This window comes from Blastocatellia bacterium (genome assembly GCA_035275065.1).
In the GTDB taxonomy this organism is placed as follows: domain Bacteria; phylum Acidobacteriota; class Blastocatellia; order UBA7656; family UBA7656; genus DATENM01.
In genome coordinates this window covers 1-115,343 of record DATENM010000046.1, presented here as the reverse complement: position 1 = coordinate 115,343, position 115,343 = coordinate 1, and the positions used below count along the sequence as shown (strand labels likewise).

Here is a 115,343-nt window from a genome sequence, read left to right as displayed (position 1 = left end):
CCCGCACGGTGCCGGTCGGGCGCGTGTCATCGCGCTGAACATAAACGGTCGGCAAGCCCGATTGGTGCAGGCGTTGCAGCGTTTTATGTCCAAGCTCGTCGCTGCCGACGCGGCTGGCAACGACGGCGTGATTGCCCAGCAGGCTGGCGAAATAGGCGAAATTGGCCGGCGCGCCGCCGAGCCGCGGCCCCGCAGGCAGCAAATCCCAAACGATCTCGCCTAAACCGACGATGGTATAGCGGCCAGAAGTCATCTCGTGTGCATGGGCGCGCCAGGTGTTGCTTCGTTCGTGAAAGAAAATCTCTACCTTCGGACCTGGCGGTGATCGGAATATTTTTCGCCGCTAATATAGTGCAAAAGCGGCAGCCGGTCAAAAGCGGCGCGTCGGCAAAGCCGCTCAGGCTTGCATATCCGTAGCGCGGCGGCATCTAATGTAAGAAGGACGCCGGTGGGTGCGCGACGCGGCTTGAGCGCGTCAACGGATTATTTGGATTTGTCTTATGGCTGAATTATTCGAAGGTTATGAAATCTCGCTGTCGCGGTCGCCCGACGGCAGGCCGGTGGTGACGACCGATGCCAATGTGCCGATGGCCAATGGCTGCATGATCGGCAACCCGGATACCGACGCTGACCTTATTTATGTCCATCTCGATGTGCGGCGCGACGGCAGGAAATTCGCCGTCTGGGTTTGCGTGTCTAACGATCACTTGCAAAAGCCGGATCTGGAATCGGCCATCATTGCGGATAAAGGCCCGGAGATTATTGCCGCCGTCCAAGTTATGGAAGCCGCCTGATGCCTTGGAGCGTCGGGCTTTTGCTTGACGCAAAACACGCCGGCTGAAGTTGAAGCCGCTCAGACGAGCGCCTCATCACACACCTCTCGCATACGGCAACCGGCACAGCGCCCGCTCTCGTCATGGCTGCGATGCACATCGGCGGCGAGCCGCGCCGCGCGCATATCATCGATCACGTCGAGCAACACGACGCGCAACTGCGGCGTGTAATCCACCCTGACCTCGGCGTCGCGGTAGCGAATGATGCCGCAATCAATCTCCGGGTCGAGCAGGTCTTCGACCAGCAAACAGTAGGCGGCGAGCTGTAAGATATGTGAGTCATAGGGCTGGCCGCTTGCGGGCAGACGCGCCGATTTGACCTCGACCGGGATGATGCCATCGCCTGTGTCCACCAGATAGTCGGGCCTGCCGATCAAGCCGAAGCGTTCCGAGACCAGCGGACGTTCGACCTTGCGCCCGTATTCGTCGGTCGTCGCCGGGCCGAGCTTGCCGCTGACGAATCCCGTGTCGCTATAGATAAGCTTGCCTTCAGGCAATCCGGTCTGCGAGGCCGCGCGATGCGCCACGCGGTCAATCGTCGCGGCGAGCGCTATGCAAATCGCGAAAGCAACCAGCAGCCAGATCATGCGAACCACCTGAAGACGATCACGACGGCAATCGTCAGCGCGACGACGAACAAGAGCAAGGACCACGCTTTCAGCCGCCGCACCCGCCGCACCGCCCGGCCATGCTCGCGGTGCCATGCCTCGCCCGCGGCGCGCGCCTTGCCGCCCGCGGTCGGGTGATGGCCGTCGAGCCTGAGCCGCCAGGCGCGGGCGCAATAGGCATACTCGCCGATCTCTGAAGCGCGAATGAACCGGCCACGGCTTTTCCGCATAGTTCATTTATCGCCTCACAACCCGCAGATGCGCAATCGCCGGCGCGGTAAGCGTTGCCGGCTGACTCACCAATCTCTCACGCATTGCTCACGTCCTCTCATCCCCTGCAAAACATCCCGCCCGCGCCTGTCGGCATCAGAGCCGCCTGACAAGCACCGGTCGCCTGCATTCGACCGGCGAAAAACTCGTTCACCAGGAGGCATCTCATGGTTCACAGGATCACCGCCATCGTCGTCTTCTACCTCGTCGCCGTCGCCGGCTGGGTCTTTCTCGCCGGCACGATCACCTACCGCACAGGCAATCAGGACGATTCGATCAAGCGCGAAGTCAGCCAGTTGTGGGGCACGCCGCTCGAACAGCGCGCCCCCTCGGCGCGGCTCAGCGTCGAGCGTAAGACCGACACCGAAGTTACTAACCCCATGACGCATCAGCGCATGGTCAATCAAACGACGACGACCGAAGAGTCCGACCTGCCCATCACCCAGAACAACATCCGCACGCGCTTTGAGCTGGACCAGCGACAGAAGGGGCTGCTGTGGTATTCGACCTATCGCGTTCACTTCGCGGGCCGCTATGTCTTCGAGAACCCGCAGGACAAGCGCGGCGAGATGGTCGTCAGTTTCACTTTCCCGTCGGCCAACGGCCAGTATGACGAATTCAAATTTGAAATGGACGGCAGCCCCGTGCCTTTCACGCGCGGCAAGAACGATGTCGTCGTCGCCCGCATCATCTGCGAGCCGAAAGCGCGCCACGAGTTGTTTGTCACTTACCTGACACAGGGGCTCGACCGCTTCGTCTATCGCTTCGGCGACGGCATCACCGAGGTGCGCAACTTTCAGATGGTCGCGGTCACAGAGAACTTCGACCGCTACGACTTCCCGCAGATGACCCTGTCGCCGACGACCAAGGAGCGCGCCGGCGGCGGTTGGGAGCTGACCTGGAACTACGCCGATCTGATCTCCGGCAATGGCATCGGCGTCGAGATGCCGCAGAAGATCAATCCCGGCCCGATGGCGGCGCGCATCTCGTTTTTTGCGCCCGTCTCGCTGGGCTTTTTCTTCTTTCTGATCTTCATCATCTCGGTGCTGAAGAAGATCGAGCTGCACCCGATGAATTACTTCTTCCTCGCCGCTTCGTTCTTCGCCTTCCACCTGTTGCTGGCCTATCTCGTCGATCACATCTCGATCCATGCGGCGTTTGTCATCTGCTCGATGGTGTCGCTGATTCTGGTGGTGTCGTACATGCGGCTGGTGGTCGGCAACCGCTTCGCGTTCTTCGAAACGGCGCTGGCGCAGACGGTCTACCTGATCGGCTTCTCCTACGCCTTTTTCTTTGAAGGCTTCACCGGCCTGGCAGTCGCCATCGGCGTCATCAGCACGCTCTTTGTCGTCATGCAGATGACCGCGCGGATCAACTGGTCAGAGAAATTCCGGCTCGCCGGCGCAGGCGTCAAAGAGCTGGATAAGCCATAGCCGTTTCTTGATGCCCCGCAGACGCGCCGCTACAATACGAGAGGTGAAAAGCATAACCGTAGGAATCAGCGGCGCGAGCGGCGTCATCTACGCGCAGCGGTTGATGATGCAGCTCGAAGCCAGCCCCGAAGTGCGGCAGATCAATCTAGTCATCAGCGGCCCGGCGCGGCGCGTGATGGCCGACGAATTGGACATTCAGGCGACCGCCGACACCGAGCAGATGATTGCTCAGTTGACGGGCCGCCCGTCTGCGAAAACCGTCTTCTTTCACGCGGGCGACATCGGCGCGGCCATCGCTTCGGGATCATACCCGGTGGACGCGATGGCGATTATTCCTTGCTCGGCTTCAACGCTCGGCGTGCTGGCGTCGGGCGCGGCGCGCAACCTGCTGCACCGCGCCGCCGATGTCTGTTTGAAAGAAGGCCGCCGCCTGGTCATCGTGCCGCGCGAGACGCCGCTTTCGACCATTCACCTTGAGAATATGCTGCGGCTGCGGCAGGCGGGCGCGATGATCGTGCCGGCGATGCCGGCGTTTTATCACCGACCGGCGGACATCAACGCGATGGCCGACCATTTTGTTTACCGGGTGATGGATCACCTCGGCGTCGCGCACTCGGAAGAGACCGTCTGGCGCGGCGACTTAAGGGTGACAAGTGACAGGTGACAAGTGACAAGACGTTGTCACGCCGTCTCGTGGTAAGACCTATGCCGCGCAGCGCTTCTTGTCACTCGTCACTTGTCAATTGTCACTGTTAAAGCTATGTCGAACGCTCCTGCTACAAAGATGCCATTCGGTGAGCGGCTTCGCGTGACGCTCGAAATGATCAAGATCGAGCACACGCTATTCGCCTTGCCGTTCGCCTTTCTCGGCGCGACGCTGGCCGCCCGCGAAGCCGCCATGCAGCCGGCGAGTTTTTGGATTGCGAAGCTCGTTTGGATCACCCTGGCAATGGTCGGCGCGCGCTCGGCGGCGATGACCTTTAATCGCATTGCCGACCGTCGGATCGATGCCGCCAACCCGCGCACCGCGACGCGCGCTTTGCCCGCGGGCTTGCTCGACGTGCGCTTCGCGTGGGCCTTCACGGTCGCCGCGTCGCTGCTCTTTATCGTGGCCGCCTCGCAGCTCAACCGCCTGGCGCTGTTGCTGTCGCCGGTGGCGCTGGGGTCGGTCTTTCTTTACTCCTACACCAAGCGCTTCACGTCGCTGTCGCATCTCGTGCTGGGCTGGTGCCTGGCCATCGCGCCATCGGGCGCGTGGATCGCGATCAAAGGCGAATTGAACTGGCTGCCGGTGCTGCTGTCGCTGGCGGTGATGCTGTGGACTGCCGGCTTCGACGTGCTGTACGCCTGCCAGGATTACGAGTTTGATCGGCGCAGCGGCCTGCATTCGATCCCGCAGCGCTTCGGCATCCATCGGGCGTTATGGATCGCCCGCACGATTCACGCGCTGATGTTTGCGACGCTGGTTGTTTTTTTTGCGGCGGCGCATCTCGGCTGGCTGGGGCTTGCGGGTGTGCTGCTGACCGGAGCCCTGCTGGTTTACCAGCACAGCATCGTGCGTGCCGATGACCTGTCTCGGTTGAACGCGGCGTTCTTTACGACCAACGCATTCGTCAGCGTGATCCTCTTCGTCACCATCGCCGGCGACATCTTTCTGCTCAAATGATCGTTTGCTATGTGGCGCAAGGCGGTTAGCTTGCGCATGGACTCGCGCAAGCTAACCGCCTTGCGCCACATCCCGGCAAAGGCGGCGCGAATTCACACTTTCTGATTTGAGATTTCTGTTGCTTCCCTGGACAATCTGACTATGTGCGGAATCTGCGGCGTTGCCGGTCAAGCCGACGAAGCTTTGCTGAAAGCGATGCTGGCGCGCATCGCCCATCGCGGGCCGGACGACGAAGGCATCTATCTGACACACACGACAAGCGGCCAGTCGGTCGGGCTCGGCCACCGGCGGCTTTCGATCATTGACCTGTCGCCCGCCGGCCACGAGCCCATGCGCGATGCAAGCGGCGAACTCTGGTTGACCTTCAACGGCGAAATCTACAACTTCAAAACCATCCGGCGCGAGCTCGAAGCCGCCGGCCATCGCTTTCGCTCGGACAGCGACGCCGAGGTTATCATTTATGCTTACCGCGAGTGGGGCCGCGATTTTCTGACGCGGCTCAACGGCATGTTTGCCCTGGCGATCTGGGACGCGCGCGACCAGTCGTTGTTGCTGGCGCGCGACCGGCTCGGCATCAAGCCGCTTTATTACGCCGACACGCCTGCCGGCTTCGCCTTCGCTTCCGAGATCAAAGCCCTGCTCGCCATCCCCGGCATTGAACGTCGGGTTGATCTTGCGGCGCTCGACCAGTTCATGACTTTTCTGTGGACGCCCGACCCGCGAACCATCTTTCAGGGCATCCACAAGCTGCCGCCGGCGCATTATCTGGTCTATCAAAACGGCCGCGCCGAAACCTTCGAATATTGGGACGTCGATTTCAACGAAGACGACACGCTCACGGAAAGCGAATGGGTCGAGCGGCTGCGCGAGCAGGTCAAGCGCAGCGCCGCCATGCAGATGGTCAGCGACGTGCCGCTCGGCGCTTTCCTGTCGGGCGGGCTCGATTCGTCGAGCCTTGTCGCGCTAATGACCGGGGCGAGCCAACAACGGCTGACGACCTACACCTTCGGCTTCAAGCCGGAAGACCTGCGCTATGACATTCTCGAAGACGACGTGAAGTACGCCCGCGTCGTCGGGCGCGAGCTTGAAACCGATTATCACGAAGCCTTTCTTGAACCGCAGGTCATTGATCTGCTGCCGAAGCTGGTCTACCACCTGGACGAACCCGTTGCCGACCCGGCCATCATTACGAGTTATTTGATCTGCCGGGCGGCGCGCGAGCGCTTGACGGTGCTGATTTCAGGGATGGGCGGCGACGAAGTCTTCGCCGGCTACCCGCGCCACGCGGCGGTCAAGGTCGCCGAAGCCTACAACCTGATCCCGTCGTTCATCTCGCGCCCGGTGGCCGCCGCTCTGCCCGGCGCGCGCCCAGGCCGTTTGACGGCGCTGTTTCGCAACACCAAGAAGCTGGCCCGCTCGGCCCGCCTTCCCGAACGCGAGCGCTATCTCGGGTTTGGAACTTACTTCACAGAAGCCGACAAGGCCGAGCTGTACGCCGGCCCGTTGCGCGACGCGGCGCATGACTTTGACGCCTACCGCGAGCATCGCCGCTACTTTGATCGCGTCGCCGGCCAGGACTTCATCAACCAGATGCTCTACGTTGACCTGAAGACTTTTCTGCCGTGTCTCAACCTGACCTACACGGACAAGACGAGCATGGCCAGCTCCGTAGAAGTGCGCGTGCCGCTGCTCGATCACGAGCTGGTCGAGATGGCGGCGCGCATCCCCGCGCGCTTGAAGTTGAAAGGGCTGACGCGCAAGTACATCTTGAAGCGGGCGGCGGAAGCGTGGCTGCCGCGCGGGATCATTTATCGCAAGAAGGCGGGATTTAGCGCGCCGCTGCGCGCATGGCTGGCGCGCGACCTGCGCCCGATGGTCGAGGAGCTGTTATCGCAAGCGAACATCGCGCGGCGCGGCTATTTCGATTACCCGACGGTGCGACGCTTGATTGACGACAATCTATCGGGCCGCGAAGATAACAGCTTGAAGATTTTTCAGCTGCTAACTTTGGAGCTATGGCACAGGGCCTTCATCGATTGATTGCGTGAATATGGCTCAAGACCTCAAAACCCGCGTTCATGATTTCTGGCAGGCGAACCCTTGCGGCTCCAAGTTCGCCGATGCCGAGATCGGCTCGCGCGAATTCTTCGACGCCGTCGAGCGGCACCGTTACCGCACCGAATCGCACATTCCCGCGGTGATAGACTTCCCGCGCTGGCGCGACCGCGATGTCATCGAAGTCGGCTGTGGGCTGGGCACCGACGCCATCAACTTCGCCCGCCACGGCGCGCGCTATACCGGCGTTGATCTGACGGAAGCCTCCATCGCGTTGGTTGAAAAACGCTTCGCGCTCGAAGGCCTGTCCGCCCGCTTGCGGGTTGCCGACGCCGAAGCGCTGCCGTTTGCCGACGAGAGCTTTGACCTGTTTTATTCGCACGGCGTCCTGCATCACACGCCCGACACCCAGCGCGCCATTGACGAAGCGCATCGCGTGCTCAGGCCCGGCGGCACGGCGATGGTGATGCTCTACCACCGCAGCTCTTATAACTATCGCGTCAACATCATGACGCTCAGGCGGCTGGGGGTGCGCCTGCTCGGGTTTGATTGGGGGCCGCGCCTCGTTCGCCGTTTGACCGGCGAAGACGAAACGCGGCTCTTAGAGCTTCAGCAAGCTTACAGGCGCGACCCGCGACGGTTGCTTGCGCCCGAGGAGTTCTTGAATCAGAACACCGATGGCGCCGGCAATCCGCTGGCGCGCGTCTACACGCGCCGCGAAGCCGCGCGCATGTTTGCGCGCTTCCGCGAGGCGCGCACCGAAGTCCATTTCTTAAATAAGCGATGGATTCCGCTCGTCGGTCGCTTCCTGCCGCAGACGGTCGAGCTTAGGCTAGCAAGCCGTTGGGGCTGGCACCTCTGGATCATCGCGAGGAAGTAGGCAGGAAGCAGGGAACAGGAAGCAGGAGGCAGGAGGCAGGAGGCAGGGGTAGCGAGATAAGGACAAATCACCGTCGTCTTGAAGCATCAGCCGAAATGCTACCCTGGCACCGCTTCCTGGCTGCCTCCTGCCTCCTGCCTCCTGCCTCCTGATTTGTCCGCTATGAAAAACATTCTCATCACCGGCGGCGCGGGATTCATCGGCAGCCACCTCGTTGATTACTTGATGAGCGAGGCGGCGGGCGTGGCGCTCGGCTTGCGCCAGGGGCCGCGCATCACGGTGGTTGATAACTTCGACGATTTTTATGATCCGGCGCTGAAACGCGCCAACGTCGAGTCGCACCGCGGACGCGACAACTTCGAGCTGGTCGCCGCCGATATTACGGATGCCCGCGCGATGAATGAGTTATTCGCGCAGCGGCAGTTTGACGCCGTCGTGCATCTGGCGGCGCGCGCTGGTGTCCGCCCATCGCTCGCCGACCCGCTGGCTTACGAAGCGACCAACGTGCGCGGCACCTACGCGCTGTTGGAAGCGGCGCGGCGCGGCGGCGTGCGACAATTCGTCTTCGGCTCGTCGAGCTCGGTTTACGGCATCAACGCGCGAGTGCCATTTTGCGAAGACGATGCCATCAGCCGGCCCATCTCGCCGTATGCCGCGACCAAGATCGCCGGTGAAGCGGCGTGTCACGTCTACAGCCATCTTTATGGAATGCGCGCGGTCTGCCTGCGCTTCTTCACCGTTTATGGCGCGCGCCAGCGACCCGACCTGGCCATCCACAAATTCGCGCGCTTGATCGAAGCGGGCCGCCCCATACCCCTCTATGGCGACGGCACGACGGAGCGCGATTACACTTACATTGACGACATCATTGCCGGCGTCGTCGCGGCGCTCGGCTACGAGGCGAGCGCCTACGAAGTGATTAATCTCGGTGAATCGGCCACGGTCGAGCTGCGGCGGCTGGTCAAGCTGCTCGAACAGGCGATGGGCAAGCGCGCGCTGATCGAGCCGCAGCCGGCACAACCCGGCGACGTTCCCCGCACCTGCGCCAATATCGAAAAAGCCCGCCGCCTGCTCGGCTACAACCCGCAGACGCCGATTGAGACCGGCGTCGAAAAGTTCATCGCCTGGTTCAGAGCCGAGCGCCGCGAGCCATAACGTCTCAGGGGATACCCTTATTGTCTCATATGATGAGGCTCCGCCGGTCTTCAGGCGGTTCAGCGAGGAATGGTTATTGCTCATTGGTGAGATGAGTACGCTCGGACGTAACACGTGACGCTGCATCCGTCAAATTCCTGCCCTGTAGTTTTAGACTGCTTTCCGAGGTTGAGAATGTGAACGACAAAGAAATCAGTATTCTCCTCGTTGATGATGATGTCGACACGACGAAGATGCTGGGTCAGCTTTTAGGGCTGACGCTGGCGCGACAGCACCATTGTTATACCGCCGCCAGCGTCGATGAAGCCTTCAAGCTGCTCGACGCCAGTTTCTTTCACCTCGTCATTACAGACATCAATATGCCCGGGACGACAGGGATCGCGCTGTGTCAGCGAATCTATGAGTCCCATCCGACCACCGTGGTCATCATGATGTCGGCGATGACCGACATCAATTACGCCATCGAGGCGATGCGCGCCGGCGCATTCGATTACCTGGTCAAGCCGATTCACGCCGCGCCACTGACAGCGGCCATCGAGCGCGCGCTCGGCTATCAAGAAACTTTGATGAAGCGGCATTACTGCGAGCAGTCGCTCGAAGAAGAGGTGCGCGACCTGTTCGCGCTCAACGCGCGGGTGCGCAGCTCGCGCAACCAGCAAGCTGCCGGCGAAACGCTGCGCACCGACGCCGCGGGCCGCAAAGGATAATGGCTTTCCACCCCTTGCGCGTGTCCGCTTACTAACCCGAACGCGCAAATCCGCGAGACGCTTGCGGCGTTGCCTGAGGCCGATGGCGCGCTACACCGCAAGCGTCTCGCCAGACCTGCTTGCCTATCGCCACCCGCCAGTCTACTATCCTTGCTTGCAGAAAAAATCTGCCCGCACTTATGAAGGAATACCGCCTAACACCGGTACGCGAAGCCGACGGCGCGAGGCCGGAGCTGTCCGTCTTTCTGCCGGTCTACAACGAAGCCGAGAACCTGCCGCCGCTGCATGACAGGCTCACCCAGGCGCTCGCCGAGCTGGGCCGCAGTTACGAGATTCTCTACATCGATGACGGCTCGACCGACGCGAGCCTGGCGCGGCTGCGCGAGATCGCCTTGCTCGACGAGCGCGTGCGGGTCATCGCCTTGCGCCGCAATTATGGCCAGACGGCGGCCATGAGCGCCGGCATCGATTACGCGCGCGGCGACATCCTGATTCCGATGGACGCGGATCTGCAAAATGACCCGGCCGATATTGGCCGGCTGCTGACGCGCCTCGACGAAGGCTACGACGTGGTGTCGGGGTGGCGCAAAGACCGCAAAGACCGCTGGCTGACCCGGCGGCTGCCTTCGCATCTGGCCAACCGTCTGGTGTCGCGCATCGCCGGCATCACCTTGCATGACTATGGCTGCTCGCTGAAAGCCTACCGGCGCGAGGCGCTCACGGATGTCAAGCTTTACGGCGAGATGCACCGCTTCATCCCGGTTTACGCCGCCTGGGCCGGGGCGCGTGTCACAGAGATTCCGGTCACTCATCATGCGCGCCGGGCCGGCGAGTCGAAGTACGGGCTGTCGCGCACCGGCAAAGTGCTGTTCGACCTGATCACCATCAAGTTCATGTCGAGTTACCTGACCAAGCCGCTCTACCTGTTCGGCTGGGCCGGGGCGATCTGTCTGATTGTCAGTTTTATCTCATTCGCTTTTGCGCTCTACTTCCGCCTTGTCGAGAATGTCCATCTGAACCGCATGCCGCTGGCGACACTGGCCATGATCATGTTCGGCATGGGCGTGCAGTTCATCTTCATGGGCCTGCTGGCGGAGATGATCGTCCGTACATACCACGAATCGCAGAACAAGCCGACCTACCTGATCCGCGAACGCATCAACATTCCCGACGACGCCAAAGGGGAGCAGCAGCGGTGAGCGCCGAGCGCGTCAACGTCGCGGGCGTCGAGGTGGATAACTTAAGCGAAGGCGAGGCAGTCGCCGCCATTGCGCGGCGGGTCGAAGCCGGCGGCGCGCATTATCTTTGTGTGATTAATGCCGCAAAAGCCGTCGCCGCCAGCCGCGATGTCCGCTTGCGCGCGGCGCTCGGCAAAGCGGCGCTCGTAACCGCCGACGGCATGTCTGTGGTGTGGGCGGCGCGCTGGCTCGGCAGCCCTTTGAAGGCGCGCGTCACCGGCATCGATCTGTTCGAGCGTCTGGTAGGGGAAGCGGCGGCGCGCGGCTGGTCGGTCTATTTCTTCGGGGCTCGCGACGAGTCTGTGCGGGGCGTCGTCGAGCGCTTCAGCCGCGAGCATGCCGGGCTGCGCGTCGCCGGCTGGCGCAACGGCTACTTCGAGCCATCGGAAGCTGCCGCCATTGCCGAAGGCATTCGCCGCAGCAAGGCCGATCTGTTGTTTGTGGCCATGGGCTCGCCGGCGCAGGAGTATTGGATCGCCGAGCAGCTTGAGCGTACAGGGGTGCGTTTTGCGATGGGCGTCGGCGGCAGCTTCGACCACCTGAGCGGGCGCAAGCCGCGCGCCCCGCGCTGGATGCAGCGCGCCGGGCTGGAATGGCTCTACCGTTTGGGGCGCGAGCCGCGCCGTCTGTGGCGGCGCTATCTGGTTGGCAACTTACAGTTTATTCGCCTGATTGTCGGGCAGCGCCGCGCCCAGCGACGGCCTTGACCCTTGCCGGTATGGATGCCGCGCCGCTCAGTTCTTCTCCTGGGCGCTCGACGCGTCGGCGGTGATCTTTTCTTTCATCACTTCGGCGTAGACCGACACGGCATAGCTCAACTCTTCGTCAATGTAGAGACCGATCAGCCGGGCCACGGCGAGGTGGCTTTCGATGCTGATGCCGAGCCCGCCGCTCATCAGCAAGCTGCCGATCTGGTCGAGCAGCGTGATGCGCAGCAGCGACAGCTCGCGCACCAGCTCGCGGGCGCGGTAGCCCTGGCGGAAGCGCACGTAAGCGTGGACGCGGGCTTCACGGGTGTTGATGATACCGGGTTGCTCTTTGACGCGCAGCAGGTCGCAGATTTCGGCGATGACTGCGGGGATGTGATCACGCAGCCCGGCGTCCGACAACTCGGCGTCGGATTGGATGCGCGGCTCCTGGCGCACGGCCTCGGCCCACATGGCGGTAATCGCTTCATTGCGCGCCGAAAGCCAATCGGCTAAGTCTGAGTAAGCCATGATACAACCCCAACGGCGCGCGGCCCGGGTGCCAGTTGAGCCGCACGCTTTGCTTGCCCGATTAGAACGCCTCAGGGGCTGCCGACGCGCACGCATTTGACCGGCACGCCCTCAAGGATGACTTGCTCGAACGCCTTGCCCTGTGTCTGCTGCACAAATTCAAGGAACTCGTAGATGTTGACGATCTCCGCGGTATCAAAGCCGAGGCTCGCAAGCAGCTCGTCACTGCCGCGGAAGGTCAGCGGGTACGGCACGACACGGAACTCCAGCGCCAGCGTGTCGTGCAATTTCAGGATCACGTCATAGAGATCCTTCAGCACGGTGAACGACGAGATCAAACATGTGTATTCGCCCCGGCTGGCCCTGGTCAGGAGATTCGAATAATCGGCATTATAACTTTCAACAAACCGGTCGAACTCAGCCTGTTGCAGCATCTATTTGGATAACCCTTCCCGGTTTTCTCACAGGCGCACAGATCAATCAGGGCGACAGACCGCTTGCGGCGCGGTTGGGCCGGCTGCGACCGGCATGCCCTGATTTATCGTCCTTATCGTTCACGCTCCACAGTTTAACCGATCAACCATTAGCTTCATGGTCATTACATATCTGTGAAGCTGCATTGTGGAACGATGCGGTTTTGATGTCAAGCAGGCAGTCAACTGTGGCTTGCGCGCGCCGCGCGCTGTAGGCAGAATGGCTCAATCAGACAGGATGGAGGAGCGAATATGTCGAGAGAGCGAAAACCCCTGGCCGACGTCAGCGCCAAAAGCGACGTGCGGCCCATGAGCAAGGCGGCGGAACTGGCAGCCTTGCTAGAGCCTCACCGTGGCGAACGCCATGCCATCGTCATGCAGGATTACCCTGATCCCGATGCCATCTCGTCGGCCTGGGCGCACAAGATGATCGCCGCCCGCTATAGCATCGATTGCGACATCGTCTACGAAGGGCGCATCAGCCACCAGGAGAACCTCGCGCTCGTGCAACTGGCCGACATCGAGCTGCTGCGCTACAGCGAAGGCGACGACCTCGGCGTTTACCAGGGGACGGTTTTTGTTGATAACCAGGGGACGACCTCGGCGCTGACCGACCGCTTCGCGGCCGCAGGGGTCAAGCCGCTGGTGCTCGTCGATCATCACGAGCGCCAGGATCGCATCGAGTCCGAGTTCACCGATATTCGCAAGATCGGCGCCACCGCCACCATCTACACACAGTACATCCGCGAAGGGTTGTTGGAGCTGAACAAGAGCGATATGCAGCACGTTCGGCTGGCGACGGCGCTGATGCATGGCATTCGCAGCGAGACGCTGGGGCTGATCCGCGCCCGCGAAGAAGAGCTTGAGGCGGCGTCCTTCCTGTCGCGCTTCGCCGACTTTTCGCTGCTCGAAAATATCCTCTCGGTCAAACGCTCGAAGCAGGTGATGGACGTCATCCGCCAGGCGCTCGAAAACCGCGAGATGCGCGACAGCTATTCAATCTCCGGCGTCGGCTTCCTGCGCATGGAAGACCGCGACTCGATCCCGCAGGCGGCGGATTTTCTGCTCACGGAAGAGAACGTCCACACGGCCATCGTCTATGGCATCATCGTTAAAGGCGACCGCGAGATGGTCGTCGGCTCGATGCGCACCACCAAAGTGACTTTGAACCCGGACGAGTTTTTGAAAGAGGCGCTCGGCGCGACCGAAACCGGCCGCTACTATGGCGGCGGGCGGCGCGGCGCCGGCGGCTTCGAGATACCGATAGGCTTTCTTGCGGCGATTAAGGATGACGAGCTGGTGCGCATGAAATGGCGGCTGTATGACGAGCTGATTAAGCGTAAGCTGTTGGCCAAGATCGGCGTGCCGACGACATCGCGCACCGAGATGTCACGCGACACCGGGTCGCTGACAAGCACCTCTCTACGCGTCGAAGAAGTCTGAAGAAGGTGACAAGTGACAAGTGAAGCTGCGCCGGTTGAGTAGCTGTTGGAACCGGGTCACATCGTCTTGTCACTTGTCACTCGTCATTTCCCCTAGTACCGGCGGTGGTGCTTCTTGTGGCGATAGACCAGATAGCCGCCACCCGCGCCGGCACCCGCGCCGATCAGCGCGCCTTTTTTGCCGCCGAGCAATGCGCCGCCGACTGCGCCAATCGCCGTGCCGACAGCGATGTGCTTGGTCTTGCTCGGGCCGCGACGATAATAGCGGTGATGCCGTTGCGCCGAGCTGATTGGCGCAATCGTCAGTACCATAAAGATGACTGCCAGCAGTAGCGCCAGGACGTTTCGTTTTTGAACAACACGTATCATTTTCACTCCTCCTGATAGATTAAACTCTGCCCGATCAGTAGATACTTCAACTGCCGTTCCACAAAGCGGCGCGCATGGCGATTTGCAAACCGCATGGCGGCGCTGTAGCATGCTTGGCGAAATCTGCGCACGGGAGAAGCTATGTCGAACCAGGTCAATCGCCGCGACTTCATCAAAGAGTTCAGCCTCAGCCTTGCCGCGCTGGCGCTCGCGCCGAATGTGGCCAGGGCGACAAAGCGCGGCGACCTGACGTTGCAGGGCGCGCCGCAAACGGTCGTTATCCTCGGCGGCGGTCTGGCCGGGCTTGCCGCCGGTTACGAGTTGAAGAAGGCCGGCCATCACATCACCATTCTCGAAGCGCGCAAGTTTCCTGGCGGGCGCGTGCAAACCCTGCGCGATTTCGCTAACGACCAGTACGCCGAAGCCGGGGCCTTGAGCTTCCCGCAAGAGCACGGTTTCACCTACGGCTACGCGACCGACTTCGGTTTGCCGCTGCGGCCCGTCGCCACCTTCGGGCTCGACTCTATCGCTCACATTCGCGGCAACCGCTTCCGCATTGACGGCGGCGGCGGCGCCAACGTGCCCTTTTCGCTGAAGTCGAGCGAGCGCACAGCCGGCGTCTACGGTTTGATTCCGCTCTACCTCGGCCAGTACCTGAACGCCGTCGGCAACCCGCGCCGCGCCGGCTGGCCTTCGGAAACCTTGAGCGCCATTGATGCCGTGTCGCTCAGGGCGCTGCTTGAATCGCAGGGCGCGTCGGATGGCGCGATAGACATTATCGCCGCGACGCAGTTGGGACTTCTCGGCTATGGCATCGATTCGGTGTCGGCAATGGACGGCGTGGTGACGGAAGCCATCGCCTCGTCGGGAGCCTTTTACGAGATCGCCGGCGGCAACGACCAGCTGGCGTCTGTGCTGAAGAAGAAGGTCAAGAAGTTCTTTCGCAAGAATTCGCTCGTCAGGCGCATCGAGCAGGATGCCACGGGCGTCATCGTGACTTACGAAGACGGCGACGGCCCGCAGACGATCACCGCCGACCGCGTCATCTGCACGCTGCCGTTCCCCGTGCTGAAGAACATTCCGATCTTGCCGGCGCTCCCCGAAGACAAGCAGCGGGCGATCAACGAAATCAAGCTGACGCCGGTAACGCGCACCTATCAACAGTTCAACAAGCGGGTCTGGGAGGAGAACACCTTGAGCGGTTATGGCATCACCGACCTGCCGATTCAGAATACCTATTCGCCGACGCTGACGCAGACCGGCAAGAGCGGCATCCTGGTGTCGTACACCGGCGGCCAGCGGGCGCTCGACCTCGGAGCGATGAGCGAGAAAGACCGACAAGCGCTGGTGCTGCGGCGCATGGGCGATCTGTTTAATAATTTGAATAGCCAGTATGCGTCGGGAACGAGCGTCGTCTGGCACGACGACCCGCTGGCGGGCGGCGGCTTTGCCTACTTCGAGCCGGGCCAGATGGCTACGCTGCTTCCGGTGGCGCAGCGCGCCGAAGGCCGCATTCACTTTGCCGGCGAGCACACCTCTGCGTGGCACGGCTGGATGAACGGGGCGCTGGAATCGGGCAACCGCGCCGCCGCCGAAGTCAACGACGCCAGCGCCCAGGCCAGCATCGCCATCGCTTCACGAACCGAGCAAGGCAGTCGCTAAGGCCGAGCGCGTGACGTGAACGTCGGCAGCTTCCCGCTTGCCTTCGCTCCTGCCTCACTGCGGTCTCATTCCGGCCTTCTTCAATCAACCCATTGACGTGGTGTGCTGCGGCTCGATCTTGTAGAGGACGCGCACTTCGCCGGGCGAGCGCCCTGGATAGCGGTCAACGCCCATATATTTCTTGGCCATCTTATCGATATGCTCGTCGGCGCCCTCTTCGGTGATCTCGACGACAGGCCCGCGAACTTCGAGGTAGCGGTAAGGGTTATCAGGGTCTTGCAGAGAGAGCGAGACATTCGGGTTGCGGCGCAGGTTTTTATCCTTCTGCCGCCCGCGCGCCGAATTGATGATGACGTATTGGCCATCGTAATCGACCCACACAGGCGTCACCTGCGGTGTGCCGTCAGGCATCAGCGTGGCGACGTGGGCGAATGCTTTCTTGTCGAACAGGTCACGAAATTTCTCCGGGATTCCTTCTGCCATAGCGTTCTCCTTGATGGTTGCAGTGCGTCTCGCCTAAGAAGTTTAACCGTTCGGTGTGACGGGCTCAAACTCGTCCGGCGTAATCTCGACCGGCAAGCCGTCGCCCCAATCGTATTTCTCGCGTCCGAGCTGTTGCGCCATCTGGTAGAGCGCCGCGTCACGCGCTTCGTCAAGCACGCGCGCCGCCGCCGTGAACCGGCGATCAGCGACGCGCACGCTGACGCGCGGGTTGGCCGCGATATTCTTGACCCATTGGGTGCGATGAAAGTGCTCGGCGAGAAGATAGAAGCGGCCCGCGTGGTGGACGAACCAGATTTCGATTTCGCGCGGCAGACCGCTCTTGCGGCCCATCGTCGTCAGGTAGAGATACTGGGTGGCTGCGAAGTCTTCGTGTTCCGCCATGGCTTCGATTCAGCCACACCGGGGCGTTTCTTGCAAGCGGCGGATCAGATCATCGGGTCGGCAGAGGTGGCCTGCGCGCCCTTCCGGTCGCTTCCGCGCATGACGTTCTGCTCATCGACGAAAAACGAGCGCTTACCGCTGACGCCATAGCGTTCGGGAGTCGCCGTCGCTTCAAAGCCGTGCGCCGTCACCCGCACGTCGAACTTGTAGCCGGTCAACTGGCCCTTCGCCGGATCGTTGACCATGCTGCGTTTAATCAATTCGTCGAGCGTCGCGTACTGGCCGCCGGATTCAGCCTGGTAAGCCAGCTCGGCGCGGCCAATGGCCTGCAACCGCGTCATCGCCGCCAGCTCGTTGCCGGCAGTCACCTGCGGCGCTTGCTCGATCACCGTCGTCTTTGAACCGTTGCACGCCGCCGAGCTCGCCAGCATCGCCATCATTAAAAGTCGCATGAATCGCCTGTGCATTTCGGGCCTGTCCTTGAATTCGAGGGATGTCGCGGGGGCCTGATAGAGTCGCGCTTATGATAAGCCGGGCGCGGCGGGCGGGCAATAGTAATTCCGGCAGCGCCACGGGTTGCCGCCGAAAATATGAGCCGAGCGCTTGACGCGCCCTCGCCGCGCAGGTAGTTTAGCTTTCGTTTCATCACCCGACATTCAAGCGCAGACGCGGAGACCTGATGCCTTTAGGTTTGCAGATCGCCTGGCTGTTCATCCTCGCCGTGCCTATTGCCTGCATCGCCTGGACGGTGACACATGAAGAAGTCTTCCGCGAGCCGCGCGATTATTGCGTCAGCAAAAGCCAGAGCTGCCGGCGCTTGCTCGAACGCAAGTTTTTTTACCTGTTCACCTGCGAGTATTGTTTCAGCCATTATGTAACTGTCTTCTTCCTCCTCATCACGCGCTACAAGCTGCTGTACGGCGACTGGCGCGGTTATCTGATTGGCGGCTTCGCGCTGGTGTGGGTCGCCAACCAGTATATGAGCATCTACGGCAGGCTGCGGCTCGACATCAAGCGCGAGAGCGTCGAGATCAAGCAGGTCGAAAACAAGCAGTGAGCAGCGCGCGTTGCGGCCCTGCCGCGGCGGCGCAGAGACAGACTAGAAAAAGGAGAGACGTATGGCAAAGACTATCGCATCCCTTGTTGGCGTGGTGTTCATCCTGGTGGGAATCTGCGGCTTCTTTAATGCCCATCTGCTCGGCGCACACCTCGGCACCGTGCACAATGTCATCCACCTGGTTTCCGGGGCGCTGTCGCTCTATTTTGGCGTCAAGGGGACGCTCGCGCAGGCGCGCAACTTCTGCATTATCTTTGGCCTGGTCTACGGCCTGCTCGGGGTTGTCGGCCTGGTCATGGGCGAGCTGAATCTGCCCGGCCTGATGCTCGGCAAGATCGATCACTACATTCACGTAGCGATCAGCGTTCTCTACCTGATTGGCGGGTTCGGGACGAAAGCCTGATTGCCCTGAGGTCGTGATCTTCGGCGGCGCGGCGCGCGCTCAGGCGGCGCGCCGCTGACTTTGCGCGGCCTGAGCGGCGCGGCCTTCGGCGCGCAGCAGTTTCAACAACGCCAACTCCTCAGGCTCATATTCAGGCTGCAATCGCTGGATGCGGCGAGTGCGCCGCGGTCGGAAGGCTTCGAGCGTGACGCCTTCGCTGTAGCGTTCAAGCACCGCCGGGTGAATGTAACAACTGCGGCAGACGCTTGGAGTGTTGCCGAGATGCTCGGCAACCTGCTTGACCACCTGCACGACGTTGCGCTTCGCCTGTCGCTCGCTGTCTGCCTGACCGGCTTCGGCCAGGCGGATCGCCGCCAGCAGTGAGCCGCCCCAGGTGCGAAAGTCTTTGGCGGAAAACTCCGGCCCGGCCACCGCCTTGATGTATTCGTTGACATCGCGCGGCGTGATCGGCTTGATTTTGCCGTCGTCGTCGGTGTACTCGAACAGCTTCGGCCCGCCGAGCGCTTTCAGGTCGCGCATCACCGTGGCCAGCTCTTCATCAACGATGATCCGCCGGTGGCGGATATGATGTTTGCCGACGAAGCTGAAGACCAGGCGGCCGCCGCGTTGAATGTCGAGATGGCGATTGCGCAGCGTCGTCACCCCATAGGTGCGATAGCGTTTGACGCTATGCTCGGAGCCGACGCGGAAGTAAAGCTCGTTGATCAGGCGGATGACGATGGCCAGCACGCGCTGGCGCGGGAAGCCGTCGAGCGCGATATGCTCGTTGGTCAGGCGGCGCAGCAGCGGCAACGCTTCGCCGAAGCGCACGATCTTGGCATATTTTTTCTGCTGCTGTCGCGCCGCGAACGCGGGATGGTATTTATATTGAATGCGTCCGGCGGTATCGATGCCGACGGCTTGCAGGCGGCTGCGCGGCGAGGGCGCGACGCGGACGTGCCGCCAGGCGGGCGGGATCACCAACTGGCGTATGCGCTCAAGCTGCGCCGCGTCGGTCACCGGGCGGCTTTTGTGATCTTCATACCAGAAACCTCTTTGCTTCGAGCCGTGCCGACGCCACCACTTCGCCCGCGTGCCGTGCTCGACCAGCTCAAGCGAGGTCTTCTTTGGCCTGGCCGTAGCGTCCTGCGCTCTGCCCGCCATCGAATCAATCGTCTGTACGTTACTCGCCATCACCTGCCCGCTTTCAATGCGAATCTTGCAAGCGAGATTAGACGGAGCAATGAATGTGCCAGAGACACTACAGGAGGCAGGAAGCAGGAGGCAGGAGGCAGTGTTGGTCTCGATTCGCTGCTGACCGCTAAGACACTTGTATGTTCTCTTGACTGCTTCCTGCTTCCTGCCTCCTGCCTCCTGCCTCCTACTCTGAGGGAGTGATGATGAAAATCTTAATCACCGGGGCGACGGGGTTGATCGGTCGCCAGCTCTGTCAATCGCTGTTGCGCGAGGGCCACACCGTCATCGGCTTATCGCGAAGGCCGGAAAAAGCCCGCGACGTGCAGGTTACAGAGATGCACCGCTGGGACGCCATGAGCGGGCCGCCCGATGCTCGGTCGCTCGGCGGTGCCGACGCCGTCATTCATCTGGCGGGCGAGCCCATCGCGGCGCGGCGCTGGAGCGACGCGCAGAAAAAACGCGTCCGTGATTCGCGCGTCGTCAGCACGCGCCATCTGGTTGACGGCTTGCTGACGATGACGCCGCCGCCCGCCGCTTTCATCAGCAGCTCGGCGGTCGGCTTTTATGGTGATCGCGGCGATGAATTGCTCGATGAACAATCGCCCGCTGGCCGAGGTTTCATGCCTGAAGTCTGCAAGGCATGGGAAGACGAAGCCGAGCGCGCCGCGACCTCCGGCATTCGCGTTGTCCGCGTGCGCACCGGCGTCGTCTTGAGCCGCGAGGGCGGCGCGCTGGAAAAGCTGCGCGGGCCTTTCAGCCTTGGGCTCGGCGGCAAGCTCGGCAGCGGGCGGCAATGGTTCCCGTGGATTCACATGGCCGATATGATCGACATCTATCGCATGGCGCTGATGAGCGAATCGCTCAGCGGGCCGGTCAACGCCACCGCGCCCGAGCCCGTGACCAACGCCGAGCTGACGCGCCGCCTGGCCGCAGCCCTGCACCGCCCGGCCTTCGTGCCTGTGCCGGAGTTGGGTTTGCGTGCCGTGCTCGGCGAGATGGCTGACGTGCTGCTGTCGAGCCAGCGCGTGCTTCCCCAGGTGCTGATGGCCGCCGGCTATGGCTTCCGCTTTGCGAGCCTCAAAGACGCGCTCGCCGATCTGCTCGGGTGATGGTTCTGAATGTGCGCGTCGCCAGGGGCATGCGCCGGCGGCGAAATATGCGCGGCGGCAGACGAGCGGCGCTTGCTTTTCTTTTAGCCATACGGTTCTATACTGATTGCCCCTGAAGGCGGATGATCGCCTGACTGCGTCCTGCCAGGGCGCTATCACCTAATTGAACATCTTCTTTACAGATTTCATGTCGGCGTGATTACGGCTGTAGCCGGCGATTGAGATGAGTTGACGATGAGCTTGCGAGAGAGAAAGCGGATGCCGAAAGCGGGGCGCCCGGCCTGGTGGCGCTACGGTAACGCTGTCGGGATGACGGGAATCGCGGCGCTCTTACGCTGGGCGCTCAGCCCGGTTCTTGGCTACTCGGCGCCGTTCGTGTTTTTTGTGATGGCGGTCACCGTCACGGCATTAGCTTATGGCCTGGGGCCGGCCTTGCTCGTGACTGTAGCCGGCGGCATGATCGCGGTTTTTGCCTGGTTGCTGCCGGCCCCCCTGTCCTCCTCTAACGTGCTCACCAACATCATCGTCTACCTGTTGCTGTGCCTCTTCATCTCGATCTTAATCGAGCTGATGCGGCGCGCCCGGCAGCGCGCCGAAGAGAGCGCCGGCTCAGCCGACGAGAGCCGCAAGCTGCTGGCGACAACGCTGGGCAGCATCGGCGATGCGGTGATCGCCACAGACCTCGATGCGCGCGTGACCTTCCTGAATCCGGTCGCTGAAACGCTGACCGGCTGGCCGCGCGGCGCAGCCATCGGCCAGCCGGCCAGCGATGTTTTTGTCATCGTCAACGAGCAGTCGCGTCAAACGGTCGAAAGCCCCATCACCCGCGTGCTGCGCGAAGGCATCGTGGTCGGGCTGGCCAATCATACGGTGCTGATCCGCAAAGACGGCAGCGAGATTCCCATTGACGACAGCGGCGCGCCCATCCGCGACGAACAGGGTCAGTTGTCGGGTGTCGTGCTGGTCTTCCGCGATGTCAGCGAGCGCCGCCGGGTCGAAGAGGCGCTATCGTTCGTCGCTTCGATTGTCGAAACGTCTGACGATGCGATTATCGGCAAACGGCTGGACGGCACTATCGTCAGCTGGAACGCGGGCGCCGAGCGGCTCTACGGCTACCGCCCCGAAGAGGTGATCGGCAAGCACATCCGCCTGCTGGCCGACGCCGCCGACGACGACATTGACCACATCATGGAGCAGTTGAAAAGCGGTAAGCGGATCGAGCATTACGAAACCGTGCGGGTTAAGAAGAACGGCGAGCGCGTCAATGTCGCCTTGACGATCTCGACGATCAAAGGCCCGGCGGGCACGCTCACCGGCGCTTCGACCATCGCCCGCGACATCACCGAGCGCAAGCGCGCCGACCGCGAGCGCGAGCGTTTGATGGCCGAGCTGGAAAGCCAGCGCACGCGCCTGAACAACGTCGTCGCCAACGTGCCCGGCGTCGTCTGGGAAGCCTGGGGCGAGCCCGATGCCGCCTCGCAACGCATCAACTACGTCAGCGACTACGTCGAAACCATGCTCGGCTACAGCACAGAGGAATGGCAGCGGACGCCGAATTTCTGGCTGACCATCGTCCACCCCGAAGACCGCGAGCGGGCGGCGCGCACAGCGGCTGAGAACTTCGCCGCCGGCGGCGGCGTCAACGAGTTCCGCTGGCTGACGAAGGATGGGCGGGCGCTCTGGGTCGAGACCCACGATGTGGTGATTTACGACGAGCAGGGCCAGCCCGCCGGCATGCGCGGCGTGACCATGGACATCTCTGAGCGCAAGCGCGCCGAAGAAGAGCGGGCACGCTTTCTGGCCGCCACCGAGGCCAGCGAGCAGCAGGCGCGCTTTCTGGCCGCCGCCAGCGCCACGCTCGCCTCGTCGCTCGATTACCAGTTGACGCTGCGCCGGGTCGCCGAGCTGGCCGTGCCGCATCTGGCCGACTGGTGCATTGTGCATATCGCCGAAGACGGCAAGCACCTCAAGCAACTCGCCATCACCCACGTAGACCCGAAGCAGGGCGCATGGGCCGAAGAGATCGGCTTGCGCTATCCGCCTGACCCGGACGCGCCGCATGGGGTGGCGAACATTCTGCGCACCGGGCGCTCGGAATATTACCCGGAAGTCGACGACGCGCTGCTTGCGAAAATGGCGAGCGATGCGGACCACCTTGAGCTTCTCCGCGCCGCTCACCTGAGATCGGCGATGCTGGTGCCGCTCGCGGCGCGTGACCGCGCGCTCGGCGTCATGACGTTCATCGCTTCGGAAGCGCACGCCGCCTACACGCCCGCCGACCTGGCGCTCGCCGAAGACCTGGCGCGGCGCGCGGCGCTGGCGGTTGATAACGCCTTGCTGTTTACCGAAGCGCACCGCGCCCGCGCCGAAGCCGAAAACGCCAACCGCGCCAAGGATGAATTTTTGGCGACCGTTTCGCACGAGCTGCGCACGCCGCTCAACGCCATTGTCGGCTGGTCACATATGCTGCGCACCCGCACCTTTGATGCGGCGACGACGGCGCGAGCGTTAGAGACCATCGAGCGCAACGCCAAGGCGCAGGCGCAGATCGTCGAAGACATCCTCGACGTGTCGCGCATCATCACCGGCAAGCTGCGGCTTGAGGTGCAGCCCGTAGACCTGGCGGCGATCATTGACGCGGCGCTTGATTCGGTGCGCCCGGCGGCAGAGGCCAAAGGGATCCGCTTGCAGGCTGTGTTAGACCCGCACGCCGGCCCTGTCTCTGGCGACGCCAGTCGCCTGCAACAGGTTGTCTGGAATCTGCTCTCGAACGCCGTCAAGTTTACGCCGCGCGGCGGGCGCATACAGGTGCGGTTGGAGCGCGCCGATTCGCAGGTCGAGATCGTCGTCGCCGACACCGGGCAGGGGATTACGCCCGCCCTGCTGCCGTACGTCTTTGACCGCTTCAGGCAAGGCGATTCGACGAGTACGCGGCTGCATGGTGGCCTGGGGCTAGGGCTGGCGATTGTTCGCCATCTGGTCGAGCTGCATGGCGGCACGGTGACGGCAGAGAGCAGCGGCGAGGGACAGGGCTCAACCTTCAGGGTGAGGATGCCGCTGCTGCCCCTGCACGCCGGGCGCGACGACAGCGAGTCGGTGACGCCGGGCGCGCACGCCGCTTCGCCTTTGCAAAAGGCCCCCGAGCTGACGGGCCTGAAGGTGCTGGTCGTTGAGGACGAATCGGACAGCCGCACGCTACTACAGACGATGATCGAGCAGTTCGGGGCCGAGGTAAAGGTGTGCGCCTCGAGCGCCGAAGCCTTTGCTGCCTTTCACGAGTGGTTGCCCGACGTGCTGGTCAGCGACATCGAGATGCCCGGCGAGGACGGCTATCAAATGATCCGGCGGATACGCGAGCTGGCGCCGGAGCGCGGCGGCAAAACGCCGGCAGTGGCGCTGACGGCTTATGCGCGCGCGGATGACCGCATGCGGGCGCTCGCCGCCGGCTACCAGATTCATGTTGCCAAACCTGCCGACCCGATTGAGCTGGCGGTGGTGATCGCCAGCCTTGCCGCGCCGCGCCGCGACCCGACCCCATAGAGCGGTTTTTGATTGTGTTTGCCGTGTAGCGCAATCTGTTAGATTGCGCGAGTCAATGCGCAATCTGTTAGATTGCGCTACATCCGATTCCGCTTTCCCGTTTCAAACTGTCGGCAACTGAAAATCCGCGACCAGCGGCAGGTGATCCGATGCCAGCAGCGACAGGCGGCTGCGGAACAGGGTCATGGCTTCGAGCTGTAACGAATCCTCATAATAAATGTGATCGAGGTGCAGCAGCGGCAGCACCCCGGGATAGGTGCGCGAGCGCGGCAAGTGCAGGCGCACGTCGGCGCTCACCAGATGCGACGCCAGCAGCTTTGAGGCCAGCCCGCGCGTCCACTCGTTGAAATCGCCCAGCATCAGGCGCGGCCCGGCCAGCTCTTGATGATTGAGAATCGCCTCGTCAATCAAGCGCCGCCCCTGATGCCGCCGCTCAAGATAAGCGGTGCCGAGATGGACGTTGAAGACATGCATCAATCGGCTGCCGGCCACTTCGACATCGGCGCGCAGGCAGCCGCGCTGCTCGCGCCCGCGTACGCTGATGTCGTAATTGTGTGTGGCCAGGATGGGCCAGCGGCTCAGGATGACGTTGCCATAAATGCCGCCGCGCAGCCGCCGCGTGCCGCCGACTGTGTGCAATAGCTTGAGCTGCTCGGCAATGAAGCGCGCTTGATCGTCTTCGGGCCGGCCATCGGGAATCGACAGGACTTCCTGCAAAGCGATCACGTCGGCGTTGATCTCGCCGAGCACCTCGACGATGCGCCGCGGACGGATGCGGCGATCCATGCCGCGGCAGCGATGAACGTTATAGGTGACGACTCGTAATCGCATAATCAGAAGGGAGTCAGGAGTCAGAAGTCAGAAGTCAGAAGACCGAAGTCGGAATAAAAAAGAAGTCGGCGGCAGCGAGGACGCTTATTGCGCCTCCGCGCGAGGAACGCAATGGCGATGGTGGCGAGAACGTCGTAGGCCGAAACATCCATGCTCGACAACGCGGGACGGCAAGCGTGATCAGAATGTGGTACGCCCGGCAGGACTCGAACCTGCGACCCCCTGCTTAGCTTACCACCCTCGGTTTCCCGAAGCGGGATGAACTTATCCCGTTGTGGTCTGGACTATATCTTGGGCATCTCAGCCCCGGCACGTATAGTCTCTACGGATCCCTTTGCCGAGCCTCAGGTTTCCTCGGTGTTGCCCTCGCCTTCACGTTAGGGGTTTCACCGATACAGTGCCGTCCACTTTGCGCGTTCAACCAGAAACTGCTGGGCAGCGCCGAGCAGACCCGGTGCAATTCCGCGCAAAGGCTCCTGTTTGAAGGCAGGTGCTCTATCCGACTGAGCTACGGGCGCACGATAAATCAAACGCTTCAAAAAACAATCGCATGACGAGGCGTCCAACCTCCTCGTCCCGCCTTATTCTTCACGAGCCATGCAACATAAGTCAAGCATCGTCATGCCATGGTTAAGGCGTCAGGCTTGATCACTTCGCGCGCAGGAAGCGTCTGGCTTCTTGTAGCTCGGCTCTTTCGCCATCGGCGTGGTCGCAGATGGCGGCAAGCTGTGAATAGAAGCTTCGCGCCTTTGCGGTATCCCGCATTTGTTTTGCGGCGCGCGCCGCCCCGAGCAGACTGCCGAAACGGTTTGGCGCGACCGCAAGCACCGCCTCATAGGCTTTCGCCGCCTGACCCGGCTCGCCCATCTCAAGCAGCAGGTCGCCGAGCATCTCGCGCGCCGGCACCACCGGCCCCGGCGTTACCGGATGCTTCTCTGTCGCCTCTTCCATCTCGACCGCCGAGCGCATCAGGTTCAACGCTTCGGCTTTGCGCTTTTCGGCGTAGGCCAGCCACGCCGACGCGGTCAGGCGTTGGATGGCGACCTGATTGGCCCAGTAACGGTCTTTGGCTTCGAGCAGGGCCTTCTCAAGCGCCGCCAGGCGCTCGACGCTCTGCCGAGCCGTCGCCGTGTCGCCGCTGCGCGCCGCGCCGACCCCGCGCGCGTAATAGAGGGTCGCTTCACCCCAGGCAAAGCGGCTCCAGGGAAAGTCCTTTGGGTAGGCTTGCAGGGCGGCGGCCTCTGCCCAGCGTCGCCGCTCCAGCGTGTATCTGGCCGGCAGCGCGGCGAATGCATAAGCGACTTTGAAACTCTCGGGCGTCGTCTTGCGGATGTGATAAAGCTCGTCGAGAAGCGCCTTCGCCCGCTGGTCTTGGGCGCTTTGCAGATAGGCGTACATCAAGTAATCCATCGCGTGAAGCTGCTCATCCCACGCGCCCTCCAGGTGCATCTCGACAGCGAACCGCCTGGCTGCCGCTTCTGAAGCGAGGTTCGATTGAATAGACTCTTGCCAGAGGCCGAGGCGTGTGAAGATATGCGATGGCATATGCAGCGCGTGCGGCACGGACGGCGCGATTTTGGCGTAACCGCGCGCCGCGCTGAGCGCCAGACTGGCGAGCGGCGGCGAATCGTAGGCGTGAATCAGGTAATGCGTAACGCCGGGATGTTCCGGCTGCGCCGCGAGGACTTGATTGAGCATCGCGGCAGCCTGTTTTTCTCGCGCGTAGGTTTTATCGCCCGGCTGTGCCTGCGCCGAAGCGAGCAGCGCCAGCGAATAAAAGACCGTCGCCTCGTGGTCTTCGGGAAAGCGGCTGTGCAACTGCTGCATGGCTTTTTCGTAGGCCAGGGTGCGCGTCACATGATCGACGTCCGCGTAGTCTTTGTAGAAGGCTTCGATAGCGGCAATGTAGTCTTTCTCTCTTTCGGTTTTTGCCGTAATCAATCTGGCCCGTCCGACGGCAGCACTACCATTCTTCAACGCCTCGGCGCCGGGCTTTTCCCAGAGCGGGTGGTAGATGGTCATCGCCATGCCCCAGTGGGCCATGGCGCAGGAAGGGTCTTTCCTGGCGATCTCGGCAAAAGCCTCAGCGGCCCGCTCGTACCAGAACGAATGCAGCATCGCCACGGCGCGGTCAAACTCGCCTTGTAAGCTCGGGTCGCAAGAGACAGGGAAATGCACCTGTCCGAGTTTTTCGCCCTCTGCGTGTTGGTGTTCGTGTGGCTCCTGGGCATGACCGAGTGGCGCGAACAGGCCGAGCAGGATTACGGCAAAAGCCAGCAGCTTGATCTTGCGCAACATAAGCATCCCTCCGAAAGCCAAATTAGTACGAGTCGTCCGCCGCGTTGATCATACTTCAACCGGCTCATTCGGCGCACCTGGCCATTCAGGCGTCAAGCTCGGTGATGCCTGGAGGCTTGCCGTTGAAGCGGTTGAGCCACGCCGGTTATGGTGTGATACTCAAAGCCTAATGATGAGCTTACGCCAGAATTGGCTCGGTTACAGCGTCTCGCTGTGCGGCGTCGCTTTCGTGACCGTGCTTTATAAGGCGATGATCACCGGCGTCAACGCGACGACTGTGGCTCTCAGTTTTTTACTCATCGTGCTGGCGGTCGCTTCGATGTATGGCCTCGGCCCGGCCATTGTCGGCTCGGTGCTTGGCATGCTTTGTTTCAACTTCTTTTTCCTGCCGCCTTTCGGTACGCTGACCATCTATGACGCGCAGAATTGGGTGGCGTTATTCGCGTTTCTGGTTACCGCCGTCACCGCGAGTCACCTTTCGGCGGCGGCGCGGGCGCGTGCCAACGAGGCAGACAAACGGCGCGACGAAGTCTGGAAGTTATATCAACTGAGCCGCGCCATCATCGCCACGCCGGATTCGGAAACCGCCGTGTCATCGGTCGCCCGCCAGGTCGTCGAGGTCTTCGATTTCAATTACTGCGCCGTCTTCTTGCCCGAAGCCGGCCAGTGGAACCGTGTGGCGATTGCCGGCGATGATTCAACTTCAATCGCGCAGTCTACGGTCGAAAGAGTTTTTCAACTCGGCGAACCGTTGCGCGTCGCCGCGCGTCCCGGCCTTGCTTATACGCCCTTGAAGATCGGCGTCAAAACCATCGGCGTGATGGTCTCGTCCTCGCCTGAAATCGAGCGCGGCACCATCGAAGCGATTGCCGGGCTGGTCGCCCTGGCGCTTGAACGGGCGCGCTTTCTCAAAGAAGTCAGCCGCACCGAAGCCCTCAGACAGAGCGACGAATTCAAGTCGGCGGTGCTGGCCTCTGTCTCGCACGACCTGCGCACGCCGCTGACGGCCATCCGCGCGGCGGTTGATAGCCTGTTAGAAGAAACGATCTCCTGGGAGCCTGACGCCCTGCGTGAATTTCATTCGATCATCAGCGAAGAGGTCAACCGTCTGACCCGGCTGGTGCAAAACCTGTTGGAGATGGCGCGCATCGAAGCCGGCGCGCTGAAAATCGCCCGGCGATGGGAATCGCTTGCGGAAATCATCAATAACGTCCTGCTGCGCACGGCCACCGCGTTGCGCAACCATCGCGTGCGTATTGAGTCGGATGATAGTCAGCTCTCGGTCAATGTCGACTCGCGATTGATTGCCGAAGCGTTAGCCAATCTGGTCGAGAACGCCGCCAAGTATTCGCCCGCCGGCAGCGAAATCACTCTCAGCGGAAGCGTGCGGGATGGCGAGTTGATCATCAGCGTCAAAGACCAGGGGATGGGCGTCGCCCCCGAAGAAACCCGCTACGTCTTCGATAAGTTTTATCGCGGCACACACGCGGCGGGAACACCGACCAGCGGCACAGGCATGGGCCTGGCGATCACCCGAGGGATCATCGAAGCCCACGCCGGCAGGATATGGGTGGATAGCCGCTTTGGTCAGGGAGCCACTTTTTCCTTCGCCATCCCGGCGGAGTCGAAAAAGGTTGAGGCGAGTATCGTCCCGGCGGAGAATGGCTAAAGATAACAGCCGGAGCGGAGACGCAGGGCTATGGCCAACCCATCGAGCATAGATAAGCCGGTGATCCTGGTGGTTGACGACGAACCGCAAATCTTGCGGGTGATGCGCGCCAGTTTGCCGGCGCGCGGCTACAACATCGTGACCGCTGCCGGCGGAGAACAGGCGCTTGACGAGATCCGCAAACAAGCGCCCGATCTCGTCATCCTCGATCTGGCTATGCCGGAGATGAGCGGCCTGGAAGTCTGCCGGCGGGTGCGCGACTTTTCGTCAGTGCCGATCATTGTGCTGTCGGCGAAAGGGGCGGAAAGCGATAAGATCGCCGCCCTCGACATGGGCGCTGACGATTACGTGACCAAGCCTTTCAGCTTAGACGAATTGCTGGCGCGTGTGCGCGCGGTGCTGCGGCGCTCGCTTACCATAGATGCGGATGCCGCAGTGTTGAACGTCGGCGATTTAACCATAGATGCCAACGAGCGCCGGGTAACGCTGTCGGGGGCTGAGATCAAGCTGACGCCAAAAGAATTCGAGGTGCTCAAGTACCTGGCCAGCAATTCGGGCAAGGTGGTGACGCACCGCAAGCTACTGCAAGCCGTGTGGGGGTCAGAGTCAACCGAGCAGACCGAGTACCTGCGGGTATTCATCAATCAGCTCAGGCGGAAGATTGAGCCCGACCCTCAGAACCCGCGTTACATCATCACTGAGCCGTGGGTAGGATACAGATTCATCGCCGGCAGCTAATCACCTGTTAGACGCGGCAAGGCGTGTGATTGTACGATAAAAACTGCATGGGTAAATATGAAAAACTGCTAACTCAGATTTTGCGTGGCGCTTCAGATGCCAACATCACTTTTGATGACCTACTCAGGCGGCTCGGCTTTGACGAGCGTATTCGCAGCAGTCATCACCTGTTCAGAAAGGAAGGCGTTGAAGAAAAGATCAACTTGCAACGAGAAGGCAACAAAGCTAAGTCCTATCAGGTGCGCCAAGTCCGAGGCGTGATTCTCAAGTATAATCTGGCAGGAGGCGACGAATGAACAAATACGAGATCATTCTTTATTGGAGCAACAACGATAATGCCTATATTGCCGAGGTGCCTGAATTGCTGGGCTGTATGGCTCATGGTGACACTCAGGAAAACGCCTTAAGGAATATCAATCAAGCAATCGAGCTATGGATAGACACAGCCAGAGAATTTGGCGACCCGATCCCAGAGCCGAAAGGGCGACGGTTAGTATTTGCCTGACCAGCAAGCCGCGTCTAACAAGGCATTGCAGCGGAGGCCGCGCCGCACACTTCTCCTCATACCTTGAGTGTCGCTCGCAGCCCCGCTGAACGCGGGCGTTAGGCCACAAGACTTCGGAGGTGTCATGATGAGATTAATCGCTTTGGCACTCGCCCTCCTGCTCCCTGATCGCCTCCCCAGCCTTATCGTCCTTGTCGGTTTCTGGATTCCCCCTGCGGTGGCGGGCTGGGTGGCGGCAGAGTCCCTTCGGCGAAGCACCAGGCGCTATCACGCCACAGTGACCTTCGCAGTCCTGGCGACCTTCGTGCTGGGCTATGCGGCGGCGTGGTTCCTCTTCAACCTCGGACGCATGCCGCCGTACATACCCGGAGCGACGACCGATCCAACGTTCGCGCCGCCGCAGGCCGTCGCGGGTCTCGCCGTTATCACGAGCGCGCTGGTGTTGCCCGGCAGCGCGCTCGCCTGCGCTCTGGCGTTTCGCCGCCGCAGGCGGATGCCCAGACGAACGCCTGCTTCGCCTGGGTCGGTCTAACCGAGGCGTTGCGGCTGGCGTGGCGGCTTCGGCGCGTTACTTTAGCCGAGAACTTTCTGGCTCACTCATCTCAGACCTGGCATGGGGATCGGGCTCACCCTGACGCTCCTGCCTATAAAAATCGAGCATCACATCCGTTTTCCCCTTCAAGTCACGCTTCAATCGCTCCAGTGCCACGCGCACGACATCGCGGTGATGGACGCGCTGGCGGGCCGGCGTTTGACTGACCTGCAACCATATCTCATGAATCAGGCCGAGGTCTTCTTTCGTCAGGCGCGGCGCGTGCGCGCCCAGGTAGACGATATGTTCTTGATTGCCAGGGCCGGTAACATGAAACTCGACCTGGCGGCGCGGCTTCTCGACCAGCCGCTCCCAGGCGCGGCCCAGCTCGCGGGCTTGCTCCTGCGCCGTCATCTTCGCTGACAGCCCGGCGATGATTTGCGCCGAATCCAAACGCACCGCCGTCTGCGCGACGGCGTCGAAGACGTTGGCCGCCGAGACAATCAACAAGTCAACCGGCTTGCCATGCTTTTCCGCCAGCGCCACCACGCGAGTAAATAAACGCTGCTCGTATTCGGCAAACAGGTTTTCGTCCACCGAGCCGCGCTCGCTGCTGTCGCCGGTCATCAAGCGCACGGTCATCACGACAATATCTTGCTGCTCCGTGTTCGTGTGATCGAGCGCGTATTCAAGATGCGCCAGCGTGTTGAAATCGCGCGCCGTCACCAGCACGTTGCCCGGTCGCACGCCGACCGCCTCCTGGCTGATAATCTCGCTGTGCTGCAACTGAAAGCGGTCGAGCTTGGCGAGCGTCAAATCTTGCTTGCGCCGGTTGCGACGCTCGGAGATCGTGAAGAGGATGAAGAAGGCCAGCGTGAACGTAATCCCTGCCTGCGTCGCGATCTTCTTCGTCAACAGGTTGGTGAGCGCGATGGACAGCAGAATCAGCGCCGTCAGAATTAAGCCGACAGGTATCTCGACCTTGCCGAGTTTCAGGTTGAGCGGCACTTTCCATTCGCGCGCTTCCGGTCGTTTGAAGCGCAGCAGCAGCGTCGCGACCGCATTGAACGTGAAGCTCCAGATGACCCCGAAGGCATAGGCTTCGCCGAGCACAAAGACGTTGCCGCGCGAGCCGAGAATCGTCACCAGTTGCAGAATGGCAATCAGGTTGACGATGCGATAGGTGGTGCCGTACTTCTTGTGCGGCGCGCGGAACCAATCGGTCAGCACGCCGTCTTCGGAAACGCGATTCAAGACGCCGTTCGAGCCGATGATCGCCGTGTTGACCGCGCCCGACAACATCAGGAAGCCGACGATCACGACGAACGCTTGAAAGATCAGCTTCAAATAGCCCGGCCCGACGAAGTTGATGGCGAGGCCGGAGATCAGGTTGTTGAGGTATTGACCGCGCACGTCGTCCGGGATGATGGCGACGGCAAAGAAGCTGACCAGCGAGGTGAACAGCAGCGAATAGATGAAGATCACCCAGCCGGCGCGCTTCAGGTTCTTGAGCTTCGGATGTTCCAGCTCGCGGTTGACCTGCGCCAGCGTCTCTTCGCCGCTCATGGCCAGCACCGAATGGCCGAAGGCGATCAGGATGCCGAGTACGCCGATCAGCGACGGCGCACTGGCGGCGATGCGGAAGCGCTCTCCATCAGCAACAAACCAGCGCCAGGGTTCGAGCCAGCCGAGGGCGTGTTCGGGCGCGCCGGCGAAATTCAGATTGTCCGCCGAGGGCAGCGGCGGCATCTGCCCGCCGCGCTCGATCAACGTGATCAGGCTCCAGCCGATCATGATGACGACCATGACGGTGGTGATGTACATGATGCGCAGCGCGTCGTCTGAGGATTCGTGGATACCTTTGATGTTGCGCCACCAGAAGTAGAGTGTCGCGAGCGCCGCGAGCCCCGCCGCCAGCAGGTTGGTCAATTCACCCGATGGCTGCCACGGGTGGCCGAAGTAGGTGAGCGTTTGCGCGACCAGGCCGACGATGTACTGGCCGGCGGAAACGCCCGATATCGGCCCGGTCAGGATGAAGTCGAAGATCAATGCCGAGACGCTGATCTTGGCCATCGTCCCGCCCATGGCTTCTTTGACGACGCGGTAGACGCCGCCGCGCGTGAACATGGTTGACGATTCGATGTAGAGGGCGCGCACCGCGTAGCTGAATAGCATGACGCCGAGGACGAACCAGGGCGCGGCCTTGCCGATGAACTGTTCCGAGATGCCGCCGACGTAGAAGGCCGACGACCCGAGGTCGTTCAAGACGATGGCCGCCGCTCGCCAGAACGAGATGAACGACAGCATGACCGTCGTGGCGACGACCACACGAACGCGGTTGGGAGATTTCAAAGAGGACATAATCTGCTTGCTTAGACTCGGTTTCTGATTAATCTCTGCGGCGCTTCGAGCCCCCCCGCTTTCGCGGGCCGCCGGAAGGCGAGAACTTTTGCTTGGCGGCGCACCTCGAACGAGCCACAGAGCGCGCAGCGATAGGCATAGACATAAGCCTTCATCCCTTGAGCCGGTAGATGACCGGTGGATAACTGTGCGCCAAGCCCTCGCCAGTCACATTCAAGACAGGTGACTGATTGATCTTGGATGTATAGCTCGCGGCCAACTGACAGCATGCCCCCTCGTTGCGCAACCCCGGAAAGCTACCCTGCGCGATTCGATCTCATGCGCGTTGAATCGCCCAGTACCCGAAGGATATCAAGGAGCGCATAAGGAAGGCATAAAGAGTCCATAAAGAAACCGTAAAGATGGCGCTTTTCATCGGTGATCTGAGCAGGCGGGTGGTGGCTTCGCTCGGAAAGTAGACAGAAGCCCGATGATTAACAGGCCGGCCGGAAATGTAAGAGCGGGCTGGTAGCGAGTCCCTGAGCCGGCGACGAGACCGCTTCAGCGGAGATGGTCAGCCGCCTGGCAGACTTCAAGGGCGGCGCGAAACCCCGATGACCTGGTTGCGGCTTATTCCCTTTGACGCGAGTTTTCTAGTTGCCGCGTCGTATGCTCGGTCACACTTGGTTTAGGCGAACCCGTCTCATCCCAATCACCGGAAACAGACTTTAGCTCATCAGGGCTTGCCAGTCGCTTTGCTGGTTCGGTTCCTTGCAGTTCTCGTTTGGCAATTTCAATCAGTTTTTTGCTGACGAAGACCCCGTTGATGATTAGAGCTAAGCCAACGAAAAACGGAATCAGTCCCGCAATCCAGATGCGACTGAGAATTTCCGCATCGCCCGGTGCGGTCTGGCCACTTAAAATGATGCCTTGCATAAGCACATAGAGAAAAATCATTACGCCGATGCCAACGAAGCTGGTAATGACACCCGCCTTGATTTCTTTGTAGCGCAGGTATTCCGCATAGAGATTGCCTTCACGTCCCTGTTTGCGTTTCGATTTCTCCTCTTCTGAAAGAAGCATCTCCGCAACCCAGGTCTTGTTCCAGTCGAATTTCTCCGGGGCCTCGCGGGTCGTGACCACCTGACGTACCGCCGACAGATTAGCGCCACAGGATTTGCAGAATTTCAACTCATCGCCTTGGCTGGTGCCGCATTGTGGACAGAACATGATTTGCCCTCCTGAGCTTCCAAAGAATACGGCGAGTATGACTTCAATGTTCTACTGTGACTTTAAACGTCAAAGGGGTCGCAGTCGTTCAATATCGGGTCAGACGCTATCGCTCGATGCGGGCGATGTATTCCGAAAAGTGCGCCAGAATGGCCTCATTCCGGGTCTCCTGCAAATACAGCGGCCGCTCATCGAAGACAATCGTGTGGCCGCCGTCGTAGGGCAGAAAATGGCGCTCCCTGAACCGCAGCAATTCGCCACCCTTAAACTCATTCCCGTAATAGTCCGTGAAGGGCTGCATCACCCGATATTCGCCGCCTGGGGCGAGCCCATAGATGGTTCCTTCCAACTCGTCCGGGTATGTCGGTCTGGCCGCTGCCACCGTAGGTCTGCGGTCGCGCCATCGCAGGTACTGGAACAGCGCCCACGACCAACACACGAAGTAGGTGCCCATCAGAATTGCGATAAGGATTCCCGAATCCCGCACGGCGCTTCGGTGGTCGCCAAGCCAGAGTGCGCCGCCTGCCGCCAGGGCTCCAACGACGAGCAAGACCGCGAGCCGCAACCGCGGTGGTTCTGAAAGCGTTTGCGCCATTCGCGTCGCTCTCCGTGACGCCCGCACTCAGGTTCAGCACACCAACAACGCTATGCCGTCATTCGGGTGCGGCCCATTGCGGCCGGCGGCTCACTTTGCGGGTCGCTGGAGGATTTCCGCCAGGGCCTGCAATCGCTTCGCGTCCGCGGCATTCTTGGTCGTTCGGGCGCTTTCTTTCAGCGATGGCGCGAAGCGCTGAAGTTTTGCGAGCTCTGTTCGATTCAGATGTGAGCTCTCGGCGCTTTGAATCTGCTTCCGCACGGCGGCGATCTGGTCCGCCGGCAGCGCCTGCGACCGCTCCAACTGATCCAGATAAGCTTTGGCGACGACCAGCTGCGCCGGCCACTCAATCCGCTGCTGGTTCTGCACGTTGAGCTCAGCCACTTGCACGGTTTTCGCGGCATCGATCTCATTCTGGGTCAGAAACTGGCTTGGGCTCAGTTCCAGGATGTCCAGCCCGCGGGCGATCTCCGAAGCGTAGATGTGACCGTTGTACCAGTAGGCGGACCAGTCGCCGCCCAGCACCAGTATGTGCGGATCAATCGGCCCACGGTCGAAATAGGCAATTTCAACCGGATGGTCCGCGTCGGTAAAGTCCATCACCGAGATGCCGCCCTGATACCAGGCTTGCACCTCGATATCCCGACCGGGAACCGGAATGAGCGAGCCATTGTGGGCCACACAATTCTCGGTGTCGCCCTGTGCGGCGGGCAGCTTGTAGTAGCTCGCGAAACGCAGCTTGTTATTCTGCAAATGAAAGATCGCGTCGGCGCCCCATTTGTTCGGATCGTTGGGACGGCAACGCGCCCCCAGTCCGCCGCCCCACTCATCTGTGAAGACGACCTTTTCCCCATCGTTTGAAAAAGAGGCCGAGTGCCAGTACGAATAGTTCGGATCATTGACGGCGTCCAGGCGCTTCGGATGCACGGGGTCTTTGATGTCGAGCAAGATGCCGTTTCCGGAGCAGGCGCCGGCCGCCAAACCAAGCGACGAGTACACAGTAATGTCGTGGCACTGGTTGCTGTCGGCGGGCTTCGCCTCGTCGTCTTTGCCGTGGCTGCCACCACTGCTCAAGCCGTTGAGCGCGCCGGTGCGGGCATTCATAAACAAGCGAGGGTTGGACACCACCCTGGCATCCTGCGGCGCCGCCAGCGGCACTTGGATGACATCAATGCGAAACAGCGACGTGTTCGGGTCTTTATCCGGTGCTTCACCCGAGCACCCGGCCAGCTCTTCACTTTGGCGCACGAACGACGTGCCGGATACGTAGACGTAGACGTTGTTCTTATCCTTCGGATCGACGACCAGCGTATGGGTGTGCGAGCCGCGGCAGGTTTGCACGGCGGCGATCTGCTTAGGACTTCGAATGTCGGATATATCGAAAATCCTGACGCCGCGGAACCGCTCTTTTTGCGGCGCGGGGGGCTTAAACTTTTTCTCCTCGTCGGGGGCCGGCGGCGGTGGGGGCGGAAATGCCTGCGTGCCGCAATCGAGGCGGCCATTGGGCTGTTCGACCGACATGAACATCAAGTTCTTGTAAACCGACACATCCCCCTGTCCGCCCGGACAAATCATCGACGTCACTAACTGGGCTTTCGCCGGGTTGGAGATGTCATAGATATTGACGCCATAAAAATTACCCTGGAACAGGTGGTGCCCCTGGAAAGCGAGGTCCGAGTTTGCAAACGCCAGTTGCGCAATAACCAATTGCATCGGCTTCGGCATCTTCGAGGGGTCGGCAATGCCGAGCATTCCCAGGGTCTTCTGAACTTTTGGATTATTCGGATCAAAGTCGAGTTGAAACGCATCGGGTTTCTTGAGGAGCTGGAGGTGCTTCAGGCCCAGCGATGTTTCTCCGGCGTCGTAAAATCCCGGTTTCAGTTTGAATCGCGGGTCGTTCTGATCTGAGCCGGTCATGCCGGCAGGCAGCGGCGGCGCCGGCTCAGGCGCAAACGGGTCCTCCTCTGCTTTCTTTTGCTCAGGGTTTGCTGCTTTCGGTGCCTCCTGAGGCGGAGGCGTTTGCGCCTCGATCTGGCCGGCAAAACATGGCCACAAAAGAAGGGAGCCTAAGAGTAAACGGAAAGCCAGGATATGTACTCGATTCATCGTCTCTCCTTTACAGGGTTTCTCTCCAACATGTTTTGCATGATCCGGATTTCGGCGCGCTGGCCGCTGTCTACATCGGTTGCGAAGTTGAATAGTTCAGCGTCCTGTCCTGCGCCTGCGGTATCGAACAGTTCTTTCACCATGGTCAAAGCGCCGCCGTGGTGCTGAATCATCCCTGTCAGAAACAGGTGATCGAACTCCTCGCCCTTAGCTTTCCTGAGTGCCGCCATCTGCTCAGGGGTCAGCATACCAGGCATCAGCGCCATCGGCTCGTGCGCCATCTTCGTGTGATCCATGTCATGCATCTTCATGTGATGCATGTCAGGCATCGCCTCCGATATGGGCTGCCCACGCGCCACCAACCATCGTTTCATGAACTTGATCTCGTCGGACTGCGACCGGCTGATTCGCGCACCCAGCGACCTCAGGTCCTTATTCCCGGTATGCGATTCGATTAGCGCCGTCATCTCAACCGCCTGCCCGTGATGCATAATCATGCCTTGCATGAACCGCACATCGGCGGCGGAGGCGGGCGGCAGTGTCGCCCTGGTCGTCGGGGGCAGCGTCCGCGTCGGTTTCCCTGGCGCACCCGGTTGGACGACAACCGGTGGCGACGGTGCCGTCTGCTGCGCGCAGACGCGTATAGAGAGCAAGCTTGCGGGCGCGCTTGCTGCGGCCAGCATGCCTAAGCACGCCGCGACGCTTGATACAACCCGAATCTCCCAGGCGCACCTAACAGAGATAGGTCTCACGTGCCGCAAGAATTTAAACATTGTAGGGCTCAGATTATCACATTTAGCGGCAAGCGAATAGGCGGCGTCGCCGTCGAGCGCGCCGTCCGGATGATAGAATGGCCACCGCACAATACGGTCACAAAGAAAAAGCGGCACCAACGATTGATGCCGCTTTTTCTTTGAATTGATTAATGAGCCGGGAAGGAATCGAACCTTCAACCCACAGATTAAGAGTCTGTTGCTCTGCCAATTGAGCTACCGGCCCGGTCGAACCTCTTCGCTCGTACGGCTTAACGCCTCAATAGCCGCGGCGCGAAAGACGGTATAGTAAAAGATTTCAATTACGCTTTGCAAGCCGCCTGAATCAACTTGGCTGCCGACAACTCATTCTCTCAAATCCAGATCGTTATGGTCAAACTTCAAGGCGACGGTTGCTGCGCCACCATAATTGAATGCGGCAAGGATGCTATCTCACGGGCGTTTGCGGAACGTCGCGCCAGCGTTTCGATTCGCTGACTAAGATGCGGTCGCCGCGCATCTGCTCGATGTGCGCGGCGGCGCCTGGGGTGCGGTCAATGAGCCGCCGGCCGCGCGCTACTCCGAGCACGCTCGCCGCCGTGGCGAGCGCGTCGGACGCTGTGCCGCTCGGCGCAACAACCGTGACGCTGTGCCGAGTGGTGAGCGCCTGGCCGGTGCGCGGATCAATGATGTGCGAATAGCGCGCGCCGTTGATTTCTAAGAACTGCTCGGCGTCGCCCGAAGTCGAAACCGCCGCGTTCGCCAGCCGCAGGTGAATCATTGTCGCTTCGTCCGTCGAGCTGAGCGCGCGCACCGCCACCGTCCAGCCATTTGAGCCGGGCGGCGTCTCGCCCGCGACAATATCGCCGCCGGCGGCGATCAATGCGATGCCAATGCCGTGAGCTTTCAAGACCGCCAGCGCCGCATCAGCCGCATAGCCTTTGGCGATGCCGCCGAGATCGATCCGCATGCCGCTTCTCTCCAGTCGCATCGCCTGGCGGCGGGCGTCGAGGCGCAGCCACCGGTAGCCCACCTGTTGCCGCGCCGCGGCTAATTTCTTTGCATCCGGCAACGCATTCGTCCGCCGCGCCCGCCGCCAGAGTCTCACGACCGGCCCGACCGTCACGTCGAATGCTCCTCCTGAGCGGCGCGCCATCTGTTGCGACAGAGCGAGGATGCGGAAGAGGTCAGGGCTCAGTTGCACCCAGCGGCGCACCGCCTGTTTGCAGGCCATCATCAGCTCGCTGGTCTCACGATAATCACTCATGGTAGCATCGAGCCGCGCGATGCGCTCGAAGGCCGCGGTGGAAGCCTTAGCCGCAATCTCGGCGTCCCTGGCATACAGGATGATGCGAAACTGCGTGCCCATGTGCGCTTGAGCAAATTCAAAGCGGCTGAGTCCCATCGGCGATGGCGAAGAGGTTTGGCCTGCCGCCGCGCTCGCAAGCAGGGCGGCAAGCACCAGTCCGATTACTATGACTCGTCTGCTCTCAGCCATTGCGCAAAATCCAGATCGGTCTAGTTGATAAACCAGATGCGGTTCCGGGGACAAGCCTGATGCGACGATTCGTCTTGTGTGGAGTTCATCTGCTGCTCGTGCTGCTGACCGCCTTTGGCCACCTGCCGCATCCGGCCATTGCGGAAGATTCATCACAAAAGCTCAAGCCGTCGGAGATGCGGCCCTACAACGAAACCATCCCCGGCACCAGCATCAGATTTGAGATGATGCCGGTGCCCGGCGGCGAGTTCGTCATGGGCAGCCCGGCGACCGAGCCGGGACGCGCCGCAGACGAAGGGCCACCGCACGCCGTGCAGATTCGCCCGTTCTGGATCGGCAAGTTTGAAGTGACCTGGGACGAATACGACCAGTTTGCCTTTAACGAAAGCCTCAACGACGAGCGCGAGGCGCAGGCGGCGAAGCCTGCGACCGCCGACGCCGTCACCCGCCCGACGCCGCCTTACGCCGACGAATCGTTCGGCTTCGGCAAGGGGCGCATGCCGGCCATCAGCATGACGCATCACGCGGCGATGGAGTATTGCCGCTGGCTGTCTGAGCGCACCGGCAAGACCTATCGTTTGGCGACCGAAGCCGAATGGGAATACGCCTGCCGCGCCGGTGCCAAACGGCCTACGGCTTATGCTTTTGGCGACGACGCCAAGAAGCTCGGCGAGTATGCCTGGTACGCCGACAACGCCGATGCGCAGCCGCACGCCGTTGGCCGCAAGCAGCCGAATGCGTGGGGACTCTACGACATGCATGGCAACGTCGCCGAATGGGTGCTCGACGAGTATGACAAAGACTTTTACGCGACGCTGCTGGGCCGCTCGGTGAACCCTGTGCGCCTGCCGACCGAGAAGCGTTACCCGAATGTGGTGCGCGGCGGCTCGTGGGACGATGACGCCGCCCGCCTGCGCAGCGCCGCGCGCCGCGCCTCGACGCCCGAATGGAGCAAGCGTGATCCGCAGCGCCCGCAGAGCATCTGGTGGCACACCGAAGCTATCACGGTCGGCTTTCGCATCGTTCGCCCGCTCGAAGAGTACGACAACCTGAAAGGCTTGCGTTCGCGGGTGACCCGGCAAAGCCCGTGAGCAGGGGTCAGTTACCAGCTAACAGTTGCCGGTTGCCCGTTGTCCGTAGACCAGTAACGACGGCAATGATTTTCATTTGATCAAAGGTATAAAAGGAGACGGCATGAAAAAGATAAACGACACAAACCAACCTTCGCGCCGCGAGTTCTTGAAGACGACCAGCGCGGCAGCGGTGGCGACAACGCTGATGTCATGGAATAACCTGCCGGGCGCTTATGCCGCGGGCTCTGACGAAATCCGCATCGGCTTGATTGGCTGCGGCGGGCGCGGCACCGGCGCGACCGAAAACGCCATCAAGAGCGCGCCCGGCGTGCGCCTGTTCGCTATGGGTGACGCCTTCAAAGATCGCATCGACGGCAGCCGCGCGGCGCTCGCCAAATCGGTTCCCGACAACCTCGCGGTCACCGACGACCGCTGCTTCACTGGGTTAGACGCCTACGAAAAAGTCATTGCCAGTGACGCTAATTACATCATCCTGGCGACCCCACCCGGCTTTCGCCCGATTCACTTGAAGGCCGCCGTCGCCGCCGGTAAGAACATCTTCACCGAAAAGCCGGTCGCCGTTGACGGCCCCGGCATCCGCTCCGTGCTCGAAACCTATGAAGCGGCCAACGGCAAAAAACTCTGCCTCGTCGCCGGCACGCAGCGCCGTCACCAGACCGGCTACCTCGAAGCCATGAAGCAGATTCATGATGGCGCTCTCGGCGAGATCGTCGCGGCGCGCTGCTACTGGAATCAAGGCAGCCTGTGGAAGAAAGACCGCCAGGCCGGCTGGAGCGACCTGGAATGGCAATTGCGCAACTGGCTCTACTTCGCGTGGCTGTCGGGCGATCACATTGTCGAGCAGCACGTTCATAACCTCGATGTCATCAACTGGGCGATGCGCGCGCATCCCGTGCGGGCCGTCGGCATGGGCGGGCGGCAGGTGAGAACCGAACCGGCTTATGGTCACATCTTCGATCACTTCGCGATTGATTACGAGTATGAAAACGGCGCCCACCTGATGAGCATGTGCCGGCAGATCGATGGCTGTGAAAAGAATGTCTCCGAGGCGCTGGTCGGGACAAAGGGCGCGGCGACGCTGGCCACCGGCACGCGCTATCAAATCACCGGCGCGAAAGCCTGGAGCTTCCCGCGCCAGCAGGACAACGAGCCTTACGTGCAGGAACACACCGATTTGATCGCCAGCATCCGCGCCGGTCGCCAGATCAACGAGCTGAAGCAGGTCGCTGAAAGCACGCTCACCGCCATCATGGGCCGCCTGTCAAGCTACACCGGCAAGGCCGTCACCTGGGAGCAGGCGCTCAACTCGACCGAATCGCTGATGCCGGCGAAGCTCGAATGGGGGCCGCTGGCGGTGCCGCCGGTCGCCGTGCCGGGCCGCACCGAGCTGGCTTGAGGGATGAAACATCAGACAGGAGAGGCGATGAAGCTAAAGTTACTTGTGCTACTTTTCATGCTTGCCCTGGCCGTGCCGGCGGCGGCGCAAGAGAAAGCGTTTCTGGGCAAGTGGGACATCACGGCGACCGCCGCCGACGGCAGGCGCATCTACTGGCTCGAAGTCAAAAACGATGGCGGCCAGCTAACCGGGTGGTTTCTGAATCGCGGCGGCAGCGTCTTTAAACTGCCGGCCATCACCATCCAGGATGGCGAGCTGCGATTTGCGCTGCCGAATTCTAAACAAGTGTTCAGCGCCAGGGCCGAAGGCGGCAAGCTCGTCGGCAAGATCACCAGCGGCAACGAGGTCATCAACTGGGTCGGCGTGCGCCCGCCGAAGTGGGGCCGCTATGACGCCAACGCCAAACACAAGTTCGGCACGCCGGTCGAGCTATTCGATGGCAAGAGCATGGACGCCTGGGGCGTCGAGCATCAGGGCAGGCCATCGGGCTGGACGGTTCAGGATGGAGTGATGATCAATGCGCCTCACGCCAACAATCTGGTCTCGCGGCAACGCTTCAAAGACTTCAAGCTGCGCGCTGAATACAAGCTCGAAAAAGACAGCAACAGCGGCATCTACTTGCGCGGGCGTTATGAATTGCAGGTGTTGGACGATTACGGCAAAGACCCCGAAAGTCATGGCCACATGGCCATCTACAGCCGCCGCGCGCCGAGCATCAATGCCAGTCGCCCGGCTGACGAATGGCAGACCGTCGAAGCGGTTATCGTCGGCAACCGCGTCACGGTCGTCCTCAACGGTCAGACCGTGCAGGATAACGCCGTGCTTGATGGCATCACCGGCGGCGCGCTCGACAGCGACGAAGGCGCTGATGGCCCCATCATGCTGCAAGGCGATCACGGCAAAGTCTGGTTCCGCAAAGTCACCGTCACGCCGATCTTGAAGTGACCGGACGGCCCGGCGATGTTTAACCGCCAAGACGCCAAGAACGCCAAGAGAACGCACGGCTTCTTTCTTGGCGTTCTTGGCGTCTTGGCGGTTGAATTATTTCCGCGCGTTGCGTTGCGCGATCACGCCGCGAATGAATTGCAGGTTGGTGCGCATGTCGTTTTCGATGGACTTCGAGGGCGCATCGCATTCCAGTTGCGCCCAGCCGTCGTAGCCGATGTCGGCGAGCGCGTCAACGACTGCCGTAAAATCGATCTTGCCCTGACCGAGATAGTGCGGGTTGTCTTTCAGGTGGACTTCACAAATCCGCGCCCGCCCCAGCCAGCGAATCTCTTCGATGATGTTGAAGCCGCCAATCGTCGAGTTGCCGACATCGTAGTAAGTCAGCACGGCGCGTGAACGGCTGCGCTCCATGATGCGGACGTTGTCACGCGCCGAGATCGTGTCTTCGAGGCCCAAAATCACACCGGCCCGCTCTGCCGCCGGCGCGACTTCGCGCAGCGCATCGCCGACAAAATCCATCTCGGCGGCCGTCTGCAACGCGCCGCGCCCGAAAAACGGCAGCAGGATGACGCGCACGCCGAGCGTTTTAGCAATCGGGATGGCGTCGGCCACCCAGCGCTGGCCGAGCGAGTCATTCTTCAGATAGTTGACGTGCAGGATGTTCAGGCAGACCGAAGTAATCGGCAATCCGACGCGCTTTGATTCCGCGATGAAGGTTTGCTGTGTTGCCGGCTCGCTCAAGGGCAGACGATCTTTGCCCACGCCGAGACTGATCTGCACGCCGTCGAAACCGAGCTTGCGGGCGAGCGCAATCGATTCCGGCTTGGCTTCCTGTCGCAGGTTCCAGTCGGGCACTCCGACTTTGAACTTCACGCCCCTGGCTTTGCCGTAAGCCAGAAGCTGATCTTTGGCAAGTGCGGCTGATGTAAGTCCGAGCGCGCTCTGTTTGATGAATCCTCGACGTGTGATTCGCATTCGTCCTCCGTTGATGATGGATGAGAGATGAAGTCTGCGGCGCGGGCCGCCCCTTGGATATATCGAAAAGCGCGCCGCGCGGCAAGCCGTTCTGTGCGGCGGTGACAATCTGCTCGCCGGTTTTTTGCGTAAGGTCGGAGGACAATCATCAGCCGCGCCGCTGCGGCGCAGGAAAGCGAGAAATCCTGAATGACCTCTCGAAACGTTTTTATCACCGGTGGCACAGGCTATCTCGGCCAGCGCTTGATTCCTCAACTGCTCGAACGCGGCCACACGGTGCGCGCCCTCGTGCGTCAAGGCTCGCAGGCGAAACTGCCCGCCGGCTGTCAACCGATAGTCGGCGACCCGCTCAATCAAGAGAGCTTTGCCGCGCAGATTCGCCCCGCCGACACCTTCGTGCAATTGGTCGGAGTGCCGAAACCTTCACCGGCGAAGGCGGCGCAGTTCCGCGCCATCGATCTGGTCTCGATTCAGCAGAGCGTCCCGGCAGCGGTCGCCGCCGGCATCAAACACTTCGTCTATGTCAGCGTGGCGCATCCCGCGCCATTGATGAAGGCGTATATCGAGGTGCGCTCGGAAGGCGAGCGCTTGATTCGCGAGAGCGGCTTGCGGGCGACGGTGCTGCGCCCGTGGTATGTGCTTGGCCCCGACCATCGCTGGCCTTATCTGCTGGTGCCGGCTTACAAGCTGTTCGAGGCGTTGCCCGCGACGCGAGAGTCGGCCCGGCGGCTGGGGCTGGTGACGTTGCGGCAAATGATCAGCGCGCTGATTGCCGCCGTCGAGAATCCCTCGGACAATCATCACATCGTCGAAGTGCCGGAGATCAGAGAGCGGTGAACGGCAAATGCTTGCATTCGCCTGACGGTGGCACCCGCGATGATGATCTGATTACTCATCATCGCCGATGGCAATCTGGTGGATAACTTGTCGTTCGGAATCGAGGGCAAGCGCATCAAGGTCGAGCCGTTCAATTGAGCGACCGCCCCGGCCTGACTTTCATGCTCAAACCGCTGCACAACCCTGATGGCTGCTGACCGGGCTCTCTTCCGACCAGCAGCCATTTCAGCAGTCGCTCTTACCGGGGATCAACGGTGAGCGGTTTCAGCCCGGCTCGCCGCAATTGCTCGTTGAGCGTCTTCAAGTCGCCGCCTTTGATTGCCTCCCAGCGCGCCGCCAGGTCGGCGACCGCCGGTTGCAGTTGATTGACGGCGGCGGCGGCCTGTGTGGTCGGCGCTACGTCGGCGGCTTGCAGGCTTTCAAGCAGCGCCGTTAGCTCCGCCATCGCCCGCGATAGACTCATTGCGCCAGCGCCGCCGCGCCCGAACCCCGGCGCGCTGCCGGCCAGCGCCGCCGCATTCTTATCAAGCGCCGCGACGGCTTCGGCAACCGCGCCTTTCGGAGCCTGCTCGCCGAGCGACTTCAGTTGGCCGCGCAACTGCCGCGCCTGCACAAGCGCCGGGCTCAAACGCAGTAGCCCTTCGTAGCATTGCATTGAAAGATTGAATTGTTGGGCCAGCCCTTCCGCGGGTGTCATGACGCGCGGATCGATCTTGACGACGAGCGGCTGCGTGTAACTCTTGCCACCGGCGGTCAGCTTTACGGTGTAGCTGCCGGGCAAGACCGCCGGCCCCATCGGCTCGCTCGGCGTATCGCGGTAGATTGCCGAAATCGGATACGCGCGGCGCTCGGCGGGCGGCGGCGGATAGTGCAAATCCCAGACGAAGCGCTGCATCCCGGCTTCCGTGGCCAGCCGTTGCGGCGGGCGTATCCAGTAGGTCGGAATGGCCAGCTCTTTTTCTCTGACAGGCTCCGGCTGGTCATCGCTCGCAAAGCGGCGCACCAGCTTGCCATCGTGGTCGAATATCTCAAGCGTGATGGGCGTCGCCGCGTTCGCTTTCAGATAGTAATTGATGATCGCGCCGTCGGGCGGGTTCTGGCCGGCGGGCTCTTCGGGCGGCAGCGGCGTGTCTGTGTTGGTGTTGCGCTTGATGCGATACGCCACTTGCGGCGCGAAGAGGTAGGCGTCTGCCGCAGCGACCTGGGCGCTGGCCTGCCGAAGCGGCGTGATGTCGTCCAGAATCCAGAACGACCGCCCGTGCGTGCCGACGACGACATCATCGTTGTGGATGACCAGATCGCGTATCGAGCTTGCGGGCATGTTCAACCTGAGCGGCTGCCAGTCGTCGCCATCGTTGAACGATACGAAGACGGCGCGCTCGCTGCCGCAAAACAGCAAGCCGCGGCGCTCGTGATCTTCGCGCACCGTGTTGATCGGGTCATCGGGCAAGCCGCGCACAATCTCTGTCCAGCTCTTGCCGCCGTCGCGCGTGCGGTAGATGTGCGGGCGCATGTCGTCGAGCCGTATGCGGTTGACGGCGATGTAAGCCGTGTTGCTGTCGAAGTGGCTGGCGTCAATCTGCGAGACCTTGCTCCACGCCGTCAACTGCGGTGGCGTGACGTTCTGCCATGACTTGCCGCCATCGCGTGTCAGGTGTACCAGTCCATCATCCGTGCCGGCCCAGATCGTGTCGCCGTCTTTGTATGATGGGCCGAGCGCGTAGATCACGCCGCGTCGCGGCATCCGTGCAAGATCGGGCGTGCTAAAGACGCCGATGCTCGCGGGCACGTCGGGCTGTTCGCGCGAAAGATCAGGGCTGATGACTTCCCATCTCTTGCCGCCGCTGGTCGTCTTGAACAATACGTTGCCGGCAAGATAAAGCACGCGCGGGTCGGTCGGCGAAAACATGATCGGCGAGGTGCGCAGGAAGCGATACTTGCCGCTGCGCACGGCTTCGGGCGCGATGTTTTCAGTCTGCCCGGTGGTGCGATCATAACGGCTCGCCTTGCCGCCGTAGATGATGTTCGGGTTGAGCGGGTCGGGCGCGACGTAGCCATACTCTTCGACGCCTACGGGATGCCATTCACGAAAGGTAATCTGCCCGTCATTGCCACGCGAGGCGACGCCTGCCGAGCCGCTCTCCTGCTGGCCGCCATAGACCCAGTAAGGAAACTGGTTGTCGGTGATGACATGATAAAACTGCGCCGTCGGCTGGTTGTACCAACTGCTCCAGGTGCGCCCGCCGTTGACGGTGATGACTGCCCCTTGATCGCTGGCGAGCAGAATGACCTGCGAGTTATCCGGGTTGATCCAGATGGTGTGATAATCGTCGCCGCCCGGCGCGCCCTTCCACGCCGTGAAGCTGGCGCCGCCATCGGTTGATTTATAAGTCGCGACGTTGGCGACATAGACGACGTTGGCGTCCCTGGGGTCGGCTTTGACTTCCGCAAAGTCCGAGCCGCGCCCCCACAGCCGCGGGTCTTCGTTGACCCGCCGCCAACTCTCGCCCGCATCGTCCGAAGCGTAGAGGCCGCCGAACTGCGGCCCTGCATCCACGGTCGCATAGAGTCGGTTGGCGTTGCCGGGCGCGACCGAAAACCCGATGCGCCCCAGCCCTTGCTCAAAGGTCGGCAGACCTTTGGTTAATTGCCGCCAGGTCGCGCCGCCGTCGGTAGATTTGTAAAGGCCGCTCATCGGCCCCTGCCACTGGCCGTTCTCCCACGGCCCCTGCCGCGCCGACCAGAGATCGGCATAGACGGTCTGCGCATTCACGGGGTCGAACGCCAGGGCAATCGCGCCGGTGTTCTCGTCTTTGTAAAGCACCTTCTCAAACGACTGGCCGCCGTTGATCGAGCGATAGACGCCGCGCTCCTGGTTGGCTCCGTAAGGGTGGCCGAGCACGGCAACGAACAAACGATTGGCGTCCTTCGGATCAACGATGATGGCGCCGATCTGCTGGCCGTCGCGCAGGCCGAGGTGCTGCCACGTTCGCCCCGCGTCGGTTGATTTATACATGCCGTCGCCGACCGACAGGTCAGGGCGCTGCAAGCCTTCGCCGCTGCCGACATAGATGATGCTGGGGTTTGACGGCGCGACCGCCAGCGCGCCGATTGAGCCGGTCGGCTGGTCATCGAAGATCGGCTGCCAGGTGCGCCCATAATCATCCGTGCGCCAGACGCCGCCGTTATTGACGCCGATATAAAAAAGATTCGGCTGCCCCGGCACACCGACCGCGCCGACCGTGCGCCCGCCGCGATGCGGGCCGATCATGCGCCACTTCATGCCCTGATAGAGCGTTTGATCGAACGACTGCGCGAGGATCGAAGAAGGGATACAAAAGATAATCAAGAAGCAACAGGCGACAAGCCAAAGCGAGCGCACTCGGTTCACGCTTCACCTCCGGGAGATGTTTGAGAGATTACGCGCCGCCACTGGCCGGGCGCGAGGCGTATTGTAGCAGAAGCGGGGCTGAGAGCCAGGAAGCAGGAGGCAGGAGGCAGGAGGCAGTTCTTGATTTGATTTTCAGCTATTCTGCTGATGCTGATCTTTTGCAACGTCAGCCTGCCTCCTGCTTCCTGCTTCCTGCCTACTTAGCCCTTCCTTCTCCGCGGGGTCAGTATGGATGCTGACGCGCGAGCGCGGGATTTCGGCTTCGATCTCGCGCAGCACGCGCACCGATACGGCGTGCGCCTGCTCGAAGGTCAGGCGGCGCTCGACGTCGAGGTGCAGGTCAATGAACTTCAGCGAGCCCGAACGTCGCGTTCGCAGATCGTGGAAGCCAAAGACGCCTTGTCCTTGATAACGGCTGACGACGGCGGCGACTTGCTCATCGATCTCTTGCGGCAAGCGACGATCCATCAGAATGTCTACGGCTTCGCGCGCCACCGTGAACGCCGACCAGAGGATGTAGAGCGAAATCGTAATCGAGATGAGCGGGTCAACGATCTTCCAGCCGCTGAAGTAAACCACGGCGAGCGCCACCAGGGCGCTGCCGTTGGTGTAGATGTCCGACGCATAATGCACGGCGTCCGCAGCCATCGCCGGCGATTCCGTGTCGCGAGCGACTTTGCGCAAGCGCGCCACCAGCGCCAGGCTCACCCCGATGGCGATGGCCATCGTGCCGATGCCGAGCCATTCAGAAGCGATCTCGCGCGGCTCGCGGATGCGCTTGATCGCTTCGCGGATCAGGAAGAGGCCCGACGCCGTGATTACCATAGCCTGGAACAATCCGGCGAGCGATTCGGCCTTGCCGTGACCGTAGGTGTGATCTTCGTCGGCGGGCCGCGCCGCCGCGCGCACCGCGAAGAAGTTGACCACCGAGGCGAAGATGTCCATCAGCGAATCGAGCAGCGACGCCCAGACGCTGATCGAGCCGGTGAGCAAGCCGGTGATCGATTTGATGGCGATGAGGAAGGCGGCGGCGAGGATGGATAACCGCGCCGCCTGATTCTTTGCCGCCGCCTCGTCGCGGTGCGCGGCGGCAATCCGCTGTTTCGCATCAACGCCGGTCATGCTTCTAAGCTATGCGCAATGGCCGGTGACCTGCAAGCCTGTACGGTCAGTAGAAACCGCAGAGGACACAGAGGGGCGCAGAGGGCTTATCCTCTGCGCCCCTCTGTGTCCTCTGCGGTGATCTTATGGCTCATTGCTTGATGCTGAGGTCGGCGCGGCGCTTGAGGAGGTAGGCGCGAATCGCTTCGACGTCGTCCGCCGTCAGCCACTCTTTGAACGACGGCATGCCGCGCGCCAGGTTCTTGCCTTCAAGGAGAATTTCTTTGTAGTGATCAAAGACCGACGCCGCCGAATAACGCAGGTCGGGGGTCGCGCCGCCGCTGATGCCGACCAGCCCGTGACAGGAGGCGCACCACTGCGCGAACAGCCCCGCGCCGGCGGCGACTTGTTCCGGCGCGGCGGTGAATTCAATCGGCGTCACCGGCTGGAGCCGCCGGCTGAACGTGTCGGGCATCGTCTGTTTGGCGTTCAGCGCAAAGGTCAGCAACATTCCTGCGCCGTTGGCGCGCCCGCTTTCGACGCCGCCGACCAGCGCCGCCGCGCCGCCCCATCCCGCCATCACCGAGACGTACTGCACACCGTCGACTTCATAGGTCACCGGCGCGGCGATGATGCCTGTGCCAACCGTCACCTCCCAGAGCTTCTCGCCTTTGTCTGCCGAGTAAGCGACGAAGCGCCCATCCGCCGTGCCTTGAAAGACGAGGTTGCCGGCAGTCGTCAACGTGCCGCCGTTCCAGATCGTCTTGTAGGGCACGCGCCAGCGCTCTTTCTGCGCCACAGGGTCCCAGGCCAGCAGGTGGCCCGTGGGCACGACCGGCGGCACCGCTTTCAATAGCGAAAAGTCGCTGCCGGTATTCCACGAGCCGGGCCGATATTGAAACTTCTTCTCGCCGGCGTAACCAAAGAACGGGTCTTGCGCAGGGATGTAGACCAGCCCGGTCTGCGGGTTGAAAGACATCGGCTGCCAGTTGTGGCCGCCAATCGGGCCGGGCTTCACGATGGTCAAGGTGTCTTTGTAACGCGCCGCCGGGTTTTCGATAGGCCGGCCCGTCTTCTTATCAACGCCGGTCGCCCAGTTCATCGGCACATAGGCTTCGGCGGAAAGCAGCTCGCCGGTCACGCGGTCGAGGACGTAGAAGAAGCCGTTCTTCGGCGCTTGCATCAGCACCTTGCGCTTGCGCCCGCCCATGTCGAGGTCGGCAAGGATGATGTGCTGCGTCGCCGTGAAGTCCCAGTTTTCGCCCGGCGTCGTTTGATAGTGCCAGACCAGCTCGCCCGAGTCGGGCTTGAGCGCGAGGATTGAAGAGAGATAGAGATTATCGCCGCCGCCGGGGCTGCGGACATTTTGATTCCACGGCGAGCCGTTGCCGGTGCCGACGTAGAGCAGGTCGAGCTCCGGGTCGTAAGCCATCGAATCCCAGACCGTGCCGCCGCCGCCGCCTATCTTCCACCACTCGCCGTTCCAGGTCTTGGCGGCGCGCGCCATTGCTGGCGACTCGAATGGCTTCGACGGATCACCCGGCACGGTGTAGAAGCGCCATGCGAGACGGCCTGTGTCGGCATCATAAGCCGAAAGGTAACCGCGGACCCCGAACTCGGCGCCGCCGTTGCCGATCAGCACGCGGCCTTTGACGATGCGCGGCGCGCCGGTGATCGTGTAAGGCTGCGACTGGTCTACGGTGACGACCGACCAGACCGGCGTGCCGGTGGCGGCATCCAAAGCAATCAGCCGCCCGTCGAGCGCGCCGACATAGACTCGGCCCTTGTAGACGGCGACGCCGCGATTGACCACGTCGCAACAGGCGCGCTGCCCGTACGCGCCCGGCACCTTCGGGTCGTACTTCCAGAGCAACTGGCCCGTGCGCGCATCGAGCGCATAAACGATGCTCCAGCTCCCGGTCGTGTAGATGACGCCGTCAACGACGATGGGCGTCGCTTCCAACCCGCGCGTCGTCTCGGCGTCGAAGGCCCATGCGAGGCCGAGGGTTTTGACGTTCGCGGCGTTGATCTGCTGGAGCGGGCTGAAGCGCGTCTCGGCATAGTTGCGCCCGTGCGTCAGCCAATCGGCTTTCTTCTGGTCGGCGTTGCGCAACGCGGCGTCGTCTATTTTCTTGGTCGCCTGCGAGCGTTCGTTATGTTGCGCCTGCTGCGCGGGCAGCAAGAACGAGCAGCAAAGGGCAAACAGCAGGAGCGCGAGTTGAATGCGTCGCTTCATCGTCTATCACCTCTCAAGATTCTTGAACGGTTTGGACCAGGCGCCGGGCATTGTATCAATTTTGTGAGGTCGAATTAAGCGGGATGTGGGAATCTGCTTTGAAATGTTTATCCGCGAAAGTACATACACTAATAGAGTGTAAGCTGGCGGTTGAGTGTCCAGCTTCGCCGGGTGTGGAACACATTCGGAGGGCGTACGGTCGCGCGACTCGCATTGACAATCAATCCGTCCGGTACATGATCCGTGCGGCGTTTGTCGTAACCCTCACGGTATTGTGCAGTTTTTATAACTAAGACCAATTTCTGTTGATCCCGCCGCCGAAGGGTTTGGCGCATTATAACGTCACCCGGCGTTATAAAAAACTGACGATAGAGCAAATCCGGCCTGGCGTGCCTTAGGCGGAAACAGGGCTTTCATCTGGACAGAGGCCTGAGCACATTAAATCTTGGCTTAGCGAGGTAGAACGATGAGTGATAAACCACCTGACAAGGACAACAATAACGCGACCGTCACACTGCCTCCCAGTGAGGAAAGCAAGAAGGATGTCGCCCCACCGGAAGCACAGACGGACACGACCGCGACGGCTGGCCAGCCTCCCTCTGCGACGGAGAAGGTCACCGCCGAAGCCCCGGCGGATGCGAAGATAGAACTCGCGATTACGCCTCCCCCCAAGCCCGCCTGCCCGGACCCGCCTTGCCCCAAATCCCCGCAGTGGTGGCAAACCTACCTCCTCGGCTTATACCTGCTGATCGTGTTCATCCTCCTCGCCTACCTGCTGTTGAAGCTCTGGGTCAAGCGGGATGAGAACCACGAGATATTTCTCTTCTGGGGGCAGTACCACACCTACATGCAAGACGAAGTGCGGCTGCTCGGCATCGTTATGGTGGCCGGGGCGCTGGGCAGTTTCTTCCATGCCGCCAAATCCTATACTGCCTTCGTCGGCAGCCAGCGCATCTACATCTCGTGGTTCTGGTGGTACTTTCTCCGGCCCTTCTCGGGCATGGCGCTGGCGGCGATTTTTTACTTCGTGCTGCGCGGCGGGATGCTGACCGGGCAAGTGTCCAGCGATCAGATTAGCGTCTACGGCGTAGCGGCTATGGCCGGCCTTGCAGGGTTATTCTCGGATCAAGCCGCCCTGAAGCTGAACGAAGTGTTTTGCAACCTCTTTAAGACGGATGACCCGCGCAGCGACAAACTGAAGGGCGGCGATGCCGCGACGGCTGGCAATCGCAAGCCCGCAATCACCTCGATCACCCCGCCGACGGTCAAAAGCAAAACGGCTGATGCCGACGTCACCATCACCGGCACCAGCTTCGTCGAGTCCTCCACCGTCAACTTAGGCGGCAAAAAGGTGGATGCGACCTTCACCAGCTCAACGGTGCTGGTCGCGCATCTTAAAGACACCGACATCCCTAACCCCGGCTCCTTCGACCTGATCGTCAACAATCCTGAGCCGGCTGGCTCATCCAATGCCGTGAAGCTGACGGTCACCCCATGACCCGACCAAATGGGCCGACCGGCAGAGCGGCGCGCAACACGAACCCTGGTGCGGCGCGCCGCTCAGCATTGTGCGGTCGGCGGCGATGAGCTTGGGTTCGCGCGCCGGTTATGATAAACATCAGTCGATCTATGCAACGACTTGGATGGATAGCTTGCGCCCTGTGCGTATGCGTTGGCATCTCCTGGGGGCAATCTGCGGCGTTTGCGCAATCCCCAGCCCCCGCTCAGGTGTTACCGCTGATCGAGAAGTACAAAGCGCCGCCTTATCGCGCCTCCGGCTTCCTCGACCGCGAAACCTATGACTACCGCATTAAGTTTCACGAGCCGCTGCCGCCAACATTGACCGATGTGTTGATCTGCGACGTCTGGCAGCGGGTGACGATGGACTTGAAGCTGAAGCTCACTCCGAAAGACGCCTCGGAAGAGACGATCAAGCAGGCGCTGAATGTTTACCTGGCGAAGCGCTGGGATGACATCGCCGGCTATCGGCCCTGGACACACTGGAACTTTGTGCGCGGGCTGAAGCCGCCCGAGCGCGAGCGGCTGGCCAGAGAGATCGTCGAATACATCGCCAAAAACGGCGTCCGCGACGTCGACAAATGATCGCCACGGCTCAAGCGCGCACGGCGCGGCTGCGGGCGGCGCGGCGCTTGAGGATTTGATCGGCGACGACGCCCAGCAGGATCACTGCGCCCATCACCGCAAAGTTCAACGAGCTGGGGATGCCGAGCAGGTTCACCAGGTTTTGCAAGACTTGTAACAAGGTCGCGCCGATCAAGATGCCGATGATCGAGCCTTCGCCGCCGCGCAAGCTGCAACCGCCCAGCACTGCCGCCGCGATGCCATACAGCTCATAAAAATTGCCGTGCGACGACGGCGACACCGAGTTCGTATAAAACGCAATCAGCACGCCCGACACCCCCGCAAGCCCGCCCGACAAAATGTAGGCGCTGGCGATCACCCGCCGCGAGTTGATGCCCGAATAGCGCGCCGCTTCTTCGTTGCGCCCGACCGCATACAAATAGCGGCCATAGATCGAGCGGTGCAGGATCACCCACATAATGGCGCTGATGATGAGCAGCAAGATGAACGGCATCGGGATGCCGAAGAGACTGCCCGACGCCAGCGTGCGCAAGGTCTCGAATCCGCTCTCCTCGCCGCCAAAGCCCTTGGTTTCGTCGTGAGCGATAAAGCGCGCCGCGCCGCGATAAAACAACAGCCCGCACAGCGTCACGATGAAGGGCTGGATGTTGATTTTGGTAATCAAGAACCCGTGCAGCGCGCCGAGCAACATCGCAAGCAGGATCACGGCCAGCACGGCCAGCGCCGACGGCCAGTGCCATTCCATCAACATCTGCGAGAGCAGGACGCCTAACAGCGCAAAGACCGAGCCCACCGACAGATCGATGCCGCCGGTGATAATCACCATGCCGATGCCGATGCTGAAGATGCCATAGATGCCGACCAGCCGCGCCATGTTTTGCAGGTTAGCGCCGCCCAGAAAGCGCGGGTTGATGGCCGCCACGACGACGCACAGGATGATTAGCAGGATGAAGATGCCAAGCTCTTTTTTCATCGCGATTCTTATTCAGTATTCGTTCACCGCAGAGGGCGCGGAGGAACGCAGAGGATATTCTCCGCGACCCTCTGCGCCCTCTGCGGTCAAACTCAAAGCGAACTCAGTTGATGTTCACCCGCAGAGCCGGTCTTGCCGACGGCCAGGCGCATGATGGCTTCTTCGCTGCACGCCTCGCGTTCGAGGATGCCGGTCAGGCGGCCCTCGTGCATGACGGCGACGCGGTCGCTGACGCCGAGCACCTCTTCCATGTCGCTGCTGATCATGATGATGGCGACGCCTTCGCGCGCTAGCTGACGCATCAGCGCATAAATCTCGGCTTTCGCGCCGACATCGATGCCGCGTGTCGGCTCGTCAAAGATCAGCACGCGCGGTTGCAGCGACAGCCATTTCGCCAGCACGACTTTCTGTTGATTGCCGCCGCTCAGGTTGCCGACGCGCTCTTCGACGCTCGGCGCTTTGACATTCAGCCGCTTACTCATCTCTGCCGCCCGGTCGCGCTCGCGGTCGCGCTGAATCAGCCCGCCCGAGGCGTAACGCGCCAGCGCCGGCATGGTGATGTTTTCGCGAATCGTCATGTCGATCACCAATCCCGAATTGCGGCGGTCTTCGGGGATCAGGTAGATGCCGTGGCGGATGGCGTCTTCAGCCGAGCGGATGACGAGCGGCTTGCCGTCGAGCCGCAGCGCGCCGCCCGCCGCCGGGTCTGTGCCAAAGACGGCCTGCGCCACTTCCGAGCGGCCCGCGCCGACCAGCCCGGCCATGCCGAGGATTTCGCCCTTCGCCACCTCAAGCGACACCGGCGAATCCGGGTAACGCGCCGTCCGCAGGTTGTCGATGGCGAAATAGCCCGGCTGTTTTTCGGCGTCCGAATGGACGTAAAACGTATTCAGCTCGCGCCCGACCATCAGCCGCACCATCTGGTCGTGATGAATCTCTTCGCGCCCGAGCCGTCCGGCGTTCTGGCCATCGCGCAGCGCCACGACGCGGTCGGCAACCTCTTCGATCTCGCCGAGGCGGTGCGAGATGTAGATCATGCTGACGCCCTGAGCGCGCAGCTCCTTGACGACGGCGAGCAGCCGCCCGGTCTCGGTCAAGGTCAGGCTCGACGTCGGCTCGTCCATGATCAGGATGCGGGCATTTTGCGACAACGCCTTGGCGATCTCGACCAGTTGCTTCTGCGCAATCGACAGCTTGTCGAGCGGCGTCCGCGGCGTAACGTTGAGGCCCAGGCGCTCGATATAGACTTGCGCCTCGCGCTCCATGCGCCGCCGATCAATCAAGCGCAGCGGCCCGCCGCGCACCGGCTCGCGGCCCATGAAGATGTTGCTCGCGACATCCAGGTTATCCAGAACGTTCAGCTCTTGATGGATGAAGCCGATGCCTAAGCGAATGGCGTCACTCACCGAATGGATCACCACCGGCTGACCATTGATGCGCAGGTGGCCTGCGTCCGGCTGATAGACGCCGCCGATGATCTTCATCAGCGTTGACTTGCCGGCGCCGTTCTCGCCGATCAGGGCGACGACTTCCGCCGCGTAGACATCCAGGTCCACGGCGTTGAGCGCGACGACGCCGGGGAAGCGCTTGGTGACGCCGCGCATTTCCAGCACTGCGTCTGCCATCTCAGGAACGACCTCGCAGCTTGTTGATCTGCTCGATGAAGGCGTCGACGTCGGCCTGCTTGATGGCCTTGGTCGGGATGAAGACCTGTTTGCTTGCGGGCACCCCTGACTTGTCGCCGTGCAGCACTGCCGCCATCAGCTTGATTGACTGATAGCCGAACTCGTAAGGCTGCTGGACGACCGTGGCATAGATGCCGCCCGACTTGATGCCGGCGAGCGTGTCGTCGGCTTCGTCAAAGCAGACGATTTTGACCTGGCCGAGCTTGCCGGCGCTTTTGACCGCGTTAAAGATGGCCGGGCCGTTGTATTCCCAGAGGCCGACCAGTCCGGCGATGTCTGCATACTTGACCAACGTATCGTCAACGTTGGCCCTGGCGCGCACCAGGTCTGTCTCGTCCGTGCGCAGATCGATGATCTCGACCTTCGAGCCTTGCAGCGCTTCTTTCAGGCCGGCGAAACGCTCTTTGGCGTTCTGCGCGTCGCTCTTGCCGACGAAGACCATGATCTTGCCGCCGTTGGGCAGCGCCTCTTTGACCAGTTGGCCGGCTTGCACTCCGGCGGCATGGTTGTCTGTGCCGAGATAGCAGGCGCGGTTGCTTTGCGGCGCGTCGCTGTCCTGTGTGAAGACCAGCGCTTGCTTGGCGATGTCGTTGAGCAGTTGCGTCTGGTTGGCCGGGTCAACCGGCGAGATGGCGATGCCGTCTATGCCTTTGGCGAGCAGATCGTCAATGATACGCTTCTGCTCGGCGGCGGTGCCTTCGCCGGGAATCTTGAATTCAACGTCTACATCTTCTAGCTCCTGGTCGGCCTTCTCGCAGCCGCGCTTGGCAATCGTCCAGAAGTTCGCCGCGTTGTTGGTGACAAAGGCGAGCTTCTTCTTTTTGCTGGCGGTCGAGCAGCCGAACAGCAAGAGCGCGACGAGCAGGCAGGCAAACAGTCTGGTGTAAGAGGCGAGTTTCATGCTTTCCCCCGTGGTTTGATATCACTGCGGATTTCATGCGTGATGCGGGATAATTTATCGCGAATCCGTCGCCGATTGTCAAATCAAGCGGTCGGCAAACGATGGCCATTCAGGTCTGCGGCGAGCGGATGATGCTTTAACACAGAGACACAGAGGCGCGGAGGCACGGAGGAAGCACGGAGAGAACTCTGTGCCTCCGTGTCTCCGTGTCTCTGTGTTTGATTCGTCTTAATTCGTCTTGACTTTAGTCGCCTTGGTTTTTTATACCGAGTAGACCGAATCACACGGGAGGCTTATGAAAAGGACACTCGCTTTGGTCATCATCGTTCTGCTGGCTGCGCTCATCGTTCCGCCGGTGCGCGCCGCCGAGCGCTATCAGACGTTTCTCTTCGGCGCCGCCTACTACCCGGAGCACTGGCCCGAAAGTTATTGGGAGCAGGACGCCACGCGCATGCAGGAATGCGGCGTCAACGTCGTGCGCATGGCCGAGTTCGCCTGGGCCGTCATGGAACCTCGGAAAGGCACCTATGACTTTTCACTGTTCGACAAAGCCATCGCCGTGCTGGCCCGTCACGGCATCAAGACGATCATCGGCACGCCGACGGCAACGCCGCCGAAATGGCTGACCGCGGAGTACCCCGAAGTCCTGCACGTCAACGCCGACGGGCGGCCCGCCGACGATCAATCGCGCCGCCACATCTGCTACAACAGCGCGGTCTATCGCGACTACACGCGCCGCATCGTCGAAGCGATGGTCCAGCATTTCAAAGACAACCCCAACATTATCGGCTGGCAGATCGATAACGAGCTCAACTGCGAAAACCACGAATGCTATAGCGAGCCATGCGCCGTCGCCTTTCGCGCATGGCTGAAGCAGAAGTACGGCACGCTCAATGCGCTCAATGAGCGCTGGGGCACGCGCGTCTGGAGCCAGTGGTATACCGACTGGCAGCAGATCAAGCTGCCGCGCCAGACCATGTCGTTTCACAACCCCGGCCTGATGCTCGACTTCAAGCGCTTCGGCTCGGATTCGGCGGACTCGTACAAGTCGCTGCAAGTCGCGCTCATCCGCCGCCAGCTGCCCCAGGCGTTCATCACCACCAACGGCGTCTTCAAGGGGATCGATTATTATCAGTTCGCCCGCGACCTCGACCTCTATTCGTATGACAGCTACCCGACCTTTTCCGATGTGCCGCAGTATGGCAACGGCGCGAGCTACACGGCGACGCGCGGCTTCAATGGCCGCTGGATGATCATGGAGCAGCAGACGGGGCCGGGCGGGCAGACTTACTTGCTGCGCAGCCCGCGACCGGGCGAGATGAACCTCTGGGCGTGGCAAGCCATCGCTCATGGCGCGGACGGCATGTTGCACTTCCGCTGGCGCACCGCCCGGCGCGGCGCTGAAGAGTACTGGTCGGGCGTGCTGGAGCACGATAACATCCCGCGCGCCCGCTACCAGGAGTTCAAGAAAGAAGGCGCAGAGATCAACAAAGTTGGCAAAGCGATTCTCGGCTCGCAGATCGTTTCCGACATCGCGGTCATCAAAGATTTCGAGGCCGAGTGGGTCTTCGACCATCAGTACTTCACCCACGAAGTGAACGTTGCGGCGTCGGTCGGCTGCTTCTTTCAAGCGGCGTCAGAGATGAAGTACAACATCGATTTCATCCCGCCGGCGGCGGACTTCAGCAAATACAAAATCATCTTCGGCCCGCAACTGGTGTTGATGGACGACGCGCTAGCCGCAAAGATCAAACGCTTTGTCGAACAGGGCGGCACCTTTGTGATGTCGGCGCACAGCGCCGTCAAAGACCGCGACAACGCGATGACCGAACGTATCGTGCCGATCCTGCTCGACGATCTGTTCGGCGTCGAGCGCGACGAGTTCAACTGTTACCAGCCGCCGTCACGCGGCAAGAACGATTTGAGCTTTGAAGACGGCGCAATGGTGCCGGTCAACGTCTTTGCCGACGTACTGCAACCGAAGAGCGCGCAGGTGATTGCCACCTGGAATCGCGATTACCTGAAAGGCCGGGTGGCGGCGACCGAAAAGCGCGTCGGTCGCGGCAAGGCGGTTTATTACGGCTCGTTCTTCAACACCGACGCGGCGCGTTACCTGCTGAAGCGTTACGCTGCCGAGCAGAACTTGCGGCCTCTGTTCACCGGCTTACCGAAAGAGGTCGAAGTCACACGCCGCACGAAAGACGGCGTGAGCTACACCTTCATCCTGAATCATGCGAGCGAGCCGGTGACGCTGAACATCGGCGCGGGATATTACGACCTGCTTGCAGACCGAGCGTCGCCCGCGACCGTGACGCTGAAGGCGTTCGAGTATAGAGTGTTAAGGAAGTGAGTTGCCCACCCTGACTTGTTTCATGGGGATACATTGATGCCGTACCAATGGCATCTGAATTTGCATATGAAATGTATCCCCATGATATGATGAGGCGCGTATGGGCAAGCGAGGGGTCAAAGTCTTTATCTCACATGGCAAGCAGGACGCATGGCTCGCCGGACAGATTGCTCGACGGATACAGGACTGTGGAGCCTCTACTTTCTTGGATGAGACAGACATTCCTAAAGGAGCTAACTTTAAGGAGATTATTCACAGCGAAATCACTCAGTGCCAAGAAGTCGTTGCGCTGTTTACTCCCTGGTCTGCGCAACGATTCTGGGTATGGGCTGAAGTGGGTGCCGCTTGGGGACAAGGTAAGCGCATTATAGCTGTTCTATATGGGCTGACTGTTTCAAAATTGGAGAAGATGGGTGGCAGTAAAGGCGTGTTCGAGGATATAAATATACTTGATATAAATGGTTTCGATAAATATCTGGACGAACTTGCCAAACGAATAATGGAGAATGAAAATGCGTAGAATTTTTATTTCATATAGTAACAAAGACACCGCATTTGTCGCTCAACTAGAGAGGATGTTCCGCCAGATCGACGTTACCGGGTTTCTGGACCAAAGCGACATGGCTGCCGGGGCGCCGATTTCCAGTCAGATACGTGAAGCCATCAGAAGCGCTAGTGCCGTACTTGTTCTTCTTTCAGAGGACGCTGTTAGAAGCAATTGGGTTCCTTTTGAAATAGGGTTAGCTCAATCTTTGGGAAAACCGATCATTCCAGTCCTTCTCCCGACATCTGAGCTTAACAAATCTATTCTGGATTTGGTCAAAGATTATCAGGTTATAGACGCTCGTAATAAGCCGATTCCAGAAATCGTCAAAGAAATCGATTCTGCTTTAGAACTGCAAGAGGCTCGGTAACCTTTTCAATTCAGAATATTCTCATAACGATGAAAACGCCTCATTCCTACTCACTCCTACTATAAGATAATCGTTTGATGTGCGGTTTCATCAAATGGCAAATTTCAGGAGGCGAGTCAGTGGTCTGGGAAGAACGATGGCATCCGCTGCGCGAGGAATGGGTGATCGTCGCGGCGCACCGGCAGAACCGCCCGTGGATTGGCGAAACCGTCACTCACGAAGACGAGTCGTTGCCGGAATACCTCAGTGATTGCTATCTCTGCCCCGGCAACCGGCGGGTGAGCGGCGCGGTTAATCCCGCTTACGAACAGACGTTCGTGTTTGACAACGACCATCCGTGCGTCGGCCCTGCCGCGCCGGCTGAAGGCCCGCCGCCCGCGGGCATCTATCGCCGCCGCCCGGCGCACGGCATCGCCCGCGTCGTCTGTTACAGCCCCCGACACAACCTGACGCTCGCGGAGCTTGCGCCGGCAGAGATTGAAACGCTGCTCACGGTCTGGCAAGAACAATATGTTGACCTCGGCAGCCGCCCGGGCGTCGATCACGTCCTCGTCTTCGAGAACAAAGGCGAAGTCGTCGGCGTTTCGAATCCGCACCCGCATTGCCAAATTTACGCCACCAACTTTGTCTTCAAAACCATCGAGACCGAGGCGCGCGCCAGCCGCCGTCACTTCGCAGAAACGGGCCGCGCTCTCTTTCAAGACATCCTCAGAGCCGAACACGAGGATGGCCGCCGCATCATCTACGAAAACGACTCGGCCATCGTCTTTATGCCCTACTTTGCGCGCTACGCTTACGAAGTCTTCGTCGCGCCCAAACAGACGCATCCGAGTCTCGCGGCGTTATCAAACGATGAGCGGCGCGACTTTGCCGAAGCATTGAAGCGGGCGCTGGTGAAATTCGACAACCTCTGGCAGATGCCGTTCCCTTACGTGATGCCGCTACATCAAGCGCCCACGGATGGCGGCGATTACCCGGGCTTTCATTTTCACATCGAATTCCACCCGCCGCTGCGCAAGCCGAATCTGTTGAAGTACCTGGCCGGCCCCGAAATCGGCGGCGGCAATTTTCTGAGCGACACCGCGCCCGAAGAGAAAGCCGCCGAGCTGCGCGCCCAGCCCGATACTCATTACAAGCAAGCGGCAAGGGAGAGTTTGTAATGAATGGCGCAAAGGCGCTGCTGGAGCCGATTCTGCGCCTGCATGCGCGCATCCGTGACGAAGTGGTCGCGGCGACCGAGCGCGCCGCCGTCGAAGACCTCGCTCGCATTGACCGCGACGACGAAGGCGACACGATCTATGCGGTTGATCGCGTCAGCGAAGAGTTGCTGATCGACTTCGTTGAGACAGAGATTGCCACACGCTCGCCGGTCGTGCTGATCGCCGAAGGCTTGCACGGCGGCAAACTGATCTTGCCGCGCGACGCCGACGAAGCCGATGCCGTGTGGCGCATCATCGTTGACCCGATAGACGGCACGCGCGGCCTGATGTATCAGAAGCGCAGCGCCTGGATACTGACCGGCGTGGCCGCGAATCGCGGCGCGCAGACAGGTCTCACAGACATCGAGCTGGCCGTACAGACAGAGATTCCGCTCATCAAGCAACACCTGAGCGACACGCTGTGGGCGGTGCGCGATGAGGGGGCGCAGGGCGAGCGATTCAATCGTCTGAGCGGCGAGCGCTGGCAACTGACCTTGCAGCCGTCGCGGGCGCGCAGCATCGCGCACGGCTTCGCGATGGTGGCGCGTTTCTTTCCCGGCGCGCGCGAAGAGCTGGCGGCGATTGACGAAGAGATCGTGCGCGGCGCGCTCGGCCCGCCGCTCCACGGCAAGGCGCATTGCTTCGAAGATCAATACATCTCTACGGGCGGCCAGCTTTACGAATTGATGGCCGGCCATGACCGCTTCGTCGCCGACCTGCGTCCGCTGATGGAGCGTGTGCTTGAAAGGCGCGGCCAATCTTTAGGCATCTGCTGCCACCCGTATGACCTCTGCGCCGAGCTGATCGCCCGCGAGCTTGGCGTCATCATCACAGACGCGCACGGTCAGCCGCTCAATGCGCCGCTTAACGTTGAAGCAGACGTGGCATGGGTCGGCTACGCGAACGCCGCGATTCGCGCGCAGATCGAGCCGCTGCTCAAGCGCGCGCTCAATGATCGCGGGCTACTCGATGGCTAATGCCTTTTAACCGCCAAGACGCCAAGCGCGCCAAGGGACAGTCATCTTCCCTTGTTGCGCTTGGCGCGCTTGGCGTCTTGGCGGTTTATTATCGTAGCTGAATAAAGAGCCAATGTTACAGATCACACATGGCGCAACCCGGGGGCTGACGGACGTCGAGCGGTTCATCGAAATGCTCAACCGGCTCGATCAGAGCGACGTCGCGGCGGCAAGCTCGCTGTTCGATGGCGACGGCGAGGTCATCGTCACGCGGGCGCCGGGACGGCTCGATGTGATGGGCGGCATCGCCGATTATTCCGGCTCGCTGGTCTTGCAGTTGCCGATCCGCGAAGCCGCCCTCGTCGCCCTGCAACCCGTCGCCGAGCGCACTCTGCGCATCGTCAGCTTCGGCGCGGAAGCGAATCAGCGCGCCGCGTCGTTTACGATGCCGCTCGCGTATTTCGAGCGTGCCGGTGAGCCGTTGGATTACGCGGCGGCCCGCGCCTACTTCGAACGCGACCCGCAGACGCGCTGGGCGGCTTACGCGGCGGGCGCGTTTCTCGTCTTGATGCGGGAATGTAATATTCGTTTCAATCAGGGCGCGCGATTGCTGATCGATTCAAGCGTGCCGGAAGGCAAAGGCGTCAGCTCGTCGGCGGCCATCGAAGTCGCCGTGATGCAGGCCGTCAGCGCCGCTTTCAACATCCAGATCGATGCCCGCGAAACCGCCCTGCTGTGCCAGAAAGTCGAAAACTTCGTGGTCGGCGCGCCCTGCGGCGTGATGGATCAAATGACCGCGAGTTGCGGAGAAGCCGGCCGCCTGCTGGCGTTGCTCTGCCAGCCTGCCGAGTTGCAGGGAACCGTCGCCATCCCCGATGAGCTGGCCGTCTGGGGCATCGATTCGGGCATTCGCCATTCGGTGTCGGGCGCGGATTACGGCTCGGTGCGCGTCGGCGCGTTTATGGGCTATCGCATGATTGCCGAGATGGCCGGCCTCGCGGTCGAAGCCGCCGGCGACGGCGGACGCCTCAAGTTCACTGATCCGCGCTGGCAGGGTTATGTGGCGAATGTTACGCCGTCGGAATTCGCGCAGTACTACGCGGCGCGTTTGCCTGAGCGGATCGCGGGGGGCGAATTCCTGGCGCGCTTCACCGGCACGACCGATGCGGCGACGCGGGTTGAGCCCGGACGGAGCTACGCGGTGCGCCAGCCGACGGCGCATCCTGTCTACGAGCATTTCCGCGTCCGCGCCTTTGCCGAGCTGCTAGCGCAGTCGCCGAGCGGGCGCGGCTGTCAGTTGCTCGGCGAGTTGATGTACCAGTCGCACGCCAGCTATTCGGCCTGCGGGCTCGGCTCTGAAGGAACCGACTTGCTGGTGAATCTGGTGCGCCAGGCCGGCATGGCCCGCGGCCTGTATGGCGCGAAGATCACCGGCGGTGGCAGCGGCGGCACGGTCGCCGTCCTCGGGCGAAAGCATGCGCAAGCGACCGTAATGAATATCGCGGAACGTTATGCCAGCGAAACGGGCCGCGCGCCGCAAGTCTTTTCCGGCTCGTCGCCGGGAGCCGCCGCCTTTGGCCACCTACGGCTCAGAAGAGTGGTGAGTGATGAGTGATGAGTGAAGAGTGAAGAGTGAAGAGAGCGAGATATTCAGCGCGCCGTCTTCCTACTCATCACTCATCACTTTCTACTCATCACTTCTTGTCACTTGTCACTCGTCACTCGTCACTGCTATAACGATTGGCTCAACCGATGACTCAGGAGGACAGCTTATGCAGGCAGCCAAAGCAATGAACATTCGCGAGCAGGTGTCGGCGGAAGAATGGCAGGCGCGCGTCGATCTGGCGGCGCTCTACCGGCTGACGGCGCTTTATCATTGGGACGATCTCGTCTTCACGCACATCTCGATGCGCGTGCCCGGCCCGGAGCATCACTTTCTCATCAACCCGTACGGGTTCCTGTTTGAAGAGATCACGGCGTCGAGCCTCGTCAAAGTTGACCTCGCGGGCAACACCATGATGGAAACGCCGTACGTGATTAACCCGGCGGGCTTCACGATTCACAGCGCCGTTCATGAAGCGCGCGAAGATGCGCTCTGCGTCTATCACACGCACACCCTGCACGGCGTCGCGGTGTCAGCGCAGAAGCATGGCTTGCTGCCGATCTCGCAGCACTCGCTGATGCCGCTGATGGCGATTGGTTATCACGATTACGAAGGGCTGGCGCTGAACGCCGAAGAGAAGCCGCGGCTGGTCGCCGACCTCGGCACGAATCGGGCGCTGATTCTGCGCAATCACGGACTGCTGACGGTCGGGCGCTCGGCGGCGGAAGCCTTCCTGGCGATGTATATGCTCGAAGCCTCGTGCCGCATTCAGGTGCTGGCGCAATCGGGCGGCTCGGAGTTGACCCATATCGGCGAGCCGATCCTCAAAGGCATCCTCGCGCAAGTCGAGCAGGTGACGAAAGGCATGGGCGGCAACCTCGTCTGGCCGGCGCTGCTGCGCAAGCTCGACCGCGTTGACCCAAGCTACAAAGAGTAGTTCTGAGTGACTACTTTGTAGCACATCAACCAGAAGAAGGGCTTGCCCGATTCGACTGGCTTTCATCAGCGATTTTGAGATACAACTTGCTACACCATGTCGCAGCGCATTCTATCGAGCCTCAATCCAGAAGAGGCGCGAATTTTCCGCATCGTGCATGTGGCAAACGTCGCGTGGATTCTGGATCATGGTGGGATGCCTTGCCCGAATTCCGTCGAACAAGACCCCAATTACATAAATATCGGGAATACCTCGCTGATCGACAAGCGGGCGCGGCTGAGCGTCCCCATCTCGCCACACGGCACTCTAAGCGATTACGTTCCTTTCTATTTCACGCCGTTTTCGATAATGCTGTATAATATCAAAACGGGATATGGGGGAATCACCCGGCGCGATAATTCTGAAATTGTGATGTTTGTTTCTTCTGTCTACCGGCTGCGTGAACTTGGGCTTCTGTTTATCTACACGGACCAGCACGCCTATACAGCGGGAACAGACTTTATCGACGGCTCCGGTGATCTAAGGCAAATCGATTGGCCGTTGCTGCAAAGGCGAGATTTCAAGACGGACGATGCGAACCCCGGCAAACAACAGCGCTACCAGGCGGAGGCGCTGGTCCATAGGCGTGTCCCGCTTGAAGCGGTGCTTGGCATCGTTTGTTATAACGACACCGTTAAGCGGGGCCTTGAATCATTAATTGAGGAGCGTGGCATAAACCTCGAGGTCCGCGCTCTCCCTGGTTATTACTTTTAACATGATACGATTCACCACAGGCAATTTGCTTGATGCGGACGTGGAGGCTGTTGTCAACACGGTGAACACGTTCGGCGTGATGGGCAAGGGCATTGCCCTGATGTTCAAGGAGCGTTTCCCTGAGAACTACAAAGCATACGCAGCGGCGTGCAAAGCCGGAAAAGTGAAAATTGGCGAGATGTTTGTCACCTCGGTTGACGAATTGAAAGGCCGGCGTTGGGTTATCAATTTCCCGACGAAGGAGCACTGGCGTCCGCCCACGAAGCTGGAATGGGTGCGCATGGGGTTAGCGGCATTAAAGGAGGTGATTCGCGATAAACAGATTCGTTCTATCGCCATTCCGCCGCTTGGTTGCGGTAACGGCGGGTTAGATTGGGCCGTAGTGCGCCCGCTTATAGAGGAAGCGCTCGGCGGTCTGGAAGATGTAGACATCATCATTTACGAACCTACGACGCAATATCAAAATGTGGCCAAAAAGAAAGGCGCCGAGAAGCTGACACCAGCACGCGCCTTGATCGCTGAGATGGTGAGGCGATATTGGGTGTTAGGAATTGAATGTACGCTGTTAGAGACGCAAAAGCTAGCGTGGTTTCTGGAGCGCACTATCAAAAGCTTAGGACTAAAAGACCCACTCGATTTGCAATTTATCGCGAATCGATACGGCCCCTATGCTAATCGATTAACACATCTGCTTAATGGACTTGATGGCAGTTACCTGCACTGCGAAAAACGTCTCGCGGATGCTGGGCCATTCGACACGATATGGTTTGACGAGGCCAAGCGGGAAAAAGTCGAGCTCTACCTGAAAACTAGTGAGGCGAGAGTATATCTGCCTGCCATTAACGCAACTGACGAATTAATCGACGGATTTCAATCGCCGCTCGGAATGGAAGCGCTGGCTACGGTAGATTGGTTGATCGTTCGTGAAGGTGTGGAAGCAACACTCGCAGGCATTCGTCATGGGATTCGGAATTGGCCGGCTGGACTGGACCATGCGCAACGTAAGGAGCGCCTGTTCAGTGATCGCCTTCTGCAACTTGCATTAGAAAGGCTGCAAAACCTTAGAGAAGAAAAGTAACGAGTGATTAAGATAGAGCAAGCGAAGGTCCATGCTGTCCACCGATAGGCAGATGCGATGATCGCAAATATGAGCCTTACTTTCTTGTCACTTGTGACTTGTCACCCTGCCCGGTCCCCAGAGGGCGCGGCCCGGTTTCGCGCCCGTATGCTCGCCATCCTTGATAACCTGCGCGCCGTTGACGAAGACCTGGCGGACGCCGACAGCGTACTGATGCGGCTTGTCGAAGGTCGCGCGGTCGGCGATGGTCAAAGGGTCGAACACCACGACATCGGCAAACATTCCGGGCTGCAAAAAGCCGCGATGGTCTAAGCCGAGATTCGTCGCCGGCAATCCAGACAATCGGCGCACCGCGTCCTCTAGCGTCAGCACTTTTTCATCCCGCACATACTTGCCAAGCAAGCGCGCGAAGTTGCCATAGGCGCGCGGGTGCGTCGAAGACCGTGTGAACGGCGGCTCAGGGGCCATCGAAGAAGCGTCCGAGCCGAGCGACACCCACGGCTGGCGCAACTGCTTTTTGATGTTCTCTTCATTGATCATGAAATAGACCGTGCCGACGCGCGAACGGTCTTCAAGCACCAGATTCATGATCGTTTCAACCGGGTCTTCGCCGCGCAGGCGGGCGACTTCGGCAAGCGTTTTGCCGGTGTACGGCTTGAGCTTTTCGGATTTGAACTCGACCAGCAAGACGCGGTCGGGCGAGCCGGCGGCGAGGTAAAGATTTTCCCACTCGCTGGTCGGCGTGCGTACGGCGTCGGCGATCTTCTTGCGCATGGCCGGGTCTTGCAAGCGCTTGAACAGCGCCTCGTAGCCGCCGTCCAGCACCCAGGGCGGCATCGCCGCGTCCAGCCCCGTCGCGCCCGCCGTGTAGGTGTACATATCAGCGGTGATCTTCATACCCTTTCGTCGCGCCTCGTTGATCATCGCAATGACTTTATCCATCTTTTCCCAGTTCGCCTGGCCCGCGGCTTTCAGGTGATAAATCTCCGCGGGGATGTTGGCCTCGCGGCTGATGCGCAGCAATTCTTCGACGGCTTCGATCAGGCGATTGCCTTCCGAGCGCATATGCGAGATGTACTTGCCTTTGTACCGCGATGCGACTTTGCACATCTCGATCAGCTCCTCGGTTTTGGCGTAAAAGGCCGGCGCGTAGATCAGCGACGTGCCGATGCCGAGCGCGCCGGCTTCCATCTCGCGGCGTACCAATTGGCGCATCTCTTCGAGCTGGGCCGGCGTCGGCGGCTTGTCTTCGAGCCCGATGACGTATTCGCGAATCGTCGTCGCGCCGATGAACGAGGCGACGTTCTGCGACACGCCGCGCTTTTCGAGATAGCCGAGATATTCGGCGAGCGTCGTCCAGGGGATGTCGTACTTGAGGTCGCCCTGGCTGGCCAGCATGAGCTTTTTCATCGCGGGGTTGAGCGGCCCCATAGATTCGCCTTCGCCGAATATTTGTGTCGTCACCCCCTGGCGCAACTCGCCCTGCGAGCGGCCATCAATAATCAACGACTCCGTAGACCACGACAGCATGTTGATGAAGCCGGGCGCGACCGCCAGATTCGTCGCATCGATGACCGTCGCGGCAGTGGCCGTTTTCAAGTCGCCGACCGCCGCGATGCGGTCGCCGCGTATACCGACATCGGCGCGGCGCGGCGGCCCGCCGGTGCCGTCATAGACGGTGCCGCCCCGGATAATCACGTCGAAAGCAGGAGCGCGCCGCGTCTGCGCCGCCGCCATCGTCGGCAGCAGGCAGATGAGCGCGAGGGCGCAGAGTTTTCTCAGGCCGGTCATCAAGTTGTGCATGGCAAGGGTCTCCGTGTGGCGCAATCTGTTAGATTGCGCAGCGACTCGCGCAATCTAACAGATTGCGCCACATCTATAGCACATCGGTTTTTTCATCACAAGAAGGCCGGCCTTGCCGCTCGCCTCGGCGTGCGCGGCGCGCCGCCTTGCCGCTATAATCTGTCGAGACGCTGAGTGTCCCGAAACTTACGCCCGATGAGTCCCATGCGCAAAAAACTACTCATCCTGTTTGTCGGCCTTGTGATTATCGTGCTAACGGTGCTAGCGGCGCTGCATTACTGGACGCACCGCTACGACAAGCTGATTTATAGCGTTGCGGCGCAGCACAATGTTGACCCGCTGCTGGTCAAGGCAATTGTTTATGAAGAGTCGTTCTTCAGGTCGAACGCGCACAGCTCGCAAAACGCTGTCGGCTTGATGCAGGTGACGCCGGTGGTCGGCGAAGAGTTGATCAGCTCGACCCGTGCGCGCTCGCTCCCCGAAGCCATCGCCGGGGTTGCCGGCGGCGCGCCGCTGCCGGCCACCTCTTCGTTTAACGAGGCCATGAGCGACCCGGCCACCAGCCTGCACGTCGGCTGCTGGTATCTGCGCACCCTGCTCAACCGCTACCGCGACGAGCCGAACGCCCTGGCGGTGACGCTGGCCGCTTACAACGCCGGCCCTACGAACGTCGAGCGCTGGGCGGCTGAGAGCGAGCGCGTGCAATTGTCACCTGACGAATTCCTCAACCGCATCCAGTTTCCCGCCACCCGCGAATACGTCCGCCGCATCATCGAGCGCTACGACGACTACCAACGGCGGTAGCCAGTTGTCAGTTGTCAGTTGCCAGTAGGAAAGTCGCAGACGATCCACGCTGCTGCCTGGACTGGTAACTGACTAACCGGCTACTGGTAACTGCTTCCGTCATTGTGAATGAACCCGCCGGGCGGCGATTGCCAGATTGACTGGTGTGGCCGCCAGGGCTTGCGGCGATTGGTCCTTGCCGCTCGCTAACTGTCTGAAGATATAAGCTAAAAAAAAGTGCGCGTCGGAGCCGTCTGCGGCACGAGCGTTGATGAAGGATTTCCTGACCCGTGGCGCGCGGGCTGTTCTGGTTATACGGCCTCATATCTCAGGACGGTTGCCGAGGGCGCGCCGATTGTCCCCACAATCACTCGGAAGGCGGCAGCGCCGCCTTCCCGGTGTGACTCATCCGTCGCCGATTCAATCGAAGGTCGAGGTGACTGTGGCGCAAGCCGAAAGTTTCAGGGCCAAACTTTACGCCTGGTCGGTGGCCGTGGCGGGCGCCGCCGCGCTCGCCTTAGCGGTCTATCACCTGGCCCTGGAACCCGTTCGCCTCGACTGGCTGTTGCTGCTGGTCGGCATAGCCTTTGTCACCTGGCAGGGCGAAATCCGACTCCCCGGCATCAATAGCAAGGTGACGCTCACCGACGCCTTCATCTTCACCGGCGCGCTGCTGCTCGGGCCGTGGGCGGCGACCGTGCTCGCCGCGATTGATGGGCTGGCGCGCTCGACGCGCGGCGGCGGGCGCATGCGCCCGGTCAACTTCGGCGTCAACATGGGCGCTATGAGCCTTTCAGTGCTGAGCGCCCTGTTATTGTCGACGCTGGTTTTCGGGCCGCTGCCGGCGCTGCTCAGAGACAACCGGCAGGTTTATCAATTCGTGCTGGCGGCGCTGATGGCGGCGCTGGTCAATTACCTGCTGAACACGGCGATCATTGCCGGCTGTATTGCGCTCTGGAAAAACCGGCCCTTCTTTAAGACCTGGCGCGAAGATTACCTGTGGACGTGGCTGGCCTTCTTCGTCGGCATGGGCGTCGCCGTCGCGGTATCGAAACTGATTATGGTCTGCGGCTTCAGCTCGCTGCTCATCACCCTGCCGGTGATGGCGCTGACCTATGTGACCTATAAGACCTATCTCGGCAAGGTCGAAGCCTCGCGTCAGCGCATAGACAAGCTGACGCAATTGCACCTGGCGACGATTGAATCGCTGACCCTGGCCATTGATGCCAAAGACCCGTTGACGCGCGGCCACATCCAGCGCGTCAGCCGGCTGGCCGAAGGCCTGGCGCGCGCCATCGGCTATCCCGAAGAGCAGATGGAAGGATTGAAGGCCGCCGCTCTGCTGCACGACATCGGCAAGTTGGCGGTGCCGGATTACATTCTCAACAAGCCGGGCAAGCTCACGACCGCCGAATATTCGAAGATCATGATTCACCCGGTGGTCGGCGCCGACATTCTCAGCAACGTCGAGTTTCCTTACGAGGTCGTGCCCATCGTCAAGCATCACCACGAACGCTATGACGGCGGCGGCTATCCGAGCGGCCTGCGCGGCGAAACGATTCCCTTCGGGGCGCGCTTGCTGACGATTGTCGATTGCTACGATGCGCTGACCACCGCCCGGTCCTACCGCCAGAGCTACGGGCGCGACGATGCGCTCGACATCATGCGCAACGAGCGCGGGCGTATGTTCGACCCCACACTGCTCGACCAGTTCATCGCCATCATTGACACGCTCGAAGATGACGTGCCGGTCGCCAACCTCCAGGCGCCGGCGGCGTTCGCGGTCGAACCGCTGACGACCGGCCGCCTGCTCGATCCCGGCTTGAGCTTCCCGCCATCTACGCGGGTCGAGAAGGCGCTGCGCGACATCACCGCCGCGCAGGGCGAGGCGCTGTCGCTTTATGAAATCACCCAGACGCTCGGCTCGACGCTGAAGCTCTCGGAGGTGCTGCCGATAGTCGCGGCCAAGCTTGAATGCATCGCCAATTTTGCGACGCAGGTGATCTACCTGGCGGAAGGTGACCGTTTGCGCGTCGCCTATGCCACGGGCAAGAACGCCGAGGCGCTGAAAGGCTGGCAGATGGCCACCGGCGAAGGCGGCGCCGGCTGGGTGGCCGAGCACCGGCAGGTGCTGATCGGCGGCTCGCCGCTGGCGGACCTCGAACGCCCGCTCGGCGGGCTGGCCGCGGGCTACCGCTCGACGGCCATCTTTCCGCTGCTGCATGAAGCCGAGACGGTCGGCGCGCTGGCGTTCTATTGCGAAGAGAACAGCGGCTATACGCCCGACGAACTGCGCTTACTTGAAACCATCGCCACGCACGCGGCGGCGGCCATCCACAACGCGCTGGCGTTTGAGCGCACGCAGGAATCGGCGCTCACGGACAACCTGACCGGCCTGCCGAACTCGCGGTTTATGTACAGCTTCTTTGACCAGGAACGCAGCCGCGCCGAACGCTACGGCTACCCGCTGGTGCTGATGATGATGGACCTCGACGGTTTCAAGAAGATCAATGACACCTATGGCCATCACGTCGGCGACGAAATCCTGCGACGGGTGGCCGAGACCCTGCGCGCCTGCATGCGCAGCGGCGACCTGCTGATTCGTTATGCCGGCGACGAGTTCGTCGCCCTGCTGCACCGCGCGACGCCGGAAGTGGTTGCCGATCTGAAGCTGCGACTGCAAGCGGCGATTGATCATTGCGCCTACGAGGTGCGACCGGGCCGCATCGCCCGCGTCGGCATCTCAATCGGCCATGTGACCTACGGGCTTGAGAGCACGGCGATAGACGAGTTGATGGAGATTGCCGACCAGCGCATGTACGCCGACAAAGCGGCGCGCAAACAGGGCGCGGCGACGGCGCGCGTGGCGACGTTCCCGGCGCGCGCCGCGTTGTAGAAATTGGGACGCTCGATTTGAAGTTCGCGAAGGGAAGGGAAGTTGTTTATGGCATTACTGATTGAAGACGAAGCGATTCAGGACGCGGCGGCGCCGGTTGTGCGCGCCAAGATGCGTATGCTCGACCAGATGGCCGAAGCGCTCGAAGACGAGGCGGCAGGGTTGTACCGCCGCGCCGCCGTTTGCGAAGATGAAGAGTGTTTGCTGGAGCGCGAGATCGAAGAGCGGCAGACAGAGATCAACCGCCTGGCGCTGAAGCTGACGGCGTTGCGCGCCGACCGCGACGCGCTGGCCGTTAAGATCACGGCGCTCACCAACGAGGCGGCGGCATTGCGCGAGCAGGTCTTTCGCAACGAAGAAGCCGCGGTGCTGGCCACCATTGAGCGGGCCGCGGCGCTGACTTTGCCGCCGGTCATAGGCGACCGCGAAGCGACGGTGACGAGCGCCGCGCCGCGCGCCCTCTACTTCCGCCGCGCCGAGCGTCTTGACGTGTCGCCCGAATGAGCCGCGCGGCGTTTGTAACGGTTTGCTGAAACTTTTAGCGTAATCGTCATTTTGTAGATGCGAGGGTTTCCTTGACTCTATGCAACCGACCTCGCCTCCCCAGGCGTTGTCTCCAAGCACGAGGTCAATATGAGTGTGTGGAATGGCAAGGAACGGCGCGGCGCGGTCATTGACCGGCGCAAGATGGAGCGGCGACGCTCGACCCGCTACACCGCAGACACGCTCGTCATCATTGATGGCGTCACCTGGCTAGACAACGAAGGCACCGACCGGCGGCGCACCATCCGCCGCCGCGAAGACCGCGAGCGACTGGCGCGGCGCATCCTCGGCGAGCTCTTCGACTGACGCCCGCGCTGGCCGCCACACGCCTCGTTTACTCCGGCCTTGCAATGTAACCTGCATTCCTAAAATCGGGCTTGACAGTTTGTTATGCCCCGGTATATCTTCCCTTGCTCTCAAAGAAAGAGAGAGGAAGGATCTAAGCAATTCCTCCCCGTTCTTTTGCCGGTTTCCAAAGTAGTTCAATCCATCCGGGATGATTGGCAGGCTGAAAGCGTCTGAAGGCATCAACGATCAGGCGGCCGCATGCGCTACGGGCGCATGCGAAACCGCAGACGTCTTGCCCCCTCACAGGTGCTTTCAGCTCGAACCCGACAATCATCACGGGTCGCCACAATCCGCTTTCGGCAGCACCCTTCCGCTCGTACTGCCGGGAGTTCAGCTCAGGCTTTTGCGCCATCCCGATAACCCGGCCCGCGGGCCGCATAAGGAGAAGGATCTTAATGAAGCGTTCAACCGTTTTTCTTTTCGCGCTGGTGTTGACGGTATTGTTCCTGTCCGCCAGCGCCATGATGCAGCAAGACAACACGCCGCAATCTATCAGCCCTGCTGCCCCGAATGCCTACGTCAGTGACAGCACCTTGCACAAGGTCATCCTCGACGCGGCAGACCAGGCAACCTATAACCGGCTGAGCGAGCAAGGCGCTATCCATGACGAGATCAACTACGGCAGCTTCCGCATGCTGGTCGTAGACGAGCGGGCGATGGGCGGGCGCATGGCCATGCAATCGCTCGGCGGCGCATTGCAGGATGAATTCAATCTCATCGCCCTGAACGGTTATGTCTTAGACACGACCAACCCGGCGGCGACGTACAATCAACTTCCCGCCGACCTGCGCCGATCAGACATCTCAATCGCCTCGGCGGCGGGCACAGCGCCGACGGGCGGCCTTTACCTCGTACAGTTCGTTGGCCCCATCCAGGGCGAATGGCTCAAGACCCTGAAGGCGACGGGCGCAGAGATCGTCAGCTATATGCCGTCCGATGCCTACGTCGTGCGCGGCGATGCGCGCGCGGCGCGGCGGCTGATGAAACTCGGCAAAAACGATTCGACCGTGCAATTCGTCGGCGATTACGAGCCGGGTTTTCGCGTCTCGCCTTACCTGCGCGAGATGCGCCTGCGCGACAGCGCCGCCACCTTCAACGTCACCGTGCAGGTGATTGACGGCCCCGACGCCGAGCAGACCGTAAGCGACCTCAAGGCGCTGGCGACCGAGTTCGTGCAGACGTCCCGCGTTCTCAACTATCACAACGTCGAGCTGCAAGTGACGGCCGGACGACTGGCGCAGATGGCACAGTACGACAATGTCTTCGGCATCGAAGAGCGTGGCTCGCGCCGCAAGCTCGACGAAGCGCAGGGACAGATCGTCGCCGGCAACCTGAGCGGCAACGTGCCGACCGGCCCCGGCTACCTTTCGTGGCTGGCCTCAAAGGGCTTCACCAGCTCGCAGTTCACCTCGTTTGCGGTCAACGTCGCCGACGACACCTACACGCTTGCGGGCCACCCCGACCTGCCGGCGGCCCGCGTCGCTTTCACCAACAACCCGACGAATCAGAGCGGCGTGCTTGGCGGCCACGGCTTTTTGAACTCGCACATCATCGGCGGCTTCAATAGCGGCACCGGCTCGGCGTTCGAAGACGCCAGCGGCTTCAACTACGGCCTCGGCATTGCGCCGTTCGCCCGCGTCGGCGTCACCGCCATCTTCGGCAGCACCTCGTCGAGCGGCACGGTCTGGGAGAGCACCGCCTACGGCCAGGGCTCGCGCATATCGAGCAACTCGTGGGGCTTCCAGACGCAGACCGGCGGCCCTGTGGCCAAGTACGACGCCAGCGCCCAATCCTATGACGCCATCGTGCGCGACGCGCAGAGCGGCACCACAGGCTTGCAACAGCTCACCGTCGTCTTTGCCGCCGGCAATGACGGCTCGGCCTCGAACACGGTCAGCAGCCCGGCGACCGCCAAGAACGTCATCACCGTCGGTGCCAGCGAAAACGTCCGCCAGACCGGCACGGACGGCTGCGGCATCGCCAACACCGGCGCCGATAGCGCCAACGACATCATCAGCTTTTCGAGCCGCGGCCCGGTGAACTCGACCGGCGGCGATGGCCGCATCAAGCCTGACATCGTCGCGCCCGGCACCCACATCGAAGCCGGCGTGCCGCAATCGAACTATGACGGCAGCAGCGTCTGCAATCAGTTTTGGCCGACGGGCCAGACGCTCTACGGCTGGTCGAGCGGCACCTCGCATTCGACGCCCGCGGTCGCCGGCGGCGCGGCGCTCGTCTATCAAGACTTCCTCAACAAAGGGCTGGCCGCGCCGACCCCTGCAATGGTCAAGGCGGCGTTGATGAATGCGGCGGCTTACATGAGCGGCACCGGCGCCGGCGACAACCTGCCGTCGAACAGCCAGGGCATGGGCCGCATGGACCTGGGCCGCGCCTTTGACGGCACGGCGCGCATCCTGGTGGATCAGACGCAAGTATTGGGCGCGACCGGCCAGACTTATCAAGTCACCGGCACGGTCGCCGACACGACGAAACCGTTCCGGGTGACGCTGGCGTGGTCGGACGCGCCGGGGCCAACGACCGGCGCGCCGTGGGTCAACAACCTCGACCTTGAAGTGACGGTCGGCGGCGTGACGTACAAAGGCAACGTCTTTTCGGGAGCCAACTCGATCAGCGGCGGCACGGCGGACGCGAAGAACAACGCCGAGTCGGTCTTTTTGCCGGCGGGCACGTCGGGGAGCTTCACGATCACGGTCAAGGCGACGAACATCGCCGGCGACGGCGTGCCGGGCAACGCCGACACCACCGATCAAGATTTCGCGCTCGTTGCTTACAACGGCAACACCGGTGTGCCGGTACAGCCGACCATCGGCGTCAGCCCGTCGAGCATGAGTTTTTCGGCGACCGCCGGCGGCAGCAATCCTGCGAGCCAGTCGCTGTCGATCAGCAACACCGGCGGCGGCGTGCTCGTCTGGACAGCGAGCGCCAACCAGACGTGGCTCTCAGTCAGCCCGACTTCGGGCACCGCGCCTTCGGCCACGACCGTCTCGGTCAACATCAGCGGGTTGGCGGCGGGAACCTATAACGGCGCGATCACCATCAGCGCGACGGGGGCGACCAATACGCCGGTGACGGTGCCCGTGACGTTGACGGTTTCGAGTGGCGGCGGCGGCACGCAGCAGTTGTTGTTGAATCCCGGCTTTGAATCGGGCAACGTCAACTGGACGGCGACCGCCGGGGTGATTACTAACAGCGCCTCGCAAGCGGCGCACGGCGGGACGTGGAAAGCGTGGCTCGATGGCTATGGCACGACGCACACCGACTCGTGTTTCCAAACCGTCACCATTCCTTCGACGGCGACGAGTGCGACGTTGACCTTCTGGCTGCACATCGATTCAGCCGAAACCACGACGACGACACAGTTCGACAAGCTGCAAGTGCAAATCCGCAACTCGTCGAACACGGTGCTTTCGACGCTGGCGACTTACTCGAATTTGAACAAGGCCGCCGGCTACAGTCAAAAATCCTTCAACCTGCTGTCGTTCGCGGGGCAGACGATTCGCGTCTACTTCCTGGGCACGGAAGACAGCAGCCTGCAAACTTCGTTCGTGATTGATGACACGGCGTTGACGGTGCAATAACCGCCGCGCCATCACCAAAGCGAAAGGCCCGCGCTGTTGAGAGCAGCGCGGGCCTTCGTCATGTAGCGCAATCTGTTAGATTGCGCATGGGCTCGCGCAATCTAACAGATTGCGCTACACCCGATGGCGGAAATCATTATGGCTCGATGACAACGGCGACACCCTTCGGCACGGCCTCGAAGAGCTCTTTCATATCTACGTCGTCGAGCGCCACGCAGCCCCACGTCCAATCGTTCGACGAGCCGTTCCCGTGAATGAATATCTCGCCGCCCAGCCGCGTATTCCACGGCGGGCGCTGGCGGCGGTCGAGGGCGCTAACGATCTCGTCGTGCTGCGCGCGGTCGATCAGCCCGTCGCGCAGGCCGCGCGCCGCGTGCGTTTTGTCGGGATAGCTCAGGCCGAGCGAGCGATAAAATTTGCTCGCCTCGTTCTTGACGCAGACATAGAAGCTGCCTTCAGGGGTGCGCCCATCGCCCTGTCGCACCTTGTCGCCTGTCGGCGTAAAGCCCAGGCCGATGCGGTAGACGCGCAATTGACGGTCGCCGTCGAAAAGCAACAACCGGCGCTCGCCTTTCTTGACGAGGATGTGCGGCGCGGCGAGCGGCAATTTCAACGGCGTGTCCGGGCGCGGCTCAGTGGATGACTTGATTGCGGGCGCAAGCGGCGCCGCATCAGCGGGCGTGACGACCTTCTTTTGTGACATGATCCAGGCAGTGGTGGCGGCAGCAACCACGAGCGCCAGTCCGAGTATGCGCTTCATTTTTCGACTCCTGTCCGTCAGGCAGTAGGCGCTCTGGTTATCGCGAGCGATTATAAGTTGCCCGGTGCGCCGCCATCAAGCGACACCGCGAGGGCGGGATGGTTGACAAGTTGCAGTTAGCGAATGTAGTAATAGTGTAGCGGCTAACAGCGCACAACCCAAAGGTAGCGTTAGTCGCTTAGCATGGCAACCGACAGTGGGCGCGAGCGCAACCTATCGCGGCGGTCGCTAGTTCAACCTGCTCAACCTCACCCTCCACAAGCAGCCACTGCGATATAAATAGTCTCATTCACGAATGGGTGATAGGAAAGAGGACTCAATGTCATCAAACGTCGCGATTCAGCTTATCGATAAACAGGCTTGGCTCGACGTCGTTGCCGATTCGTTGCAGCCAGCGATTGCCGAAACCTTCCAAGCAGGCGGCATCGCCGGGAGGAAGATTAAAAACTTTCTGCACGGCACATGGCTCGGCCACCCGCTTCATTCAGTGCTGACCGATGTGCCCATCGGCGCGTGGACGGCGGCGCTGGTGCTCGACGCCATGGATGAAATCGGCGGGCGCGAGCGGTTCGCTGAGGCCGCCGATACGGCAGTCACCGTCGGAGTGGTCGGCGCCGCCGGCTCGGCGCTGACGGGGCTGACGGACTGGGCGCACACCGATGGCCATGCGCGCCGCATCGGCATCACCCATGGGCTGATGAACGCCAGCGCGCTGGCGCTCTACGCGGCCTCGCTGGTTTGCCGGCGGCGGGGTGAGCGTCGCGCGGGCCGAGGGTTTGCGGCGCTTGGTTTTGTGATCTCCAGCGCCGCGGCTTATCTGGGCGGGCATCTTGTTTATGGCGAGCAGGTCGGGGTTGACCACACGGCTGACCAGGAGCTGCCCGACGAGTTTACCTCTGTCATGGCTGAAGCCGAGCTGCGCGATGGCGAGTTGCAGCGCGTCGAGGCCGACGGCGTGCCGGTATTGCTCGTGCGGCGGGGCGAGCGGATTTATGCGATTGCCGAAACGTGCTCGCATATGGGCGGGCCGCTCGCACAAGGAACGCTTGAAGATGCCAGCGTGCGCTGTCCCTGGCATGGCTCGCGATTCGCACTCGAAGATGGGCGGGTGATTGAAGGGCCTTCGGTCCACGCGCAACCCTGCTTCGAGGTGCGGGTGCGCGACGGCCAGATCGAACTGCGCGCGGCGAGTCGTTGAGCTTCGCACAGGAGAAGAAGGCCGGCCGGCCTCTGACCAGCAAGCGATGCGGTACCTCTTCGCGCGTGTACAGCGCGTCGCGCGCAAGACTTTAGAAGAGCGCGGCACCCTCCCGCCACCGGAGAAGCATGCCAACGGGGTTGAGGATTTTTTCGGGCAGAGGATGGCCGCAATGAATAACTTCCGCTGGCCTCTCTTACAGGTAATCGTTTCAAATAAGCTGTAGAGCAATCGGGGATGACGCCGCGTTGACAGCCAGTCGGCAAAGACAGAAACTGTCCTTCTCACCATGCATCCTAAGGAGGCTCGTATGAGAACGCTGCCCGGTCTGCTGTCGTTCGTCATCGTCACCGCCATTTTTTTCGCTTCGACAATCGTTCCCGAAGCCGAGACCTTCCGGCCCGTCGTGCGCGGCAAGCGCGGTGTGGTCGCCGCCGGCCACCCGCTTTCAGCCGAAGCCGGCATGCGCCTGCTCCAGCAGGGCGGCAACGCTGTGGACGCCGGTTGCGCCGCGATACTTGCGGCCTCGGTCATCGAGTTTTCGCACTTCTCGTTCGGCGGTGAGGTGCCGATCATCATTAAAACCGCAAACGGCAAGCCTGCGGTCATCAACGGCCAGGGCATCGCGCCGAAGCTGGCGACCCGCGACTTCTTCATCGCATGGGCGCGGCAGAACAAAGATGCGAAGGGGCCGGTCTATCGCGGCTCGCCCGAATACGTCTCGATCAATGAAGGCGGCGCGCGGCCCGGCACCATCCCTTCGTCGGGCATACTGCCTGCGACCGTGCCCGGCGTGCTTGACGCCGTCGTCACCGCGCTCGACCAGTTCGGCACCAAATCACTGGCCGAAGTGATGCAGCCGGCCATCGAGCTGGCCGATGGCTTCCCGATAGACGAATTGCGCGTTAGCTACATCGAGCGGACGCGCAAAATCTTTGAGCCGTGGGCGACCAGCGCCAAGCTCTTTTTACCGAATGGCCGCGTCCCCAAAGTCGGCGAGATGTTCACGCAGCCCGACCTTGCGCGCACGTTGCGCGAGATCGTCGGCGCCGAGAAAGACGCCGCCTCGCATGGCCGCCACGCGGCCTTGATGGCGGCGCGTGATTATTTTTATAAAGGCCCCATCGCCCGGCGCATCGGCGAGTTTGCCGAAGCCCAGGGCGGATTGCTGCGCGCCGCGGACTTTGCGGCTTTCCATGCCCGAGTCGAAGAGCCGATGCATGCGAGCTATCGCGGCTATGAGGTTTATAAAACCGGCTTCTGGGCGCAAGGGCCGGCGATGCTTGAAATGCTCAACCTGCTCGAAGGCTACGACCTGCGACTGATGAAGCCGAACTCGGCGGAATACATCCACACGCTCACCGAAGCGATGAAGCTGGCGTTTGCCGACCGTGATCGTTATTACGGCGACCCGGATTTTGTGAAGGTGCCGGCGAAAGAGCTGCTGTCGAAAGAGTATGCGACGGCGCGCCGCCGCCTGATCGATGCGCAACGCGCCTCGCTCGAACAACGGCCCGGCGACCCGGCGAGCGTGAAGCCGGTTGATAGCGGTCACGCGCAGCCGCGCTTAACCGGCCAGTCGCAAGTGCCCGAGGCCGAGCGCGCCAACGACACGACCTGCGTCAACGTGATGGACAAAGACGGCAACGTCTTTTCGGCGACGCCGTCGGGCGCGTGGCTGCCGGCGGTTGTCGCAGGCGACACCGGCGTGCTGATGGGCCAGCGCATGCAATCCTTCTTGCTCGAAGAGCATCACCCGAACGTCTTGCAGCCGGGCAAGCGGCCGCGCATCACGCTAACGCCGACGCTGGTGATGAAGGATGGCAAGCCGCTGCTGGTGCTGTCGACGCCGGGCGGCGACAATCAGGATCAGTCACTGGTTCAAGTCCTGCTCAACGTCATCGAGTTCGGCATGAACGTGCAGGAAGCGGTCGAAGCGCCGCGCTTTCAAACGCTGCACCTGGTCAGCTCGTTCGACGATCATCGCTTCAACGCGGGCGTCTTGAACCTCGAATCGCGCATCGCCAAAGAGGTCGCCGACCAGTTAGCGGCGCGCGGCCACAAGGTCGAGATGCAGGCGGCGTGGGGCAATCCGAGCGCCCCGACCATCATCATGCTGCGCTCGGATACGGGCGTCATCGAAGGCGGCGCCGACCCGCGCCGCGGGCGCTACGCCATCGCCTGGTGAGGCGCGAGCCATTATAATCCTGGCGATTCATTTTTGTCAGCTAACTCGAACGAGGAGAATCACTGGATGACCACACAGGACTGGAAGGCATTGGCGGGCCAGCTCGGCTCGCTGCTCGGACTACAAACGCCGCCGCTGGCGATCACCTTTTCCGACGAGGCGCCGCAGGACGTGCCGCGCTATGAAAGCGATGTGCCGGAGCCGTTGGCCGACGGGCGCACAGGCCGAGTGCCTGCCGGTTGCGTCTTCTGGATGGAAGCCGCCGGCCGCACCTTTACGACCGAGCCGGAAGACCACGGCAACTGCTCGGTCGGCAGTTTGACGCACGGACTCAAAAGTATTGAAGAGGTTGCCGGCAACCTGGACGTTGCGGCGATCCTCGAATCCGGATGGGTGACACTCGACATGGTGCCGCAGATTCCCGTCGTCGGACAGCAGTACGATTACATCACCTACGGGCCGCTCGCCGAAACCTCGGCAGACCCGGACGTGATCTTTTTACGCGTCAACCCGCGGCAGGCGATGATTCTTTCCGACGCCGTGCCGGGCCTGAAGTTTGAAGGCAAGCCGCAGTGCCACATCATCCCGATGGCCCGCCAGCACCATGCCGTCGCTGTTTCGGTCGGCTGCATGCTGAGCCGCGTGCGCACAGGCATGTCGAACAACGAGATGACCTGTGCCATTCCGGCGGCGCGGCTCGCCGAAGTCGTCGGATTGCTTCAGCAGACCGCCGTCGCCGACAACGCCGTCGCCGCCTACGCGAGCAAAGACGCGGCGCGCTTCGGGCGCTGACTTGCGACGCGGCGGCGGAAAGGCAGGAAGGCGGCCCCGCTTTCCCGGCGCCCGTCGCCGCGTCGGTGACTTATGTCCCCGATTCAAATCCTCAAGCTCGTAGGCTTCGCGACCGGCGCGATGCTGCACCTCTACATCGCATGGCTGATCTGGAGCCGGCGGCTCGGCACCCAGCAGAGCCAGTCGCAGCCCGTGCGATTAATTACAATTCTCAATCTCTGCCTCGGCGTCTGGTTCCTCGGCAATCTCTTCATCACCCTGCACGAGCTGTTGCTGGGGCGCGAGCGGCTGACCTTTCTGCTGCGCGCCTGGGATGTGCTGGCGACGACGGGGGTGGCGCTGTTGCCGGCGGCGCTGCTGCACGCGCACGTCGCGATGTGGGCGTCGCTCGACGGCTACCGGACGCTCGGGCGGCGCGGGGTGCAGATGGTCGGCGCGGCGCTCTACGTGCCGATGGCCTTCCTGCCTTATGCCATCTATCGGGTCACCAGTGGCGATTACCGCCCCTTCATGCTGAAGATTCGCGTCCTGCTGATCCCTTACGCCATCTGGTATCTGCTGGTGATGGTCTCGTCGGCGCTGTTGGATTGGGCCATCGTCAAGAAGCTGGCCGAGGACGCCGAGCGCGAGCGCACTTTCTTCAAGCGGCTGGGCGTGCTGTTGGTGCTGAACGGCGCATTACAGTTTTACGTCGTCGCTATTGCGCGCTCGGGGCCGAACGATTTCCTCTGGGTCAGCTTCATCTTGCTATCGCTGCTGCCAATCTTTTTCGTCGCCTATCACGTCTACCGTTACCGCATCGTGGACGTGGCGGTGCGTGACAGTCTGGTCTACGCCGTCTTCGCGCTGGTCTTCATCGCCGTCTACACCTACGGCGTGCGGCGGCTCGATCAGTTCCTCGTTGACCGCTTCACGATCACGCCGGGCGTCGTCGAAGTGATTCTGCTGCTCGGCATGGTGGCGCTGGCCGGGCCGCTGGTGCGAACGATTGACCGCGCTGTGCATCAACTGTTCACCAGCGAGATCGGCCTCTATCGCGACGTCGTGCGCCAGGTCGCGACCGGCGCCGAAGGCTTTGGCGAGCTGGCGGCTTTTGTGCGCTACAGCGAAGAGACGATTCGGCGTGGCCTGGAGCTTGAGAGTGTAAGGATCATCACCGTTGAAGCTGCCGCGCCCGCAAGCCCCGAGCGCCGCTTGATCGATAAGCTCGCCGAGTGGGACGCCGAATCTGTCGAGACGGATGAAGACCTCGATCTGATCGGCGCAACCATCACCTACGCGCTCAGGCGCGAAGGGCAGATCATCGGTTTGATGATTATCGCCGCCGCGCCGCACCATCTGACCAGCGAGAAGCGCTCGGTGCTAGACGTCATCGCCGGGCAGGTGGCCGTCGAAGTCGAAGGCTGCCGCTTGATCGAAGAGAAGGTGCGGCTCGAACGCGAGCTGGCGGCGCGCGAGCGGCTGGCGACGCTCGGCCAGATGGCGGCGCAGGTGGCACACGAAGTCAAGAATCCGCTGTCGGCCATCAAGTCCATCGCTCAGGTGATGCGCGAAGAGGAAGCCTTGAAGGCTTACGACCGCGACCTGGAGTTGATCGTCAGCGAGATAGACCGGCTGAACCGCACGGTCTCACAACTGCTGGCCTTCAGCCGCCCGAGCCACGCCGACCAGCGGCCTGTGGCGCTCGCCGACCTGATTGACTCAACGGTGGCGTTGATTGCCGCCGAGGCAAAAGCGCTTGGCGTCGTCATCACGGTTGAATCGGCTATGGATGTGACGCTGACCGGCACCGAGGCCGGTGCGTTGCGCGAGGCGCTGAGCAATCTGGTCATTAACGCCGTGCAGGCGATGGACGAAGGCGGCGAGGTAAGGATTCAAGCCCACGTCGAAAGCGCGCGGCAAGCGAAGATTGAAGCGCCGCGCTTGATTCTCACAGTCACCGACACCGGGCCGGGCATTGCGACGGAGGCACAGCAGAAAGTCTTCGAGCCGTTTTATTCAACGAAGTCACGCGGCACCGGCCTGGGCCTAGCCATCGTGCAGCGCCGCGCCGTCGAGCTCGGCGGCCTGGTCGAGTTGCTCAGCCCCGCCGCCAATGGCCACGGCACCCAATTTCGCCTGAGCGTACCCATCGCCATCGTCGCCTCGGCCTCCTAGACGAGTTAACCGAAGACGCAAGAGCCAGTCAATCCGACGCCCTGCAATGTCGCCAATCCTCCGCGCTTCTATACGGATATTGCAGCCATTGACAGTCATGTGCTGAGTCTTTTTTGCCCTCAGAATCTTCCCACGCTATCCAAGACACAACATAGATTCTCTTGGTTGTTCCGGCTATCCCCTCAAAATCACTGGGAGTTAGGGAACGAGTAAAAGCCTTGGCTGTTAGACTCTCCCCAACGCCTATTTCTTTCCCTCTAACCTTCCCTTCACAATACTCCTTCCCTAACATGCGAGTTTCTTGGGCAAGATTGTTACCAGCCTTGTCCTCTATTTTGCGAATAATGGCTCTATCGTTTACTACATCCAAAATATAGACTTGTGAGTAACAAATAGCGTTAAACATTTTTCCCGGCCCAACATTTGTCCAGCGACAAATGCCGCCAAATGTCTTGCCGGTAACGATTTGTTGATTTTCGGGAAGGATTTCTATACTTAGCTTGGGCAGTTTAACAGGGGAATTAGGCGTTTTTGGCTGGTCACTCTCTTGTGGCCAGAACTCAAGACATCTTGTCTCAGGATCATAATAAGTTTCAAAGACCCGGTCAGGCCCCACCTGCCTACCGCTAACGAATATACCGAGATGTAGAGCGCATCTACCTGGCGGTAGTTTATCGTCTGCATTAGGGTCAGTGTTATAGATATAGGACGCCTGCGGATACCAAGGATGTGAGCTAATTACACTGATTTCCTCAGTACCACCCGCTCGCAACTTAAAGCCTTCCTTTGTACGTTCTTGTTCGTCTTTGCTGCCTTTATGACGTTGCTGCAAAACGACTTGCCAAAGCGCGTCTGCGTCTGGTTCTCCGTTGTGATAAACGCTATTCAACTTGACTGTAATATCTTCAATGTCGGGGCCGCTTGTGGCGTTGTAATGGACATCAACAGTGAACGCATGAATACCAACATTGAAACAGCCCCGGTCATTTGAGGACGGGCGTAGAAAAAGCTCGTTTACCTTCGACAATACGAGAGGCGGTTCCGCTTGTCTAGAATGTTGTTGGTCATACTTGTCTAAGGCCCAACTGCCAAGACGCTCGCCAAGAAACGCCAATAGCAACCCGCTCCCGATAAGTACAATAAGTCTTGAAGGAATACTTATCTTCCTTACAACGCCAGACCTTGCTATCCAAAAAACAGAAAGCACCCAATCGGCCACTATAGCAACAGAGACAATTAAATTCACTACTCCCGTAGCTACTAATACCACCAATAACAAAGCAACAATGATACTGAAGATTGGGTTACAAATGATTTCATAGACCGCACCAGATACTCTATCCACAGTCGCCAAAGTCTTGGGGAAACGAGAGGCGATATAGGCATGCGCGGTCTTGTCCATATGCACCAGCCGGTTAGGAACTTGGCGTATATGTGACAAACCAGCGCGCCAAGCTGTTGACATGATCGCCTTACTTGAGCGCGTGATAATGGCCCATCGTAGCAAGCGCAAACTAGCCTTTCTCCAAACTGAGGGCGGAGCCGGAAATAACATGACCGCAAGCCTACATCTTGCCCGTTGCCCATCTCAAGAAAATCATGGTTTCCTGTCCCATTTCTGGGACTTGCCCAAAAACTCAACCACTTGCCCAAAAACTCTAAAATGGCTGTAACCGAAGGAATCTTTTGGCGGACTTTTTGGGCAAGGCCGCCGCACTCGTCTATTTCCTTTGACCACAATATGTTGTACTTTTTGATTGACACGCGACTAGGTATAGAGTAAACTCCGAATCCGCTGCGGGACGAAAATCGCCGCCGTAGCCGAGCGCAGGTAAGCCGTTGTGGTCAACCCGGCAAGGAGGCTATGATTAAGGCTCGGAAGCCGGTTAGATCTGGGATGACGGAGCGGAGCATTACCGATTCGGTGAGCGATCAGCGGAATCGAAAGAGCCATCACGCCTGGGAACATACGATTCGGCTTTCAGGCAGCAGGGCCGTGGCCGAACCGTAACGACAGACCTTTACAGGAATACTCGTATAGTCCCCGACTTACCCGGCCCGCGCAGGGACAGGAGAGCCTTCTCTCCTGAGCAGGGCTGCGCCAGCAATTCTACGACCAAAGATGATTTAGGAGATTAAGCAATGTCTACCCGATCTGTCGGCAATGCACAAAATCCCACCGGCCCAAATAATGAAGAGCCGCTTTCGCCGCTAGTGCCACACGCCGATGTGCGCCACGCCGGCGTCGTTGACAATAATCAACTGTCGGAGCTTGGGCAGAAGATCTTCCTCGACCGCTACGCCCTTAAAGACATGCGCAAGCGGACGCTCTCGCCCGGCGACATGGTCATCGTCTGCGTTGACAGCAAGACCGGCCAGCGCGAGATCGGCGTCATCACGCACATGGACACGGAAGCCGCCGGCGGCGCGGGCCGCGTCACCGTCGAGCTGGGAGACGGCGCGCAAATCGACTGTCTCATCGAGCATGTCTCGAAGCCCATCGAGACGGTGCCGGAACAGATGATGGAGCGCGTCGCGCGCGGCATCGCCGCCGTCGAAGGCGAGCACGCCGACGAGTGGTACGAGAAGTTTCGCTGGCTGCTTAACGGTTGGAAATTCGTCCCCGCGGGCCGCATCCTCGCCGCCGCCGGCACCGACCAGCAACTCACTTTTTATAATTGCTATGTTATCCCGTCACCCAAAGATTCGCGGCGCGGCATCGTCGAGACGCTGTCGCAGATGATGGAGATTATGTCGCGCGGCGGCGGCGTCGGCATCAACGTCAGCAGCCTGCGTCCGCGCCACGCTTATGTCAAAGGCGTCAATGGGCGCTCGTCGGGTTCGGTCTCGTGGGGCGCGCTCTATTCGTTCGTCACCGGCTTGATCGAACAGGGCGGCAGCCGGCGCGGCGCGCTGATGATCATCCTCAACTGCTGGCACCCGGACGTCGTCGAGTTCATCAACTCGAAGCGCGAGATGGGCAAGATCACCAACGCCAATATCTCTGTCGGCATCACGGATAAGTTCATGGACGCGGTGCATGCGGACGCCGACTGGGACCTGATCTTTCCAGATGTCAGCGATCCTGATTACGAAACGCAGTGGGACGGCAACCTGGAGAAATGGCAGGCGGCGGGCAAAAAGACGGTCGTGCATCGCACCGTCAAGGCGCGCGAGGTCTGGAACTCGATCATTGAATCGGCCTGGGCGTCGGCAGAGCCGGGCGTCTTTTTCATCGAGCGCGCCAACAAGATGTCGAACTCATGGTATTACGACGCCGGCTATCTCGGCTGCACCAATCCGTGCGGCGAACAGCCGCTGCCGGGGTTCGGCGTCTGCAACCTCGGCGCCATCAACCTGTCGAAGTTCGTTCGCGACGGCGATGTCGCGTGGGACGACCTCGGTCGCGCCGTGCGCTATGCCGTCCGCTTCCTTGATAACGTCATCGATGCGACGCCTTACTTCTTCGACGAGAACTATGCGCAGCAGAAGGCCGAGCGACGGGTCGGTCTGAACACCATGGGCATGGCCGAGATGATGATTCGCCTCGGCATTCGTTATGGCTCGGACGAATCGGTGCAGTTCATTGACCGGCTCTATCGCTTCATCTCGCGCGAATCCTATCACGCCTCGGCCAACCTGGCGGCAGAGAAGGGCGCCTTCACGATGTTCGACGCCGAGAAGTATTTGCAATCGGGCTACATGAAATCGATGCCCGAAGACGTGCGCGAAGCGGTGCGCGAAAAAGGCGCGCGCAATGTGACCTTGCTCACACAGGCGCCCAACGGCACCATCGGCACGCTGGTCGGCACCTCGACCGGCATCGAGCCGTTCTACTTCTGGAACTACTTCCGCAAATCGCGCCTCGGCCAGCACGAAGAGCGCGTCAAGGTGCTGGAAGAGTGGCAGCAGGCACACCCCGGCGAGCCGCTGCCCGGTTACTTCGTCACGGCGATGGACCTGGCGCCCGAAGAACACGTCAAAGTGCAGGCGGCCATTCAGCGCTGGGTTGATTCTTCGATATCGAAGACCTGCAACCTGCCGTCGAACTACACCGTCGAGCAGACGCGCGAGATTTACGAGCTGCTCTACCGCCTCGGCTGCAAGGGCGGCACGATCTACCGCGACGGCTCGCGCGACGTGCAGGTGCTGAACCTCAAGGAAGAGGACAAGAAGGCCGCGAAGGCCGCGCCGAAAGCGGAAGCCGCTGTACCGCAAGCCGCCGCTGCGACAACGGTCAGCGCCTCAACAATCAGCGCCGCGCCAGCCGCCGCAAGCGAAGCGCCGGCAAAGGCCGCAATCGCCGTCACGACCGACGCGCAGCAGCCGAAAGTTCGCCCGCGTCCCTATAAGCGGCGCGGCTACACGGTCAGCAAGGCGACGCCCTCGGGCACGGCGCACATCACCATGAACGAGGACGAAGAGAGCCAGCCGTTCGAGGTCTTCTTAGAGATCGGCAAGGCGGGCTCCGACATCAAAGCGATGGCCGAAGCCCTGGGCCGCCTGATGTCACTCACCCTGCGCATGGCGTCGCCGGTGTCGCCGGTCGAGCGCGTCCGCGAAATTGTGAAGCAGATTACAGGCATCGGCGGGGCGCGCTCTTACGGTTTCGGCAAGCGGCGCGTCTTGAGCCTGCCGGACGCCGTCGGCCAGGCGCTGGCAGAGAATTATCTGAACGTCAGCTACGGCAATGAAGATGCGGGGCAGGGCGCGCAGATGGGCGTCGAGGGTGAGTCGGTGGCGGTCGAAGAAAAAATGAAGCAGGCGGCGATGCAGGCGACTTCGGCTGACCTCTGCCCGAGCTGCGGCGACTCGGCCTTTGTGCGCGTCGAAGGCTGTCACACCTGCTACGCCTGCGGCTACTCGGAATGCTAGCGGAAGAAGTCAGGAGTCAGGAGTCAGGAGTCAGGAGTCAGAATGAACTTGGAAGGCGCGAAAAGTGTACTCACTGCCACCGACTTCCTCTTTTATTCTGACTTTTGACTCCTGACTCCTGACCCCCTTCATATCTCCGTCGTGTACTTCGGGAAGGTCTTGCGAATCTGCGCTTCGATCTTTGGCCGTTCGGCGTCGTTGGCCTTGGCTAGCTTGGCGCGCAGTCGTTTGCGCTTTTCCTGACGATGACGGCGGCGCTTGATCTCTCGTTGACGTTCTCCCATCTTTGCTCAAATCTCCTTGCCCGGTGAAATGGTTGCCGGCGTGCCGGCTGGAAGCGGATTGTAGCCAGCCGCGCTTGCCGCGGTCAACCGCGTGCGGCCAGCAAAAACCCTTGTGGCGCAGCGACGCGGTGTTATAATCGGCCAGTCTGATCTGCTCTCAAGTCCCCACGCACTCTTAATAAAAGGTTACAACACGCATGGACAATCTGGAGAACCGCGCCACCTCGCGCTTGAGCGAGCAGATCACCCGCGATTACCGCATCCTCTCACTGCTTGGCAAAGGCGGTATGGGCGAAGTCTACCTCGCCGAGCAGTTGCGCGTCGGGCGCCGCCGCGTTGCGCTTAAGGTGTTGAGCCGCGCTTGCTCGGAAGACCCCGAGATCGTCAAGCGCTTCGAGAATGAGGCCGCCTCTTCGGGGCGTATCCATCACCGCAACGTCGTGATGATCTTTGAGAGCCGCGCCTCGGATGACGGCCAGCTTTACGTCGCTATGGAATACGTCAATGGCAAGACGCTGCGTGACGAGATACAGGAGCGCGGCGCGCTGCCGCTCGCCGAAGTCGTCGAGATTAGCAAACAGATTTGCGCCGGACTTTCTGCCGCGCACCGGCTCGGCATCGTTCACCGCGACATCAAGCCCGATAACCTCATGCTGATGCGCGACGACGATGGCGCGCGCGTCGTGAAGGTTCTCGATTTCGGCATCGCCCGGCTGGCGGAGCCGGGCACGGCGCAGTCGCGCACGGCTTCGGGCATCATCATGGGGACGCCCTATTATATGTCGCCCGAACAGGCGCTCGGCTCGACCGGCGATAAGATCGACGCGCGCTCAGACATCTATTCGCTCGGCATGGTGGTTTATCAAATGCTGACCGGGCGCGTCGCCTTCGAGTCGGATTCGTGGATGGGCGTGATGTACAAACACCTCCACGAGCCGCCGCTTCAGCCGCGCGAATTGCGACCGGAGCTGGGCTGGTATGAAGAGTTCGAGCAGGCCGTGTTGCGCGCCCTCGAAAAAGACCGCGATAAACGCCCGCAGACGGTCAGCGAGTTTGCTGAGGAGATGGAGACGGCTTATCGCCGCGCCATCGCCGCCAACCCCGAAACGGTCAGCGCCGGGGCCTACGACGTGACCGTCGCCGGCCTCGCGCCGCCTTTCATGCAGGCGACCGCGGCGGCTCAACCGGCGCGGCAGCAAACCGTGGCGCCGGTCGCAGCCGCCACGCAAGCGGCGGGTCAGGCGACGGTAGCCGCGACGGCACCATCCGCTTTGAGCAACCGCCGCAAAACCCTGGCCATCGCCGGCTTGCTCATACTGGCGGTGATGTCGGCAATCTACTTCCTCCGCTCGAAGCCCGTCGCGACGCCGCAAAAAGTGGCGGTGGACACGGTGCCTGCGGCGGCGGTCGCCAGGCCCATGCCGGAGATCGAGACATTTGAATTCGAGGTGCTGACCGTTGAGCCGAGCGGCCATCTCAATGTGCCGCATCGCCGCTCTGCGTCATACTTCAGCGAAGACATTGACGGCGAGGTGAGCCTCGACATGGTCGAGATTCCCGGCGGCGCTTTCAAGATGGGAGCGCCGCTTGAAACCCAGCGCGAGCGCAAGCAGAGCGAACGCCCGCAGCGCCAGATTCGCGTGCCGGGATTCTTCGTGAGCAAGTATGAGATCACCGAAGCCGAATGGCGTGCGGTGGCGCGGCTGCCGCTGGTCAGCCGCCAGCTCGAAGAGAACCCTTCGTCATTCAAGGGCGACGGCCAGATGCCCGTGCAAAACATCTCGTGGCTGGACGCGGTCGAGTTCTGCGAGCGGCTGTCGCGCGCCACCGGGCGACGCTATCGTCTGCCGACCGAAGCCGAATGGGAATACGCCTGCGCGGCTGGCACCCAGACGCCCTTTTATTTTGGCGAGACGATCACGGCAGAGCTCGTCAATTATGATGCGAACTATCCTTATGGCGCGGGGCCGAAGGGCGAGACGCGCCGTCGCCCTATATCGGTCGGCGCCCTGAGCGCGCCCAATGCTTTCGGGCTTTACAACATGCACGGCAACGTCGCCGAGTGGTGCAGCGATTACTGGCATGACAGCTACATCGGCGCGCCTGCCGACGCCAGCAGTTGGGAATCGCGCGGCGACGCCAGTGTGCGCGTCCTGCGCGGCGGCTCGTATTACGACGGCGGCGACGATTGCCGCTCGTCAGCGCGCACCAAGGACCCGGCAGACATCCGTCTGCCTTTCATCGGCTTTCGCGTCGTCATGGTCGCACCCTAATTAAAGGAGCGCCGCGGCCCGGTCGTTGACGACCGGCGACGGCTTCCTGTCTAATCATCGGCGATGGCGAAACAGGTCTACCTTGCCGAATGGGTCTTGCCGATCACCTCGCCGCCGCTCGCCGACGCGGCGGTAATCGTCGAAGACGACCGCATCATCTTTGTCGGCCCACGCGCCGCAATCGAAACCCATGCCGCATTCAAAGATGTCGAGCGCCGCGACTTTGGCCGCGCGGCGCTGCTTCCCGGCCTCGTCAATACGCATAGTCATCTTGAGCTGACCTTGATGCGCGGCTTTCTCGAAGACCTGGCGTTTCGCGATTGGATCATTAAGCTGACGACGACGAAGTACGAACGGCTGACGGCTGACGATATGCAGGCGAGCGCGCTCGCGGGCACGGCAGAAGCGATTCGCGCCGGCATCACGACGCTGGCTGACACCGGCGACACCCGCGCCGCGTTCGGGGCGCTGCTCGCGAGCGGGCTGCGTGGTATTGCTTACAGAGAATGTTTCGGCCCCGACCCGCAGGTCGCCGAGCAGAATCTTGCCGAGTTGACTGCCAAGGTTGGCGAGATGCGCGAGCGAGAGACGCAACTCGTGCGCGTCGGCATCTCGCCGCATGCGCCGTATACGGTCTCGGCGCGATTGTTTCAGCGGGCAACTGAATATGCCGTGCGCCAGTCGCTCGACCTCTGCATTCACGCGGCGGAATCACAGACCGAGCAAGAGCTGATGACCGCCGGCACCGGCGAATTTGCCGAAGGCTTGCGCCGGCGCGGCATCGACTGGCGAGCGCCCGGCGTTTCGACCGTCAAATATCTTGAACGACTCGGCGTGCTAGAGGCCGCGCCCTTGCTGGTCCATTGCGTTCGCGTAGACGGCGAAGAGGTCGCCTTGCTTGCCCGTCGTCGAGCCCGCGTCGCCCACTGCCCGAAGTCAAATGCCAAGCTCGGACACGGCATCGCGCCGCTTGTGGCCATGCTCGACGCCGGCATCAGGGTAGGCTTAGGCACAGACAGCGTCGCTTCGAACAATCGCTGCGACCTGATCGGCGAAGCGCGCTTCGGCGCGCTCATTCACCGGGCCGCCGCGAAATCTTATCAGCGCCCCTCCGCCGACGAGCTATTGCGACTGGCGACGATTGGCGGCGCGCAGGCGCTCGGTTTGGATGATCAGATCGGCTCACTCGAAGCCGGCAAGCAGGCCGACCTGATTGCGATTGATTTGACGGCGGCTCATCACACGCCGGTGCATGACCCTGCGGCGGCCATCGTCTTCGCGGCTACGGCAAGTGATGTGCGGCACACCGTCGTCGCGGGCCGCGTCTTGTTCGATGGCCGCGAAGTCAGGACGTTTGATGAAGCCGCCGTGCAAGCGCGCGTCAACCAGGCGCTGGCGCGCATGCAATGATCCGCCGGTTAAGTTATCTGCGACCAATTCTCTCCTTCAATCACTCACCAGCGCACAACGCGCAGCCATCACGCCGGCCAGCCCTCTGCACCCTGGCCGGCGCGGGCGTGCGTATCTTTGAATGGGCAGCCAGGCGGCGAAGGCTGGTGTGAACTTTTACCGCAAGCCGGCGGGGCAAATGCGCCGAACGCGCCACCGACGAAGCGCGGACCACGACCCCTGGCCGGTGAGAAATCGGGAACACGTTTGTTGACACTGCCGTATGAAGCGGTGGACAGCAATCATCGAAAACCCGCTGCATCAAGAGGATTATTATGGCGAGGAAGAGACCGCATAAGTGGATATACGTGTTGGCGGCGCTGCTTGTAGTCGCCGGGCTCGGCGGCTTTGGGCTGACCCGCATGACGAAGGCCAAGGCCGAGATTGATCCGTCGAAGCTGGCGACCGTCATGCGCGGCGACCTGGCGCGCTCGGTCGTTGCCACGGGCCGCATCGAGCCGATATCTAAAGTTGAGATTAAGTCGAAAGCCAACGGCATCATTAAAGAGCTGAAGGTCAACATCGGCGATCTGGTCGAGCCCGGCCAGGTGCTTGCCGAGTTGGATAAAGACAACCTCGCGGCGCGGTTGCGCGAGGCGCGCGCTGCGCTGCTCAACGCCGAATCGAACCTGACCGCCGCGCAGGCCGAGTACCGCAAGAATCAGGTCGAGGCCGACAGTCCCGATGTCAGCTTTGCCCGTCGCAATGTCGAGCGCGTCGAAAAACTCTACAAAAACGGGCTGATTTCACAGCAAGACCTCGATGATGCGCACCGCCCGCTTGAACAAGCCGAGAACCGCCAGCACGTCGCGCGCTCGCAGTTGAGCGTCAGCGAGGCGCGCATCAGTCAAGCGCAGGCGATGGTCGGCCAATCGAAAGCCGCCGTCGAGCGCGCCGAAGAAGAGCTCAATAACGCCACCATCCGCTCGCCTATCAAAGCCGTCGTGCTGTCGCGCGATGTTGAGATCGGCAGCCCGGTCTCGTCCATCTTGAACATGGGCGCGGCGGCGACACTGGTGATGGTGCTGGGCGACATCAGTCAAGTGTATGTCAAAGGCAAAGTGGATGAAGCAGACATCGGCATGGTGCGTCTCAATCAGCCGGCGCGCATCAAGGTCGAGACCTTCAAGGAGAAAATCTTCGAGGGCCAGGTGACGCAGATTTCGCCGATGGGCGCCGAGAAAGATAACGTCGTCAGCTTCGAGGTGCGCGTGTCGATCAACAACCCCGGCGGCGAGCTGCGCGCCAACATGACGGCCAACGCCGAGATCATTCTCGAAGAGCGCAAACAGACGCTGCTCATCCCCGAAAGCGCTATCGCCTATGACGCGCAGCGCAACCCGTCGGTCGATGTCCCCGCGCCCGCCACGCCCACGGGCCGCGAGCGCCGCCCAATCAAGGTTGGCGTCAGCAACGGCACCAAGACCGAAGTGCTCGATGGCCTGAGCGAAAGCCAGCAGATCATTCTTCAGTAGTCAGTAGTCAGGAGTCAGAATAAAAGCCGCGGCGATAGTCGCCTTCCTTGTTTATTCTGACTTCTGACTGCTTCGGTGCGTTATGCGCGAACTCTTTCGACAAACTCTGGGCAACCTGGCGGCGAACAAGCTGCGCAGCTTCTTGACCATGTTCGGCATCACCTGGGGGATCATCGCCATCGTCATTCTGTCGGCGACTGGCGAAGGCTTTCAACGCGGCAATCTGAAGGTCATGCGCGAGCTGGGCAAGAATATCGTCATCATCCGCAATGGCCGCACCAGTATGCAGGCGGGCGGCGAGCGCGCCGGCCGCATCATTCGTCTGGACATCAACGATGTCTACGCGCTCAAGGAAAAGTCGAGGCTGCTCGAATACATCACGCCGGAGCTGATGGGCGGCGTGAAGATCAAGAGCGCTTTCAACGCCGCCAGCGCCGGCACCAGCGGCGTCTGGCCAGTCTATCAGCAGATTCGCACCATCGAGCTTGAGCGCGGGCGATTGATGAATGAAGCCGACAACAGTGAAGCGCGCCGCGTCGTCATTATGGGCTACGACGTATGCAAGCAGCTCTTTGCCGACCGCGACCCCATCGGCAGCGCCGTGACGCTCAACGGCGTGCCCTATACGGTCATCGGCAAGATTCGCAAGAAGACGCAGGACTCGAATTACACAGGCCCGGACAACAACCGCCTGTTTGTTCCCTACGAGACGATGCGCAAAGACTTCCCGCTGCGCGGCGGCCTCAACACCGCGGACTCGCTGTCAACGATCATCGCCGCGCCTTTTGACGAAGTCGCGGAGCAGCTCGCCAACGGGCCGGACCAACGGGGCAGGGGATTCTTTGACAACAGCGGCCCGGTCGAAACCGAGGTGCGGCAGATTCTCGCGCCGCGCCATGACTTCGACCCGCAGGATCGCGAAGCGCTGTCGATGTGGAACACCGCCATCGGCTCGGTCATGTTCGTCAAGATCATCAGCAGCATGAAAGAGTTCTTCCTCGCCGTCAGCATCATCACGCTGGCCCTGGGCGGCATCGGCGTAATGAACATCATGCTGATCGCCGTCAAAGAGCGCACCAAAGAGATCGGCGTGAGAAAGGCTCTGGGAGCCACTTCCGGCAACATCCAGCGGCAGTTTCTCAGCGAAGGGTTGCTGCTGACGTTGTTGAGCGGGATGATCGGCCTGGGCCTTGGCGTCGGTTTGTGCAAGCTCATTAATCTCGCGCCGATGCCCGAGCGTTTCGCGGGGATGATCGTCACCTGGCAGACCGCGGCATTCGCCCTCGGGGTGCTGGTGCTGATCGGCGCGCTGGCCGCCGTCTACCCGGCCCGCCGCGCCGCCGAGCTGCCGCCGATTGAAGCCTTGCGCTTTGAGTTTTAGGAGACACCCACGTGCTGATCAAAGAAGTCTTTCTGCAAGCCCTGTACGCGCTCGCGCACAACCGCTTTCGCGCCTCGCTCACCCTGCTGGGCATTGCCTGGGGCATCGTCACGGTGGTGATCCTGATGGCCTACGGCAATGGCTTTCACGACGCGCTGATGGTCGGCTTTCGCGGCGCTTTCTCTGACGGCACGGTGGTGGCCTGGCCGGGGCAAACCAGCCTGCAAGCCGGCGGCGAGCGCGCCGGTCGCCGCATCATGCTCAAGGAAGAAGACGTCGACGCCATCAAAGAGCTCGGCGCGATCAAGCACGTCAGCCCCGAATACGTTCAGGGGCAGCAGGTCAGTTATGGCAACCGCTCGACTTCGGCAACGGTGCGCGGCGTCGCCCCCGAATACGGCGTGATGCGCGCCGAGATTCCTGAAGCCGGGCGCTTCATCAACGCCGAAGACATAGACAAGCGCCGCCGCGTCGCTTTCCTCGGCCACGAAGTCGCGCGCAAGCTCTTTGGCAACAGTCCGGTGGTCGGCGAGAGCGTGCGCGTCGGCGGGCTGTCGTTTGAAGTCGTCGGTGTTCTCGCCGACAAGGTGCAGATGTCGAGCTATTACTCGCCCGACAAGTTCTGCGTCTTCATCCCCTACTCTGCCGCCAACCAGTTGTGGGACACCACCTATGTAAGCAACATCGTCTTTCAGACGCTCGACCCGGCGCAGCAGGATGTGGCGCTCAAGCAGGTGCGCGAGGTGCTGGCGGCGCGCTACCACTACGACGCCCGCGACGAGCGCGCCGTCAGCCTGATGGACACGGTCGAAAACAATCGGGTGCTGAATGGCATCACCGGCGGTTTGAAAATCATCCTCGGCTTCATCGGCGCGCTGACCTTGATGATTGGCGGCGTCGGCGTGATGAACATCATGCTGGTGAGCGTCACCGAGCGGACGCGCGAAGTCGGCGTGCGCAAGGCGCTGGGCGCGCGCCGCCGCCACATCCTCTTTCAGTTTTTGCTCGAAGGCATCGTGATTACCTTCTTAGGCGGGGTGCTGGGCATTGTGCTTTCGTATGGGCTGGCGCTGGTGATCGGCACGCGCCCGTTTCTCGCCGACCTGCTCGAAGATGCGTCGCGGCAGACCGACATTCATCTTTTGCTGTCAGCGGACGTGCTGATCGTCGCGACCAGCATTCTCGCTTTCGTCGGCCTGGCGAGCGGCCTGTGGCCGGCGCTGCGCGCCTCGCGGATGGACCCCATTGAATCGCTCAGGTATGAGTAAACGGACGAGAAGAAACGCCGTGCAGTTGAAGCGGCAATCACTGGTAGGGTAAAATCACAATCTGCCTTAAACCTGCCCGATATAAAGAGGCAGACGGCGTGAAGCCTTCAGGCAAACGCAAGTAGAGCAGGGCATGGCGGCGTAGCTCAGCCGGTTAGAGCGTGGGATTCATAACCCCAAGGTCAGTGGTTCAAGTCCACTCGCCGCTACTAATCCTTTCAACTATTTACGGCCACCTTCACGCGGTGGCTTTTTTCTTCTGTACCAGGAATGTGACAACATTCCTGCGCTTGCCCTTCGCCGCCGCTTCAACGGCACGGCGTTTCCCTTGCTCGGTCGCGTGAACGTAACGCATCGTTGTGTTGATGTCGGCGTGATCCATGATGTCCTGAATGTCCGTCAGGTTCGCGCCGTTTGCGGCTGCGCGTGTACCGAACGTGTGCCGCCCGGCAACGTGAAACCGGATGTGCCGCAGCCCGGCATCTTCCAGAGCCGCCCGCCAAGCATTCTTGAAATCCCCGACGGGCTTGCCCGTCTTCGGATTCTCGAACAAGTAGCCGTGCGGCCCGGCATTCTCGACCAGCCGCTCAAGCATCGGGCGGATGTCGGGATGAATCGGCACGAATCGCGGCTTGCCGTTCTTCGTATACCTGAGCCTGATCCGCTCATGCGAGAACTCGATTTGGTCTTTGTGCAGGGACAGCAACTCGCCCTTTCTCATTCCCGTGTAGAGATTGAGCTGCAACACATCAGCGAGATAGGCCCGACGGCCTGTGAGATGAGACAGCAATTGCCTCTCCTCTTCTTCCGTCAAGTAATCGTGCAGGATGGTAGCTACGGCGCACAGGCCGGCACCTTTACAGGGGTTCGCCTGTAACAGTCCGCGCTCTATCGCCAAGCTGAAGATGCGCGAAAGCAACTGAAGCTCACGGTCAACGGACGCAGGAGCGCGGCGACTGCCACGACCATTGAACGAGTCACGGCGACGCCTCTTGAACTCCCTCACATCGTCTTGCGTGATATCGCGCATCCTCTTGTTCCTGAAATGAGCGAGTATGGGCTTAGACCTTGAAACATCATTGCGCCAGGAGCGCTTCTCGGCCTTGGCCCATGGGAGAAAGACCTTCTCGACAAAATCTCTGAGCGTGATCGTGCTCGGCTCCCGACCGAACCGGCCCTCGAAAACTTCGTTCTTGGCTTTGGCCTCGGCTTGTTCAGCCTGCCACTTGGTTGTTGCGTCAGGTACGGACACCCTGAATCGCTGGCCGCGCACGGAGAAGTCGTACCACCAGCGTTTGCTGTGCCCGCACTTGCCTTTACAGCTACACCACTTTCGTTGATAGACCGCCACCTGTCATTTCTCCTTTCGAGATTTGACAGCAGCGGGCCGATTGCTATTGGCAATTTTACACGCTGTCGCATGAGCCAGTCTATATGTGGTGTGAGGGTCATCTGTTGGCAAAGTCCAAGCGAGAATCTCCCAGAGCAAAAAGCGCGGCTCCGATTGCTTATAACCGTTTGCGTATCGCACCGGGATGATCTTATGAGACACCCAGGCGTCAACCGTGGAAAGCTTCACACGAAGCAGTTCCGCCACCTCTGTTCGCGTTAGAAAGATCACCTGTAAGAGCTTCACAATGTCCGCGCTGTTACGCTGCACGTTTAACCGGCGAAGTAGAATGACTGCCACTTGGCTAGTAACTTCTTCGATTGAAGCAACCATTAACTGTTCGTTTGCTGAGTGACTGCTCATCTTTACACCTCTGTCCACACTTTGCCCCGCCTGCAATAAGGCCGTGCTGCGATAGTCACGCGGGCAGGTACGTGCTCGCAATAGCAACACTGGGCAATTGATTTAAGATTTGCGCTTAGCTGGGGGCATAGCGACTTTCGGCTTATCTGCCGGCTGACTACATTCACCCAACGGGAGCACGCCAACCTGTTTATCAAACCGTGTGCCGAAAAAAATGGTATACCATTTGCAGTCCAATGTAGATTTTGCTGAATCAATTTGAATATAGTGATAACCTCCTGGCCTGTCCCTAAACTCAATGGTGAGCTTTCGGATCATTGCGCGCGAATCGCTAGCCAGAGAGAATGTCGCCGCCAATTCTACAGAAATCGAGATCAAGAAGTTACACCTAGCTGTTCTGTGCCGAGAACTGTGGGTTTTGCTCGTATCTATACTGCCTGCTGTCCTGCCTTGCTCAATATGTTTTGAAACGTAAGGACATCATTGGGTACGGTTGTTAGACTGGGAAACCCCGAGCCGGAAATCCATCCAGGCTCCCATCGACTGCATAGGGCTAAAAGGTGGGGTGGCCACACACGGCCATTATGTGGCCACATAATGGCCGTGTGTGGCCACCCCATTCACCGGACAGACGGTCATCAGGTGAACGTCAGCCAGTGCTGCCGGCCGAGGCGTTGCAGGGGATTCATCTTGGAAGATCAGGTAGGTTCAGTCTATTCTATGCGCCGGGGGTGAAGAGATAGGCTTTGCACAAAGGGCTTGACGACCCCAACGCTTTCCCGGCTTTGGCAGTTACGGTTTATTGTAGGGTGCAGTCAAGTACAAGTACTTTGTCTTAGCAGATCTGAGATTTATCCGGTCTGTTTCTGCCGCGCAACAACCACTCATGATGTTTTACTTGACCTTCCCACTAACCGGTCCCTCAACACACGCAAGACTTCTTGCCGCACTCTGGCGACAGACTGGCACACTACCGAGTGTTCGTTAAATAAGCAGTGAAATCAATGATTAAAAATCAAAATGTTGACTTTTTATTTTGTCGATTTACCCTATTGACCGAACCGGGAAGGAACACTTCAATTGATCGACGTAGCAGAACGCATCGCCAAACGCTTGTTCAACGGTGAGACAGAATCAGCGCGCGACGGTACAAAGGATCTAGCACAGGACATTGAAGCGCGGCCAGGTTTTCAGCCTCTAGCGCATGCCCTCTTAGCCTTAGGGGAGGGCAGATCGATTCAGGGAATTGCCCGACTGAGCCGCGCCCGCAAGATTTTCCTGGACGAGGCCTGCTCTGAAGTCGAATTGGCAATTGAAGAAACCGACCAGCTCAGAGGCTGGATTGACAGTCTCGAATCGCGCTTGCAAGCATTAGCCCGCAGCAGAACCCGCAGAGTACTTCTGGAGCCTCCGGAAATCCAGCAAGACCGTCTTCACTACTTCTTGTGGCTTGCCACACGTGTGGAAGCCGATCACAGCCAGACGGTCAAAATTCTCCTACCCATTTGCTATAAGGCCTTGAAAAGTCGCCTAAAAAGCAATCATTCCGGCACGAATGGGGGCAGCATACTGGATGATCTACCGCATCAGTTGGCGGTCTTTATCCGTTTCTTTCCACAAGAGCAATTGCGCAACGGCAGTCTCACGAATGGCCACATCAGCTATCAAGCTGTAGAAGAGGCTGTCGATCTGTATCATAAGTCGGAATCCGGGATTGCAGAGCTTGAAACACGCGATCGTTACGTGCGGCAGATCTCCGAGACGCTCGGTCTGGCTAAACGTAGAGCAAGTGCGGCAAGCGGCCACTGTGGTCTTGGGTTCAATCGTGAAGCAAAAGAGGCGCTTGGCTTCGATGCAGACCAACGGATTACCGCTGAGGAAGATCTGGATGAAGATGGTCGTTCACTCGGTCTATTGGTCTGGCCGGACGTAGAGGAGGAAAGTTACGAGCATCGGTACGAGTCGGCGCGCTATATCGACTTTGGCAACTGGTGCCGGGGGAGCGGGCCGCGCGCCTCGGCATATTGGACTACCCGCGAGCGCCGTGTGGTGACGCCGAACGAACTGCGCCGCCTAGTTCATCTTTTCGATAGCAATACTCAAACACCTGTTAAGGCGCGGGGGGCGCTACTGCTCTGGTTGGCGCTGATTACCGGTCTGCCGATCAAACGATTACTGAACCTGCGCCTGCTGCGCAGCGTCGAAGAAGTCGAAGCGATTATACAGTTCGATGTGGAAACCGCGGAAGAGTCACCTATTTACCTTTACGCAGAAGGCGGAGTGTTGCTTGCTACGCCATCCCACGACCTGGAAATGGGCGTTCGTTTGATTCCTGGTTCAGCGTATCGGCCCCGAGCCTGTCTAGTTCCTATGGCATTGGGAGGGCGTGGCCAGCGCTACGCTCAAGTTGCGGTGAGTGATCGCTTAGACAGAGATAGGAAAGGGGCATTTGTTTTTTCAAGCCCGTATCGACCGGCTCAGGCCATGACGCTGGATGATCTCTCAGGGGCGCTCGAAAAAATATCGCGTGACGGTTGCCTCGGGCAGTACCCGATCACCTGGTCTAAACTTAGTAGAAGTCTACGGGCTTATTCTGTAGAGGCAGGAATGACGCCCCTGTTGAGCGGCGTGACAACGGGCCGCCCGACACGGGCGATGACAACCATCCTTCACTACGTTGGGTATGACGCAGACCGTTTCTATGCAGATCACGCGTGTGCGGTGAGCTATATCGAGCGGATAGCTGATCGAGGCTTGGACCAGTTCTCGAAAGAGGGGCTGGATATGGATCAGCGAATTGCCAGTGTTGTGCGCGGGTGCATTGGCGCATCTTATGTGCCGCGGCGCGGCTTGGTTGCACGAGCATGGGCGGCAATCTGTGAGTGCAGTTCGCCCGGTGTTATTTCAAACCAGACTGAACTAAATGCCGCCACCCTTCGGGCTGCTTTCGCTTTGATGGTTCGACCGGAATCCGCCAGCAGGAATTGGTTGCGTTGCGCCGCCAGAACCTGGATTTGGACTCAGGACTTATGCGCATTAAGGGAAAGGGGAACGCCTACTTTCGAGAAGCACGAGAGGTCCCCGTTGCAGAGCTAGCCATCAACGAGTTACGAGCCTATTTAGCCAAAACGGCCAGCTTCGCGAGAACGGACCTGGAAGATGCATTCTTTGTGATTGCTAACAATGATCGAAGGCTGGAAAGACTGCAAGGCGGAACGATGGATCAGTTGATCCTGGAGTTGGGATTGGAGGATCACATACCTTTTTGCACACGTACGCTGCGGCATGCGCTGCGAACGGAATTGCACGAGCGCGGCACTTCGTACGAGGCCGTGAATGAGGCGTTCGGGCATACGGTTACAGAGGGGACTGTGATGCACCAGTTATCCGGTGGTCGTCTGGGCAGAACTCAAGAACTGTTTCGGGCAGAGGCTCAACTTGCCGCAAGCGCGCTTCTGAGTATCTGAAGTATGGAAGAGCCGAGTCTTTCAATTAAATATCTCGATGACCTTTCCAAAGAGTGGATGGATTCTAAAACCTCTCTGGCAGTCCGAGAAGAACCTCTTAGCCCAGACCACACTGTTCCCAATTCGGTGAAAATACAAGCCGATACTTCCACTGTTCACAAAGCCTTGATTAATCAAGTACCGAAGACCATATCCAGCACTGCTGTCCCGATTCATCTCACCGCTAGGGATATTGGAGCAGTGCTAGCAGCAGCCACCGCAAACGCAGGTCGAGTGCGGAAGACGGAACGAACGCGCTACCTTTACTGGCTTTTGTGCCGACTCGGTGCGTTAAGCTATATCACGTTCACCCTACCTGTCGAAGCAATTGATCGCCCTCCACGTGCGTTGGCTTTTATTGCGGACGATCCTAATTTGCCGCTGGCCAGTCGTTTTCGCGCCTGGCAGCAACACCTCGCGTCGCTTACTCTCGATACGCGTCTCAGGTCGCATCAAGGAAGAACAATGACACGACAGGAACGCGAGTTTCGCACTCTCGCGACCCTATTGGCTTTCGGCGCGCCCTGTGGGAAGAAGGCCCTGGCAGATGTGGCAAGACTCAACCGGTCAGATTTATTCCTGGGTAAGGACACGCTATGGCTGCGGGATGAAATGGGGAACAGTACCATTGAATTGACTCTGCACCCTGTGCAGTCGCTGGCTTTCGCATTATACGTTCAGGCCACAGCAGATAGAAATCACAGGGAGGCAAACGAGGATGGAACTGCAAACCCGGTTGCGCTCTTTCCGTCGGCCAGAACTGGGCGTGGGCGAAGAGGCTTCAGGAGATGGCTGGCAAAAGAGCTTGAGTCAGCCGATCAGGCAATTCCCATAACGAACGCGCACTGTCAGGTGCGGGCCAGACTTCAAACACTCTTAGCAGGCGCACGGCGATGGATGCTCAATATTTATCCGGCTTATCTTGTTTCGGTTCTCGCGGGGCGATTTCATGCGACGGCGATTTCGCCCGAGGGAGAGAAGCGACATCCAGATCAAAGGCGAGGAATACCCGGTCAGCAGAAGGACTTGCGAAAGAGGCTGCGCAGGGAGGCGCGAAGATTCCTCGGCACCGACACCGGCATCTTCAGCAGGCGGAACGTCGACGACCTTTGTAGTCGGTGGGGAGACTTAATTCGCAAACCTGTTGAAGAGGACGTAAGAGAACATCCGGACGCCGGGCAGACCTGGAACCTCTTCCTATTGATCAGGTCGCTGGAGCGGTTTCTCCGTGAAGGCTATACCAACCGCTATAACACCTTTGAGAGGTTGTTTAATACCGGCTGCGCCATCCTTAATGTGCTGGGTGACAGACCCGCCTGGTTGCTGGGAGAAGAGGAGACATCCTCCCTCACCCACGATATGGCGCCAACCGTTCTCCGAGAAGTTGCCCCTCACCTTTATCGAATGTCTATTGTAGCCGCCGATTATGGTTTGTGTAGCTACCCGGAGCCGAAAGGAAAACGCCAGCGCAGAGTAAGTAAAAGGCCAAGCCCTCGCAAGGTGCCGAGACCTGAGGACATAGAGCGGATCGCCCGTCACTTACTTGAGGAGGGGCAAAAATCGGATCTCAAAAGGAGAGTCGTTCCCCCGCGCGTTGTGCTCCTCTACATGGACCTGTTAGCCCTTGGCTTGCGTAAAGAGGAAGCGCTGTTAGTGAAGGCCGAAGATATCGATCTCTTAGATAATGCTGAGGAAGCCGACCTCCTGGTATATGGTCACAAAACCCCGGCGGCCCGGCGTCGCGTTCCCTTGGACCAGCACCCTCATCAGGATGGCGCGAGGAGAGTAATTGAAACGGCACGCGCACTGCTGTTTGACCGAAAAGGTAAAATCCCCATGTTGATGGCCATCAGTGGTCGGCGATACCGGCGCTACCAGAGAGTCGGGGCTGAGGATGAAACAGTAACCGTGGCTCAACTGGACCGTGCGCTTGCCAGGGAGGGCCGGCGCTGTGGGGTACATGATCTCACGCCCCATCAGCTGCGTCATGCCTCGATCACGAGCTGGCTGCTCATGGATGACGCCGTGCCTGAATTGATAGCCAAGGTTCACGGGCAGGTGGATCTATCGACTACATTCGAACATTACGTTCATGGGCTGTCGCTGATTCAGCGGCGCGATTTGAAGGATTTTTTGGCTCGAAAGGAAAACTGTGCATGGGTTGCTGCACCGGACGCAGTCAAGCTCCTAGGAGTCTCGAAGCAAGCCCTCTACAGGCGCTTCCCGGCGAACAGTAACCTGGTGCGAGAATCTGACGATCAAGCAATTCCAGGGATGGTGTTGTACCGACCGGGGAGGCCACGCTATATAGAGGCGGGAGCGCTCGCTGACCGTCTCCTGCATCGAGCGCCCCTTATTGCCTCATGCCGAAAATAGCTCTCACCGTTCACTGACGGGATCTGGTCGCGAGTAGAATCGTGATCCAGTCGCTCGCTTCACCTCGGGGCATTTCACAAATACCCTCCGCGGGTTGTCTGGTCAGATAAGCTATCAGATCGCGCTGAGCGCTTGTCATCGGCTCTTTGCGCCAGGCGCGGTTGGCCTCCGCAAAGATCGTGCTTTCCCCCATAGCGTTCAGCTTCCACTTCACGTCCGCAAACACTTTTTGCAAATCAACTCCAGCAGTGAAGTGCTCAAGACCCTCGGCGCTGACGATCACCGCTTGGTATAGTCCATTATCTCGTCGGATGCGCACCATGCGCGAACGCCTTCTCTCATCAGACTGAAGTGGCAAGATGTATGTGTCGCCGAAGAGCAGGTACCGGAGGCCGGTGGCTTCTTCTAAAACCCTCAAGACGTCGAACGCTTCGACGCTCCCGTTCAGTGAAGACGGAGCGAGGAGATGGCGAATAGACTCCTTACAGACGTTGCGACAAACCACCTCGTGCAGCAGCTCCTGCTTACTTCTCTCTATCTGGGTAGCAAGTTGTGACGCAAGTTGCCCCTGGGTATTTACTTTCTTCAGGTCCTCGCCATCGATTCCGAAAGCCGAAAAAAGATCGACTGTGGGTTTGTCTCGACGGCGGTCTTCATCTACCAACTCGATGACAACGGCATAGGGATATCGGCCTGGGTCGGTCGGAAAAGGACGCAAAGCCCTGCTGATCATTTGAGCCAGGAGAACTCTTGCGGAACACTCGGTAAAGGATCTCAACAGCAAGACGGCTTTTAGCCTGGGCGCGTCGAAGCCCTCACAAAGCAGCGCCGCGTTAGAGATGACCTGCAAGGGGCCTGTGCGGCACAGGTCAATTATGCCGTCACGCTCTTGGCGGGCCATGTGCCCGTACACGGCCCGTGCAGAAATGGCGTACGTGTTGAAAGCCTGCGCCACGTCGATCGCATGATCGACGTCAGCCGTGAAAGCGATGGCCGGGAATGCTTCCCCATAAGCACGATACGCCTCCACGGCAGCCCGATTACGTGGCGCAATATTGATTACCTTGGAAAGTTCCTTGAGGTCATAATCGTTGCTTGCATTCAGGGGCACTTCAGAAAGGTCGATGTTAGTGCTGACGCGCCAGCCCTTTGCGTCGACCAGCTTGCCCAATTCGATCAGACGCCTCCAGGTGATCATATAAATGATGAGATTCCCAAAATCTTCGGCGACACAGATGCCATCTCCTCGGATCGGAGTTGCACTGAAGCCGAGCCGCAGCTTGGGTCGAAAATAGCCCATCACCCGTTGCCATTGCGAGGCGCTAGCATGGTGTGCCTCGTCGACCAACACCAACGCGAATCTGTCCTTATCAACCCTGGTCAATAAATCTCTACCTAACTTATGAACGCTAGCGATAACAATGTCGCCGCCCCAATCGTTCGATCTGTTGCTAACGAAAGAAACCCGCAGGCCTGGGCAAGCCAATTTGATCACCTGTCCCCACTGCTGCATGAGTTCGTGCCTATGCACGAGGATCAACGTGCGGCACTTGTATTGCACGCAGAGGTGTATGGCGACGCAGACACCCACCACGGTCTTACCCGATCCCGTCGGCATGACTTCAAGCGCCGCCGGCACGTTATTCTCGAAGGCGACCAGCGCAAAATGAACCGCCTCCTGTTGAAAGAATCCTAACTCAAAAACACCGTAGTGCTCATAACTGGCCAGCCTCAAAATATGAGTACCTTTCTGGTCGGTCTGCCTGATAAGGGCGTCCACGACCGAGATGTAGGTAGCGAGGGCCGATTTCCAAATGGGGCCACAACCGGATTCGCTATCTATCCGTGCAACTGTTTGGGGGCATTAAGGGGCAGCAAAGCGATTTTCCCCATATCAAATCCTGTGCCACTTAATTGAGCCTGTTGGCCAGTTGAAGCAATAGGATTCAGTAGAGATAGGGCTTGGTAGTGGGAAGAAAATGGCCGTTCATGGTTTTATCTTATTGGGGCGAGATTCCCCATTATTTGATATGAAGATGTGCCGGTACCTTAAAGCGCTGACGGACTGCTCCAGGTACCATTGAGGGATTGTGCTGGTTGAGAGGTCAATCTAAAGGTGAATAAGGCCCTGCGTGCCCAGATCGTTTATAGAGTCCCTGTGAGAATCACGGAGAAATTCTGGAGACTCCCCGCCCTATGCTTCCCGCTCCTTTCAACTTACGATCGCAGATTCCTCTTCTGTTTTCTCGCCGCAGATGCACGAGCGACAGCTTGGTCCTTGGGCCCACTCAGTAGTTTCTCGGGCAGCTCCAACTCGTCGTCAATTAACACATCCACGTAAACGTCTGCCGCCCGCGCGTATTTCAGCAAGACTGGTAAGGGCGGCTCACGTATCCCCCGCTCGAAGGCAGAGACTTCCTCTCGCAGGAGTTCTTCTGTCAGCCCCAAGCGGCTGATCATCTCATTCTGCGAGAGTCCGAGCGCCGTCCGTATTCGCAGGAGTTTATCAGCCAGACGCGCCGGCTTTGCCCGCGATGCCCTTCCCATCAGTGTTCTCCCCCTGGTGAGATGAGCGACGCTCTTCTCCACTTGCGCTCAGGATTAAATAGCTCTAATATGTCATCGCCCTGGGTTGGTGCCGGAGGGCTGTCGTTGCTGGAATTATGAGCGATCTCCTTCATTCGTGAGGTGAGGCCGCCTTAGCCTGATTTCGAGGTAGATAAGATAGCAAAGATGGCTTCTGCCGTCACTCGTCCAAAGCTCAGATGAAGCCATGCCTCGCCACAGCCATGCGGATATAGATTAACTACACAGGGAGGAATCACAATGGGCTATATCCCCGAAGCAATCCGCCGGCAAGTGCTCTTCTTCGACGCCAAACAATGCCAGACCTGCGGTCGGCCCATTGATGGGAAAGTGTTGATGCGGCATCTGGACCATCTGCTGCCTGCCGCATCAGGGGGGGAAGCGGTGGTCTTCAACCTCCGGCAGCTCTGCCATGAGTGTAACCTGGCGAAGAGTACCCATCTCGTTGAGCCAGCCCAGCGATTGCTGGTACTTCAGCAGCGACGACTGGCCGAACTCACAGACTATTTTCAAAATGCTCCTGCCAGAATCGTCGGCAATGAGCGATTGCGCGACCCGCAGGCCGAAGCCTATCTCGCCATCCGTGACTACTTCAGCCAGCAGCCTTCCGCCCCTGCAATTGTCGAAATCCCCACCGGGTGCGGTAAGACCGGCATCATTTGTATCGCCCCATTCGGGGTCGCCAGAGGTCGCGTGCTCATTATCGTGCCGAACCTAACCATTAAAAGCATGGTCGAGAAGGCGCTTTCAACCACGAACAATTTCTACTTGAAATGCGGCGTGTTTACCGACATCAACCACTTGCCCACTTTCGTCGTGCTGGAACGTGGTCAGGCAAACTGCGAGGACTGTCTGCGTGCAGACATGATTATTGCCAACGTCCAGCAGATGCAAGGCTGGCTGCCGCTGTTCGACAGCGACTTTTTCGACATGGTCATCGTTGATGAAGCGCATCATGTTCCTGCCGAATCGTGGCGGAAAGTCAACGACGCTTTCCCAGACGCCATGAAGCTCTACCTGACGGCTACTCCATTCCGAAGCGACAATAAGCCAATCGTCGCGGAGCGGATTTATGAGTACCGCCTCGCCCAGGCCATCAGCAAAGGCTACGTCAAGAATGTGATGAAGGTGGACGCGGTCGCGTCCAGAATGACCTTCACCATCGAAGGCGAGAGCCGCGAGTTCAGCTATGAGGAGATCATGGAGATGCGCGAGGAGACCTGGTTCTCCAGGGGCGTGGCGCTCTCGGAACTCTGCAATGAAACGATTATTGATCAAAGCATCGGCATCCTGCTAGAGAAACGCAAGAGTGGCTTGCCTCATCAGATCGTCGCGGCTGCCTGCTCTATCAGCCATGCCATTCAAATCGTCACGCTGTATGAGAGCCGAGGCATTCGCAGCGTCTACGTCGCCAGCGAAGGGATGTCACTACAGGAGCGTGAGCGCCGCCTGGCGGATTTTGAAGGCGGGCGGTATGACTGCATTGTTCAAGTGGGGATACTGGGAGAAGGCTACGACAACCCGAATGTCTCGATAGCGGCGATCTTCCGGCCTTACCGCTCCCTATCACCTTACGTGCAATTCGTCGGAAGGACGCTGAGACACATGGAGGGCGGAACAGCGGACGACAACCTCGCCCATGTCGTATCGCACGTCGGGTTGAACTTGGACCGGCTATGGGAATACTTCAAGAACGAAATCCGGGAAGCGGCAATCCTCAACTATATCGACGAGGAAGATCGTCAGACGGACAGCCGCTCGTTGGCGAAGAAGAGGCGGCAAGGGCAAGCCGTTGAGGTCACCAATCAGGTGATCGAGCGGTTCGTGGTGGACACCTTCGTGCCAGTGGCGGGCATCAACACGGCCTACATAGAGGAGGCCGTTGGACAGATCGACATCATTCTGGGCAAGCTCAGAGAACAAGGGGTTCAGGTCCCTGACCAGATGATACGAGAACAGATCGTAGAATTAAATCGCCCCGTGGGTGCCCGGCCATACGCCTCCGCGGTGAAGCGGCCTGACCTGGAACGCAAGCAGTACCGGTTATGGCTCAACAAAGAGATCATCCGCGCGGCGGGTTCGATTATGGCAGAACTGAGAATCCCGACCGACGCCAGCTTGGTCGCACGATTAGGCGATGGGGACGAGCGAAATAACTACGAGGTGATCATCAGCAGCCTGCATCGGGCTATCAATGAGGCAATGGGAAAAGATCGGAGCAACTCCAGGCGGAATAGCTGGACGCTCGATGAGCTGAAGCTGGCTCGCCAGTCTGTCACCAGAGTGCGGCAAGGGGTCTTATGCGCATTGAAGGACCGACTAATGGATGAATCAGACAAGCCCCATCAAGGATCTTAGCGCGGATGTCATCGCAATTCTCAGTAACGAATCTAGCCTTAATTGGCTATCCCTTCATCAAGTCATACACGGGTCACCAGCACGGCTGGGCGCGTAACTCCACCCCATTTCGATCTTGATCGAGAATCATGTGGAGCCGTGAACTTGTGTGTGGCTCGTCATTGCTACTTGAAACAATTATTATATTTACACCCTGTATAGGGCGCAGTATGGTATGAGCGCAGAGAGCTGTTAACAATTGCAGATTGTCCCATCCTCTTCGAACTGTTGCTTACACCAACAATCAGATTCTGATTGTTGGTGTAAGCAACAGAATGAACGGGCGATTTCAATAGAAAGGCATCAAAACGACAGATCCGCAGGTTAAGCTGATGATTACAACAGCATGGGTTGATCCGGCGCTTCAAATCAGGGGGCAAGACGATCTTGCCGTCAGAGCACCTTGTGAGAATCTTTACTCGCAATTGCTCCCCGGCATTACGAATGTGACGGATCGCGCGCGACTTTATGCTTTTTACCCCTGGCTGGTATGGGCTACTGAAAGGCATCAAGGCCCACTGAGACAAAAGCCCTTTCAAGATATCCTGAGACGAGCCGAATGCCTTTTGACTCTGATAGGCGCATGGCATACGAACCAAACAGAAGGCCTTTTATGGGAGCATGGCGGCGGACTGGTTGGCAGAAACACGCTTGTACCGGTTTGGGAACAAACCGAGTCAGGCAAATCAATCAGGCTCTCAATCTACGCAACGACGAGTGAGGACACCGGCCACAGGTACTTCAAGAACCGGCTTGGTGGATTGGGGCAATACTACCTTTCAACCCTTCGGGAATTGGGAATACTCGGCGGGGATGCTCGGCAAGGAGTGGGATACAGCCCCGAACGGGGCGAACTCCTGGCAGTGGCGTTTGACCGAATGGTCGACAGAAAGAAGTTTTTTGACGTATTGGAGCAAGATCGAGTACAAGCCGATGATCTAAAGGCCCTGCGTCGCTTTTGCCCTTGCTACTTGACCTCAAGCAAGCAGGAACTGGAAGCCCTGACAGACTTGATCTTCAACCAGGAAGGAGTTTTCGGCGACACGCCTGGAGAAAATAGGCGCAAGACGTTGGGACTCGCGCTGGACTTGGCATCTCGTCTTTCGACGATGTCTCCTGGGCAAGCCTCAGATGGTCTGACCGTTGATACGTTCCGCGCCTGCGCATACGCCCAATCTCTGCCGGACGGAGGGCGCTGGGCGGTCCCTGCGCCATTAAAAGCGATTCAGGAAGGCTGGCAGATTTATCAGCGGAACGAACTCCTCTCGATTGCGGTGCAGAGTATCTTCTGGGCTGGACTCGACAAGCTGCAAAAGACTGGATTGAACCCCTCTAATAGTGAAGCGTACCGATCCTGGTTTGAATCATCTTTTGCCTCATCGGTCGCATCGGCATTCGGCAACTCCTTTGCGGGAGCGTTAAGCCAGACTGATCGGCGTATTCCGCCAATTGAGTCTTGGACACATCCTAATCATGAGATTCAGCTTGGGTTCAAATTGGGCGACATCCCGCATCACTTTGACCCCGATGACTGCCATGAGGAGGTGGTCAGAGCGGCAGTGGGAATCATCCTGACGCTGTCCGTACGTGGACGTAAAACCGAGGGAGGCTACGGGGCCTACATTCAATCGCCGGCTTACCTGGCTCCTTACCCGATCAATCTCAATTCGTTCTGTGTGCATGAAAGGAGCACCTGGGCAGCATTCACGACCGCAGGGTTACTGGGCTGGCTTTCGACGACCTGGGGGATTGAGACTCACTTTAGAGTCGCGCTTCGCAAGCTGCGTTATGAGAATAGAGATACGTTTAAGATAAGACCTAGCGAGCAGGGCTTGATTGTTGTTGGGGCACCGCCGCCGGTGTTCAGCCATCCACGCTTGGCGCAGGCGTTGCAGTTTTTATGGGACCTCGGCGCGCTGCACTTAGACCCTGAAACAGGAGCGTTCTCGATTACGGACAGGGGCGAAGCGCTGAAGGAGAAGTGTTGTGGTTGAGGCAGTCTCTATTCTTCATGACCTGCGCAGAGGGAAGTACGAGGCATCGCTCGTTACCACCTTCAACGTGTATTTTCCGTTCTACGAAGACGTCCTATTAAGACACTTTCTCTCCGCTGGATGTCGGCATAATCTACTATTGATGGATGCCAGGCAGTGCGGCGCGGCGCTTCAGGCGAGCAGTACCCGCCCGCGCTTTGCGGGCAAAGCTTATAGGCTGTTGCCGATCAAAGCGGCGCAAGCTTTCCATCCCAAGCTGCTCTTCCTGATCGGCAAGTCTCGTGGGCAGTTGTTTGTCGGGAGCCATAACGCAACGCTGGCAGGCTTCAGCCACAACCGCGAAATCACCAATCGATTTGAGTTCTCGGGCGAGAAAGACGAGCAAGCGCTCGCGGCGATCCAAGCCGCCTGGGAGTTCGTCAAAGCCTGGGCGAACAATTTACCTGAGCCGCTCCAGTCGTCAATCTCAGAGATTGAGGGATTTGCAGGGTGGCTGAAAGGCTCTGTGTCATCTAGTCTTGATACGTCTTTTATGGGGACAATGCCGAAAGGCGCCGCGCTTTGGGACAGGGTCAGGCAGAAACTACCCGGCGACGTAAAGAGGGTAACCGTCGTTGGCCCCTACTTCGATTCTGATTTGCAGTTTCTGAAGAGACTAGCTGCCGAGTTTGCATCTGCCGAGTTGGTTGTTGGGGTTGATTCCCATACGGTTTCAATTTCCGAGGAAGCCGGGCGGACGTTTACTAACGCGAAATTCGTTGATACGGAGTCTCTGCGTGAGGGGATCGGCTATTTGCATGCGAAGGCAATCCTATTCGAGTGTCAGGACGGCCAGGAAGCATTAATCACCGGAAGCGCAAATCCCAGCGGCCCGGCTTGGCTGAATCCACCGGCATTGCGGAACGCTGAAGCTGTCATCCTTCGAATAACGACAAACAAGAACTCAGTCGCGAAAGTTCTGGGCATCAAAGGGCTGGCCAAGCAGCCGCGGGTGTCTCAAGACGCCTGGCGCGCGATGATCAAGCGACCGAACGATCGCGATACATCACACGGGCATCTGCCTGTGATCGCCATCGCCACCGATGATGGGTTCGAAATTGATACCCAGTCGTTTAACCTCACACAAACCGAAGAAGCGAGGATACTTGACGCAAACAGTGACCTCCTTGGCTTATGTACAGGAGTGGCAACTCCAAATGACGTCTTATATTTTGCCGTTGCCGATGACCATGTCCGTATGAATGCGTCACTCCTCGAACTCCGATCAGAGGACAGGCTGCCAGTCTTTGCCATCGTTCACCACGAAAAAGAGCTTTCTGAATCGGCGCTGACCAGCCGTCAAAGAGAGTTAAAGACGGCCCTCGCATCACTCGAAGGCGGCACGCCAATGCTCGAAGAGTTGATGCGAGTTGTCGAGAAGGTGATCTTTGACGACGTGACAGAAGCCTCGCTTGAAGTCGTGAGGAAAGCCACAACGGGTGAAGAGGCAACTGCTGAAGAGCCGACCGCGCAGGCTTCTTATAGAATTCCGCTCAAAGATATTAAGCGGCGAAAGAAAAATAAGCCGGCTTCAATTTCTGCCGGCGATCTCGGGCTATTGCTCGATGCGCTGATCCACCGGTTAGGGGTGGGATTACAGGCGGAGGTCCATTCCTCTGCCGGGTATGCAAGAAGTGAAGAGGACCTTCGTGATTCGGAGGATGAAGAGCTGGTTAATACTCAAGCAATCGATGGGGAGGCGCTGGTTCGCACTTGCCATAGGAAAGTAAGAAAGATGCTGCGCCGGATGACCAGACAGTTGGAAAATGCGGCTGAGTCAAAGGCACGCACCTTAACGGTGATTGCCCAACTCGCGGCCGTCCTGGCCCTGATTCAACGGCTGAACGAACTCGATTGCCGGGCAGCCACCTGGATCCCACAGGGGCAACAACTCGTGCCGGCTGAAGCTAGACTAGACTTTTTTCTCGACGTGACTCGCCTGCTCTACTCCGAGCAATCCGGAATCATGAAATCAGCTTTGGTCGTATTAAATGGGGAGGCTTGTAAAGAGGTCTCGATCATCCGCGGGCTATTGCTTGTCGCCGCTTCAGGGGTTGACCTACAAGGGAAGAAAACAAAGGGAAGTGACGATCTTGACCTTATGCAAAGCAACCTGATTGTGTTATCGCGCCTGATGCTGATGACCGCGGACATCATCCAAGATGACGACGCGTATGAACACGCCCAAACAGCCATCCCCAGATTAGCGCCTGAACTCCGGCGGAATTATTCCGGGCTCACATGGCTCAATGATTTGATGAGATGGGTTGAGGGCATCGAGGCGATCAAGAAAGACTCTCGTAGAGTTCCAACTCTAGGGCAAAGGCCTGAGGCGGGCGATATAGTCATTCATGTTAAATCGTCCCAATTATACATCGTGAAAGAGGTCCCTCATCCAAATGTCAAAGTAATTGATGTCGATAGCCCGGAAGAACAGAAAATGTTCCGTGAGGGCTATGTATCTGTGATTAAATTCCCCCATTGAGCAGGGGGAGGGGCTTGAACGCGTTTTAATGTCGAGTAATCGGTAACCATAGCGGGTGAAGATTGAAGATTGCGGCTGCTTCTTTCACAACACAAAAAAGCGAAGAATTGTACAAAAAGTCTGATTCCTACCGATCATCCCACACCGCGCTTATTCCTCACGGAAGCAGCCCGTCTGTGTAACTTCTCGTTTATACTTTCTGTGCTTTCGGCTACAATGCGACAAACAAATATTTAGTTGCCACCAGAGCAACATCGAACCTGGTTTTTCTCAGCTTTTAGGCTTTCAGTCTAAGCCACAGTAGTACCGCGACTAGAGCGATTGCCAATTCAGCCGTGCCGTCAGTCGGAGTTTGTTTCGATGTCAGACCCCTTATGCCACATTCGCCGGGATAATCCTCGATGCAGCCAGGCGTGCCGCATTCACAGTAATTATCTCCCGATACTGTATGCCCGCCGAACGCTGGAAAGGACAGGCACAGCATGAGCAAACAAACAGCCGATAGTTTTTTCATGCTTTCTCCTTCGGAGACAAAATCGGCTGAATTGTATCAGGCATTACGGCGCAGCGTTGGTAACTATCAGCAGTTGGGGAATCAGCTTATTCGCTTAGCAGAACAGGCCCATGCCTTTCGTCAATTCGATAGAGTCAGAGAATACGGGCAAATCCTCTCGAACATCCCTATTAAGAATTATCAGGCAATAGGTCACTATTATTTAGCGGTTGCTGCCAATAGCAAGGGCAACGGCGACCAACACGAAGCGAAAAGGTTGTTCGAGCTTGTCGTTAGCACCGCGCCGGATGCTTACAAGGTGAAATCCATTATGTCATTAGGCGCTCTATCATTCCACAAGAGGGATTTTGATTCCGCCTTTTACTACTACCAGGAAACCGTTAGAGCCGGAAAGCTAAGTGCCGCCAGCCTGCATGCCATCAAAGCTATCAGTGTCATAAAAGCGATTGAAGGAAATCACGCGCAGGCTGTAAAAGATCTGGAAAGCGTTTTGCCCGTTATCAAGTATGCGCCAGCACACATCCATTTCGATATTCTCAACAGTTATGCCGTCGAACTCGGCGAAGCGAGCCGCAAGGATGAGGCGAGAAACATCATGCGCGTCGTCCTTGCCTCGCCTTTCGCTTTTGCCTATCCTGAGTGGCGCGAGACAGCGCAAGAGTTGCGAGAGCGTAGTCATTCATTCGTCGCCGTCAGTCCGTCTCGTTACAATGTGCTGGCCATGCCAGAGCGCCAGCTGAGTCAGCCCCCCACACCACAGCCGAAGCCGGCGCGCGTCTTAGACCTTGCCAGGTGGAAAAAGAAGATGGCCAAGAAAGCCAAAGACAAACAGACGGAGCAACTTCTTGAAGACATGAGCTTGCAAGATATGGGCTTCAAGTTGCTCGGACTCATCAGCGACAACCGCATGGACGAAGAC

90 protein-coding genes and 3 tRNA genes (1 of these 93 running past the window's edge) are annotated in these 115,343 nt (G+C 60.1%); 59 read left to right on the top strand and 34 right to left on the bottom strand.

The window, feature by feature from the left end:
* Positions 1–253: the start of a carbohydrate kinase gene (locus tag VJ464_10505; protein ID HKQ05553.1), read on the bottom strand. Its footprint begins 662 nt before the window's first position; only the first 253 of its 915 coding nucleotides appear in the window; its start codon is at positions 251–253; its stop codon lies beyond the left edge, outside the window.
* Between the two features lie 247 nt (positions 254–500).
* Between VJ464_10505 and VJ464_10500 the strand changes: the two genes are divergently transcribed.
* Entirely contained in the window at positions 501–794 is a 294-nt protein-coding gene (locus VJ464_10500) for a hypothetical protein (protein HKQ05552.1), read from the top strand.
* A 59-nt stretch (positions 795–853) separates the two neighbouring features.
* On the opposite strand, the gene cas4 is transcribed toward VJ464_10500, so the two are convergent.
* Positions 854–1,420, bottom strand: coding sequence for a CRISPR-associated protein Cas4 (gene cas4 / locus VJ464_10495; GenBank protein ID HKQ05551.1), 567 nt, complete (start codon positions 1,418–1,420; stop codon positions 854–856).
* The gene (locus VJ464_10490; protein HKQ05550.1) at positions 1,417–1,671 is read right to left on the bottom strand and encodes a hypothetical protein; all 255 of its coding nucleotides are present in this window, start codon (positions 1,669–1,671) and stop codon (positions 1,417–1,419) included. The genes cas4 and VJ464_10490 overlap by 4 nt, the downstream gene beginning before the upstream one ends.
* Before the next feature lie 207 nt (positions 1,672–1,878).
* Between VJ464_10490 and VJ464_10485 the strand changes: the two genes are divergently transcribed.
* The 9 genes from VJ464_10485 to VJ464_10445 all read left to right on the top strand — a co-directional run bounded on the left by VJ464_10485 (position 1,879) and on the right by VJ464_10445 (position 11,552).
* Entirely contained in the window at positions 1,879–3,144 is a 1,266-nt protein-coding gene (locus VJ464_10485) for an inner membrane CreD family protein (protein ID HKQ05549.1), read from the top strand.
* Between the two features lie 43 nt (positions 3,145–3,187).
* On the top strand, positions 3,188–3,808 hold the full coding sequence (locus tag VJ464_10480) for a UbiX family flavin prenyltransferase (protein HKQ05548.1): 621 nt from the start codon (positions 3,188–3,190) through the stop codon (positions 3,806–3,808).
* Positions 3,809–3,904: 96 nt separating this feature from the next.
* The gene (locus tag VJ464_10475) at positions 3,905–4,810 is read left to right on the top strand and encodes a UbiA-like polyprenyltransferase (GenBank protein ID HKQ05547.1); all 906 of its coding nucleotides are present in this window, start codon (positions 3,905–3,907) and stop codon (positions 4,808–4,810) included.
* Between the two features lie 141 nt (positions 4,811–4,951).
* A complete protein-coding gene (asnB, locus tag VJ464_10470; protein HKQ05546.1) occupies positions 4,952–6,850 on the top strand; it encodes an asparagine synthase (glutamine-hydrolyzing) in 1,899 nt (632 codons plus the stop codon).
* 10 nt (positions 6,851–6,860) lie between these two features.
* Positions 6,861–7,745, top strand: a complete 885-nt coding sequence (locus VJ464_10465) for a class I SAM-dependent methyltransferase (protein HKQ05545.1) — start codon at positions 6,861–6,863, stop codon at positions 7,743–7,745.
* 162 nt (positions 7,746–7,907) lie between these two features.
* Positions 7,908–8,900 carry a GDP-mannose 4,6-dehydratase gene (locus VJ464_10460; protein ID HKQ05544.1) on the top strand — a complete coding sequence of 331 codons (993 nt, stop codon included), beginning with the start codon at positions 7,908–7,910 and terminating at the stop codon, positions 8,898–8,900.
* A gap of 176 nt (positions 8,901–9,076) precedes the next feature.
* Entirely contained in the window at positions 9,077–9,607 is a 531-nt protein-coding gene (locus tag VJ464_10455; GenBank protein ID HKQ05543.1) for a response regulator, read from the top strand.
* Between the two features lie 179 nt (positions 9,608–9,786).
* The gene (locus VJ464_10450; protein ID HKQ05542.1) at positions 9,787–10,806 is read left to right on the top strand and encodes a glycosyltransferase family 2 protein; all 1,020 of its coding nucleotides are present in this window, start codon (positions 9,787–9,789) and stop codon (positions 10,804–10,806) included.
* The gene (locus VJ464_10445) at positions 10,803–11,552 is read left to right on the top strand and encodes a WecB/TagA/CpsF family glycosyltransferase (GenBank protein ID HKQ05541.1); all 750 of its coding nucleotides are present in this window, start codon (positions 10,803–10,805) and stop codon (positions 11,550–11,552) included. Before VJ464_10450 ends, VJ464_10445 begins: the two co-directional genes overlap by 4 nt.
* Before the next feature lie 27 nt (positions 11,553–11,579).
* On the opposite strand, the gene VJ464_10440 is transcribed toward VJ464_10445, so the two are convergent.
* Both VJ464_10440 and VJ464_10435 read right to left on the bottom strand, forming a co-directional pair.
* Entirely contained in the window at positions 11,580–12,062 is a 483-nt protein-coding gene (locus VJ464_10440) for an RsbRD N-terminal domain-containing protein (protein HKQ05540.1), read from the bottom strand.
* 71 nt (positions 12,063–12,133) lie between these two features.
* Positions 12,134–12,496, bottom strand: a complete 363-nt coding sequence (locus tag VJ464_10435; GenBank protein HKQ05539.1) for a hypothetical protein — start codon at positions 12,494–12,496, stop codon at positions 12,134–12,136.
* 291 nt (positions 12,497–12,787) lie between these two features.
* On the opposite strand from VJ464_10435, the gene VJ464_10430 reads away from it, so the two are divergent.
* Complete coding sequence (locus VJ464_10430) at positions 12,788–13,978, top strand: DHH family phosphoesterase (protein HKQ05538.1); 1,191 nt, start codon at positions 12,788–12,790, stop codon at positions 13,976–13,978.
* A 92-nt stretch (positions 13,979–14,070) separates the two neighbouring features.
* Here VJ464_10430 and VJ464_10425 read toward each other — a convergent pair whose 3' ends face one another.
* On the bottom strand, positions 14,071–14,346 hold the full coding sequence (locus VJ464_10425; GenBank protein HKQ05537.1) for a YMGG-like glycine zipper-containing protein: 276 nt from the start codon (positions 14,344–14,346) through the stop codon (positions 14,071–14,073).
* 141 nt (positions 14,347–14,487) lie between these two features.
* Between VJ464_10425 and VJ464_10420 the strand changes: the two genes are divergently transcribed.
* Positions 14,488–16,008, top strand: a complete 1,521-nt coding sequence (locus VJ464_10420) for an FAD-dependent oxidoreductase (protein HKQ05536.1) — start codon at positions 14,488–14,490, stop codon at positions 16,006–16,008.
* An 84-nt stretch (positions 16,009–16,092) separates the two neighbouring features.
* On the opposite strand, the gene VJ464_10415 is transcribed toward VJ464_10420, so the two are convergent.
* Genes VJ464_10415 through VJ464_10405 form a run of 3 tightly spaced genes read right to left on the bottom strand, consistent with a single transcriptional unit; the run spans position 16,093 to position 17,345 of the window.
* Positions 16,093–16,491: a PPOX class F420-dependent oxidoreductase gene (locus VJ464_10415; protein HKQ05535.1), complete on the bottom strand. Its 399-nt coding sequence runs from the start codon at positions 16,489–16,491 to the stop codon at positions 16,093–16,095.
* Positions 16,492–16,533: 42 nt separating this feature from the next.
* On the bottom strand, positions 16,534–16,893 hold the full coding sequence (locus VJ464_10410) for a nitroreductase family deazaflavin-dependent oxidoreductase (protein ID HKQ05534.1): 360 nt from the start codon (positions 16,891–16,893) through the stop codon (positions 16,534–16,536).
* 44 nt (positions 16,894–16,937) lie between these two features.
* Positions 16,938–17,345: a hypothetical protein gene (locus VJ464_10405; protein HKQ05533.1), complete on the bottom strand. Its 408-nt coding sequence runs from the start codon at positions 17,343–17,345 to the stop codon at positions 16,938–16,940.
* A gap of 227 nt (positions 17,346–17,572) precedes the next feature.
* Between VJ464_10405 and VJ464_10400 the strand changes: the two genes are divergently transcribed.
* Positions 17,573–17,950 carry a hypothetical protein gene (locus VJ464_10400; GenBank protein ID HKQ05532.1) on the top strand — a complete coding sequence of 126 codons (378 nt, stop codon included), beginning with the start codon at positions 17,573–17,575 and terminating at the stop codon, positions 17,948–17,950.
* 61 nt (positions 17,951–18,011) lie between these two features.
* Entirely contained in the window at positions 18,012–18,353 is a 342-nt protein-coding gene (locus tag VJ464_10395) for a DUF4383 domain-containing protein (GenBank protein ID HKQ05531.1), read from the top strand.
* Positions 18,354–18,392: 39 nt separating this feature from the next.
* Here VJ464_10395 and VJ464_10390 read toward each other — a convergent pair whose 3' ends face one another.
* Positions 18,393–19,526, bottom strand: a complete 1,134-nt coding sequence (locus VJ464_10390) for a DNA topoisomerase IB (protein ID HKQ05530.1) — start codon at positions 19,524–19,526, stop codon at positions 18,393–18,395.
* 203 nt (positions 19,527–19,729) lie between these two features.
* Here VJ464_10390 and VJ464_10385 point away from each other — a divergent pair, with 203 nt between their 5' ends.
* On the top strand, positions 19,730–20,638 hold the full coding sequence (locus tag VJ464_10385; protein HKQ05529.1) for a TIGR01777 family oxidoreductase: 909 nt from the start codon (positions 19,730–19,732) through the stop codon (positions 20,636–20,638).
* Between the two features lie 258 nt (positions 20,639–20,896).
* On the top strand, positions 20,897–24,178 hold the full coding sequence (locus VJ464_10380; GenBank protein HKQ05528.1) for a PAS domain S-box protein: 3,282 nt from the start codon (positions 20,897–20,899) through the stop codon (positions 24,176–24,178).
* 102 nt (positions 24,179–24,280) lie between these two features.
* Here the strand turns inward: VJ464_10380 and VJ464_10375 are convergent, their stop codons facing one another.
* The 3 genes from VJ464_10375 to VJ464_10365 form a co-directional block, all read right to left on the bottom strand.
* The gene (locus VJ464_10375; GenBank protein HKQ05527.1) at positions 24,281–25,009 is read right to left on the bottom strand and encodes an endonuclease/exonuclease/phosphatase family protein; all 729 of its coding nucleotides are present in this window, start codon (positions 25,007–25,009) and stop codon (positions 24,281–24,283) included.
* Positions 25,010–25,446: 437 nt separating this feature from the next.
* Positions 25,447–25,527, bottom strand: a tRNA-OTHER gene (locus tag VJ464_10370).
* 130 nt (positions 25,528–25,657) lie between these two features.
* Positions 25,658–27,307, bottom strand: coding sequence for a hypothetical protein (locus tag VJ464_10365; protein HKQ05526.1), 1,650 nt, complete (start codon positions 27,305–27,307; stop codon positions 25,658–25,660).
* A 169-nt stretch (positions 27,308–27,476) separates the two neighbouring features.
* Here VJ464_10365 and VJ464_10360 point away from each other — a divergent pair, with 169 nt between their 5' ends.
* From VJ464_10360 to VJ464_10340, 5 genes are all read left to right on the top strand, one after another.
* Positions 27,477–28,976 carry an ATP-binding protein gene (locus tag VJ464_10360; GenBank protein ID HKQ05525.1) on the top strand — a complete coding sequence of 500 codons (1,500 nt, stop codon included), beginning with the start codon at positions 27,477–27,479 and terminating at the stop codon, positions 28,974–28,976.
* Positions 28,977–29,006: 30 nt separating this feature from the next.
* Positions 29,007–29,714 carry a response regulator transcription factor gene (locus VJ464_10355; protein ID HKQ05524.1) on the top strand — a complete coding sequence of 236 codons (708 nt, stop codon included), beginning with the start codon at positions 29,007–29,009 and terminating at the stop codon, positions 29,712–29,714.
* Positions 29,715–29,761: 47 nt separating this feature from the next.
* Positions 29,762–30,010: a type II toxin-antitoxin system HicA family toxin gene (locus VJ464_10350; GenBank protein HKQ05523.1), complete on the top strand. Its 249-nt coding sequence runs from the start codon at positions 29,762–29,764 to the stop codon at positions 30,008–30,010.
* On the top strand, positions 30,007–30,219 hold the full coding sequence (locus VJ464_10345) for a type II toxin-antitoxin system HicB family antitoxin (protein HKQ05522.1): 213 nt from the start codon (positions 30,007–30,009) through the stop codon (positions 30,217–30,219). Before VJ464_10350 ends, VJ464_10345 begins: the two co-directional genes overlap by 4 nt.
* Positions 30,220–30,343: 124 nt before the next feature.
* Positions 30,344–30,751 carry a hypothetical protein gene (locus VJ464_10340; GenBank protein HKQ05521.1) on the top strand — a complete coding sequence of 136 codons (408 nt, stop codon included), beginning with the start codon at positions 30,344–30,346 and terminating at the stop codon, positions 30,749–30,751.
* 36 nt (positions 30,752–30,787) lie between these two features.
* Here the strand turns inward: VJ464_10340 and VJ464_10335 are convergent, their stop codons facing one another.
* The 7 genes from VJ464_10335 to VJ464_10305 form a co-directional block, all read right to left on the bottom strand.
* Positions 30,788–33,112 (bottom strand): APC family permease, encoded by a 2,325-nt coding sequence (locus VJ464_10335; GenBank protein ID HKQ05520.1) that lies wholly within the window; start codon positions 33,110–33,112, stop codon positions 30,788–30,790.
* A gap of 609 nt (positions 33,113–33,721) precedes the next feature.
* Complete coding sequence (locus tag VJ464_10330; protein ID HKQ05519.1) at positions 33,722–34,321, bottom strand: hypothetical protein; 600 nt, start codon at positions 34,319–34,321, stop codon at positions 33,722–33,724.
* 106 nt (positions 34,322–34,427) lie between these two features.
* On the bottom strand, positions 34,428–34,916 hold the full coding sequence (locus VJ464_10325; protein HKQ05518.1) for a DUF3601 domain-containing protein: 489 nt from the start codon (positions 34,914–34,916) through the stop codon (positions 34,428–34,430).
* A 90-nt stretch (positions 34,917–35,006) separates the two neighbouring features.
* Positions 35,007–37,022, bottom strand: coding sequence for a hypothetical protein (locus VJ464_10320; protein ID HKQ05517.1), 2,016 nt, complete (start codon positions 37,020–37,022; stop codon positions 35,007–35,009).
* Positions 37,019–37,705, bottom strand: a complete 687-nt coding sequence (locus VJ464_10315; GenBank protein HKQ05516.1) for a DUF305 domain-containing protein — start codon at positions 37,703–37,705, stop codon at positions 37,019–37,021. The genes VJ464_10320 and VJ464_10315 overlap by 4 nt, the downstream gene beginning before the upstream one ends.
* A 243-nt stretch (positions 37,706–37,948) precedes the next feature.
* A tRNA-Lys gene (locus VJ464_10310) sits at positions 37,949–38,021 on the bottom strand.
* Between the two features lie 201 nt (positions 38,022–38,222).
* Complete coding sequence (locus VJ464_10305) at positions 38,223–39,272, bottom strand: FAD:protein FMN transferase (protein ID HKQ05515.1); 1,050 nt, start codon at positions 39,270–39,272, stop codon at positions 38,223–38,225.
* A gap of 59 nt (positions 39,273–39,331) precedes the next feature.
* Here VJ464_10305 and VJ464_10300 point away from each other — a divergent pair, with 59 nt between their 5' ends.
* From VJ464_10300 to VJ464_10290, 3 genes are all read left to right on the top strand, one after another.
* Complete coding sequence (locus VJ464_10300) at positions 39,332–40,363, top strand: SUMF1/EgtB/PvdO family nonheme iron enzyme (GenBank protein ID HKQ05514.1); 1,032 nt, start codon at positions 39,332–39,334, stop codon at positions 40,361–40,363.
* A 103-nt stretch (positions 40,364–40,466) separates the two neighbouring features.
* Entirely contained in the window at positions 40,467–41,762 is a 1,296-nt protein-coding gene (locus VJ464_10295; GenBank protein ID HKQ05513.1) for a Gfo/Idh/MocA family oxidoreductase, read from the top strand.
* A 27-nt stretch (positions 41,763–41,789) separates the two neighbouring features.
* The gene (locus tag VJ464_10290) at positions 41,790–42,707 is read left to right on the top strand and encodes a DUF1080 domain-containing protein (GenBank protein HKQ05512.1); all 918 of its coding nucleotides are present in this window, start codon (positions 41,790–41,792) and stop codon (positions 42,705–42,707) included.
* A gap of 96 nt (positions 42,708–42,803) precedes the next feature.
* On the opposite strand, the gene VJ464_10285 is transcribed toward VJ464_10290, so the two are convergent.
* Entirely contained in the window at positions 42,804–43,685 is an 882-nt protein-coding gene (locus VJ464_10285; protein ID HKQ05511.1) for a sugar phosphate isomerase/epimerase family protein, read from the bottom strand.
* A 189-nt stretch (positions 43,686–43,874) separates the two neighbouring features.
* Between VJ464_10285 and VJ464_10280 the strand changes: the two genes are divergently transcribed.
* Positions 43,875–44,522, top strand: a complete 648-nt coding sequence (locus tag VJ464_10280; protein ID HKQ05510.1) for an NAD(P)H-binding protein — start codon at positions 43,875–43,877, stop codon at positions 44,520–44,522.
* A 238-nt stretch (positions 44,523–44,760) separates the two neighbouring features.
* Here VJ464_10280 and VJ464_10275 read toward each other — a convergent pair whose 3' ends face one another.
* The 3 genes from VJ464_10275 to VJ464_10265 form a co-directional block, all read right to left on the bottom strand.
* Positions 44,761–47,913 (bottom strand): glycoside hydrolase, encoded by a 3,153-nt coding sequence (locus VJ464_10275; protein HKQ05509.1) that lies wholly within the window; start codon positions 47,911–47,913, stop codon positions 44,761–44,763.
* A 132-nt stretch (positions 47,914–48,045) separates the two neighbouring features.
* Positions 48,046–49,035: a cation diffusion facilitator family transporter gene (locus VJ464_10270; protein ID HKQ05508.1), complete on the bottom strand. Its 990-nt coding sequence runs from the start codon at positions 49,033–49,035 to the stop codon at positions 48,046–48,048.
* 130 nt (positions 49,036–49,165) lie between these two features.
* Positions 49,166–51,250 (bottom strand): PQQ-dependent dehydrogenase, methanol/ethanol family, encoded by a 2,085-nt coding sequence (locus VJ464_10265; protein HKQ05507.1) that lies wholly within the window; start codon positions 51,248–51,250, stop codon positions 49,166–49,168.
* A gap of 466 nt (positions 51,251–51,716) precedes the next feature.
* On the opposite strand from VJ464_10265, the gene VJ464_10260 reads away from it, so the two are divergent.
* Together VJ464_10260 and VJ464_10255 are read left to right on the top strand one after the other, a co-directional pair.
* Complete coding sequence (locus VJ464_10260; protein ID HKQ05506.1) at positions 51,717–52,748, top strand: IPT/TIG domain-containing protein; 1,032 nt, start codon at positions 51,717–51,719, stop codon at positions 52,746–52,748.
* A gap of 131 nt (positions 52,749–52,879) precedes the next feature.
* Positions 52,880–53,353: a hypothetical protein gene (locus tag VJ464_10255; protein HKQ05505.1), complete on the top strand. Its 474-nt coding sequence runs from the start codon at positions 52,880–52,882 to the stop codon at positions 53,351–53,353.
* A 10-nt stretch (positions 53,354–53,363) separates the two neighbouring features.
* On the opposite strand, the gene VJ464_10250 is transcribed toward VJ464_10255, so the two are convergent.
* The 3 genes from VJ464_10250 to VJ464_10240 all read right to left on the bottom strand — a co-directional run bounded on the left by VJ464_10250 (position 53,364) and on the right by VJ464_10240 (position 56,912).
* Positions 53,364–54,326 carry an ABC transporter permease gene (locus VJ464_10250; GenBank protein HKQ05504.1) on the bottom strand — a complete coding sequence of 321 codons (963 nt, stop codon included), beginning with the start codon at positions 54,324–54,326 and terminating at the stop codon, positions 53,364–53,366.
* Positions 54,327–54,418: 92 nt separating this feature from the next.
* A complete protein-coding gene (locus VJ464_10245) occupies positions 54,419–55,951 on the bottom strand; it encodes a sugar ABC transporter ATP-binding protein (protein HKQ05503.1) in 1,533 nt (510 codons plus the stop codon).
* 1 nt (position 55,952) lies between these two features.
* Positions 55,953–56,912, bottom strand: a complete 960-nt coding sequence (locus tag VJ464_10240; protein HKQ05502.1) for a sugar-binding protein — start codon at positions 56,910–56,912, stop codon at positions 55,953–55,955.
* 295 nt (positions 56,913–57,207) lie between these two features.
* On the opposite strand from VJ464_10240, the gene VJ464_10235 reads away from it, so the two are divergent.
* From VJ464_10235 to VJ464_10195, 9 genes are all read left to right on the top strand, one after another.
* Positions 57,208–59,262 carry a beta-galactosidase gene (locus tag VJ464_10235; protein HKQ05501.1) on the top strand — a complete coding sequence of 685 codons (2,055 nt, stop codon included), beginning with the start codon at positions 57,208–57,210 and terminating at the stop codon, positions 59,260–59,262.
* 100 nt (positions 59,263–59,362) lie between these two features.
* The gene (locus VJ464_10230) at positions 59,363–59,782 is read left to right on the top strand and encodes a toll/interleukin-1 receptor domain-containing protein (GenBank protein HKQ05500.1); all 420 of its coding nucleotides are present in this window, start codon (positions 59,363–59,365) and stop codon (positions 59,780–59,782) included.
* On the top strand, positions 59,775–60,176 hold the full coding sequence (locus tag VJ464_10225) for a toll/interleukin-1 receptor domain-containing protein (protein HKQ05499.1): 402 nt from the start codon (positions 59,775–59,777) through the stop codon (positions 60,174–60,176). Before VJ464_10230 ends, VJ464_10225 begins: the two co-directional genes overlap by 8 nt.
* Positions 60,177–60,295: 119 nt before the next feature.
* Positions 60,296–61,336, top strand: coding sequence for a galactose-1-phosphate uridylyltransferase (gene galT / locus VJ464_10220; protein ID HKQ05498.1), 1,041 nt, complete (start codon positions 60,296–60,298; stop codon positions 61,334–61,336).
* Positions 61,336–62,352, top strand: coding sequence for an inositol monophosphatase family protein (locus VJ464_10215; protein HKQ05497.1), 1,017 nt, complete (start codon positions 61,336–61,338; stop codon positions 62,350–62,352). The genes galT and VJ464_10215 overlap by 1 nt, the downstream gene beginning before the upstream one ends.
* A 112-nt stretch (positions 62,353–62,464) precedes the next feature.
* Positions 62,465–63,946: a galactokinase family protein gene (locus tag VJ464_10210; protein ID HKQ05496.1), complete on the top strand. Its 1,482-nt coding sequence runs from the start codon at positions 62,465–62,467 to the stop codon at positions 63,944–63,946.
* 157 nt (positions 63,947–64,103) lie between these two features.
* Positions 64,104–64,871: a class II aldolase/adducin family protein gene (locus VJ464_10205; GenBank protein ID HKQ05495.1), complete on the top strand. Its 768-nt coding sequence runs from the start codon at positions 64,104–64,106 to the stop codon at positions 64,869–64,871.
* A 96-nt stretch (positions 64,872–64,967) separates the two neighbouring features.
* Positions 64,968–65,624, top strand: coding sequence for a DUF4433 domain-containing protein (locus VJ464_10200; protein HKQ05494.1), 657 nt, complete (start codon positions 64,968–64,970; stop codon positions 65,622–65,624).
* A gap of 1 nt (position 65,625) precedes the next feature.
* Positions 65,626–66,702: a macro domain-containing protein gene (locus VJ464_10195; protein ID HKQ05493.1), complete on the top strand. Its 1,077-nt coding sequence runs from the start codon at positions 65,626–65,628 to the stop codon at positions 66,700–66,702.
* An 87-nt stretch (positions 66,703–66,789) separates the two neighbouring features.
* On the opposite strand, the gene VJ464_10190 is transcribed toward VJ464_10195, so the two are convergent.
* Positions 66,790–68,505, bottom strand: a complete 1,716-nt coding sequence (locus tag VJ464_10190; GenBank protein HKQ05492.1) for a D-aminoacylase — start codon at positions 68,503–68,505, stop codon at positions 66,790–66,792.
* Between the two features lie 204 nt (positions 68,506–68,709).
* Between VJ464_10190 and VJ464_10185 the strand changes: the two genes are divergently transcribed.
* From VJ464_10185 to VJ464_10165, 5 genes are all read left to right on the top strand, one after another.
* Complete coding sequence (locus VJ464_10185) at positions 68,710–69,309, top strand: lytic transglycosylase domain-containing protein (GenBank protein ID HKQ05491.1); 600 nt, start codon at positions 68,710–68,712, stop codon at positions 69,307–69,309.
* Positions 69,310–69,643: 334 nt separating this feature from the next.
* Positions 69,644–72,184, top strand: a complete 2,541-nt coding sequence (locus tag VJ464_10180; GenBank protein ID HKQ05490.1) for an HD domain-containing phosphohydrolase — start codon at positions 69,644–69,646, stop codon at positions 72,182–72,184.
* 48 nt (positions 72,185–72,232) lie between these two features.
* Positions 72,233–72,688, top strand: a complete 456-nt coding sequence (locus VJ464_10175) for a hypothetical protein (GenBank protein ID HKQ05489.1) — start codon at positions 72,233–72,235, stop codon at positions 72,686–72,688.
* Positions 72,689–72,817: 129 nt separating this feature from the next.
* A complete protein-coding gene (locus tag VJ464_10170) occupies positions 72,818–73,033 on the top strand; it encodes a hypothetical protein (GenBank protein ID HKQ05488.1) in 216 nt (71 codons plus the stop codon).
* Between the two features lie 437 nt (positions 73,034–73,470).
* Positions 73,471–76,674, top strand: coding sequence for a S8 family serine peptidase (locus VJ464_10165; GenBank protein ID HKQ05487.1), 3,204 nt, complete (start codon positions 73,471–73,473; stop codon positions 76,672–76,674).
* Positions 76,675–76,810: 136 nt separating this feature from the next.
* Here VJ464_10165 and VJ464_10160 read toward each other — a convergent pair whose 3' ends face one another.
* A complete protein-coding gene (locus tag VJ464_10160; GenBank protein HKQ05486.1) occupies positions 76,811–77,434 on the bottom strand; it encodes a L,D-transpeptidase family protein in 624 nt (207 codons plus the stop codon).
* 319 nt (positions 77,435–77,753) lie between these two features.
* On the opposite strand from VJ464_10160, the gene VJ464_10155 reads away from it, so the two are divergent.
* The 4 genes from VJ464_10155 to VJ464_10140 all read left to right on the top strand — a co-directional run bounded on the left by VJ464_10155 (position 77,754) and on the right by VJ464_10140 (position 83,769).
* A complete protein-coding gene (locus VJ464_10155) occupies positions 77,754–78,632 on the top strand; it encodes a Rieske 2Fe-2S domain-containing protein (protein HKQ05485.1) in 879 nt (292 codons plus the stop codon).
* 310 nt (positions 78,633–78,942) lie between these two features.
* Positions 78,943–80,820, top strand: coding sequence for a gamma-glutamyltransferase family protein (locus VJ464_10150; protein ID HKQ05484.1), 1,878 nt, complete (start codon positions 78,943–78,945; stop codon positions 80,818–80,820).
* 66 nt (positions 80,821–80,886) lie between these two features.
* The gene (locus VJ464_10145; GenBank protein HKQ05483.1) at positions 80,887–81,612 is read left to right on the top strand and encodes a DUF169 domain-containing protein; all 726 of its coding nucleotides are present in this window, start codon (positions 80,887–80,889) and stop codon (positions 81,610–81,612) included.
* Between the two features lie 72 nt (positions 81,613–81,684).
* A complete protein-coding gene (locus VJ464_10140) occupies positions 81,685–83,769 on the top strand; it encodes an ATP-binding protein (protein HKQ05482.1) in 2,085 nt (694 codons plus the stop codon).
* A 28-nt stretch (positions 83,770–83,797) separates the two neighbouring features.
* Here the strand turns inward: VJ464_10140 and VJ464_10135 are convergent, their stop codons facing one another.
* A complete protein-coding gene (locus VJ464_10135; GenBank protein HKQ05481.1) occupies positions 83,798–85,234 on the bottom strand; it encodes a hypothetical protein in 1,437 nt (478 codons plus the stop codon).
* Between the two features lie 677 nt (positions 85,235–85,911).
* Between VJ464_10135 and VJ464_10130 the strand changes: the two genes are divergently transcribed.
* A complete protein-coding gene (locus VJ464_10130) occupies positions 85,912–88,644 on the top strand; it encodes an adenosylcobalamin-dependent ribonucleoside-diphosphate reductase (protein HKQ05480.1) in 2,733 nt (910 codons plus the stop codon).
* A gap of 128 nt (positions 88,645–88,772) precedes the next feature.
* Here VJ464_10130 and VJ464_10125 read toward each other — a convergent pair whose 3' ends face one another.
* Positions 88,773–88,928 carry a DUF6800 family protein gene (locus VJ464_10125; GenBank protein ID HKQ05479.1) on the bottom strand — a complete coding sequence of 52 codons (156 nt, stop codon included), beginning with the start codon at positions 88,926–88,928 and terminating at the stop codon, positions 88,773–88,775.
* A 197-nt stretch (positions 88,929–89,125) separates the two neighbouring features.
* Here VJ464_10125 and VJ464_10120 point away from each other — a divergent pair, with 197 nt between their 5' ends.
* The 6 genes from VJ464_10120 to VJ464_10095 all read left to right on the top strand — a co-directional run bounded on the left by VJ464_10120 (position 89,126) and on the right by VJ464_10095 (position 96,983).
* Positions 89,126–91,201, top strand: coding sequence for an SUMF1/EgtB/PvdO family nonheme iron enzyme (locus tag VJ464_10120; protein ID HKQ05478.1), 2,076 nt, complete (start codon positions 89,126–89,128; stop codon positions 91,199–91,201).
* A gap of 63 nt (positions 91,202–91,264) precedes the next feature.
* Entirely contained in the window at positions 91,265–92,611 is a 1,347-nt protein-coding gene (locus tag VJ464_10115; GenBank protein ID HKQ05477.1) for an amidohydrolase family protein, read from the top strand.
* 314 nt (positions 92,612–92,925) lie between these two features.
* Positions 92,926–94,125 (top strand): efflux RND transporter periplasmic adaptor subunit, encoded by a 1,200-nt coding sequence (locus VJ464_10110; protein HKQ05476.1) that lies wholly within the window; start codon positions 92,926–92,928, stop codon positions 94,123–94,125.
* Positions 94,126–94,207: 82 nt separating this feature from the next.
* The gene (locus VJ464_10105) at positions 94,208–95,506 is read left to right on the top strand and encodes an ABC transporter permease (protein ID HKQ05475.1); all 1,299 of its coding nucleotides are present in this window, start codon (positions 94,208–94,210) and stop codon (positions 95,504–95,506) included.
* Between the two features lie 11 nt (positions 95,507–95,517).
* The gene (locus tag VJ464_10100) at positions 95,518–96,774 is read left to right on the top strand and encodes an ABC transporter permease (GenBank protein ID HKQ05474.1); all 1,257 of its coding nucleotides are present in this window, start codon (positions 95,518–95,520) and stop codon (positions 96,772–96,774) included.
* Positions 96,775–96,909: 135 nt separating this feature from the next.
* A tRNA-Met gene (locus VJ464_10095) sits at positions 96,910–96,983 on the top strand.
* A 29-nt stretch (positions 96,984–97,012) separates the two neighbouring features.
* Here VJ464_10095 and VJ464_10090 read toward each other — a convergent pair.
* Positions 97,013–98,125: a site-specific integrase gene (locus VJ464_10090; GenBank protein ID HKQ05473.1), complete on the bottom strand. Its 1,113-nt coding sequence runs from the start codon at positions 98,123–98,125 to the stop codon at positions 97,013–97,015.
* Between the two features lie 1,482 nt (positions 98,126–99,607).
* Between VJ464_10090 and VJ464_10085 the strand changes: the two genes are divergently transcribed.
* From VJ464_10085 to VJ464_10075, 3 genes are read left to right on the top strand one after another with little or no spacing between them, the layout of a single operon-like run.
* Complete coding sequence (locus VJ464_10085; protein ID HKQ05472.1) at positions 99,608–101,623, top strand: hypothetical protein; 2,016 nt, start codon at positions 99,608–99,610, stop codon at positions 101,621–101,623.
* A complete protein-coding gene (locus tag VJ464_10080) occupies positions 101,512–101,994 on the top strand; it encodes a tyrosine-type recombinase/integrase (protein HKQ05471.1) in 483 nt (160 codons plus the stop codon). The genes VJ464_10085 and VJ464_10080 overlap by 112 nt, the downstream gene beginning before the upstream one ends.
* Positions 101,995–101,997: 3 nt before the next feature.
* A complete protein-coding gene (locus VJ464_10075) occupies positions 101,998–104,409 on the top strand; it encodes a hypothetical protein (protein ID HKQ05470.1) in 2,412 nt (803 codons plus the stop codon).
* A gap of 10 nt (positions 104,410–104,419) precedes the next feature.
* Here the strand turns inward: VJ464_10075 and VJ464_10070 are convergent, their stop codons facing one another.
* Both VJ464_10070 and VJ464_10065 read right to left on the bottom strand, forming a co-directional pair.
* Positions 104,420–106,189, bottom strand: a complete 1,770-nt coding sequence (locus VJ464_10070; protein ID HKQ05469.1) for a DEAD/DEAH box helicase — start codon at positions 106,187–106,189, stop codon at positions 104,420–104,422.
* Positions 106,190–106,626: 437 nt separating this feature from the next.
* Entirely contained in the window at positions 106,627–106,998 is a 372-nt protein-coding gene (locus VJ464_10065) for a helix-turn-helix transcriptional regulator (protein ID HKQ05468.1), read from the bottom strand.
* 237 nt (positions 106,999–107,235) lie between these two features.
* On the opposite strand from VJ464_10065, the gene VJ464_10060 reads away from it, so the two are divergent.
* The 4 genes from VJ464_10060 to VJ464_10045 all read left to right on the top strand — a co-directional run.
* On the top strand, positions 107,236–109,353 hold the full coding sequence (locus VJ464_10060) for a DEAD/DEAH box helicase family protein (protein HKQ05467.1): 2,118 nt from the start codon (positions 107,236–107,238) through the stop codon (positions 109,351–109,353).
* 371 nt (positions 109,354–109,724) lie between these two features.
* Complete coding sequence (locus tag VJ464_10055; GenBank protein ID HKQ05466.1) at positions 109,725–111,386, top strand: hypothetical protein; 1,662 nt, start codon at positions 109,725–109,727, stop codon at positions 111,384–111,386.
* Positions 111,379–113,910, top strand: a complete 2,532-nt coding sequence (locus tag VJ464_10050; protein ID HKQ05465.1) for a hypothetical protein — start codon at positions 111,379–111,381, stop codon at positions 113,908–113,910. The genes VJ464_10055 and VJ464_10050 overlap by 8 nt, the downstream gene beginning before the upstream one ends.
* Before the next feature lie 482 nt (positions 113,911–114,392).
* On the top strand, positions 114,393–115,343 hold a 951-nt coding region (locus VJ464_10045; protein HKQ05464.1), incomplete at its 3' end, for a hypothetical protein.

Excerpts from the sequence above, each read along its gene's own strand:
- VJ464_10230 (HKQ05500.1), top strand. The coding sequence starts at position 59,363 with ATGGGCAAGCGAGGGGTCAAAGTCTTTATCTCACATGGCAAGCAGGAC.
- VJ464_10440 (HKQ05540.1), bottom strand. The coding sequence starts at position 12,062 with ATGGCTTACTCAGACTTAGCCGATTGGCTTTCGGCGCGCAATGAAGCG.
- VJ464_10300 (HKQ05514.1), top strand. The coding sequence starts at position 39,332 with ATGCGACGATTCGTCTTGTGTGGAGTTCATCTGCTGCTCGTGCTGCTG.
- VJ464_10485 (HKQ05549.1), top strand. The coding sequence starts at position 1,879 with ATGGTTCACAGGATCACCGCCATCGTCGTCTTCTACCTCGTCGCCGTC.
- VJ464_10145 (HKQ05483.1), top strand. The coding sequence starts at position 80,887 with ATGACCACACAGGACTGGAAGGCATTGGCGGGCCAGCTCGGCTCGCTG.
- VJ464_10170 (HKQ05488.1), top strand. The coding sequence starts at position 72,818 with ATGAGTGTGTGGAATGGCAAGGAACGGCGCGGCGCGGTCATTGACCGG.
- VJ464_10340 (HKQ05521.1), top strand. The coding sequence starts at position 30,344 with ATGATGAGATTAATCGCTTTGGCACTCGCCCTCCTGCTCCCTGATCGC.
- VJ464_10155 (HKQ05485.1), top strand. The coding sequence starts at position 77,754 with ATGTCATCAAACGTCGCGATTCAGCTTATCGATAAACAGGCTTGGCTC.
- VJ464_10255 (HKQ05505.1), top strand. The coding sequence starts at position 52,880 with ATGCAACGACTTGGATGGATAGCTTGCGCCCTGTGCGTATGCGTTGGC.
- VJ464_10105 (HKQ05475.1), top strand. The coding sequence starts at position 94,208 with ATGCGCGAACTCTTTCGACAAACTCTGGGCAACCTGGCGGCGAACAAG.
- VJ464_10120 (HKQ05478.1), top strand. The coding sequence starts at position 89,126 with ATGGACAATCTGGAGAACCGCGCCACCTCGCGCTTGAGCGAGCAGATC.
- VJ464_10355 (HKQ05524.1), top strand. The coding sequence starts at position 29,007 with ATGGCCAACCCATCGAGCATAGATAAGCCGGTGATCCTGGTGGTTGAC.
- VJ464_10135 (HKQ05481.1), bottom strand. The coding sequence starts at position 85,234 with ATGTCAACAGCTTGGCGCGCTGGTTTGTCACATATACGCCAAGTTCCT.
- VJ464_10450 (HKQ05542.1), top strand. The coding sequence starts at position 9,787 with ATGAAGGAATACCGCCTAACACCGGTACGCGAAGCCGACGGCGCGAGG.
- asnB (HKQ05546.1), top strand. The coding sequence starts at position 4,952 with ATGTGCGGAATCTGCGGCGTTGCCGGTCAAGCCGACGAAGCTTTGCTG.
- VJ464_10500 (HKQ05552.1), top strand. The coding sequence starts at position 501 with ATGGCTGAATTATTCGAAGGTTATGAAATCTCGCTGTCGCGGTCGCCC.
- VJ464_10110 (HKQ05476.1), top strand. The coding sequence starts at position 92,926 with ATGGCGAGGAAGAGACCGCATAAGTGGATATACGTGTTGGCGGCGCTG.
- VJ464_10390 (HKQ05530.1), bottom strand. The coding sequence starts at position 19,526 with ATGGCGAGTAACGTACAGACGATTGATTCGATGGCGGGCAGAGCGCAG.
- VJ464_10195 (HKQ05493.1), top strand. The coding sequence starts at position 65,626 with ATGATACGATTCACCACAGGCAATTTGCTTGATGCGGACGTGGAGGCT.
- VJ464_10395 (HKQ05531.1), top strand. The coding sequence starts at position 18,012 with ATGGCAAAGACTATCGCATCCCTTGTTGGCGTGGTGTTCATCCTGGTG.
- VJ464_10460 (HKQ05544.1), top strand. The coding sequence starts at position 7,908 with ATGAAAAACATTCTCATCACCGGCGGCGCGGGATTCATCGGCAGCCAC.
- VJ464_10055 (HKQ05466.1), top strand. The coding sequence starts at position 109,725 with ATGATTACAACAGCATGGGTTGATCCGGCGCTTCAAATCAGGGGGCAA.
- VJ464_10270 (HKQ05508.1), bottom strand. The coding sequence starts at position 49,035 with ATGACCGGCGTTGATGCGAAACAGCGGATTGCCGCCGCGCACCGCGAC.
- VJ464_10325 (HKQ05518.1), bottom strand. The coding sequence starts at position 34,916 with ATGGCGCAAACGCTTTCAGAACCACCGCGGTTGCGGCTCGCGGTCTTG.
- VJ464_10305 (HKQ05515.1), bottom strand. The coding sequence starts at position 39,272 with ATGGCTGAGAGCAGACGAGTCATAGTAATCGGACTGGTGCTTGCCGCC.
- VJ464_10125 (HKQ05479.1), bottom strand. The coding sequence starts at position 88,928 with ATGGGAGAACGTCAACGAGAGATCAAGCGCCGCCGTCATCGTCAGGAA.
- VJ464_10360 (HKQ05525.1), top strand. The coding sequence starts at position 27,477 with ATGATGAGCTTACGCCAGAATTGGCTCGGTTACAGCGTCTCGCTGTGC.
- VJ464_10335 (HKQ05520.1), bottom strand. The coding sequence starts at position 33,112 with ATGTCCTCTTTGAAATCTCCCAACCGCGTTCGTGTGGTCGTCGCCACG.
- VJ464_10350 (HKQ05523.1), top strand. The coding sequence starts at position 29,762 with ATGGGTAAATATGAAAAACTGCTAACTCAGATTTTGCGTGGCGCTTCA.
- VJ464_10425 (HKQ05537.1), bottom strand. The coding sequence starts at position 14,346 with ATGATACGTGTTGTTCAAAAACGAAACGTCCTGGCGCTACTGCTGGCA.
- VJ464_10315 (HKQ05516.1), bottom strand. The coding sequence starts at position 37,705 with ATGCTGGCCGCAGCAAGCGCGCCCGCAAGCTTGCTCTCTATACGCGTC.
- VJ464_10245 (HKQ05503.1), bottom strand. The coding sequence starts at position 55,951 with ATGGCAGACGCAGTGCTGGAAATGCGCGGCGTCACCAAGCGCTTCCCC.
- VJ464_10295 (HKQ05513.1), top strand. The coding sequence starts at position 40,467 with ATGAAAAAGATAAACGACACAAACCAACCTTCGCGCCGCGAGTTCTTG.
- VJ464_10375 (HKQ05527.1), bottom strand. The coding sequence starts at position 25,009 with ATGCGATTACGAGTCGTCACCTATAACGTTCATCGCTGCCGCGGCATG.
- VJ464_10475 (HKQ05547.1), top strand. The coding sequence starts at position 3,905 with ATGTCGAACGCTCCTGCTACAAAGATGCCATTCGGTGAGCGGCTTCGC.
- VJ464_10205 (HKQ05495.1), top strand. The coding sequence starts at position 64,104 with ATGCAGGCAGCCAAAGCAATGAACATTCGCGAGCAGGTGTCGGCGGAA.
- VJ464_10330 (HKQ05519.1), bottom strand. The coding sequence starts at position 34,321 with ATGTTCTGTCCACAATGCGGCACCAGCCAAGGCGATGAGTTGAAATTC.
- VJ464_10075 (HKQ05470.1), top strand. The coding sequence starts at position 101,998 with ATGGAAGAGCCGAGTCTTTCAATTAAATATCTCGATGACCTTTCCAAA.
- VJ464_10140 (HKQ05482.1), top strand. The coding sequence starts at position 81,685 with ATGTCCCCGATTCAAATCCTCAAGCTCGTAGGCTTCGCGACCGGCGCG.
- VJ464_10160 (HKQ05486.1), bottom strand. The coding sequence starts at position 77,434 with ATGAAGCGCATACTCGGACTGGCGCTCGTGGTTGCTGCCGCCACCACT.
- cas4 (HKQ05551.1), bottom strand. The coding sequence starts at position 1,420 with ATGATCTGGCTGCTGGTTGCTTTCGCGATTTGCATAGCGCTCGCCGCG.
- VJ464_10420 (HKQ05536.1), top strand. The coding sequence starts at position 14,488 with ATGTCGAACCAGGTCAATCGCCGCGACTTCATCAAAGAGTTCAGCCTC.
- VJ464_10165 (HKQ05487.1), top strand. The coding sequence starts at position 73,471 with ATGAAGCGTTCAACCGTTTTTCTTTTCGCGCTGGTGTTGACGGTATTG.
- VJ464_10185 (HKQ05491.1), top strand. The coding sequence starts at position 68,710 with ATGCGCAAAAAACTACTCATCCTGTTTGTCGGCCTTGTGATTATCGTG.
- VJ464_10430 (HKQ05538.1), top strand. The coding sequence starts at position 12,788 with ATGTCGAGAGAGCGAAAACCCCTGGCCGACGTCAGCGCCAAAAGCGAC.
- VJ464_10200 (HKQ05494.1), top strand. The coding sequence starts at position 64,968 with ATGTCGCAGCGCATTCTATCGAGCCTCAATCCAGAAGAGGCGCGAATT.
- VJ464_10235 (HKQ05501.1), top strand. The coding sequence starts at position 57,208 with ATGAAAAGGACACTCGCTTTGGTCATCATCGTTCTGCTGGCTGCGCTC.
- VJ464_10260 (HKQ05506.1), top strand. The coding sequence starts at position 51,717 with ATGAGTGATAAACCACCTGACAAGGACAACAATAACGCGACCGTCACA.
- VJ464_10175 (HKQ05489.1), top strand. The coding sequence starts at position 72,233 with ATGGCATTACTGATTGAAGACGAAGCGATTCAGGACGCGGCGGCGCCG.
- VJ464_10115 (HKQ05477.1), top strand. The coding sequence starts at position 91,265 with ATGGCGAAACAGGTCTACCTTGCCGAATGGGTCTTGCCGATCACCTCG.
- VJ464_10265 (HKQ05507.1), bottom strand. The coding sequence starts at position 51,250 with ATGAAGCGACGCATTCAACTCGCGCTCCTGCTGTTTGCCCTTTGCTGC.
- VJ464_10365 (HKQ05526.1), bottom strand. The coding sequence starts at position 27,307 with ATGTTGCGCAAGATCAAGCTGCTGGCTTTTGCCGTAATCCTGCTCGGC.
- VJ464_10405 (HKQ05533.1), bottom strand. The coding sequence starts at position 17,345 with ATGCGACTTTTAATGATGGCGATGCTGGCGAGCTCGGCGGCGTGCAAC.
- VJ464_10210 (HKQ05496.1), top strand. The coding sequence starts at position 62,465 with ATGTTACAGATCACACATGGCGCAACCCGGGGGCTGACGGACGTCGAG.
- VJ464_10060 (HKQ05467.1), top strand. The coding sequence starts at position 107,236 with ATGGGCTATATCCCCGAAGCAATCCGCCGGCAAGTGCTCTTCTTCGAC.
- VJ464_10280 (HKQ05510.1), top strand. The coding sequence starts at position 43,875 with ATGACCTCTCGAAACGTTTTTATCACCGGTGGCACAGGCTATCTCGGC.
- VJ464_10225 (HKQ05499.1), top strand. The coding sequence starts at position 59,775 with ATGCGTAGAATTTTTATTTCATATAGTAACAAAGACACCGCATTTGTC.
- VJ464_10215 (HKQ05497.1), top strand. The coding sequence starts at position 61,336 with ATGAATGGCGCAAAGGCGCTGCTGGAGCCGATTCTGCGCCTGCATGCG.
- VJ464_10380 (HKQ05528.1), top strand. The coding sequence starts at position 20,897 with ATGCCGAAAGCGGGGCGCCCGGCCTGGTGGCGCTACGGTAACGCTGTC.
- VJ464_10250 (HKQ05504.1), bottom strand. The coding sequence starts at position 54,326 with ATGAAAAAAGAGCTTGGCATCTTCATCCTGCTAATCATCCTGTGCGTC.
- VJ464_10320 (HKQ05517.1), bottom strand. The coding sequence starts at position 37,022 with ATGAATCGAGTACATATCCTGGCTTTCCGTTTACTCTTAGGCTCCCTT.
- VJ464_10435 (HKQ05539.1), bottom strand. The coding sequence starts at position 12,496 with ATGCTGCAACAGGCTGAGTTCGACCGGTTTGTTGAAAGTTATAATGCC.
- VJ464_10190 (HKQ05492.1), bottom strand. The coding sequence starts at position 68,505 with ATGCACAACTTGATGACCGGCCTGAGAAAACTCTGCGCCCTCGCGCTC.
- VJ464_10465 (HKQ05545.1), top strand. The coding sequence starts at position 6,861 with ATGGCTCAAGACCTCAAAACCCGCGTTCATGATTTCTGGCAGGCGAAC.
- VJ464_10285 (HKQ05511.1), bottom strand. The coding sequence starts at position 43,685 with ATGCGAATCACACGTCGAGGATTCATCAAACAGAGCGCGCTCGGACTT.
- VJ464_10345 (HKQ05522.1), top strand. The coding sequence starts at position 30,007 with ATGAACAAATACGAGATCATTCTTTATTGGAGCAACAACGATAATGCC.
- VJ464_10385 (HKQ05529.1), top strand. The coding sequence starts at position 19,730 with ATGATGAAAATCTTAATCACCGGGGCGACGGGGTTGATCGGTCGCCAG.
- VJ464_10290 (HKQ05512.1), top strand. The coding sequence starts at position 41,790 with ATGAAGCTAAAGTTACTTGTGCTACTTTTCATGCTTGCCCTGGCCGTG.
- VJ464_10240 (HKQ05502.1), bottom strand. The coding sequence starts at position 56,912 with ATGAAACTCGCCTCTTACACCAGACTGTTTGCCTGCCTGCTCGTCGCG.
- VJ464_10400 (HKQ05532.1), top strand. The coding sequence starts at position 17,573 with ATGCCTTTAGGTTTGCAGATCGCCTGGCTGTTCATCCTCGCCGTGCCT.
- VJ464_10415 (HKQ05535.1), bottom strand. The coding sequence starts at position 16,491 with ATGGCAGAAGGAATCCCGGAGAAATTTCGTGACCTGTTCGACAAGAAA.
- VJ464_10130 (HKQ05480.1), top strand. The coding sequence starts at position 85,912 with ATGTCTACCCGATCTGTCGGCAATGCACAAAATCCCACCGGCCCAAAT.
- VJ464_10490 (HKQ05550.1), bottom strand. The coding sequence starts at position 1,671 with ATGCGGAAAAGCCGTGGCCGGTTCATTCGCGCTTCAGAGATCGGCGAG.
- VJ464_10150 (HKQ05484.1), top strand. The coding sequence starts at position 78,943 with ATGAGAACGCTGCCCGGTCTGCTGTCGTTCGTCATCGTCACCGCCATT.
- VJ464_10410 (HKQ05534.1), bottom strand. The coding sequence starts at position 16,893 with ATGGCGGAACACGAAGACTTCGCAGCCACCCAGTATCTCTACCTGACG.